Origin of the sequence: Henriciella sp. AS95, from assembly GCF_038900055.1 — a bacterium.
Lineage (GTDB): Bacteria > Pseudomonadota > Alphaproteobacteria > Caulobacterales > Hyphomonadaceae > Henriciella.
In genome coordinates this window covers 226,051-336,843 of sequence record NZ_JBBMQM010000001.1, presented here as the reverse complement: position 1 = coordinate 336,843, position 110,793 = coordinate 226,051, and the positions used below count along the sequence as shown (strand labels likewise).

At 60.0% G+C, this 110,793-nt stretch carries 117 protein-coding genes and 3 tRNA genes (2 of these 120 cut by a window edge); 48 read left to right on the top strand and 72 right to left on the bottom strand.

Annotated elements, in window-relative coordinates:
* The 8 genes from mtaB to WNY37_RS01715 all read right to left on the bottom strand — a co-directional run.
* Positions 1-1,039, bottom strand: the 5' portion of a protein-coding gene (mtaB, locus tag WNY37_RS01750) for a tRNA (N(6)-L-threonylcarbamoyladenosine(37)-C(2))-methylthiotransferase MtaB (RefSeq protein ID WP_342971730.1). Its footprint begins 242 nt before the window's first position; only the first 1,039 of its 1,281 coding nucleotides appear in the window; it begins with the start codon at positions 1,037-1,039; its stop codon lies beyond the left edge, outside the window.
* A gap of 56 nt (positions 1,040-1,095) precedes the next feature.
* Positions 1,096-1,905, bottom strand: a complete 810-nt coding sequence (gene dapF, locus WNY37_RS01745) for a diaminopimelate epimerase (RefSeq protein WP_342971729.1) — start codon at positions 1,903-1,905, stop codon at positions 1,096-1,098.
* A gap of 43 nt (positions 1,906-1,948) precedes the next feature.
* Positions 1,949-2,362, bottom strand: coding sequence for a hypothetical protein (locus tag WNY37_RS01740; RefSeq protein WP_342971728.1), 414 nt, complete (start codon positions 2,360-2,362; stop codon positions 1,949-1,951).
* Positions 2,363-2,367: 5 nt separating this feature from the next.
* The gene (locus WNY37_RS01735) at positions 2,368-3,402 is read right to left on the bottom strand and encodes a MaoC family dehydratase (RefSeq protein WP_342971727.1); all 1,035 of its coding nucleotides are present in this window, start codon (positions 3,400-3,402) and stop codon (positions 2,368-2,370) included.
* A 53-nt stretch (positions 3,403-3,455) separates the two neighbouring features.
* Positions 3,456-3,692 (bottom strand): hypothetical protein, encoded by a 237-nt coding sequence (locus WNY37_RS01730; RefSeq protein WP_342971726.1) that lies wholly within the window; start codon positions 3,690-3,692, stop codon positions 3,456-3,458.
* Positions 3,693-3,762: 70 nt separating this feature from the next.
* Positions 3,763-4,110, bottom strand: a complete 348-nt coding sequence (locus WNY37_RS01725; protein WP_342971725.1) for an ArsC/Spx/MgsR family protein — start codon at positions 4,108-4,110, stop codon at positions 3,763-3,765.
* Positions 4,110-5,000: a CoA ester lyase gene (locus WNY37_RS01720; protein ID WP_342971724.1), complete on the bottom strand. Its 891-nt coding sequence runs from the start codon at positions 4,998-5,000 to the stop codon at positions 4,110-4,112. Before WNY37_RS01720 ends, WNY37_RS01725 begins: the two co-directional genes overlap by 1 nt.
* Positions 5,001-5,082: 82 nt before the next feature.
* On the bottom strand, positions 5,083-5,580 hold the full coding sequence (locus tag WNY37_RS01715) for a DUF302 domain-containing protein (RefSeq protein WP_342971723.1): 498 nt from the start codon (positions 5,578-5,580) through the stop codon (positions 5,083-5,085).
* Positions 5,581-5,644: 64 nt separating this feature from the next.
* On the opposite strand from WNY37_RS01715, the gene WNY37_RS01710 reads away from it, so the two are divergent.
* Entirely contained in the window at positions 5,645-6,763 is a 1,119-nt protein-coding gene (locus WNY37_RS01710; protein WP_342971722.1) for a serine hydrolase domain-containing protein, read from the top strand.
* A 234-nt stretch (positions 6,764-6,997) separates the two neighbouring features.
* On the opposite strand, the gene rarD is transcribed toward WNY37_RS01710, so the two are convergent.
* Positions 6,998-7,909 (bottom strand): EamA family transporter RarD, encoded by a 912-nt coding sequence (gene rarD, locus WNY37_RS01705; protein ID WP_342971721.1) that lies wholly within the window; start codon positions 7,907-7,909, stop codon positions 6,998-7,000.
* A gap of 143 nt (positions 7,910-8,052) precedes the next feature.
* On the bottom strand, positions 8,053-9,087 hold the full coding sequence (locus WNY37_RS01700) for an aspartate-semialdehyde dehydrogenase (RefSeq protein WP_342971720.1): 1,035 nt from the start codon (positions 9,085-9,087) through the stop codon (positions 8,053-8,055).
* Positions 9,088-9,228: 141 nt separating this feature from the next.
* Between WNY37_RS01700 and WNY37_RS01695 the strand changes: the two genes are divergently transcribed.
* The gene (locus tag WNY37_RS01695; protein ID WP_342971719.1) at positions 9,229-9,645 is read left to right on the top strand and encodes a nuclear transport factor 2 family protein; all 417 of its coding nucleotides are present in this window, start codon (positions 9,229-9,231) and stop codon (positions 9,643-9,645) included.
* On the opposite strand, the gene leuB is transcribed toward WNY37_RS01695, so the two are convergent.
* The 9 genes from leuB to WNY37_RS01650 all read right to left on the bottom strand — a co-directional run bounded on the left by leuB (position 9,636) and on the right by WNY37_RS01650 (position 18,656).
* Positions 9,636-10,691, bottom strand: coding sequence for a 3-isopropylmalate dehydrogenase (gene leuB, locus WNY37_RS01690; RefSeq protein ID WP_342971718.1), 1,056 nt, complete (start codon positions 10,689-10,691; stop codon positions 9,636-9,638). The genes WNY37_RS01695 and leuB overlap by 10 nt on opposite strands.
* 143 nt (positions 10,692-10,834) lie before the next feature.
* A complete protein-coding gene (leuD, locus tag WNY37_RS01685; protein WP_342971717.1) occupies positions 10,835-11,464 on the bottom strand; it encodes a 3-isopropylmalate dehydratase small subunit in 630 nt (209 codons plus the stop codon).
* Positions 11,465-11,473: 9 nt separating this feature from the next.
* On the bottom strand, positions 11,474-12,319 hold the full coding sequence (locus WNY37_RS01680; RefSeq protein WP_342971716.1) for a VOC family protein: 846 nt from the start codon (positions 12,317-12,319) through the stop codon (positions 11,474-11,476).
* Between the two features lie 15 nt (positions 12,320-12,334).
* A complete protein-coding gene (gene cysK, locus WNY37_RS01675; RefSeq protein ID WP_342971715.1) occupies positions 12,335-13,321 on the bottom strand; it encodes a cysteine synthase A in 987 nt (328 codons plus the stop codon).
* 114 nt (positions 13,322-13,435) lie between these two features.
* The gene (gene leuC, locus WNY37_RS01670; RefSeq protein WP_342971714.1) at positions 13,436-14,833 is read right to left on the bottom strand and encodes a 3-isopropylmalate dehydratase large subunit; all 1,398 of its coding nucleotides are present in this window, start codon (positions 14,831-14,833) and stop codon (positions 13,436-13,438) included.
* A 138-nt stretch (positions 14,834-14,971) separates the two neighbouring features.
* Entirely contained in the window at positions 14,972-16,372 is a 1,401-nt protein-coding gene (locus WNY37_RS01665) for a hypothetical protein (RefSeq protein ID WP_342971713.1), read from the bottom strand.
* Between the two features lie 336 nt (positions 16,373-16,708).
* A complete protein-coding gene (gene rplS / locus WNY37_RS01660; protein ID WP_342971712.1) occupies positions 16,709-17,278 on the bottom strand; it encodes a 50S ribosomal protein L19 in 570 nt (189 codons plus the stop codon).
* A complete protein-coding gene (trmD, locus tag WNY37_RS01655) occupies positions 17,265-17,993 on the bottom strand; it encodes a tRNA (guanosine(37)-N1)-methyltransferase TrmD (protein WP_342971711.1) in 729 nt (242 codons plus the stop codon). Before trmD ends, rplS begins: the two co-directional genes overlap by 14 nt.
* 42 nt (positions 17,994-18,035) lie before the next feature.
* Positions 18,036-18,656: a J domain-containing protein gene (locus WNY37_RS01650; protein ID WP_342971710.1), complete on the bottom strand. Its 621-nt coding sequence runs from the start codon at positions 18,654-18,656 to the stop codon at positions 18,036-18,038.
* A gap of 41 nt (positions 18,657-18,697) precedes the next feature.
* Between WNY37_RS01650 and WNY37_RS01645 the strand changes: the two genes are divergently transcribed.
* Positions 18,698-18,967 carry a BolA family protein gene (locus tag WNY37_RS01645; RefSeq protein WP_342971709.1) on the top strand — a complete coding sequence of 90 codons (270 nt, stop codon included), beginning with the start codon at positions 18,698-18,700 and terminating at the stop codon, positions 18,965-18,967.
* A gap of 96 nt (positions 18,968-19,063) precedes the next feature.
* On the top strand, positions 19,064-19,447 hold the full coding sequence (locus tag WNY37_RS01640; RefSeq protein WP_342971708.1) for a hypothetical protein: 384 nt from the start codon (positions 19,064-19,066) through the stop codon (positions 19,445-19,447).
* Here the strand turns inward: WNY37_RS01640 and WNY37_RS01635 are convergent, their stop codons facing one another.
* The 8 genes from WNY37_RS01635 to WNY37_RS01600 form a co-directional block, all read right to left on the bottom strand.
* Positions 19,448-19,876, bottom strand: a complete 429-nt coding sequence (locus tag WNY37_RS01635) for a hypothetical protein (protein WP_342971707.1) — start codon at positions 19,874-19,876, stop codon at positions 19,448-19,450. It abuts the gene before it with no gap.
* Between the two features lie 11 nt (positions 19,877-19,887).
* On the bottom strand, positions 19,888-20,919 hold the full coding sequence (gene ruvB, locus WNY37_RS01630; protein ID WP_342971706.1) for a Holliday junction branch migration DNA helicase RuvB: 1,032 nt from the start codon (positions 20,917-20,919) through the stop codon (positions 19,888-19,890).
* Positions 20,916-21,539 (bottom strand): Holliday junction branch migration protein RuvA, encoded by a 624-nt coding sequence (gene ruvA / locus WNY37_RS01625; RefSeq protein WP_342974862.1) that lies wholly within the window; start codon positions 21,537-21,539, stop codon positions 20,916-20,918. Before ruvA ends, ruvB begins: the two co-directional genes overlap by 4 nt.
* A complete protein-coding gene (gene ruvC, locus WNY37_RS01620) occupies positions 21,539-22,027 on the bottom strand; it encodes a crossover junction endodeoxyribonuclease RuvC (RefSeq protein ID WP_342974861.1) in 489 nt (162 codons plus the stop codon). Before ruvC ends, ruvA begins: the two co-directional genes overlap by 1 nt.
* Positions 22,028-22,113: 86 nt before the next feature.
* Complete coding sequence (locus WNY37_RS01615) at positions 22,114-22,824, bottom strand: metallophosphoesterase family protein (RefSeq protein ID WP_342971705.1); 711 nt, start codon at positions 22,822-22,824, stop codon at positions 22,114-22,116.
* 109 nt (positions 22,825-22,933) lie between these two features.
* Positions 22,934-23,695 (bottom strand): DJ-1/PfpI family protein, encoded by a 762-nt coding sequence (locus WNY37_RS01610; RefSeq protein ID WP_342971704.1) that lies wholly within the window; start codon positions 23,693-23,695, stop codon positions 22,934-22,936.
* A gap of 107 nt (positions 23,696-23,802) precedes the next feature.
* A tRNA-Gly gene (locus tag WNY37_RS01605) sits at positions 23,803-23,877 on the bottom strand.
* Between the two features lie 109 nt (positions 23,878-23,986).
* Positions 23,987-24,721, bottom strand: coding sequence for a DUF6065 family protein (locus WNY37_RS01600; RefSeq protein ID WP_342971703.1), 735 nt, complete (start codon positions 24,719-24,721; stop codon positions 23,987-23,989).
* A 50-nt stretch (positions 24,722-24,771) separates the two neighbouring features.
* On the opposite strand from WNY37_RS01600, the gene WNY37_RS01595 reads away from it, so the two are divergent.
* Positions 24,772-25,284 carry a prolyl-tRNA synthetase associated domain-containing protein gene (locus WNY37_RS01595; protein ID WP_342971702.1) on the top strand — a complete coding sequence of 171 codons (513 nt, stop codon included), beginning with the start codon at positions 24,772-24,774 and terminating at the stop codon, positions 25,282-25,284.
* On the opposite strand, the gene WNY37_RS01590 is transcribed toward WNY37_RS01595, so the two are convergent.
* The gene (locus WNY37_RS01590) at positions 25,281-25,652 is read right to left on the bottom strand and encodes a hypothetical protein (protein WP_342971701.1); all 372 of its coding nucleotides are present in this window, start codon (positions 25,650-25,652) and stop codon (positions 25,281-25,283) included. The genes WNY37_RS01595 and WNY37_RS01590 overlap by 4 nt on opposite strands.
* Before the next feature lie 110 nt (positions 25,653-25,762).
* On the opposite strand from WNY37_RS01590, the gene trxA (WNY37_RS01585) reads away from it, so the two are divergent.
* The 5 genes from trxA (WNY37_RS01585) (at position 25,763) to WNY37_RS01565 (ending at position 28,333) form a co-directional block, all read left to right on the top strand.
* Positions 25,763-26,671 (top strand): thioredoxin, encoded by a 909-nt coding sequence (gene trxA / locus WNY37_RS01585; protein ID WP_342971700.1) that lies wholly within the window; start codon positions 25,763-25,765, stop codon positions 26,669-26,671.
* 64 nt (positions 26,672-26,735) lie between these two features.
* A complete protein-coding gene (locus WNY37_RS01580; protein WP_342971699.1) occupies positions 26,736-27,386 on the top strand; it encodes an LON peptidase substrate-binding domain-containing protein in 651 nt (216 codons plus the stop codon).
* The gene (locus tag WNY37_RS01575; RefSeq protein WP_342971698.1) at positions 27,383-27,595 is read left to right on the top strand and encodes a Trm112 family protein; all 213 of its coding nucleotides are present in this window, start codon (positions 27,383-27,385) and stop codon (positions 27,593-27,595) included. Before WNY37_RS01580 ends, WNY37_RS01575 begins: the two co-directional genes overlap by 4 nt.
* A gap of 6 nt (positions 27,596-27,601) precedes the next feature.
* Complete coding sequence (locus WNY37_RS01570; protein WP_342971697.1) at positions 27,602-27,907, top strand: gamma-butyrobetaine hydroxylase-like domain-containing protein; 306 nt, start codon at positions 27,602-27,604, stop codon at positions 27,905-27,907.
* A gap of 24 nt (positions 27,908-27,931) precedes the next feature.
* Entirely contained in the window at positions 27,932-28,333 is a 402-nt protein-coding gene (locus WNY37_RS01565) for a hypothetical protein (RefSeq protein ID WP_342971696.1), read from the top strand.
* Here WNY37_RS01565 and WNY37_RS01560 read toward each other — a convergent pair whose 3' ends face one another.
* Positions 28,334-29,560: an FAD-dependent oxidoreductase gene (locus tag WNY37_RS01560; RefSeq protein WP_342971695.1), complete on the bottom strand. Its 1,227-nt coding sequence runs from the start codon at positions 29,558-29,560 to the stop codon at positions 28,334-28,336. It abuts the gene before it with no gap.
* A gap of 188 nt (positions 29,561-29,748) precedes the next feature.
* On the opposite strand from WNY37_RS01560, the gene amt reads away from it, so the two are divergent.
* The 3 genes from amt (at position 29,749) to WNY37_RS01545 (ending at position 34,722) form a co-directional block, all read left to right on the top strand.
* Complete coding sequence (gene amt / locus WNY37_RS01555; RefSeq protein ID WP_342971694.1) at positions 29,749-31,089, top strand: ammonium transporter; 1,341 nt, start codon at positions 29,749-29,751, stop codon at positions 31,087-31,089.
* 176 nt (positions 31,090-31,265) lie between these two features.
* Complete coding sequence (locus WNY37_RS01550; RefSeq protein ID WP_342971693.1) at positions 31,266-33,668, top strand: DNA translocase FtsK 4TM domain-containing protein; 2,403 nt, start codon at positions 31,266-31,268, stop codon at positions 33,666-33,668.
* A 163-nt stretch (positions 33,669-33,831) separates the two neighbouring features.
* Positions 33,832-34,722 carry an outer membrane lipoprotein carrier protein LolA gene (locus WNY37_RS01545; protein WP_342971692.1) on the top strand — a complete coding sequence of 297 codons (891 nt, stop codon included), beginning with the start codon at positions 33,832-33,834 and terminating at the stop codon, positions 34,720-34,722.
* A gap of 79 nt (positions 34,723-34,801) precedes the next feature.
* On the opposite strand, the gene msrA (WNY37_RS01540) is transcribed toward WNY37_RS01545, so the two are convergent.
* Together msrA (WNY37_RS01540) and WNY37_RS01535 are read right to left on the bottom strand one after the other, a co-directional pair.
* Positions 34,802-35,458 (bottom strand): peptide-methionine (S)-S-oxide reductase MsrA, encoded by a 657-nt coding sequence (gene msrA, locus WNY37_RS01540; RefSeq protein WP_342971691.1) that lies wholly within the window; start codon positions 35,456-35,458, stop codon positions 34,802-34,804.
* A gap of 134 nt (positions 35,459-35,592) precedes the next feature.
* Complete coding sequence (locus WNY37_RS01535; RefSeq protein ID WP_342971690.1) at positions 35,593-36,345, bottom strand: YebC/PmpR family DNA-binding transcriptional regulator; 753 nt, start codon at positions 36,343-36,345, stop codon at positions 35,593-35,595.
* Positions 36,346-36,502: 157 nt separating this feature from the next.
* Between WNY37_RS01535 and WNY37_RS01530 the strand changes: the two genes are divergently transcribed.
* Complete coding sequence (locus WNY37_RS01530) at positions 36,503-37,333, top strand: EAL domain-containing protein (RefSeq protein WP_342971689.1); 831 nt, start codon at positions 36,503-36,505, stop codon at positions 37,331-37,333.
* Here WNY37_RS01530 and WNY37_RS01525 read toward each other — a convergent pair.
* Together WNY37_RS01525 and WNY37_RS01520 are read right to left on the bottom strand one after the other, a co-directional pair.
* Positions 37,330-38,157 (bottom strand): TIGR00282 family metallophosphoesterase, encoded by an 828-nt coding sequence (locus WNY37_RS01525; RefSeq protein WP_342971688.1) that lies wholly within the window; start codon positions 38,155-38,157, stop codon positions 37,330-37,332. The genes WNY37_RS01530 and WNY37_RS01525 overlap by 4 nt on opposite strands.
* 91 nt (positions 38,158-38,248) lie before the next feature.
* Positions 38,249-39,829, bottom strand: coding sequence for a hypothetical protein (locus tag WNY37_RS01520; RefSeq protein WP_342971687.1), 1,581 nt, complete (start codon positions 39,827-39,829; stop codon positions 38,249-38,251).
* Positions 39,830-39,893: 64 nt separating this feature from the next.
* Between WNY37_RS01520 and WNY37_RS01515 the strand changes: the two genes are divergently transcribed.
* Complete coding sequence (locus WNY37_RS01515) at positions 39,894-40,613, top strand: SprT family zinc-dependent metalloprotease (RefSeq protein ID WP_342971686.1); 720 nt, start codon at positions 39,894-39,896, stop codon at positions 40,611-40,613.
* 7 nt (positions 40,614-40,620) lie between these two features.
* Here the strand turns inward: WNY37_RS01515 and WNY37_RS01510 are convergent, their stop codons facing one another.
* The 3 genes from WNY37_RS01510 to WNY37_RS01500 form a co-directional block, all read right to left on the bottom strand.
* A complete protein-coding gene (locus tag WNY37_RS01510; protein WP_342971685.1) occupies positions 40,621-42,537 on the bottom strand; it encodes a sodium:proton antiporter in 1,917 nt (638 codons plus the stop codon).
* A 29-nt stretch (positions 42,538-42,566) separates the two neighbouring features.
* Complete coding sequence (locus WNY37_RS01505) at positions 42,567-43,097, bottom strand: hypothetical protein (protein ID WP_342971684.1); 531 nt, start codon at positions 43,095-43,097, stop codon at positions 42,567-42,569.
* 90 nt (positions 43,098-43,187) lie between these two features.
* The gene (locus WNY37_RS01500) at positions 43,188-44,078 is read right to left on the bottom strand and encodes a motility-associated protein (RefSeq protein ID WP_342971683.1); all 891 of its coding nucleotides are present in this window, start codon (positions 44,076-44,078) and stop codon (positions 43,188-43,190) included.
* Between the two features lie 136 nt (positions 44,079-44,214).
* Between WNY37_RS01500 and WNY37_RS01495 the strand changes: the two genes are divergently transcribed.
* Positions 44,215-45,513, top strand: a complete 1,299-nt coding sequence (locus tag WNY37_RS01495; protein ID WP_342971682.1) for an MFS transporter — start codon at positions 44,215-44,217, stop codon at positions 45,511-45,513.
* Here the strand turns inward: WNY37_RS01495 and WNY37_RS01490 are convergent.
* Positions 45,510-46,901: a lytic murein transglycosylase gene (locus WNY37_RS01490; RefSeq protein ID WP_342971681.1), complete on the bottom strand. Its 1,392-nt coding sequence runs from the start codon at positions 46,899-46,901 to the stop codon at positions 45,510-45,512. The two genes, WNY37_RS01495 and WNY37_RS01490, sit on opposite strands and share 4 nt — an antisense overlap.
* A gap of 109 nt (positions 46,902-47,010) precedes the next feature.
* Between WNY37_RS01490 and ykgO the strand changes: the two genes are divergently transcribed.
* The 4 genes from ykgO (at position 47,011) to WNY37_RS01470 (ending at position 49,333) form a co-directional block, all read left to right on the top strand.
* Positions 47,011-47,136, top strand: coding sequence for a type B 50S ribosomal protein L36 (gene ykgO / locus WNY37_RS01485; protein ID WP_084392334.1), 126 nt, complete (start codon positions 47,011-47,013; stop codon positions 47,134-47,136).
* Positions 47,137-47,143: 7 nt separating this feature from the next.
* The gene (locus tag WNY37_RS01480; RefSeq protein ID WP_342971680.1) at positions 47,144-47,785 is read left to right on the top strand and encodes an HAD family phosphatase; all 642 of its coding nucleotides are present in this window, start codon (positions 47,144-47,146) and stop codon (positions 47,783-47,785) included.
* Positions 47,786-47,849: 64 nt separating this feature from the next.
* Entirely contained in the window at positions 47,850-48,380 is a 531-nt protein-coding gene (locus WNY37_RS01475) for a tetratricopeptide repeat protein (protein WP_342971679.1), read from the top strand.
* Entirely contained in the window at positions 48,377-49,333 is a 957-nt protein-coding gene (locus WNY37_RS01470; protein WP_342971678.1) for an alpha/beta hydrolase, read from the top strand. The genes WNY37_RS01475 and WNY37_RS01470 overlap by 4 nt, the downstream gene beginning before the upstream one ends.
* Here WNY37_RS01470 and WNY37_RS01465 read toward each other — a convergent pair.
* From WNY37_RS01465 to msrA (WNY37_RS01450), 4 genes are read right to left on the bottom strand one after another with little or no spacing between them, the layout of a single operon-like run.
* Positions 49,321-50,898: an alkaline phosphatase gene (locus WNY37_RS01465; protein WP_342971677.1), complete on the bottom strand. Its 1,578-nt coding sequence runs from the start codon at positions 50,896-50,898 to the stop codon at positions 49,321-49,323. The genes WNY37_RS01470 and WNY37_RS01465 overlap by 13 nt on opposite strands.
* Positions 50,895-51,839: a DMT family transporter gene (locus tag WNY37_RS01460; RefSeq protein ID WP_342971676.1), complete on the bottom strand. Its 945-nt coding sequence runs from the start codon at positions 51,837-51,839 to the stop codon at positions 50,895-50,897. Before WNY37_RS01460 ends, WNY37_RS01465 begins: the two co-directional genes overlap by 4 nt.
* Complete coding sequence (gluQRS, locus tag WNY37_RS01455) at positions 51,840-52,685, bottom strand: tRNA glutamyl-Q(34) synthetase GluQRS (protein WP_342971675.1); 846 nt, start codon at positions 52,683-52,685, stop codon at positions 51,840-51,842. It abuts the gene before it with no gap.
* A gap of 22 nt (positions 52,686-52,707) precedes the next feature.
* The gene (msrA, locus tag WNY37_RS01450) at positions 52,708-53,361 is read right to left on the bottom strand and encodes a peptide-methionine (S)-S-oxide reductase MsrA (protein WP_342971674.1); all 654 of its coding nucleotides are present in this window, start codon (positions 53,359-53,361) and stop codon (positions 52,708-52,710) included.
* Positions 53,362-53,472: 111 nt separating this feature from the next.
* Here msrA (WNY37_RS01450) and WNY37_RS01445 point away from each other — a divergent pair.
* The 3 genes from WNY37_RS01445 (at position 53,473) to WNY37_RS01435 (ending at position 54,927) form a co-directional block, all read left to right on the top strand.
* Positions 53,473-53,562: transfer RNA gene (locus WNY37_RS01445), tRNA-Ser, on the top strand.
* A 235-nt stretch (positions 53,563-53,797) separates the two neighbouring features.
* On the top strand, positions 53,798-53,953 hold the full coding sequence (locus WNY37_RS01440; RefSeq protein WP_342971673.1) for a hypothetical protein: 156 nt from the start codon (positions 53,798-53,800) through the stop codon (positions 53,951-53,953).
* Positions 53,954-53,964: 11 nt separating this feature from the next.
* Complete coding sequence (locus tag WNY37_RS01435; protein ID WP_342971672.1) at positions 53,965-54,927, top strand: homocysteine S-methyltransferase family protein; 963 nt, start codon at positions 53,965-53,967, stop codon at positions 54,925-54,927.
* 54 nt (positions 54,928-54,981) lie between these two features.
* On the opposite strand, the gene WNY37_RS01430 is transcribed toward WNY37_RS01435, so the two are convergent.
* Positions 54,982-56,322 carry an FAD-dependent oxidoreductase gene (locus WNY37_RS01430; RefSeq protein ID WP_342971671.1) on the bottom strand — a complete coding sequence of 447 codons (1,341 nt, stop codon included), beginning with the start codon at positions 56,320-56,322 and terminating at the stop codon, positions 54,982-54,984.
* A gap of 205 nt (positions 56,323-56,527) precedes the next feature.
* Positions 56,528-57,055: a VOC family protein gene (locus tag WNY37_RS01425; protein WP_342971670.1), complete on the bottom strand. Its 528-nt coding sequence runs from the start codon at positions 57,053-57,055 to the stop codon at positions 56,528-56,530.
* Positions 57,056-57,305: 250 nt separating this feature from the next.
* On the opposite strand from WNY37_RS01425, the gene WNY37_RS01420 reads away from it, so the two are divergent.
* From WNY37_RS01420 to WNY37_RS01385, 8 genes are read left to right on the top strand one after another with little or no spacing between them, the layout of a single operon-like run.
* Positions 57,306-58,916, top strand: coding sequence for an EAL domain-containing protein (locus WNY37_RS01420; protein ID WP_342971669.1), 1,611 nt, complete (start codon positions 57,306-57,308; stop codon positions 58,914-58,916).
* Between the two features lie 43 nt (positions 58,917-58,959).
* Entirely contained in the window at positions 58,960-59,625 is a 666-nt protein-coding gene (locus WNY37_RS01415) for a phosphoribosylanthranilate isomerase (RefSeq protein WP_342971668.1), read from the top strand.
* Between the two features lie 9 nt (positions 59,626-59,634).
* Entirely contained in the window at positions 59,635-60,846 is a 1,212-nt protein-coding gene (gene trpB / locus WNY37_RS01410; RefSeq protein ID WP_342971667.1) for a tryptophan synthase subunit beta, read from the top strand.
* Between the two features lie 3 nt (positions 60,847-60,849).
* Positions 60,850-61,248, top strand: a complete 399-nt coding sequence (locus tag WNY37_RS01405) for a VOC family protein (protein ID WP_342971666.1) — start codon at positions 60,850-60,852, stop codon at positions 61,246-61,248.
* A 3-nt stretch (positions 61,249-61,251) separates the two neighbouring features.
* Complete coding sequence (cutA, locus tag WNY37_RS01400; protein WP_342971665.1) at positions 61,252-61,581, top strand: divalent-cation tolerance protein CutA; 330 nt, start codon at positions 61,252-61,254, stop codon at positions 61,579-61,581.
* Positions 61,581-62,399, top strand: coding sequence for a tryptophan synthase subunit alpha (trpA, locus tag WNY37_RS01395; protein ID WP_342971664.1), 819 nt, complete (start codon positions 61,581-61,583; stop codon positions 62,397-62,399). Before cutA ends, trpA begins: the two co-directional genes overlap by 1 nt.
* Positions 62,400-62,437: 38 nt before the next feature.
* Positions 62,438-63,415, top strand: coding sequence for an acetyl-CoA carboxylase carboxyltransferase subunit beta (locus WNY37_RS01390; RefSeq protein WP_342971663.1), 978 nt, complete (start codon positions 62,438-62,440; stop codon positions 63,413-63,415).
* Entirely contained in the window at positions 63,412-64,677 is a 1,266-nt protein-coding gene (locus WNY37_RS01385; protein WP_342971662.1) for a folylpolyglutamate synthase/dihydrofolate synthase family protein, read from the top strand. The genes WNY37_RS01390 and WNY37_RS01385 overlap by 4 nt, the downstream gene beginning before the upstream one ends.
* Before the next feature lie 164 nt (positions 64,678-64,841).
* Here WNY37_RS01385 and WNY37_RS01380 read toward each other — a convergent pair whose 3' ends face one another.
* Positions 64,842-65,432 (bottom strand): hypothetical protein, encoded by a 591-nt coding sequence (locus WNY37_RS01380; RefSeq protein WP_342971661.1) that lies wholly within the window; start codon positions 65,430-65,432, stop codon positions 64,842-64,844.
* Positions 65,433-65,563: 131 nt separating this feature from the next.
* Here WNY37_RS01380 and WNY37_RS01375 point away from each other — a divergent pair, with 131 nt between their 5' ends.
* Entirely contained in the window at positions 65,564-66,886 is a 1,323-nt protein-coding gene (locus WNY37_RS01375; protein WP_342971660.1) for a hypothetical protein, read from the top strand.
* A 29-nt stretch (positions 66,887-66,915) separates the two neighbouring features.
* Here WNY37_RS01375 and WNY37_RS01370 read toward each other — a convergent pair whose 3' ends face one another.
* From WNY37_RS01370 to WNY37_RS01335, 8 genes are all read right to left on the bottom strand, one after another.
* On the bottom strand, positions 66,916-67,710 hold the full coding sequence (locus tag WNY37_RS01370) for an SDR family NAD(P)-dependent oxidoreductase (RefSeq protein ID WP_342971659.1): 795 nt from the start codon (positions 67,708-67,710) through the stop codon (positions 66,916-66,918).
* A gap of 271 nt (positions 67,711-67,981) precedes the next feature.
* Entirely contained in the window at positions 67,982-68,299 is a 318-nt protein-coding gene (trxA, locus tag WNY37_RS01365) for a thioredoxin (protein WP_342971658.1), read from the bottom strand.
* Positions 68,300-68,356: 57 nt separating this feature from the next.
* On the bottom strand, positions 68,357-71,890 hold the full coding sequence (addA, locus tag WNY37_RS01360) for a double-strand break repair helicase AddA (protein ID WP_342971657.1): 3,534 nt from the start codon (positions 71,888-71,890) through the stop codon (positions 68,357-68,359).
* Positions 71,883-74,951 (bottom strand): double-strand break repair protein AddB, encoded by a 3,069-nt coding sequence (addB, locus tag WNY37_RS01355; protein ID WP_342974860.1) that lies wholly within the window; start codon positions 74,949-74,951, stop codon positions 71,883-71,885. Before addB ends, addA begins: the two co-directional genes overlap by 8 nt.
* The gene (locus WNY37_RS01350) at positions 74,936-75,658 is read right to left on the bottom strand and encodes a nucleotidyltransferase family protein (RefSeq protein ID WP_342971656.1); all 723 of its coding nucleotides are present in this window, start codon (positions 75,656-75,658) and stop codon (positions 74,936-74,938) included. The genes addB and WNY37_RS01350 overlap by 16 nt, the downstream gene beginning before the upstream one ends.
* Complete coding sequence (locus WNY37_RS01345) at positions 75,655-76,755, bottom strand: phosphotransferase (RefSeq protein ID WP_342971655.1); 1,101 nt, start codon at positions 76,753-76,755, stop codon at positions 75,655-75,657. The genes WNY37_RS01350 and WNY37_RS01345 overlap by 4 nt, the downstream gene beginning before the upstream one ends.
* The gene (tsaE, locus tag WNY37_RS01340; protein ID WP_342971654.1) at positions 76,745-77,197 is read right to left on the bottom strand and encodes a tRNA (adenosine(37)-N6)-threonylcarbamoyltransferase complex ATPase subunit type 1 TsaE; all 453 of its coding nucleotides are present in this window, start codon (positions 77,195-77,197) and stop codon (positions 76,745-76,747) included. The genes WNY37_RS01345 and tsaE overlap by 11 nt, the downstream gene beginning before the upstream one ends.
* 1 nt (position 77,198) lies before the next feature.
* Positions 77,199-78,359: a cystathionine gamma-lyase gene (locus WNY37_RS01335; RefSeq protein WP_342971653.1), complete on the bottom strand. Its 1,161-nt coding sequence runs from the start codon at positions 78,357-78,359 to the stop codon at positions 77,199-77,201.
* A gap of 117 nt (positions 78,360-78,476) precedes the next feature.
* On the opposite strand from WNY37_RS01335, the gene WNY37_RS01330 reads away from it, so the two are divergent.
* From WNY37_RS01330 to WNY37_RS01310, 5 genes are read left to right on the top strand one after another with little or no spacing between them, the layout of a single operon-like run.
* Positions 78,477-79,733 (top strand): cytochrome P450, encoded by a 1,257-nt coding sequence (locus tag WNY37_RS01330; protein ID WP_342971652.1) that lies wholly within the window; start codon positions 78,477-78,479, stop codon positions 79,731-79,733.
* Positions 79,733-80,407, top strand: a complete 675-nt coding sequence (locus tag WNY37_RS01325) for a TetR/AcrR family transcriptional regulator (protein WP_342971651.1) — start codon at positions 79,733-79,735, stop codon at positions 80,405-80,407. Before WNY37_RS01330 ends, WNY37_RS01325 begins: the two co-directional genes overlap by 1 nt.
* Positions 80,408-80,426: 19 nt before the next feature.
* Positions 80,427-81,668 carry an FAD-dependent oxidoreductase gene (locus WNY37_RS01320; protein ID WP_342971650.1) on the top strand — a complete coding sequence of 414 codons (1,242 nt, stop codon included), beginning with the start codon at positions 80,427-80,429 and terminating at the stop codon, positions 81,666-81,668.
* Positions 81,669-81,682: 14 nt separating this feature from the next.
* Entirely contained in the window at positions 81,683-82,003 is a 321-nt protein-coding gene (locus WNY37_RS01315; RefSeq protein WP_342971649.1) for a 2Fe-2S iron-sulfur cluster-binding protein, read from the top strand.
* Positions 82,004-82,786 (top strand): thioesterase family protein, encoded by a 783-nt coding sequence (locus WNY37_RS01310; protein ID WP_342971648.1) that lies wholly within the window; start codon positions 82,004-82,006, stop codon positions 82,784-82,786.
* 88 nt (positions 82,787-82,874) lie between these two features.
* On the opposite strand, the gene WNY37_RS01305 is transcribed toward WNY37_RS01310, so the two are convergent.
* The 8 genes from WNY37_RS01305 to WNY37_RS01270 form a co-directional block, all read right to left on the bottom strand.
* Complete coding sequence (locus WNY37_RS01305; RefSeq protein WP_342971647.1) at positions 82,875-83,282, bottom strand: F0F1 ATP synthase subunit epsilon; 408 nt, start codon at positions 83,280-83,282, stop codon at positions 82,875-82,877.
* Positions 83,283-83,373: 91 nt separating this feature from the next.
* Positions 83,374-84,234, bottom strand: a complete 861-nt coding sequence (locus tag WNY37_RS01300) for a hypothetical protein (protein WP_342971646.1) — start codon at positions 84,232-84,234, stop codon at positions 83,374-83,376.
* A gap of 78 nt (positions 84,235-84,312) precedes the next feature.
* The gene (gene atpD / locus WNY37_RS01295; RefSeq protein ID WP_342971645.1) at positions 84,313-86,118 is read right to left on the bottom strand and encodes a F0F1 ATP synthase subunit beta; all 1,806 of its coding nucleotides are present in this window, start codon (positions 86,116-86,118) and stop codon (positions 84,313-84,315) included.
* A gap of 10 nt (positions 86,119-86,128) precedes the next feature.
* The gene (locus tag WNY37_RS01290) at positions 86,129-87,013 is read right to left on the bottom strand and encodes a F0F1 ATP synthase subunit gamma (protein ID WP_342971644.1); all 885 of its coding nucleotides are present in this window, start codon (positions 87,011-87,013) and stop codon (positions 86,129-86,131) included.
* 28 nt (positions 87,014-87,041) lie between these two features.
* A complete protein-coding gene (gene atpA, locus WNY37_RS01285; protein WP_342971643.1) occupies positions 87,042-88,577 on the bottom strand; it encodes a F0F1 ATP synthase subunit alpha in 1,536 nt (511 codons plus the stop codon).
* 7 nt (positions 88,578-88,584) lie between these two features.
* Positions 88,585-89,145, bottom strand: a complete 561-nt coding sequence (gene atpH / locus WNY37_RS01280) for an ATP synthase F1 subunit delta (RefSeq protein WP_342971642.1) — start codon at positions 89,143-89,145, stop codon at positions 88,585-88,587.
* 195 nt (positions 89,146-89,340) lie between these two features.
* Positions 89,341-90,336, bottom strand: a complete 996-nt coding sequence (locus WNY37_RS01275) for a hypothetical protein (protein ID WP_342971641.1) — start codon at positions 90,334-90,336, stop codon at positions 89,341-89,343.
* A gap of 87 nt (positions 90,337-90,423) precedes the next feature.
* Positions 90,424-92,592: a primosomal protein N' gene (locus tag WNY37_RS01270; RefSeq protein WP_342971640.1), complete on the bottom strand. Its 2,169-nt coding sequence runs from the start codon at positions 92,590-92,592 to the stop codon at positions 90,424-90,426.
* Positions 92,593-92,684: 92 nt separating this feature from the next.
* Between WNY37_RS01270 and WNY37_RS01265 the strand changes: the two genes are divergently transcribed.
* Genes WNY37_RS01265 through WNY37_RS01255 form a run of 3 tightly spaced genes read left to right on the top strand, consistent with a single transcriptional unit; the run spans position 92,685 to position 94,937 of the window.
* Positions 92,685-93,581, top strand: a complete 897-nt coding sequence (locus WNY37_RS01265) for a tyrosine recombinase XerC (RefSeq protein ID WP_342971639.1) — start codon at positions 92,685-92,687, stop codon at positions 93,579-93,581.
* Between the two features lie 31 nt (positions 93,582-93,612).
* Complete coding sequence (locus WNY37_RS01260; protein WP_342971638.1) at positions 93,613-93,996, top strand: DUF202 domain-containing protein; 384 nt, start codon at positions 93,613-93,615, stop codon at positions 93,994-93,996.
* Positions 93,997-94,043: 47 nt separating this feature from the next.
* Complete coding sequence (locus WNY37_RS01255) at positions 94,044-94,937, top strand: DMT family transporter (protein ID WP_342971637.1); 894 nt, start codon at positions 94,044-94,046, stop codon at positions 94,935-94,937.
* Between the two features lie 3 nt (positions 94,938-94,940).
* Here the strand turns inward: WNY37_RS01255 and WNY37_RS01250 are convergent, their stop codons facing one another.
* The 4 genes from WNY37_RS01250 to WNY37_RS01235 are packed head-to-tail and all read right to left on the bottom strand — an operon-like array spanning position 94,941 to position 97,096.
* Positions 94,941-95,795 (bottom strand): SDR family oxidoreductase, encoded by an 855-nt coding sequence (locus WNY37_RS01250; RefSeq protein WP_342971636.1) that lies wholly within the window; start codon positions 95,793-95,795, stop codon positions 94,941-94,943.
* A gap of 36 nt (positions 95,796-95,831) precedes the next feature.
* A complete protein-coding gene (locus tag WNY37_RS01245; protein ID WP_342971635.1) occupies positions 95,832-96,296 on the bottom strand; it encodes an ASCH domain-containing protein in 465 nt (154 codons plus the stop codon).
* Positions 96,286-96,792, bottom strand: a complete 507-nt coding sequence (locus WNY37_RS01240; RefSeq protein WP_342971634.1) for a hypothetical protein — start codon at positions 96,790-96,792, stop codon at positions 96,286-96,288. Before WNY37_RS01240 ends, WNY37_RS01245 begins: the two co-directional genes overlap by 11 nt.
* 52 nt (positions 96,793-96,844) lie before the next feature.
* Positions 96,845-97,096 carry a GapR family DNA-binding domain-containing protein gene (locus tag WNY37_RS01235; RefSeq protein WP_342971633.1) on the bottom strand — a complete coding sequence of 84 codons (252 nt, stop codon included), beginning with the start codon at positions 97,094-97,096 and terminating at the stop codon, positions 96,845-96,847.
* Positions 97,097-97,252: 156 nt separating this feature from the next.
* Between WNY37_RS01235 and msrB the strand changes: the two genes are divergently transcribed.
* Positions 97,253-97,783, top strand: coding sequence for a peptide-methionine (R)-S-oxide reductase MsrB (gene msrB / locus WNY37_RS01230; RefSeq protein ID WP_342971632.1), 531 nt, complete (start codon positions 97,253-97,255; stop codon positions 97,781-97,783).
* Between the two features lie 250 nt (positions 97,784-98,033).
* A complete protein-coding gene (locus WNY37_RS01225) occupies positions 98,034-98,168 on the top strand; it encodes a hypothetical protein (RefSeq protein WP_342971631.1) in 135 nt (44 codons plus the stop codon).
* 5 nt (positions 98,169-98,173) lie between these two features.
* Here the strand turns inward: WNY37_RS01225 and WNY37_RS01220 are convergent, their stop codons facing one another.
* The 3 genes from WNY37_RS01220 to WNY37_RS01210 form a co-directional block, all read right to left on the bottom strand.
* Positions 98,174-98,713: a hypothetical protein gene (locus tag WNY37_RS01220; protein WP_342971630.1), complete on the bottom strand. Its 540-nt coding sequence runs from the start codon at positions 98,711-98,713 to the stop codon at positions 98,174-98,176.
* A 48-nt stretch (positions 98,714-98,761) separates the two neighbouring features.
* Positions 98,762-99,220, bottom strand: a complete 459-nt coding sequence (locus WNY37_RS01215; RefSeq protein ID WP_342971629.1) for an MmcB family DNA repair protein — start codon at positions 99,218-99,220, stop codon at positions 98,762-98,764.
* Positions 99,221-99,342: 122 nt separating this feature from the next.
* A complete protein-coding gene (locus WNY37_RS01210) occupies positions 99,343-100,125 on the bottom strand; it encodes a Bax inhibitor-1/YccA family protein (protein WP_342971628.1) in 783 nt (260 codons plus the stop codon).
* Between the two features lie 144 nt (positions 100,126-100,269).
* Between WNY37_RS01210 and WNY37_RS01205 the strand changes: the two genes are divergently transcribed.
* From WNY37_RS01205 to WNY37_RS01190, 4 genes are all read left to right on the top strand, one after another.
* Positions 100,270-101,322, top strand: a complete 1,053-nt coding sequence (locus tag WNY37_RS01205) for an aldo/keto reductase (RefSeq protein ID WP_342971627.1) — start codon at positions 100,270-100,272, stop codon at positions 101,320-101,322.
* A gap of 102 nt (positions 101,323-101,424) precedes the next feature.
* Entirely contained in the window at positions 101,425-101,757 is a 333-nt protein-coding gene (locus WNY37_RS01200; protein WP_342971626.1) for a DUF2853 family protein, read from the top strand.
* A gap of 78 nt (positions 101,758-101,835) precedes the next feature.
* Positions 101,836-102,372: an RNA 2',3'-cyclic phosphodiesterase gene (gene thpR, locus WNY37_RS01195; RefSeq protein ID WP_342971625.1), complete on the top strand. Its 537-nt coding sequence runs from the start codon at positions 101,836-101,838 to the stop codon at positions 102,370-102,372.
* A 158-nt stretch (positions 102,373-102,530) separates the two neighbouring features.
* Positions 102,531-103,808 (top strand): MFS transporter, encoded by a 1,278-nt coding sequence (locus WNY37_RS01190; RefSeq protein WP_342971624.1) that lies wholly within the window; start codon positions 102,531-102,533, stop codon positions 103,806-103,808.
* Between the two features lie 133 nt (positions 103,809-103,941).
* Here WNY37_RS01190 and WNY37_RS01185 read toward each other — a convergent pair.
* From WNY37_RS01185 to hemC, 5 genes are all read right to left on the bottom strand, one after another.
* Positions 103,942-104,017: transfer RNA gene (locus WNY37_RS01185), tRNA-Thr, on the bottom strand.
* A 73-nt stretch (positions 104,018-104,090) separates the two neighbouring features.
* A complete protein-coding gene (locus WNY37_RS01180) occupies positions 104,091-105,569 on the bottom strand; it encodes a heme biosynthesis HemY N-terminal domain-containing protein (RefSeq protein WP_342971623.1) in 1,479 nt (492 codons plus the stop codon).
* Between the two features lie 226 nt (positions 105,570-105,795).
* Positions 105,796-106,980, bottom strand: a complete 1,185-nt coding sequence (locus WNY37_RS01175) for a hypothetical protein (protein WP_342971622.1) — start codon at positions 106,978-106,980, stop codon at positions 105,796-105,798.
* A 50-nt stretch (positions 106,981-107,030) separates the two neighbouring features.
* Positions 107,031-107,759: a uroporphyrinogen-III synthase gene (locus WNY37_RS01170; protein WP_342971621.1), complete on the bottom strand. Its 729-nt coding sequence runs from the start codon at positions 107,757-107,759 to the stop codon at positions 107,031-107,033.
* A complete protein-coding gene (gene hemC / locus WNY37_RS01165; RefSeq protein WP_342971620.1) occupies positions 107,752-108,690 on the bottom strand; it encodes a hydroxymethylbilane synthase in 939 nt (312 codons plus the stop codon). Before hemC ends, WNY37_RS01170 begins: the two co-directional genes overlap by 8 nt.
* 156 nt (positions 108,691-108,846) lie before the next feature.
* On the opposite strand from hemC, the gene WNY37_RS01160 reads away from it, so the two are divergent.
* Both WNY37_RS01160 and tsaD read left to right on the top strand, forming a co-directional pair.
* On the top strand, positions 108,847-109,848 hold the full coding sequence (locus tag WNY37_RS01160; protein WP_342971619.1) for a glycoside hydrolase family 5 protein: 1,002 nt from the start codon (positions 108,847-108,849) through the stop codon (positions 109,846-109,848).
* Positions 109,849-109,903: 55 nt separating this feature from the next.
* On the top strand, positions 109,904-110,793 hold the 5' portion of the coding sequence (gene tsaD, locus WNY37_RS01155; protein WP_342974859.1) for a tRNA (adenosine(37)-N6)-threonylcarbamoyltransferase complex transferase subunit TsaD. The gene runs 178 nt beyond the window's last position; the window shows 890 of its 1,068 coding nt (coding positions 1-890); it begins with the start codon at positions 109,904-109,906; its stop codon lies beyond the right edge, outside the window.

Sequence of the window (110,793 nt, the reverse complement as noted above, 5' to 3'; positions counted from 1 at the left end):
TTTCGAGCTGCGGCATCCGCGCCGCAGGTGTGCCGGGCCGGGGACTGTAAGGAAAGACGTGCAGGAAAGACAGGCCGCAGTCTTCAACCAGGCGCAGCGAGTTTTCAAAATGCGCTTCAGTCTCGGTCGGGAAGCCGGCGATGATGTCGGCCCCGAGCGCCATGTCCGGACGGATCTTGCGCAGGGTCTGGGCGAGCTCGATCGCCTGCTCGCGTGAGTGGCGCCGCTTCATCCGCTTCAGGATGAGATTGTCCCCATGCTGCAGGGAGAGATGCATGAAAGGCGCAAGGCGAGGCTCGGCCATGGCGTCGAAGAGCGCATCATCGATTTCAATCGCATCGATGGAAGAGATGCGGAGCTGTTTGAGCTCCGGCACCAGTTTCAGAATCCGTTGAACCAGATTGCCCAGTTGCGGCTGGCCCGGCAGGTCCGCGCCCCAACTGGTGAGGTCGACGCCTGTGAGCACGATCTCATAATGCCCGGTCTCGACGAGCCGCCGGATCATCTGGACGATTTCGCCAGCGGGCACTGAGCGGGAATTGCCCCGGCCATAGGGGATGATGCAGAAGGTGCAGCGGTGGTCGCAGCCATTCTGGACCTGCACATAGGCCCGAGCGCGCCCCTCCATGCCGTCAATCAGGTGTGCTGCGGTTTCCTTCACCGACATGATGTCGTTGACGAGCACTTTTTCGGTGCCGTGGCTGAGCGCCCGTCCTGCCCAGGTTTCGGCTTGCATCTTTTCGTGATTTCCGATGACGCGATCGACTTCCGGCATTGCCGCGAACTCGCCAGGGTCGATCTGGGCCGCGCAACCTGTCACGATGATACGCGCGTCCGGATTGTCCTTCTTCGCGCGGCGGATGGTCTGCCGGGCGGTGCGGACGGCTTCAGCCGTGACGGCGCACGTATTCACGATGACCGCATCATCGAGGCCAGCTGCATCGGCATGGGCGCGCATCACCTCACTCTCATAGGAGTTGAGGCGGCAGCCTAGCGTGATGACCTGCGAGCGGGTCCGGGTGGGCGTTTCATCTGTCATGACGGTGTATCCGGGCGGATGTCGCGCCGAATGGCCGAAAGATCAAGGGATGCGCTTCAGACCTCGAAGCTCATCTCCAGCTCGACAGGGCCCGTCATCAGGACATGGTCGTCGGATTCCCGCCAGTCGATGATGAGTTCGCCGCCATCGAGAATCAGCTTGGCGCGGCGCTCTGTCTTGCCCGCACGGGCGGCACAAACGAGCGCTGCGCAAGCCCCGGTACCGCAGGCCTTGGTCAGGCCAGCGCCGCGTTCCCAGACCCTGAGCCGGATGGTTTCCGGGTCGATGACCTGCGCGAACCCGACATTGACGCCCTCCGGGAACAGAGGATGCCACTCCACCAGCGGACCGATCTGCGGAATATCGTACTTGTCGACATCGTCGACGAAAAAGACGGCGTGCGGATTGCCCATTGAGACGACGGCAGGTTTCGACAGATAGGGCTTGTCCATCGGCCCAATTCGGACATCGACGCCGCGGACATCCATCTTTTCGGACAGTGGAATGTCTTCCCATCCCATCAGGGGCGAGCCCATATCGATGGTGACGAGGCCGTTTCCTGCCTTCTGTCCCTTAAGAACGCCGGCATTCGTGCGGATCTTGACTTCATCTTTGTCGGCTTCGGCCAGCAGAAGGTGGGCAACGGCGCGTGTGCCATTGCCGCAGGCGTCTACTTCTTCGCCGGATGAGTTCCAGATGCGCAGGAAGGAGTCGACCATCGTGTCCCGCTCGATCGACATGACCTGATCGGCCTTCATCTGTTCGGCAATCGCACGGATGCGCTCTGCGTCCGGCGCGAACTGGCGGTCGCGCGCGTCGAAAATCGCGAAGGCATTGCCCGCGCCGTTCATCTTCCAAACCTTCATCTTGCGGAAGATAATGCAGGCGATGGGCGACCCAAAGGTAAATCTATCGAGGGAGGCGTGTTGCGAGCACCCAACCGGCCACCTGTGACATCGCCGCCACAATCAGCAAGAGGTCAGCGACCGGGTGACGCCAGAAAAAGGCGAGCACGGCGAGGCCGATGCAAATCCAGTCGATGCGATTGTCACTGATGAGATATCCGGCCGGTCTTTTCTGGGCCTCGATATAAGGCAGGGTGAGGCCGTGCCATGTCCTGTTCATGTGCGGTGGACCAAACACATCCTGCAGATCCTTCGGATCGGTGATGCCGGTGAGACCGCATAATGTCCGCGCATCGACCTGACCGAATTCGACGACCTGCTTCATCGTCATCGTGCCCAGCATGCTGGCGATCGCCATCAATATCGTGGCAATCGCAACCCCGAACAGGGTGATGCCTTCAAGAAGGTTGGTCATCATGCCGGCTAGATGGGGATGGCGGCCCAGTAATCGAAGTCCAGAAGGACATCCGGGTGGTATTTTCCGTCGTCGCCTCTTAGCGGGAAGTCCGCACCGGGGTGGTTTTTGGTGGCAACCAGGCGCAGACGAAGCGCCCCCGTCTTCGAAGAGAGCTCAGTCTTGTCGAGGATTTCGGACCACGCATAGATCGTATCTCCGGCGAAGAGCGGACCGGCATGCGTACCGGCATTGATGGCGAGCATTTGTGCGGCGCTTTCGAGACCATTGAAGGAGAGCGCCCGGGCAATCGAGATGACGACGCCGCCATAGATGAGGCGTTTGCCGAAGCGACTGTCTTTCTGTGCATGCGCATCAAAATGAACCTTGGCGGTGTTCTGGTAGAGGCGCGTGGCCGTCTGGTGTTCGGCTTCCTCAACCGTCATGCCGTCAACATGGTCGATTTTCTCGCCGACCTCATAATCGCCAAACCGCCATTTGGATCCGGCAAGCGCGTAGTTCCAATTGGTGTAGTCGGGGGCTGACAAATCCTTGGCGGCGACAGCATCAGGCAGCTCAGGCGCGCTCACTTCCGGCGCCGGGCTTGCGGGGTCTTTTTTGTGAACCATGACCCAGCGGACATAGGAGAGCACCGTTTCGCCCTTCTGGTTCTCACCGCGCGTGCGCACCCAGACGACGCCCGTCTTGCCATTTGAGTTCTCCTTGACGCCAATGACTTCGGAGATCGCAGTCAGCGTGTCGCCGGGATAAACGGCTTTCAGGAACTTGCCGTCGGCATAGCCGAGATTGGCAACAGCGTTCAGTGAGATGTCCGGCACCGTCTTGCCGAAGACGACGTGGAAGGCGAGAAGCGGATCAACAGGCAGTGACGAAAAGCCGTTCGATGCGGCAAAGGTTTCTGCAGAATAGAGCGCGTGCCGGCTGCCGGTGAGGGCCCGGTAGAGAGAATTATCGCCCGCGCTCACAGTGAGCGGCGTGGCATGGATGATTTCCATGCCGGGCTTGAAGTCTTCAAAATAGTTACCGGGATTGGATTTGGTCATAGGGCCCTCGGTCTGTGTTCGGGGCTCACATGACGCCGAGCGGCGCGTGCCCCTTAAGTTCTGAGCACCACCTGCACTGCCTCATCCTCTGAAATCAAGGCAGAAGCGCTCGGGTCATAGAAAACAATGACAAGGAGCGCCGTGATAATAGTCATCGCGGCAAAATGCGCCTGCGGATGGCGTACCAGTTCCCGCGCACCATGGCTGCCATATGCAACGAGCATGGGACCAAAAAAGAAGGCGGCAGACAGCAGCAGAAGTGCGGCAGCGATGAGCATGAGGATCGTCATGTCAGCCCTTGTTGCACAAAGGCTTTTCAGGACCGCTTATCCGATCGGTGAAATTTGAACGAACCGAAGGCTATTTGATCTCAAGCAGCTTCTCGATTGGCCGCCCGAGCACAGCCTTGTTCCCCTTGATGCCGATCGGCCGCTGGATCAGGCGCGGATTGTCGACCATGGCCTCGTAAAGCTTCTCGTCTGAAAGGTCTTCAGGGATCTCGAACTTCTTGGCGTCCTTGTCTCGCAGGAATTCACGCGGCGAAGCTGCGCCCATTTTCTTCGCGATGTCTTTCAACTCGCCGACGCTCAAAGCCTCGCCTGCATTCATGTATTTGCGGATTTCCGGCTCGATTCCATTCTCCTGCAGTAGGGCCAGGCCGTTGCGGGAGGTCGAGCAGCCCGTGTGGTGAAGAAGTGTGTAGGTCATCAACTTGCCTCCATTTCCTTGATTGCGGCATCGACATCGACGATGCGGCGGGCCTCTTCGAGGTGGAGAAGCTCCGTCATCTTGCCGTTCACCTTGAGTACGCCCTTGCCCTTATTCGCCGGATCGGCGAAGGCGGCGATCACATCGTGCGCCTGGGCAACGTCAGCCTCGTCTGGCGCGAAGACTTCATTTGTGATGTCGATCTGTGACGGGTGGATCAGCGTCTTGCCGTCGAAGCCGAGCAAGCGGCCCTGGCGGACTTCAGTCTCCAGCCCTTCTGCATTCTGAATGTCATTGTAGACGCCATCAATGGCGAGAATGTCGTAAGCGCGGGCGGCGGCCAGCGTCAGCCCAAAGAAGCTCTGGAAGGCGAGGCGCGATGGGTCATTCACCGCCCGCAATTCCTTGGCGATGTCGTTTGTGCCCATGACGAAAGCGTTCAAACGCGTGCGGCCAGCCGCTTCGGCGATGTCCTTGATGTTGAGGATGGCCTTTGGCATCTCGATCATCACCCAGAGGCCGAAATCCTTTGGCGCGCCTGCCCGGCTCAGCGCGTCATCGAGACGGTCGATATCGCCGCCATCAATGACCTTCGGCGCAAGGATCGCGTCGGGACCAGCGGCGACAGCAGCCTTCAGGTCATCCATGCCCCAGTCCGTGTCGAGGCCGTTAATGCGGATGACGACTTCGCGTTTGCCGTATCCGCCCGCCTCGACGGCCTTGCAGACCGTTTCGCGGGCTTCCTGCTTGGCGTCGGGTGCGACCGCATCTTCGAGATCAAGAATGAGCGTATCGGCGGCCAGAGTTTTGGCTTTTTCGAGCGCGCGTGGGTTGGCGCCGGGCATGTACAGACAAGAGCGGCGGGGGCGATTCTGGGCAGTGGTCGTCATGGTGGCGGTCTCTCACAATCAGTCGTGGCGCCTTCGATGGCGCGAGAGCGGCGATGAGTCCAGTACTACGGCCAATTTGCCGCTACCGGCTTGCCTCGGTCGTGATCGCTATCAGCGTTTCCTCGATCTTATCGACCGGCACATCCGTCGGTGAAACAGCATATTGGCGAAGCACCGATGGAATGTCTTGGCGGATCAGCTGCACGCCAGACCCAGTGTCCACGACGAGGATTTTCATCGGCAGCTCAATGCCGAGCGCGGGATTGGCCTGCATCAGCGGTGCGCCGACCGACGGATTGCCGAAGATGAAGAGGGTGGAGGGGCTCAGCGTCAGACCTGCATCGCGCGCGCCTTTTGCATGATCGATCTCGGCAAACAGGGTGAGCGGGCGGGCCTCGATTGCGCTGCGCAATTTGTCGACGGTTTCTTCAAAGCCGAGCGTGCTCTTGTGCGCGATAATGGCCTGCGGCGCCGCTTGACCGGCATTGCCGAATTCGGACGGTGAGCCGAATTCCGGCGTTGCTGAGCAGGCCGCTGCAATAGACAGAGCGACAAGGCTTGCCAGAGGGGCGAGTTTCATGGTGCGTCCTTCCTGAATTAGATAACTTGTTCCAAGGCTAACACGAAACAGGAAGCGGACCTCAATGAGCGATATCAGCGGCCATGTAAGCGCAGGCTTTGAGCCCGTGCGCGATGTCTTTGAAGCTACCTTCGAAGCCGGCGAGGAGCTCGGTGCCGGCTTTGCCGCGATCATCGATGGCGAAACGGTTGTGGATATTAAAGGCGGATATGCGGACCGCAAAAAGGAAACGCCATGGACCGCTGAAACCCTCGTCCCGATCTATTCGACCACGAAGGGCATTGCTTCCATCATCCTCGCCAAGGCGGTGAACGAGCTACAGCAGGGCTACGAAACCAGGGAGGCCGATGTCTGGCCGGAATTTTCCGCTGCGGGAAAGGGCGACATCACAATAGGCCAGATGGTGTCCCACCAGGCCGGGTTGGTCGGCTTTGTTGAGCCAATTGACCCGGGTCTCTGGCTCGATCCCCCCGCGCTTGCCGCAGCTCTTGCCGATATTGAGCCTCTGTGGGAGCCGGGCACCGCGCATGGCTATCACCCGCTGACATGGGGATATCTGGTCGGTGAAACGGTGAAGCGGATCACGGGGCGCTCGCTGGGAACGATCTTGCGGGAAGATGTTTGCGAACCGGCGGGCATCGATTTCCATATCGGACTCCCGGCCGCTCAGCATGACCGCGTTGCTGACATCATGCGTCCAAGAGAGATGCCGCAGCTTGGAGATATCAACGAATTTAACCGCACCGCCTTCCTCACTAAATGGGGCTCGCCTGACCGGGGCGGAGCGATCTGGCGCGAAATCGAAATTCCATCAGCAAATGGTCACGGCACAGCGCTGTCTGTCGCCCAGCTTTATGGCGTGTATGCCCACCGGGGGCAGCTTGATGGCCAGGTGTTGCTCGGCGCGCAGGCCTTTGAAGAGCTGACAAAGCGCCGGACCATCGGCCAGGACCTGGTCTTGCCCTTTATCACCGAATTTGCGGCGGGCGTGATGCGCAATAATCTCGGCATCTATGGCCCCAACCCTGACACTCTGGCTCACTCTGGGTGGGGCGGTTCGCTGGCGCTTGGAGACCCGGAGCGCCATCTGTCTGCGGCATATGTGATGAACAAGCAGTCCAACTATCTACAGGGTGACCCACGCGCGCGCAGGCTTGTCGATGCGCTCTATGGCTGCCTCTGATACGCGGACGATCATCCCGAAATGAAACGATTTCCGCCGGTCTTGGATAACAAGTGATGAATTTTGAGGGGCCTGGCCCAAGCCCGTGTGAAAAGAGCGTTAGATAGAAAGATTTCGCTTGATACGCGAACTGGCACGCGCTTTGCTCGGATCGATACGAAATTGGCACTCCATCCATTTTCTATGCAGTTGACTTCCATCCCCGGCCTCGTTTTTCCGAGCGCCGGGGATTTTTTATGGATTGAGCTCAGCGGCGCGCGCCAGACGGCGGGCCTTGCGGTCGCCGATCACGCTGTCGGTCGTGAAGATGGCGAGGGCGGCCCAGATCAGGCCGAAGGCGACGGCATCGACCGGGCCGAAAGGCTCGCGGAAGACAACCACCGCAATCAGGAACTGCATCGTTGGCGTGAGATATTGCATCATGCCGATGGTCGCGAGCTTCAGCCGCTTGGCGGCCAGTGCGAACAGGATCAGCGGCACGGCGGTAATCGGGCCGGCCAACGGCAGCAGCAACCAGTCGCTCCAGCCATCGCCGAGCCAGGTCCCGTCGGATGTCGTCTGAAACCAGGCGAGCCATATGAACGCGACGGGGAAGAGGATGGCCGTCTCGATGGCAAAGCCGATACGGCTGTCGATCTGCACCTTCTTGCGGACCGCACCATAGGAGGCAAAGCTGAAACAAAGCGCCAGCGAGACCCAGGGCAGCCGGCCAAGCTCCCATGTCAGGACACCGACGCCGAGTGCGGCAACTGCGATGGCGGCCCACTGCGCCTTTCGCAGCGTTTCGGAAAAGAAGAACATGCCCAGCAGGACGCTGACCAGCGGGTTGATGAAATAGCCAAGACTCGCCTCGGTGACGCGCTCCTGTGAGACGGCCCAGATATAGATCAGCCAGTTAACGGCGATCAGGAGCGCCGAGACCAGAAGATAAAAGAGCCGACGACCGGTCAGCGCGGCGCGCAGATCTTTCCAGCGTGCGGCGACGGTGATGAACAGCAGCGCTGTCGGCAAGCCCCAGAGGATGCGGTGCACAAGCATTTCCTCCGGCTCGATATGGTCGAGCAGACGGAAATACAGCGGCAGCAGGCCCCACAGCATGTAGGCACTGAAACCGCAGATAAGGCCGAGGCGAAGTTCAGATCTCATGGCGCGCCACGTAATGCTGCGGCGCCCTTCCCGCCACCCATTTCTTGCGGCGCGCAGCGGGGTTTAGAAAAGCTGACTTCAAATGAAGAACCGCCGCCCTCAGGCTGAGAGCGGCGGTTCGGGTTTTTTGTGGGCCAAATTGATCAGGCGTCGACAGCTTCAGCCTTGAGAACGCCGCGCTTGATCAGCTCTTCGGCGATCTGGACAGTGTTGAGGGCCGCGCCCTTGCGTAGGTTGTCGGCGACAACCCAGAGCGACAGGCCATGCTCGACCGTCGGGTCCTTGCGGATGCGGGAAACGAACGTGTCCCACTCACCGGCGCAATCGATGGCCGTGATATACTGGTCATCCTCCGGATTATCGATGACCTGGACGCCATCAAAATTGCGAAGCACCTCGCGGGCCTGTTCAGGCGTGATGGCGTCTTCGAATTCGATATTCACCGATTCAGAGTGACCCACGAAAACCGGTACGCGCACGCAAGTGACAGTGAGCTTGATGTTCGGATCGATCATCTTGTGGGTCTCGTTCCACATCTTGGCTTCCTCGTCGGTGAAGCCGTCATCCATGAAGGAGCCGATCATCGGGATCGCATTAAAGGCGATCTGACGGGAAAACTCTTCCGGCTCTGGAGAGTCGTTCACGAAGATGCCCTTGGTCTGGTTCCAAAGCTCGTCCATGCCAGCCTTGCCTGCGCCGGACACCGACTGATAGGTCGACACGACGACACGCTTGATGCCTGCGGCATCGTGCAGCGGCTTCAGCGCCATGACGAGCTGCGCGGTCGAGCAGTTCGGGTTCGCGATGATGTTTTTCTTGCCGTAGTCCATGACATCGGCGCCATTCACTTCCGGTACGACCAGAGGCACGTCCGGGTCCATACGCCAGGCGGAAGAGTTGTCGATGACAATCGCGCCAGCCTTACCGATCTTCTCGGCCCACTGCTTTGAGAGCGTGCCGCCAGCAGACATCAGGACGACGTCGACCTTGGAGAAATCGAAATCATCAAGTGCCTGGCACTTCAGCTTGCGGTCACCCCAGCTCACTTCGCGGCCGACCGAGCGGCGCGAGGCGACGGCGTGAACTTCATCTGCCGGGAAGTTCCGTTCGTCCATGATGTTGAGGAGTTCGCGGCCTACGTTTCCTGTCGCGCCGACGACTGCAACTCTGAGTGCCATATTCTTTTCCTTTCGCGAGCCGCCTCCCATACGTCAGGACGGCCCTTATCTCAATCTTCTGATTTGTTAGCCCGGGCCGCAGATTGGCTGCGCCGCAGTTAGGAGGCTTGATTTAAGCTGCATGTAATGCACTTTCGGCAAATGTTGAGTACCCAGCCTGAAAACTCTTACCCGATGGAGACGATCCTGATCGAAGACATGATCTCGAAGTACATAAAGAGCTACAATTCCCGCGATATCGAGGGGATGCTCGACTGCGTGACGGAAGATGTGGTTTTCGAGAATATCTCCAATACGGGCCAGACGATGACCTTTGAGGGCCGCGACAAGATGGGCGAAGTTGCCCAGCTCTCTGGCAACGCGTTTTCCTATCGGCGTCAGAAGCTCGTTCACCTGGTCATCGGGCAAGGCAAGGCTGCCGCTGAAATCGAGTTCGAAGGCAAAGCTGCCGTCGACCTGCCGAACGGCGTAAAGGCCGGCGAGACCATCAAGATCCGCGGCGCGAGCTTTTTCGAGTTTCGCGGCCAGCTGATGAGTCGGATCGCCGACTATAGCTGATCAATAATCGCGTCAGTCATGGCGTCGGTGGAGAGGTCGCCGCCAAGGTCACGTGTGCGTGCACCCGCTTTCAGGGCGTGGGCGACAGCCTTCATGACACGGTCTGCCGCATCCGGTCGGGCAAGCGACCAGCGGAGCGCCATTTCCAGCGACAGGATTGCTGCACATGGATTGGCGAGGCCCTGGCCGGCAATGTCGGGCGCTGAGCCATGAACGGGCTCAAAGAGACCCGGCGTGCCCTCTATGCCGAGGCTGGCCGATGGCAGCATGCCGATGGAGCCTGTAAGCATGGCGGCCGCATCTGAAAGCAGATCGCCAAAGAGGTTGTCAGCTAGTATGACATCGAACTGCTTCGGGTTGCGCACCAGTTCCATCGCGCAGGCGTCGGCGAGCATGTGGCTAAGCTCAACGCCGTCGCCATGCGCCTTGTGAAGCGCCGTGACTTCCTGGCGCCAGAACAGGCCGCTTTCCATGACATTGGATTTTTCGACCGAGCAGACCCGCCCATCACGACCGCGTGCAATTTCGAACGCGACGCGCGTGACACGTTCGATTTCCGGGGCGGTGTAGATCGACATGTCGTAGCCGCGGCGGACGCCATTGTCGTCCGTATCGATACCGCGTGGTTCGCCGAAATAGACGCCGGAAGTCAGCTCGCGGACAATCATCAGGTCCAGGCCTTCAACGATTGAGCGCTTCAGCGAGGATGCATCGACAAGGGCTTCGAAACAGTAGGCAGGGCGGAGGTTCGCGAAGACATCAAGGCCTTTGCGAAGGCCCAGCAGCCCCATTTCCGGGCGCTTGTCGCGCGCCGCATCGGCCCATTTCGGTCCGCCAACGGCTCCAAGCAGCACTGCGTCGCTCGCTTTGGCCGAGTTGAGAACGTCTTCAGTCAGCGGAACGCCATGCTCATCGATGGATGCGCCGCCGATCAGGGCATTGGTCAACTCAACATCAGGGGCGACCAGTTCAGCGATCTTCGCCGCTGCAGCTGTGACTTCAGGACCGATGCCGTCACCTGGCAGAAGGAGGAGTGTCTGTTTCATAAGGACGAGCCTAATGGCGCGAGATGTGGCACGAGTCTATAGCGGGGAGCTCAGCAAGGCTCTGCCTTTCGGCTTCAAATAGCCGCAGGGAGGGGAATTCGTGCCCTGGCCGGCGCGATAGAACAAGAGCGTCAGTGACAACCTTATGCCTGGCGCTCCAGCCATGGCATGGAGAGTTTCCGTCCCGATTCATAAGTCTCGATTGCGGATGCAGAGTGCATGGTCTCACCAATCTCATCGAGGCCCTCGAGCAGACTCGCTTTGCGCCCATTGTCGACGTCGAAGGCGATCTGTTGCCCATCGGGCGTGGTGATTGTCTGCGAGGCAAGATCGACCGTGAATCGATGATTCGCGCCGCCTGTCTGCGCTGCCAGGCCTTCGCAAACATCCACTGGAAGGACGATTGGCAGGATGCCATTCTTGTAGCAATTATTGTGGAAAATGTCGGCGAAGCTGGGCGCGATGACGCATGTGATGCCCTGGTCCAACAGGGCCCAGGGCGCATGTTCGCGCGACGAGCCGCAGCCGAAATTCTCACCTGCAATCAGGATGCCCGCACCTGCCGCAGCCGGCTTGTTCAGGACGAAATCAGGATTTGGACTGCCGTCGGCCTTGGTCTTGAGTTCGTAAAACAGACCCTCAGACAGTCCTTCGCGTTCTGTCGTTTTCAGAAACTGCTTTGGGATAATCATGTCGGTGTCGACATTGGCCATCAGCCGACCGTTATCGGTCAGCGAGGCAGCGGTGGAGGTTAGGGTCGTGAAAGCTTTCATGGCGGGCTTTTATCTCGGCGAATGGGAAATGAACAGGGTCGGCACGTTCAAAGTGCCGCTCTTGACCGTGAAGACGTGAGAGCCGGGCTTCCGGCCGGTTCTGATCTCGGAAACATCGACGCCAGATGCGGAAAGGCGCACATGCGCGGCATGCAGATCATCAACCGCCCATGTGAGACCCCAAATGCTATCGGCCTCGTCGGCATCATGCGCCTCGTCCAGCCGGTGAATCACTTCAAACGTGAGGCCGCCTGTGCGGAAGAAGAGGAAACGTGTCTTCCACTGCTCAGCCGTTCGGGCGAGCGCCAGACCCAGCCCTAGACGCCCTCCGTAATTGGCGAGGGCGCGAAGCGGGTTCGGCGTGCTGATAACGATGTGATCCAGCCGCGAGACGCCGGCTTGGGGCGAAGGCAAATGTTCCGGTAGCGTGTGTGGTTGCAGGATAAATGTCTTGATGCCCGCCATTTCGGTGTCGTCACAGCGAAAGCGATCCCAGGACCTGGTTGCGCCATCCAGCGCATTCCTGCTCTCGCCTCTGACGATATCGCCGGGCTTCAGGCCTCGGCGCTGAAGCTTATGGTGCGCAGCGCCGATGTCCTCTGTCCGAAAAGCAAGACTTGTCAGTCGCGGGCCTGACACAGCGAGCAGCTCACGCAGGCGCTTTGCAACCGGGCCCTCGCCGTCCGGAGCCATAAGCTCAAGGCTCGTATTTTCGACATTGAAAAGAGCGGTTGCGGCACCACCGGCAGATGCCCGCCAGTCCGCTGCTCGCCCCAACAGGTCCGTGTAGGTCTCGACCCCTTCCTCAATATCCGGGCAAATCAGAACGATATGGTCGAGACCTGTAATCAACACGGGGTGCAGAGCTTTCTATACGCCGTCAAAAAGCGCGGTGGACAGGTAACGTTCGGCGAAGCTTGGCAAGATCGCCACGATCGTCTTGCCGGCCATGTCGTCGCGAGCGCCCACGCGGGCGGCCACAGCCGCCGCTGCTCCGGATGAGATACCGCCGGGAATGCCTTCCAACTGTGCCAGGAGTCGTGATGTCGAAAGCGCTTCTTCGTTGGACACTTTTACCACTTCGTCGATGATGCTGGTGTCTGCATTGCCCGGTATAAAGCCCGCGCCGATCCCCTGGATCATGTGAGGGCCAGGCTCGCCTCCAGACAGAACAGGGCTGTCCTCTGGTTCAATGGCGATCATCTTAACTGACGGCTTCACCGACTTCAGATAGTGGCCGCAGCCGGTGATCGTGCCGCCTGTTCCGATGCCTGCGATGACGGCATCAACCGCGCCATTCGTGTCCGTCCAGATTTCGCGGGCGGTGGTTTGCTCATGAATGGCAGGGTTGGCCGGATTATCAAACTGGCTTGGCATGACAGCGCCGGGCGTTGCGGCGATCATCTCTTCAGCCTTTGCAATCGCGCCATTCATGCCTTTCTCTTTCGGGGTGAGTTCAAGTTGCGCACCGAGATAGGCGAGCATCTTGCGGCGCTCAATCGACATGGACTCCGGCATGGTGAGGATCAGCTTGTAGCCGCGATTTGCCGCCGCGAAAGCAAGGCCGATACCGGTATTGCCGGAGGTGGGCTCAATGAGTGTCGATTCGCCGGGTGTGATCTTGCCCGCCGCTTCAAGCTCCAGGATCATGTTGAGCCCGATCCGGTCCTTGACGCTGGCAAGCGGATTGAAGAACTCGCATTTGAACAGGAGATTGGCCCGGATGCCCTTCTCCTTTGCAAACTTTTCAGCCGCGACGAGCGGCGTTGACCCGACCGTTTCCAGGATGGAGGCATACGTCCGGCCACGCGGCCCATCGACTTCGACGCCGGATTTCAGTTTCACCGTATCGCTCATGTGCGTTCCCTCTCTTTTGGAAGACAATACTCGGGAGGGGTCCATCTAGGCCAGCGGAATCACCGACAATGTGATCGAGGTCACTCCGTCGAAATTTTTTGTCGCGCCAAATGCCTAGCCGATAACGCCCGTAATGGCGGCGCGAGCGGCCAGTGTCGGACTCATCAGGTGGGTGCGACCCCCGCGGCCCTGACGGCCTTCGAAGTTACGATTCGAGGTCGAGGCGCAGCGCTCGCCGGGGGCAAGAATGTCGGGGTTCATGCCGAGGCACATGGAGCATCCAGGCTCGCGCCACTCGAAGCCAGCATCTGTAAAGACCTTGTCGAGACCTTCCTCTTCGGCTTGCGCCCGTACCAGTCCCGACCCCGGCACAACCATGGCCCGAACACCGTCAGCGACGCTATTATTCTGGGCAATCTTTGCAGCGGCACGCAGGTCTTCGATGCGCGAATTGGTGCAGGACCCGATAAACACGCGCTGGACCGGCGTACCGGCAATTGGAGCACCTGGCTCAAGCCCCATATATTCGAGCGCGCGTTCCGCAGCCGCTTTTTTCACAGGGTCGCGCATCGCGGCCGGGTCCGGGACGGCGGCGGAGACGGGGATTGCCTGTTCCGGGCTGGTGCCCCAGGTCACGGTCGGTTCAACGTCTTCGCCGCGAATTTCCACCACGCGGTCCCAATCGGCATCCGGGTCGGAATAGAGCGTGCGCCAATAGCGTTCGGCTATTTCCCAGGCGCCGCCCTTCGGCGCGGCGGGTCGCCCCTTCATATAGGCAAAGGTCGTGTCGTCAGGCGCAATCAGGCCAGCGCGCGCGCCGCCTTCGATCGACAGATTGCAGAGCGTCATCCGGCCTTCCATGGACAGCTTCTCAACCGCTTCACCGCGATACTCCATGACATAGCCCGTGCCGCCGGCGGTGCCGATAATGGCGATCAGGTGCAGGGCAAGGTCCTTGGCCGTGACGCCTTCGCGAAGCTCTCCGCTGACTTCAATCGCCATGTTCTTGCTTTTGCGGGTGCGCAGCGTCTGTGTGGCAAGCACATGTTCAACCTCTGACGTGCCGATGCCGTGTGCCAGAGACCCGAACGCGCCATGGGTTGATGTGTGGCTGTCGCCGCAGACAATGGTCATGCCCGGTTGCGTGCGTCCCTGCTCTGGCCCAACAACATGGACGATGCCGTTTCGAAGGTCTCCCATCGGGAAGAATTCGATGCCGTGTTCGGCAACATTGCGGCTGAGTGCTGCGAGCTGGTTGCGCGCCGCTTCGTCTTCAACACCGTCGAGACCCAGCGACTGATTTTCGGTTGGCGTATTATGGTCCGCCACGGCGAGGGTCAGTTCAGGGCGGCGGACCTTACGGCCCGCTGATTTGAGCCCGGCAAAAGCCTGCGGCGTGGTCACTTCGTGAATGAGGTGAAGGTCAATATAGATCAGGGATTCGCCCGTCGCTGCATCAGTTTGCACCGCATGGGCGTCCCAGATTTTGTCGTAAAGTGTTTTGCCTGACATTGCGCTATCCTTGTTGCGGCGCAAAACACCACGCAGCTTGCGTCAAAGCAAGGCTTGCGATGCGCGAACTGTAGCACTGACAAGAAAAAGGCCGGCCCAAACCGGGCCGGCCCTTCTGTTCTGAGTTCGGTAAGACGACTAGTTACAGTCGCAGCCGCTGCCGACATTGAGCACCACGAGCGAAGCGCGCTGCGTCTCATAGCGGGTAGGCGCCGTGATACGCTCGGTCTGCGGGCGGGCGCGGCGATATTCGACCGGCTGGATGATCTTGCGGACCACCGGCTGAATGACATTGCGCTGGGTTACCGCTTCAAAATAGCTCTCGGAAACTTCCTCGCGAGTCTGCGTGGAGACTTGCGGGATGTAGTTTACCTGAGTTTCCGGGATCGGGTCAGCTTCGACGCGGACCGGCAGGCGCTCTTCCTCATAGCGGGTCTGGGCCGTGATGCGTTCGGTTTGCGGACGCAGGACGCGGCGTTCAACCGGCTGGACGGTGGTGATGACGACCGGCTGGATCACATTGCGGGTGACCTGATCGATATAGACATCTTCGACTTCGAGAACCGTGCGCTCGGTGACCTGCGGAATGATTTCCTCGACCACTTGCGGGGCGGGAGTCGCTTCGACGCGAACCGGCAGGCGTTCTTCTTCATACCGGGTAGGGTTGGTGACGGTTTCTGTCGTGCCGCGCAGAATGCGGCGTTCGATCGGCTGAACCATCGTCTTGACGACGGGCTGATAGACATCGCGGCGCGTGACAGCGTCGACATAGGTCTCGGTGACGTCGTCGCGGGTCACTTCATTGACCTGCTCGGTGATGTTCTCAACAACGGCCGGAACGGCGTCTTCTTCTACGCGAACAGGGGCCCGTACCGTCTCATAGCGGGTTTCTGCGGTGATCGTTTCGGTACGTGGACGCGTGATCCGGCGCTGGACGGGAACGATCGTCGTGCGCTCAACCGGCTGCGTGATTTCACGGCGGGTGATGACGTCGTAATAGGTTTCAGACGCTTCCTCGATGTTCTCGACAGTCACATCTTCGGTGACGGTTTCCATGACGGCAGGCACATCATCCTGTTCAATAATGACAGGCAGGCGCTCTTCTTCGTAACGGGTGGCTTCGGTCACTTCTTCTGTGCGACCACGAACGATGCGCCGCTCGATCGGCTGGATGATCGTGCGCTCGACGGGCTGGGTAATTTCGCGGCGGGTGACGGCATCAAAATAGGTTGTTGTCTCTTCGACTTCAGTTTGCTCGGTGACGCGCTCTTCGACGTTTTCGCAGCAGAGATTCGTATCGACGGCTGTTTCGGAGCCGCCCATATAGCGCACATCGGCCGAACCTGTGGCGCCGCTGCGCGCAATGATGTCGCGGATTTCGGCATCCGTCAGGACCCGGTCGCCCGTGGCGGAACCGGAAGATGTGTAGCGGTCGCCGACGCCCTGACCATTCCAGGTGCTGTCGCCATCTGCGTGCGCGACGATAGGCAGGGCCGACATTGCGACGACGCTAACCAGAAGTTTCTTTGTGAGTTTCATTCCACCTTCCCCTTATGCGCCCCAAAAAGGTCGTCACAGGTCTTGTTTGCGCGGCCCGAACGCCCTCGGGCCTTTTAGAATCGGTAGCGACGAAGGCCGCCAGCTTTTGTTACGTATACGAAACGAAACCCACTGCACAAAGGAGATTCGCTTCTAAAGCGAGCCACAAGACGGTCCACTTGTGCCGTTTTGGGGACACAGGACACCGCCTTCCAACTTCGTTTCGGACAAGTGCAATCGCTGTGCCGATCACGCTTCGGGCCAGACCACGCGATAAAAAGAAAGCCCCGCCGGTGAGGCAGGGCTGTTCCGAGAATTAATTTTGGAGAGAGAAGCCTAGTTCTCTTCGCTGCCTTCGGCGTTTTGCTCGGCGGCTTCCGCTTCGGCTGCAGCAGCTGCTGCTTCAGCTTCTGCGGCGGCTGCTTTTGCCTTGTCAGCTTCGGCGCGATCCTTGGCGGCCTGCTCTTTACGGGCGACCTTGTCTGCGGCGCGCTGGCGTTTCCGCTCGGTTTTGGAGACGGTGATTTCGGTCGTCTCAACGCCGTGGCCGGACGTACGCTCGGCGATGCGGGCGGACTTACCACGAAGGTCACGCAGATAGTAAAGCTTGGCGCGGCGAACGCGGCCTTTGCGCTTCACTTCAATGCTCTCGATCATCGGAGAGACAACCGGAAAGACGCGTTCGACGCCTTCACCGAAAGAAATCTTGCGAACCGTGAAGCTCTCATTGAGGCCAGCACCGGCGCGTGCAATGCAGACACCTTCAAAACGCTGAACGCGTTCGCGATCGCCTTCGCGGATGCGCACGTTCACAGACAGGGTGTCGCCTGGGGAAAATTCTGGGATCTCTTTGCCGGAAGTAACGCGTGCTACTTCTTCAGCTTCGAGCTGTTCAATCATGTTCATCGTCCGTCTCCGACGCTCGTATTCTTTGCCCGTTGAGGTAAGCGGCCCATAAATCGACACGTCGGGCTTCTGTCAACAGTTTACTGCGGTTGAGCCGCCATTCGTCTATCTTTTTATGGTCCCCCGATAGCAGCACGTCTGGAGTCGGCTCTCCCTCCCATTCTCGGGGGAGGGTATATTGGGGATATTCCAGAAGGCCGTTGGAGAAACTTTCATCTTCCAGCGACGCCTGATTGCCGGCAACGCCGGGCAACAGGCGCACCGTGGCCTCAATAACAGCCTGAGCCGCTGCTTCCCCGCCCGCAAGCACAAAGTCGCCAACAGAAATCTCGATCATATTGCGCTTCTCGATGACTCGTTCATCGAGGCCTTCAAACCGCCCGCAAAAACAGACGATACCGGGACCATCAGCCAGTTCGCGTGCAATCGCTTGCGTGAACGGCTTGCCGCGCGGGCTGAGATAGACGATCGGGCGCTCGGCGGTTTCAAGACTATCCAGCGCGGCAGCCGCCACATCGGGACGAAGCACAAGGCCAGCGCCACCGCCGGCGGGGCTTTCGTCGACCTGGCGATGCTTTCCCAGGCCGAATTCCCGCAAATTGGTGATGTCGAGTGACCAGATGCCTTCCCGCCGCGCCCGGCCGAGGATCGAAACGTCGAGCAGCCCGGGAAACGCCTCCGGATAGAGCGTGATGATGGAGACGTCGAAAGCCATATTTTTTCTATCCGCGCTGAGCGGGCTGGCCAGGATGGCTGGTCAGCCCTTCATCATGCCGGCGGCCTTGAGCGTTTTGCCAGCGCGAAGAACGCGGGCGAGCATGTGCTCGGACGAGCGGTCGCCACCATTGGAGTCCGGGTGGAACCGGCGAACATATTCGCTGTAGCGGACACGGATTTCAGTCGCGGTCGCGCCCGGCTCAAGATCAAGCTCCTGCAGGGCGCGATTTGTCACGCCAGCAGACTGCTGCTCTTTCCTGCGGGCCTTGCGCGCTTTGGCATTCTCTTCGAAGAATTCGCGTCCACGCCATTTGCGTGGATCGTGCGCCGCTGCGGCCTTGTCCTTGCCCATTGGCCCGGTTCCGAACTTCCAGGTCTTGTTGAACCCGTATTTTGCCATCTCGTTGAAGGCTTGAAGCTCAGCTTCGGACATGCCGGCGAAGTAATCGTAATTGCGATTATATTCGCCAGCATGCTTTTGACAGAACCAGAATACCCCATCCATGCCACGGGGTTTCGGTGCGGGGTGGGAGCCAGCAAGGTCGCAGTCATCGCGATGACACTCGCGAGTTTCTGCGGCTTTCTGGCGTTCCTCCTCCTCTTTGGGAGGCTTCACTCTTATGTCGGTGAACTTGACGCGGTATGAGAAGTCTTTTGCCATCGGGGTCGCAACATAGGGCGTTCGAGTTAACGAGGCTAGAATTGACAAACAGAACAACACGCATTCGGGAAAGTTTGACGCAGGTATTTGCACCTGAGCGGCTGGAAATCACTGACCAGAGCGCTCTGCATGCAGGGCATGCCGGGGCATCTCCAGAAGGTGAAACCCACTTCAAGGTCGAAATAATCTCGGAAAAATTTCGCGGCCTGAGCCGCGTTGCGATGCAGCGCGAAGTCAATAACGCCCTAAAAAGTGAATTTGATTCAGGGCTTCATGCCCTTTCCATCAAGGCTGGCCCACCCGCTGGTTAACAAGACTTTCCACTTTGGCGTGAAATTTCCAGGGCCATGAAGGCAAGCATATTAAGAAGCGCATGAGACCGTTTTCCCAAGAAGAGGTGCTGTGCGATGTTTTTGAGAACAGTCCCCAATCCTTATGATGAAGGCCGCCCAACGCGCGTGGTTCGTTTTGAGCAGCCTGATGATCAGGTCTACGCGATCGACGCCGAGCAGCTGCACAAGAACCCGAAGCTGCTGAACCAATTCAGCCGTCTGAACGAGTTCAAGCTTCGCTCGCTGGATTTTCTGGCCTATGCGATCCTGGTTCTTTTCATCATTGCATCTTTGGCCGTTGCCTGGTGGCTCTTCATTCCGGGTCTGACCGCCTGCGCGCTGATGGTTGCGATCAATCGTAAATTTGCGGGCGAGACGGCCGCGCGAGCGGCCCGGCGCTCGACCCAGGATTTCCTGTATCTGCACACGATCGGCGTGCTCTGGATTGTCCAGAACTAGCTAGACGCGGGCGATCGCAAGGCCGGTCGCGATAAGCGTTACCAGCGTAAAAATCAGTGTCAGGCTGACGGCAACGACGCGTTTCGTCTTGTCGCGCGTGCGCCGTCCGGGCGGCGCCTTCTCATCTTTCGTGCGTGGGGCGAGGGTCCAGCGGTTGGTAAAGAAACCCGCAGTGGCCAGCGCGCCAACGATCCCTGCGCTCAGCGCGCCGGCGAGAAAAGCCAAGGCCGCGGCAGCGAGACAGGCGGTTGCGATATGATTGGACGAGTTGATAAGCAGCAGCCGCACATGTCCGTCGGCGCGGCTATAGTCGAGCCGGTCATAGCTGGTGTTCGGCGCCACGATGGCCGCAACCCAGGCGCACCCGGTTGAAAATCCGAACAGCGCAATCGAAAGCGCTTGTGCCAATTCCCGCAATCCATCGAGCATCGTTTTTCGTCCTATTTGTCCGAGAAGAGACCAGCTTGTTTGTTGGCGTCCGGAACGGCAAGGCCCATTCTTTCATAGGCGAGCGGCGCTGCAACCCGGCCACGCGGGGTTCGCGCAATATAGCCCTTTTGCATCAGGAACGGTTCAATAACATCTTCCACGGCGTCGCGGGCTTCAGAAAGAGCCGCAGCCAGCGTGTCAGCGCCGACCGGCCCGCCTGCATAGGTCTTGACCAGCGCCGAAAGATAGCGCCGGTCGAGTGCATCAAGCCCGTCTTCATCGATTTCCAGACGGAGTAGCGCCCGAGAGGCGGCGGCCTTGTCGATCTTCGCGCCTTCCGCTTCAGCAAAATCGCGGACGCGGCGCAGCAGTCGCAGGGCGATACGCGGTGTACCGCGAGCCCGGGTCGCGATCTCGACGGCGCCGTCCTCGCTCAAATCTGCGCCAAGTTTGCGCCCCGCTGCCATGACAATGCGGGCCAGTTCCTTCGGCTCATAGAAATTGAGCCGCATCGGAATGCCGAACCGGTCACGAAGTGGGTTGGCCAGGAGCCCTGCGCGTGTCGTTGCGCCCACAAGCGTGAACGGCGCGAGATCAAGGCGGACCGACCGCGCAGATGGGCCTTCGCCGATAACGATGTCGAGCGCATAGTCCTCCATCGCCGGATAGAGGATCTCCTCGACGGCCGGGGGCAGGCGGTGGATCTCATCAATGAAGAGGACATCGTTTTCTTCGAGATTTGTAAGAATAGCGGCGAGATCACCGGCCTTTGCGATGACGGGGCCCGACGTGGAACGAAACCCGACGCCCAGCTCTTTCGAGACAATCTGCGCGAGCGTCGTCTTGCCGAGGCCGGGCGGGCCAAACAAGAGCACGTGATCGAGCGCCTCGCCGCGCGCCTTTGCGGCCTCGACATAGACTTTCAGGTTCGACTTGATCGCTTCCTGACCGACATAATCCTCGAAACTCTGCGGGCGCAGAGCCCTGTCGAGCGCATCGCCTGTCTGGCGTTCAGGGTCGCTGAGGTCTCCTTCGCGGCTCATGATGGTGAAAGCTCTTTAAGCCCGGCGCGAATGAGGGCCGACGTGTCGGCGTCCGGAGCCTCTCGGGCCGCAGCAGCCACGGCTCTGGCGGCGTCGCTCTGGCCATATCCAAGATTAACGAGCGCAGAAACTGCTTCGCTGCGTGCGCCGCTTGCGGGCAGGGCGTCCGCACTGGCGGAGGGCTGCAGATCCGAGGTTCGGAACGCGCCGAACCGGCCCATGGGCGGAGGCTTGCCTGACAGTTCGCCAATGATGCGTTCCGCGAGCTTCTTGCCAACGCCTTTGGCGCGGGTGACGATGGCGGCATCGCCAAGCGCAAGGGCGTCCATAAGTTCAGACGGGGCCAGCGCGTCCATGATCGCCATGGCGGACTTGCCGGCGACACCTGGAACATCCTGCAGGCGGACAAACCAGGCGCGCGCTTCGTCGCTTTCAAAAGCAAAGAGCGTGATTGAGCTTTCTGTGACGCGCGTCTCAATGTGCAGCGTCGCTTCCTTGCCCGGTGTCAGCTTCGCGAGAAGGCGACTGCCCGCCAGCGCCACATAGCCGACGCCATTGACGTCGATCATCACGCTGTCTGTCCCGACGGTCGCGATTTCGCCCCGAAGGCGGCCAATGATCATGCTGCCCCTCTCTTCAGTGTGCTGGCATGATTGGCCGTGCAGATGGCGCAGGCCAGGGCGTCGGATGCGTCACTGGTCATCTTGCCAGCTTTTGGCAGCAGGCGCGCGACCATGAAGGCGACCTGCGTCTTGTCCGCGCCTCCTGTGCCGACGACGGCAAGCTTGATCGTGCGGGGCGAGAATTCGAGGACATTGAGGCCTGAGCCATGCAGCGCTGCCATTGCCGCGCCGCGCGCCTGGCCCAGTTTGAGCGCCGAGCGCGGGTTTGCATTGACCAGCGTCTCTTCAATGCCGGCAAAATCCGGCCAGTACGATTTGGAGAGGTCAGATATTTCGCGGTGGATCCCGCCGAGCCTCGCAGCCAGCGACAGCTCGGGATTAATCTTGATCACGCCGTGCGCCACGTGGCTCAGCCGGGAGCCGGACTGCTCAATCACGCCCCAGCCCGTCTGGCGGAGACCGGGATCGATCCCGAGAATTCGAATCGCGTCTGTCATGGACGAACCCAAGCGAGTTTCGGTTAAGACTTTACCAATTTTCCTGATTTGTTCCTACCCGCAAGGCTCGGTTTTCAGACCGACAGGAATTCGACCTCTTTGCCCGGCGCAAAAATGCCGGCTGAAAGCTGGCCACCATACACAGCGCCCGTGTCGAGATTGAAGCGGCGCGCCGGAGCGCCGGCGGCCTGGGGTTCGAAATCCTTGGTTGGGGTGTGGCCGTGCACGACCTGCCAGCCCTTCAGCTCACCATTGTCCCACCGGGTCGGGTCATAAAAGCGCGGCGAACGTGACCAGAGGTGGATTCTGCGGTCGCAATTTGGAAATGACTTCGGGTCGACGCCGGCGTGGACAAAGGCAATCTTGCGCTCGTTTTCGAGATACAGGCTCGGCAATTGGTGAAGCCATTGCATGTGAGATTGCGGCGGGTCCTCGAACCCGCGATGAGCATAGCTCTCAAGGGTCGCGTCACCGCCATTCATAAGCCAGTGCATGCGGGCTCCATTATGGCTGGCACCATCCTCATAGGCGTCCAGCATCATTTGCTCGTGATTGCCTCGAAGGTTGACGACCTCGACATCATCACGGCCTTCAAGCTTCATGAGGGTCTCGATCACGCCGCAACTATCAGGCCCGCGATCGATATAGTCGCCGAGATGGATCAGCTTTAGTCGCGCACGTGGATGTTCCCGCTCATGGCGCGCAAAAATGGCCGCATGCAGCTTGTCGAGCATCTCTGCCTCGCCGTGCACGTCGCCAATTGCGTAAATGATGTCGTCTGCCATGCCGGTACCTCAAGGCACAGATGTGCCTTCGTAGGGAATAGCGCAATATGGCGCTCTTCTGGTTCATGCAGGACTGACAAAACTTGCGTAAGTGACAGTGCCGCCGCGCCTAGTTTGGGCTTTGTGGGGGCGTTGCGATACCGCCGAGTGCATCGATGACTGTCTGAGGCGCCGCTTGCAGTGATCCAGAATTGAAGGGCGGATCGGGATCGTACTCTATGGCGAGTTGCGCCTTCATGGCGGTTTCGGCGCCATAGAGGTCGGCGATGAGAGCCAGCGTCAGATCAATGCCGGCCGATACACCGGCCGATGTCCAGTACTTGCCATCCTGTACCCAGCGCGCCTCTTCATAGATTGCGCCGCCACCAGCCAGCATCGGCGTGAATTTCCAGTAGGTCGTGGCGCGGCGGTCTTCGAGAAGGCCAATATGGGCGAGCATGAGAGACCCGGTGCATATGCCGACCGTATGGGTGGAGGTTTCATCCATACGGCGAATCCAGTCTGCGATCTCCGGATCGTTGGCGGCCTCCATCATCTGCTTCGCGCCGCCGGGGACAATCAGCACATCGGTCCGGTCCACCTCGTCCAGCGTGACATTGGCTTTATATTCGACGATGCCGCTGTCACTTTTCATGATGTCGGTCGTTTTGGCGGCCAGTATGATTTCGACACCGTCCACCCAGTGAAGCGCCTCGTAAGGGCCGATCCAGTCGAGAACCGTCGTGCCTGGATAGAGGAGAAAGGTAATGCGGGTCGCTTTGGTATCCGCATTGTCGGCAGTGGTATCAGTCTCTGCAAAGGCAGGCTGGAAGCCGGCGGCGAGGATCACAACAAGGGTCGCCGCGATCAGCCTGCTGACAGCATTGTGCATCTGAAAAATCTCCTTCAGGCCCACTCTAGTCAGCCGAGGCTCATTAGAAAGGCGCAAAACTACCAGACCGCCGGGCGGCCAGATTCGCAGTAGAGGGAGGAGATATTTGGAGCGGGCGATGAGATTCGAACTCACGACCCCAACCTTGGCAAGGTTGTGCTCTACCCCTGAGCTACGCCCGCATCCGATAGGGGGTAACTGACCGGCACCGCCAATCAGCAAGAGACGGGCTTTAAGCGCAAATCAGCGGCCCTTGCAAGAGGGATTCACACCATCGATGTGTAACCGCTCTCAGATGTCCTTTGGTGGCTTGAGGCGGCGCTTGGTCTGGTGAGCGTCCGCCTTGTCGCCCGTGACCTTCTGGCCGCGCATATAATGACGTTGCCAGCCGGCTTTTACCGCGTCTGAATCGAGCGCCTTCAGCTTTTCATTGAAGCTTCCGCGGCTATTGGCCCAAGCATGGTAATCCTTCTCCAGTTCCGGATTGCTCTTGAGCAGCTTGCGCTCTGGCTGGATCTCTTCGGTCTTGCCGTGCTCGAACGGTGTGATGAAGCAGAAGGGCTCGCCCTTGCGAAAGATGACTTCGCCGGGCCGCGTCATCTGCCAGTTCATCGTGAACGGGAAGGGCAGCCAGTCTGTCTCAACAAGGCCGGTTAGCGGGGCTATACCATCCTTGAAGAAATTCGGCGCGCCGGTGGCCCAAAGGCCCCATCCGGGCGGGGTGCGGAAGAGATGTCCTGTATGCATCGTGACAATGCCCCGCCGGAAATGGCTGTCGGCAAAGGAGTCGATGCTACGGGGGTCGCCGGTCGTGAAGAACTGGATGTTGCGTTCGAGTGGACCGCCATCCCAGACGATCTTGAGGTCGATCGGGCAAAGGATTTCCCAACCGGTCGAGTTCGCCATGGTGAGCGGCAGACAGCGATAGGGGTGGCGATCCTCGAAATCATCCATCCATTTGCGCTGCGAACGGCCCGGTACGATTTCCGGGGCGACATCGTAAATCTTGTAGCATTCAAGCTGCATGTGCGGTGTCCCTGCTTGACGGTCCCTGCCTGATTGCCTGAAAGGGAGCCATGACTGCAAGCCCTGACGATCTGTTCGCGTTTCTCGACAAGCATGGCATCGCGCACTCGACGCGCTGGCATGAGGCGACATTCACGGTCGAAGAAGGCCGGGATCTGAAGGCCACCATGCCTGGCGGGCATACAAAGAACCTCTTCATGAAGGACAAGGACGGCGCGATTGTTCTCATCTCCGCCCATGCCGACAGCGAGCTGAAACTGAACCAGCTGCACAAGCTCATCGGAACGCGGCGGCTCTCGTTCGCCAGCGGTGAGCTCATGGAGGAGCTGCTGGGTGTGACTCCAGGCTCGGTTACGGCCTTTGCGTTGATGAATGACAAGGATGGCAAGGTTCGTTTCATTGTGGACGCCGCGCTCATGGCCTTCGAGACTGTGAACTTCCATCCACTGGTCAACACGGGCACGACAGCGATCTCCCGCCAGGACTTCCGCAAATTCGTCGAAGCGACGGGGCATGACCTGACCGAGGTGGACTTTGCAGCCTTGCTCCAGCCCGAGAGCTAGGCAGGGTCCTCGCCGCGAAAGAAACTGATCAGGCTGAACACGGCAAAAAGCGCACTTCCAGCGCCGAGAATACCAACCACCACGCGTTGCCAGAGCGGCCAGTCATCCGCAAAAGCGACAACGAAGAGAACACCTGCAGCGACCAGGCTGGAGATGAGCGTGATGAGCAATGCCTTGGCGCGTACACTGAATAGAGCGGCGACCATGAGCGCGGCAAATGCCAGCACGCCGAGGCCGAGCTCCACATGGAAAGGTATCTCTTCGCGCATATCCGCCGGACCGAAAATCAACAGCAGGCCGCCAGCCGCTCCGCCCCCGACGGCGAACAGGAACTTGATCAAGTCAAAACCTGAGAGTTTTTGCGCCATCTGCCCCTCCCGCATCTATTTGGCTTGGGCTGCATAGCACGTTCGTCTACGTATTGCCTTTCCGCGACAGATTTCCCACATCTCGTGCGATAAAGAGAAAGGCGCGAAACATGGTAGATATTTCGCTCGGACCTGCCGGCGGCCCCGGCGGCAATATCAAGGACGCAACGGACCAGACGTTCATGGCCGATGTTGTCGAGGCGTCGAAGGACGCCCCGGTCCTGGTTGACTTCTGGGCGCCCTGGTGCGGCCCCTGCAAATCGCTGACGCCGGTTCTGGAGAAAGTCGTCAACGACCAGCAAGGCAAGGTGAAGCTGGTCAAGGTCAACATTGATGAGAACCCCGGCATTGCAGGCCAGCTTGGCGTGCGCTCAATCCCTGCCGTCTTCGCTTTCGACAAGGGCCGTCCCGTTGATGCGTTTCAGGGCGCGCTGCCAGAAAGCCAGCTTCGCGAATTCATCTCGAAAATACTCGGCGGGACGGATCAGGGCCAGCAGATCAAGGAAGCCATCGAGAAAGCCGATGAACTTCTGCAGGCCGGTGATGCAGCCCAGGCCGCTCAGATCTATGGTGCGGTCGCCCAGGCAGAGCCGGAAAACATCGCCGCCATAGCAGGTCTTGCGCGTTGTTATCTCGCCAATGGCGATACCGAACAGGCTGCCCAAATTCTGGATATGGCTGGGCCCGACAAGCAGAGCGATCCTGCGATCAAGGGTGTGCGGACGGCAATTGATCTGATGGCAGACGCCCCGCCGGCCGACGAACTGGACGAGTTGATCGACAAGGTAACCGCAGATCGCGGGAACCACGAACTCCGTTTTGAACTTGCTGAAGCCTTGATGGCGCGCGGCAGGAACAAGGAAGCCGTCGACCACCTTCTCAAAATTCTGGCAACTGACCTTGATTGGGAAGATGGCAAGGCAAAAGCCAAGCTGCTTGAACTGTTTGAAGCAGCGGGCCCGAAAGACCCGGCCACGATCGAAGGGCGCCGACGCCTGTCCTCACTAATGTTTGCTTAGCGGCTCGCAATTGTGAAACAACAAGCCATGTAAGGGGTTAGGCTCTATTGGAGGCCAGACCAGCATGACGCGTCTAGGATACAGGAAAATATCCGACCTCTCGGAGACGCTCGCTGTGTTCCCGTTAACCGGGGCATTGCTATTCCCGCGATGGTCGCTGCCGCTCAACATCTTCGAACCGCGCTATCTCAACATGATCGATGATGTGATGTCGGGGAACCGACTGATCGGCATGATCCAGCCGGTCGGCGGTGACAAGCAGGCACCCATACTCGCGGATGTCGGCTGTGCGGGCCGTGTGACGTCCTATTCGGAAACAGAGGATGGTCGCTACCTGATCAATCTGACGGGAGTCTGCCGCTTTGGTCTGGCCGAAGAGCTGAACGTCACGACACCCTATCGCCAGGTGAAGCCGGATTGGACGACATTTGAGGCAGACCTGACGCCGCCGGATTTGAGCTGCCTGCCGGAGCGAGATCGCCTTGCGGGCGCGCTGCGCAAATATGTCTCCACGAATGAAATGGAAGTCGACTGGGAAGCCGTCGACACAGCGCCGCTGGAGACTCTGGTCAATGCTCTCTCGGCCGGTTGTCCCTTCGCCCCAATGGAAAAGCAGGCCTTGTTGGAGGCGCCAACGGTTGCTGCCCGGTGCGAGGCGCTTATTGCCCTGCTTGACATGGATGTGCCGGGCGACGATTCATCGACATTGCAATGACCGAAGACCATGCCCCCTCTGAGGACAGCCCTCACAAAACAGACCCCCGTCTGCTGGAGCTGTTAATCTGCCCCGTGACGCGGCAACCCCTGACCTATGACAAGGATGCGCAGGAACTCATTTCCCAGAAAGCGCGGCTCGCCTATCCGATCCGGGATGGCTTGCCGATCATGCTGGAGAGCGAGGCACGTTCGCTCGACGAGGATTAGGCGCTGATGACTGTTATGCCCTGGCCAACCGAGCTGCGTTTCCAGAAAACTGCGCAACAGTTGAGCGTTACCTTTGAGGACGAAGCCACCTTCGTCATTCCCTATAAGCGCCTGCGTGAAGAAAGCCCTTCGGCGGAAGTGCAGGGTCATGGCTCTGGTCCCAAACCTCCGCAGCCGCCGGTGCCATCTGACATTTCTGTGTCAAAGGCCGATCCGGTAGGCCGGTACGCCGTGCGGATTCACTTCACAGATGGCCATTCCAGCGGTCTCTATACATGGAAGTATTTGAGGGAGCTCGGCGAAACAGGCTAGGCGCACGCAGGGAGGGGATGAGACATGGCAGGGCGCGAACACGGCATCGATTTTCGAAAGCTGCGCCGCACAATGTGGCTCGCCGTCATTGTGGGACTTGTTGTTCTGCTCGTGTCGCTTTGGAAATTGGGACTATTCAGCAAATTTGAGCTGGGGTGGGCCGTTATGGCTTTGGCTTTCGGTGCCATCGCTTGGAGCGCTGTCTTCTATTTCGGGTGTCTGATAACCGCCGGAGCGATTACCAGCTATATCGAGAGCGATGACACCGTCATCAAAGGCGAGAATGTCGAAATGGTGACCAAAACCCGCTCCAGCGGAGACGCCAGGTTAGATGCCTGGATCGAAAAATTTGTCTTTGCTCGCAATACGTTCGGGCTATCGATTCTGCCCTTGCTCTTGTTGGCCGCCGTCTTTATTTTCGCCTGATCAGCGCCGTCTCATCAAGCTTGGAAGATTGTCGGTAGCAGAACTGGCAAGCCCCGCCAACCGTTCGCGGATGGGCGCGATCTTGTCAGCAAGCATCAGCCCCACACTGCGGACAGGTTTGGTCACGACATGATCATTCGAAAATAGCCGGTCGACGGCGTCCATGGCGAGCGCGGCCGAGTTGGCTTCAAATCTGCGAGAGACCTGATAGCCGGCCAGAACCTGTTGGGAGCCGACATCGAGGCCGGCGCGATCAGCTTCCACGATGGCATCATAGAGGGCGGCAACATCGCGAAAACCCTGGTTTAGTCCCTGGCCGGCCAATGGGTTGATGCGGCGCACGGCATCGCCAACAAGGGCGACGCGTTCTTCGTACATCCTGTCGGCGAGCTGAAGGACAAGCGGGTAGGAGCCCATCGGCCCGTCAATTGTCATCTCGCCAGAAAAGGCCGCAAATTTATGGTTAAGCTCGGCCTCTACCTCTTCAGGTGTGCACGCCGCCAGCGCCTCTGCGGCGCCCCGTTTCATATACCAGGCCAGATTGGCGCGATCGCCGAGCATGGGCAGCGTTGCAAATGGGCCTTCAGGCGTGAACAGCTGTCGTGCGATCCCGTCATGTGGACGCGACAGATTTACATTCGCGGCGAACACCGATTTTCCGTAGTCGCGGCCTTCGGTTTCTATTCCGGCGGCCGTGCGAACGGGTGATTTAATCCCGTCCGCACCGATCAACAGCTTGGCCTTGATGTGGCGGCCATCGGCGAGGCGCACGGTCACGCCCCCCGGGGCAGTCTCGTAATCTTCGAACAGGGCGGGCGCGATGACGGTCAGGTTTTCGGCATCATCGATCATCGCATCGAGCGCAGCCTGCAGCTTTGTCGCCTCGACCATCTGGCCGAGGGCCTCGCCGTCTGCGCGATCAGCCAGATCGTCGTCTTCAAACAGAACGCCCGGAACGCCGAACCAGTGCGTGCCGCCATCGACGGCCTCCAGGCCGTTTAGCGGTTGCGTCTCACCATTCAGCTTATCTGCAACGCCTATTGCTGTTAGCAGCCGCCAGCTGCCGGTAACGATAGCGTAATTTCGCGTATCGAGGCGGGCTTTTGCGGCGTCGTCTCTCGCATCTATCAGAAGCGTGTCAAAACCGGCCTCAGCCAGCGCGATGGCCAGTGAGGCACCTGTCGGGCCGGCGCCGACGATCACGATCTCAGTCTGCTGTGGCGTCATCTTGGACATGCTTAATCGAGAGGCAAAAAAGGTCCATAGCTGACGCCGAAACGGGCGTTTGGGTCGCAGCGTGCTCGAATTTTGATCACAATTAACAGCTCGCAAGGTGGGTGGATGGTTGCCTCTGGTCGATGTGCAGGCAGCTATTCCAATCTGACCCGGTCATACCAACCAACTGGGAGAAGGGCATGAAGTATCTCGTAAAAACGGCGACGAGGGGGGCAGCATTGCTGTCAGTCGCCATTGCGGCCGCAGGTAGTGCGGTTGCGCAGGAGGCGTCTGAAGTTAGCGCCTATGTCGATAATAGTTATCTGTTCCTCATTGGCGGCCTGATCGTCATGTTCATGGCCGCGGGCTTTTGTATGCTCGAGGCTGGCCTCGTGCGGAAGAAAAACGCAGCCATGCAGTCCATGAAGAACGTGGCGCTCTTTTCCATTGCGGGCATCATGGTCTGGCTCGTGGGCTACAATATGGCCTATCCAGCGGAATCCATCGGTGGCTGGGTCGGCATTCCAAGCTTCTTCTGGTCGCCTGAAGAAGATCTTGCGACAGGTTATGCTGCATCGTCCGACTGGTTCTTCCAGATGGTCTTCGTTGCAACGGCTGCATCCATCGTTTCCGGCACGGTCGCAGAACGCGTCAAGCTCTGGCCGTTCCTGATCTTCACCGCGTTCCTGACGGCGTTCATCTATCCGATCGTCGCATCCTGGGAATGGGGCGGTGGTGCGCTCGACAGCCAGTTTGGCTTCTCTGACTTTGCTGGTTCCACGCTGGTTCACTCGACCGGTGGCTGGGCAGCGCTCGTTGGTGCCATCATCATCGGACCGCGTATCGGCAAGTTCGTAAACGGCGAAGTTCACCCGATGCCGGGCTCGAACATTCCGCTCGCCGCGCTTGGTACGTTCATTCTCTGGTTCGGCTGGTTCGGCTTTAACGGTGCATCGCAGCTTGCTGCCGGTTCTTTCGACAATATCAACGCCGTCGCGACGATCTTCGCCAACACCAACATGGCCGCTTGCGGTGGTGTGGTAGCCGCGATGATTCTCACCGCTCTTCTTTACAAGGGCAAAGTCGACGCAACCATGGCCTTCAACGGCGCGATCGGTGGTCTGGTCTCCATCACGGCTGAGCCGCTCGCACCAAGCATGGGCGCATCAACGCTCATCGGTGCTGTCGGTGGTATTCTGGTCGTCCTGACGGTTCCACTGCTCGACAAGCTGAAAATCGACGACGTTGTCGGTGCCATCCCGGCTCACCTCGTCTGCGGTATCTGGGGCACCATGGTTGTTGCTGCTTCGTACGGCAACGTCCTTATGGTTCCGGCTGCAGATGCCGAAGGCGCTATCGGTGTCAGCTATATGGGACAGCTGATCGGCGTCATCGCTTGTGGTGTCTTTGTATCAATCGCTTCTGCCATCGTCTGGTTTGCACTCAAGTTCACCGTCGGCCTACGTCCGAGCGAAGAGGACGAGATCGCAGGCATGGACAAGGCAGAAGTTGGCCTCGAGGCCTATCCGGAATTCGGATAACGCCTCCACCGGTTCGCTTCTCTCGGGAAGCGTTTCCTCCCAGACTTCCCCGGCCGGGCAACTGGCCGGGGATTTTTTTATGTCATTTCGGCAGAGAACTGTTCTGTCGTTTGCGCGGTGTTAAGGCCCATACGGCAATTTACCTGAAAATCCTCAATTCAGATGGTGGACAGGACATGGCGAACACAATTGCCCAGACACAGAATGTGCGAGAAACCTCAGACCCTGTATGGCGCATCCTGACGGGCACGGCTGCCTTCGCGATTGGAGTCTTCCTTTGCGGGAGTGTCGGCTCCTATCAATCCACCGATCCGAGCCTCAATGCGGCGACAGCGCTGGAGGTCCAGAATCTGTTCGGTGGGACTGGCGCTATCGTGGCCGATCTGGCGCTGCAGACGTTCGGCTTTGCATCCTGGATGGCAGGTCTCGCCCTCATGGTGGGCGGGGCCATGCGTACCGTGCTTATCGGGGCGCCCCGCATTCGCCGGTGGCTCTATGGCACGGCCTTTGTGGTTATCCTTTCCGGCGCGCTTGCGTCTTTCCCGGTTCCGGCGTCCTGGCCGCTCTGGACAGGGCTGGGTGGCATGTTTGGAGACGGCCTTTACGATCTCGCCATTGTTCCGTTCAAGGCGCTGTTGCTCCCGGTACCGAATATTCTCGCTGGTCTTTTCCTTGGAGCGGTATCGCTCTTCTTTGCCTTTACCGCGCTCGGTTTCCGTCGCGGTGATGCGCGTCTTCTTCAGACGGCAGCGGCCAGTTCCAGCCGCCGCGCCGCCAGAAGTGCTGGCAGCTTGGGCGGACGCCTGTTTGGCGGCCTGTTCCGCAAGAAGCATGTCGATGATGAAGGCTTTCCCGAAGATGCGGAAGACGGGTACGAGGCCCCAGCGGTTTCGCGCCGGTCGGCCGCTGCTGAGGATAATGATCTGGTGGACGATGATGAGGCTGTCGACGCAAGCGACGATGACCTGCCGATTGCGCTCACGCGTCCGAAACTGAGCAAACAGGCCGAGCGTGAGCCTGAAAAGCCGCGCCCGACCGTGCGCAGCAAACGCACCCGCCGTGGCGCCAAGATCCTTCCGTCCATCGATTTGCTGCAGGAGCCGCCATCGCGCCGTGCCGCTGTGGACGAGGACGGGCTGCTGGCTCAGGCCAACCGCTTGTCAGAAGTCCTGCGCGAATTCGGTGTGCGAGGCCGGATCAAGGAAGTACGGCCGGGCCCTGTTGTCACGCTATTCGAACTTGAACCGGCTGCGGGTGTAAAATCGGCTCGTGTCATCTCGCTTGCAGACGATATCGCCCGGTCCATGAGCGCGGTCTCGGCCCGGGTGGCCGTTATCCCGGGCAAAAATGCGATCGGCATCGAATTGCCAAACGAAGAGCGCGACACAGTGTATTTCCGCTCGCTGCTCTCATCGACGGCCTATACCGGCTCAAAGGCGCCGCTTCCCATGGCGCTGGGAGAAGACATCGGCGGCACGCCGACCGTGGTCGATCTCTCCAAGATGCCTCACCTGCTGATTGCGGGCACGACCGGCTCGGGTAAATCGGTCGGCGTGAACGCAATGATCCTGTCGCTGATCTATCGCCTGCCGCCTGAGCAGTGCCGGTTCATCATGATCGACCCGAAAATGCTAGAACTCTCGATTTATGAAGGCATTCCGCATCTCCTTGCCCCGGTTGTGACGGATCCGAAGAAGGCCGTGAACGCGCTGCAATGGGCGGTGCGGGAGATGGAAAGCCGCTATGAGCTGATGTCCAAGGCGGGCGTGCGTAATCTGGCGGGTTTCAATGAGAAGGCGGCCAAGTATCGCGAACGCGGCGATCAGCTCTCCCGCAAGGTACAGACCGGCTATGACGAGCGCGGCAAGCCCGTCCATGAAACTGAAGTCCTTCCGCTGGATCACATTCCGAACATTGTCGTCGTGATCGACGAGATGGCTGATCTGATGATGGTGGCCGGCAAGGAAATCGAAGGCTGCATCCAGCGTCTCGCGCAGATGGCGCGCGCGGCTGGCATTCACCTCATCACCGCCACACAGCGCCCGTCGGTCGACGTGATTACCGGTACAATCAAGGCGAACTTCCCGACCCGTATTTCCTACATGGTCACGACGAAGATCGACTCGCGAACCATTCTCGGCGAGCAGGGCGCTGAACAACTTCTCGGCATGGGTGACCTTCTCTATCAGGCGGCGGGCGTGAAGACGAAGCGCCTGCACGGCCCATTCGTCTCGGATGAAGAGGTCGAGACCGTCGTCAGCTGGCTGAAAGAACAGGGCGAGCCGGACTATAATGAAGACATCCTCGAAGAGCCTGATGAGGGCGGCACGGGCAGTGCGATCATGGATGCGATGCTCGGTGTTTCCACCGGCGATGGTGAAGATGATCTCTACGCCCAGGCGATGGCCATCGTCATTCGCGACAAGCGCGCATCCACCTCCTACCTTCAGCGCCGGCTCAAGATTGGTTACAATAAAGCTGCGACTCTGATTGAAAGACTTGAGGAGGAAGGCGTGATCTCAGCGCCAAACCATGCTGGTAAGCGTGAAATCCTCGCGCGGGGCGACCCTTCCGACTGATCTGAATGGCCTTTGCAGGCTCCATATAACAGACGTTCATTCAGGGCGTTAGCTGCAGGTCAGCCTGAACGACGGACAACGAAACTGGGCGGAAATACCTTTTTTCGGCCCTGTTTTCTCGCTCGTGCGTTGCTATCTCTCTTGTCCAACACGGGAGAAAGATATGACCTTTCTTATGAACCCCATCGCAGCCCTGTTCATCATGGGCTCAAGTCCGCTGGCTTTCCAGGCGGACCACTTCGACATGTTTCCGTCGGTCGCTCCGGCAACGCAGCTGATTGCAGCAGCGACGGCCGAAGCATCGGCCCCGAAAGCCACACGTCCGGTGCAGATCAAAAAGGCTGAAGCAGAGCCAGTTCCCGCGCCTGTGCGTTCAGAGCCAGAGATCATCCTCGCTCAGGCGGATGTGGAAGACACTGACCTCGCCGAGCCACAATTTGATGACGAAGCCGAAGCTGTTGTTGAGACTGAAGCGCCGGCACGCGCAGAAACCTCGGCTGTGTCTGCAACGGAGCGCCGCGCCATCCTGAAGGCGGCAGCGATGTCGCTGGCGGATGCAAAGACAGCCAAGGGCCGCTTTGTGCAAGTCTCTCCGGATGGCAGCGTGACGCAAGGCGACTTTGCGCTCCGTCGGCCGGGCCGCATGCGCTTTGATTATGATGAGCCGACGCCGATCCTGATTGTGGCCGATGGCACGACCGTCGCGATGGAAGACAGTGATCTGGAGACCGTGGACCGTGTGCCGATTGCTTCGACACCACTTGGCATCATCCTCGATGATGAGCTCGATTTCGACAATGAGACCCGCGTCACGGATGTTCGCCGCACCGAAGGCAATATTGCGATTACGGTCGAGGACAAGGCCGGTGAGTCCGACGGTTCGGTGACGCTTTACTTCGACGCGTCCAACTATCAGCTGCTGAGCTGGCGTGCTCTGGATGCCAATCGCCAGACGACGCTGGTGGCTCTGGAAGACATTCAGACGAACGTCAACGTCGACCCGCGCCTCTTCCGCATGGACCAGATGGTCGATGACGATGAGGATGAGCGGTAAGTCCGCCTGATCCGTTCACCAAAAATAACCCCGCAGCCATTCCGGTTGCGGGGCTTCTTCATTGCGTTGAAGGGTCTGCCTAATCGGCCGTGATCGCCGCGTCGCCCCAGATTTTCTTCAACTTGGCGTCGCGGCCACAGCCTTGTCGATAGAAGCGGTATCTGACCGGCGTCGTGCGGTAATAATCCTGGTGATAGTCTTCAGCGGGCCAGAACTCGCTCGCATCAATGACTTTTGTGACGACAGGCCCAGGCAAGACACCTGATTCCTCAATGGTTTCGATTTCAGCTTCTGCGGTCTCGCGCTCTTCGGCGTCCTGGACGAACACAGCCGTGCGATAGCTCGGCCCCTTGTCGCAGAACTGTCCTCTCGGATCGGTCGGGTCAATCGTATGGAAAAAGTGATCGACAAGTTCCTCATAGGAGACGCGCTGCGGATCGTAGCTGACTTTTACCGCCTCATAGTGGCCGGTGTCGCCATAGGTGACCTGCTTGTAGCTCGGATTATCAACCGTGCCGCCAGTATAGCCCGAGATCGTCGAGACCACGCCGTCGACCTTGTCAAAATCAGACTCCACGCACCAGAAGCAGCCGCCTGCGAAGATCGCGGTCGAAAGCCGCGTCGATTCCGTCGGCACGTCGGTTCCCTGCTCTGCCATGGCATTCCAGACGAAGCCGATTGCTATCGCGGCGCCTCCAGCGATCGCGGCAATGAGAGTGGACTGTGAGCGTTTCATGGTGTCAGCCGAGTATTTGTTATTGTCTAACGGCGATATGGCCGTGAAGGCCACGGATTGAAGGTGTGAGATACATATCTCACAAAAAGGTGTTCGATGCACCGTGGCGGGTTAACCACGCTGACGTTGCTAGACTAGCTCGAAAGGCGCTCGACTTCGGCCTCGGACAGTTCTGAATTGTCATAGACGCTCTGGACGTCGTCCAGATCATCAAGAACATCCAGAAGTTTCATGAGCGTATCGGCCTGGTCGCCTTCAACCGGGACATTGTTTTGCGGCTTCCAGATGAGTTTGGTCGATTTGGCCTCGACCTCGCCGAACTTTCCTTCAAGCGACGAGGCGACATCCATCAGATCTTCGCGCTCTGTATAGATCCAGTGACCGTCTTCATCGGACTGGACATCGGTGGCGCCGGCCTCGATGGCCGCTTCCATGACTTCCATTTCGTCGCCCGCTTCGCTTGGGTACTCGATCTCGCCGACCTGATCGAAACCAAACGAAACCGAACCGGTTTCACCAAGGTTTCCGCCATTCTTCGAGAAAGCCGACCGGATTTCGCTGGCCGCGCGGTTCTTATTGTCCGTCGAAGCTTCAACAATGATCCCGACCCCGCCCGGGCCGAAGCCCTCATAGCGGATTTCGGTATATTCTTCGCTGCCGCCGCCCTGGCCCTTGTCCACGGCGCGCTTGATATTGTCCTTCGGCATGGATTGGCCGCGGGCATTGTTGATCGCAAGGCGTAGCCGTGGATTCGCATCCGGATCCGGACCGCCCAATTTCGAAGCGATCGTGATTTCCTTGGACAGGCGCGCAAACAGGGCAGCGCGTTTCTTGTCCTGTGCACCTTTGCGGTGCTGGATGTTGGCCCATTTGGAATGTCCAGCCATGTCGTCCTCATTCATGTTTCGCCAAAACGGCGTTGCCCCGCCGATCTAGACGAGTGATTGCAGATTTAAAAGATATCGATGCAGACTTACAGGTTTCGCAAGGAAGATGTTAAGACAGGAGGCTTAGCGGTTAAGGTCAAGAACTGCGGAGTTGGTGATGGACCTTACACGACTGAGTAGCCGGATTTTTGAACTCGATGGCGGACACCAGGCCTTCGATTTTGGCTCGTTTGAAATTCGTTCAGCCTTCCAGCCCATTTACGCGATCAATAACAATGCCGGCATGTTGTATGGCGTCGAGGCGCTTGCCCGTCCGCTTTATAAGGGCCGGTCGATTGAGCCGCTGGATTTCTTTTCGAGGCTTTCTCAGCGCGACCGCTTTGTCGCCGACTGGGCCTGTCTGTTGCTGCACATGGCAAACACAGCGGCGTGGCGCCTCGGCAATACCAGCCTGTTCGTGAACCTTAATCCGGGCTCATGCCGCTTTACGGACCAGATGGTGAAGGGCCTTGAATTCTATCGTGACCTTGTCTGCGAAAAAGGGCTGACCCCGTCCAACGTCGTTTTCGAAATCACCGAGGAAGATGGCGGCGACAAGCAGGCGCTCTCGACAATTGTCGACAAGCTGAAATCTCTTGGCTTCCGCACGGCGATCGATGATTTCGGCGTGGGTAGCTCTGACCTGATGCGCGTCATCGAACTGCAGCCAGATATTATCAAGGTCGATGCTGGCTGGTTCCGCAAGATGATGGAGCATGAAGATACGCGCCAGTTTGCGCATTCCATCATTCTGAAGCTGCACGAGATGCGTGCACACCTTCTTTTTGAGGGGGTTGAAACCCCACGGGAGCTTCACTGGGCGCGGGAATGCGCAGGCTCGCTTATTCAGGGCTGGCTGTTCGGTAAGGCGACCCATATTGGTGAAGCAACCGATGCGAAAAAAGTGGCGGTGCCGTCAACGCAGGTTCCGACGAAGGCCAGCGCCTAGTCGACGACCGGCACATACTCTGACAATCGTCCGCCGATGCGGAGCGGCTCTATCCGTTTGGCGAGACCTGTCTTGTCATCGGTTTCGATATAGACGCCGCACAAGGTGCCTTCGCCGAGCGCAGGCGCATAACGTTCACCGGGCATCTGTGTGACAAAGCGGTGGATCGAGTTGTCCTTCTTCATGCCGATCACGCTGTCATAGTCGCCGCACATTCCGGCGTCGGTCTGATAGCCCGTCCCGTTTTCAAGGATCATGAGGTCGGCGGTGGGGACATGAGTGTGGCTGCCGACCACCAGGCTCGCGCGGCCATCGCAATAATGCCCCATCGCCATTTTTTCGCTCGTGGCTTCGCAATGCATATCGACGATCAGTGCATCCACGGCCATGCCGAGCGGCATGGAATCCAGCGCGACATCGGCATGCTGGAACGCATTTTCCAATTGCTGCTTCATGAAAACCGTTCCCTGCAGCTGCACGACGCCAACCCGTCGTCCATCCGGCAGGACAAAGACATGCGAACCCTTACCCGGTGCCTTGGCGGCCTCTGGGTAATTGAGCGGTCTCAGCAGACGCGGTTCACGCTCGATAAAGGTCATGGCTTCGCGCTGGTCCCAGGCGTGATCGCCGAGCGTCAGGCAGTCGGCGCCAGCCTGGAAGAAATCATTCGCGATGGATTCGGTCAGGCCAAAGCCACCGGCTGCGTTCTCGGCATTCACAATCGTGAAATCCAGCGCAAGGCGCCGGCGAAGTTCGGGCAAATGATCCAGCACCGCCGCGCGGCCTGGTTTGCCAACAACATCTCCAAAATAGGCAAGTCTCATCGTGTCAGCATATGCGCTGGAGGCGGGCAAAAGAAAAGGCGCGCCGGTCAGTTAACCGGCGCGCCTCATGGTCTGGTTCTGGTTTCAGCGACTATTTATGCGTCGCGGAGAAGCCAAGATACTTTTTGGTGAGCAGGCTCGGATCTTCCATCGTCGAGAGCGTCTCAACAGAGAGCGGGCTCTCCGGGTTCAGCTTGATGGTCAGCGTGCCAGGATCGGTAATGAAGGCAGACACGGCTGTTGCAAGTTCCGTCACCATTTCCATGTCGACGCCGCTACCCTGAGCCATCATCGGGGCCATACCCATCATCATGGAGGCTTGCTGGCGCATCTGGGCCGGGTCTTCACCGGACTGGGCGGCCACGGCATTGAAGATGCGGTCGACAAGGCTGTCATCGTCGATGGAGAGCTCGAAATTGTAGAGCTCAAGCTCGCCGAGCGCGCCCTGAAGCGCCATCGGATCCGGCTCTTCGCCTTCTGCCATGGCTTCGAAGTCAAACGCCGTTGCGGCTTCCTTGCTGTAGGCCGCATAGCCTGCCAGCTTGCCGCCGAACGAGAATTTCGCGCCGTCGACCAGCTCGAAATAATTGTCCTTCGCGGCGAAGGTGATGATGTCTTTGTCAGGATCGTATGTCGAAACGCCTGCACCTTTGAGCTCAACCGACTCATAGCCGACCATGCTGAGGGCTTGAGCGAGACCTGCGCCAGCTTCGCCGCCATCAGGATCGGCATCAAGCGTCATCGAGAACGGCTTGGTGACGTATTTTACCGGTTGACCGTCCGAGTTGCGCTCTACGGATGCGTCAAGCGACGGCATCTTGAAGCTTGCGCCTGCGGCATCGACTGAGAAGTTGCTCAGTGAGATCTTGTCATAGCCCGGATCCATCGGCTGGTCGTAGACCTTGGACATGATGGCTTCCATCATGGCTTCCTCATCGTCCAGGTTCTCCTGAATGGCTTCGAGGAAGGCGAGGTCGAGACCCGACATGCTGAGCGAGTCGAGGTTCATCTTGACCGGTATGCCGCTGTCTTCATCGAGGACATCAAATTTCAGGCCGCTAAGGACGGCACGGGCTGCTTTCTGGTCTTTCAGATCGCGAACTTCGAAGTTGCTGATACCGAACGTGCCTTTTGCGTCGGCATCGTCAAAGCCAACAGCCACGTCCTTGATCGACCAGGAGTCGAAACCGACTTGCTCTGCCGACGGGAAAGGTGCGGGCTCTGCGTCGCCAAACGACGAGGCAAGCCATGCGGCCAGTTCCGGCGTTGGGTTCAGAACTTCAATTGTGCCGACGCTCACAGTGGTGTCGTCCATCTCTTCGTCTTCGATCGAGATGTCGCTGAGCGTCATTTTCGAGAAAGACGCTTTGCCGTCGACCATGTCGAGACCGTCGAATTCGAGAGAAGCAGCTTTCACGCCGCCGGCATCGTCGCCTGCGATCGTGATGTCTGAAAAGCTTGCCTTCGCACCATCAACAGACTTTGTTGCATAGGCGACTGCGCCGTCACCGGAATTGGTGAGGGACATGGCAGAAATGACGGCTTCGGCTTCAGCAGGATCGCCTGCGCGAATGCTCACATCTCCGAGTGGCGCATCGCCTGTCTTGTCGCCTGAAGGCCCGCAGCCGCTCAGGACTGCTAGCGCCGCGACGCCGCTAAGTAGATATTTCATTATTTCAGTTCCCCTTCACTGTATCCAATGGCTAGGTTTAATGCGCCGTGATTCGAGCAATATCATGACTGTCGATAAAAACCAGACGCTGACCCTGACTTCTCGATCCGGACAAGAAATCGCTGTTCGGATCAAGATCAATCCGCGCGCTAAGCGACTTATCCTAAGGCTTGATGAACAAAAGCGCGAAGCTGTTGCGATTGCACCACATAAACGGATGGTGAAAGATGCGGCACGGTTCGCCGAAGAACGCCTCGAATGGATTGAAAGCCGGCTCGACATGTTGCCCCGGCAAATCAGCCTTCAGGCCGGTGACGCCTTTTCTCTATTGGGGCAAGAATGTGTCATTTCGCTCGAAGGGGAAGGTCGCCGCGCCCGCCTTATTGCTGGCGAGCCGCTGATTTTATCCCTGCCGGGCGACCCTGCAACGATTGGCAGGCGCGCAGAGCGCTTCCTGCGCAAGCACGCCAAGGAGCAGCTGAGCCGGGCCGTCGACCAGTATTGCGAGACGCTCGGCGTCGATGCCCGGCGCGTGACCGTGAAAGATACCCGTTCGCGCTGGGGGTCATGCACGTCGGATGGACGCCTCGCCTTTTCCTGGCGGCTCGTCATGGCGCCGCCAGACGTGCTGGAATACGTCGCAGCGCATGAATGCGCTCACCTTCTGGAGATGAACCATAGCAACCGCTTCTGGGCGCATGTCGCTCGTTGCCGGCCCGGCTGGAAGCGGGAGCGGGCCTGGCTGCGCCGACATGGGGCAAGTCTCCATGCGGTCACCGTCTAATCGGGTGTCAGCCCTTTGCAGGTTCTGTTTCTGCGCTGCTTGAATCAGCCTGAGCCTGACGAACGGGTTGCTGCTCGGGCGCAAAGCTGATGATCGTGGCGCCGTCGCCCCCGCGCGCCTCGCGGCTTGGTCCCAGCAGCACGAGAGATCCATCCGGCCGGATTTCCGCGACGATGTCGCCTTTGGGCCGATCGGCGAGATACTGCTCGAGTGTGTATTTTTCAGTGAGGCGCGTGCGCGAGAAGGTCCAGCCGCGATACTGGTCGCGAACCAGACCGTCATAAGTGCGCCCGCGTCTGATCAATGTGCGGCCGCGCGCAGAAGACCCGACGGACTTGTCATCCACTTCATCGCCTTCCGACAATGAAAGCTGGAAAACCCTGTGGCGGCCAACTTCGGGCGCAAACTGGTTGCAGACGAGCGCATTGTGCGAGTCGTTGGTCGACAGGGCGATCACAGTGGCGAAGCGGGAGTGGTCGAGCTTGATCTCGGCATCTTCAGACAGGACTTCGCCCAGGAAAGTGTCGAGACCGGCTTCTCTCGCCGGACGCAGACGACGATAATTGGAGTCCGCCATGATTACGTCGATCTTGGACGCCTTCAGTGCCTTCGCAAATTCAACGCTCCAGGAGTTCGCACCGACGAGCAGGACGCCGGGCTTCTCTGCGCGGGCCAGGCCGAGGCGGCGGGCAAGCGGGCCGATGGTGAAACCGTGCAGCACCACTGTTGTGAAGACCATGGCAAAGGCCAGCGGCACAATCTGGTCAGCCCCGGAGAAGTAGAAGCGGCCTTCCCGCGACAGGTCGACCAAGAGCGTGCCGAAAAGGCCCGAGACTGCCACCGCAACAATGCCTCGAGGCGCAATCCAGCCAAGCAGCAGCGCTTCCTTGCGGCTAAGCGTACCGGCGGTCGCGATCCAGACCGATAGCGGACGAACAACAAACAGCATCACCAACAGGAATATCAGCGTGTTGAGGTTCAGCGCCGATTTTATGATGGACGGCGTTAGGTCAGCCGTCAGGATCACGAAGACGCCTGAGACAAGCAGAACGGCAATATCCTCCTTGAACTTCCGCAGTTCAGAGAGGTCGGCAAGCCGTGAATTGGCAAGGGTCATGCCGTAAGCGGTCACCGCAACGAGGCCAGTTTCGTGTTCGACTTCTTCGGCAAGCGCGTAACAGAGAATAATCGACGCAAAGATCAGCGGCGCTTTGAGGTATTCAGGCGTCCAGCCTTCGCGGAACGCCCGCGACATCGCGAACCCGAACGCGACGCCGAGAAAGATACCGATGCCAGCGGCCATCAGGATCCACATACCGGCCCAGAGTGTCGAGTCGCCCTGCGAGGCCACCCGGATGATCTCATAAGCGGCGACGGCAAACAGGGCGCCTACCGGGTCGTTGACGATGCCTTCCCATTTGAGGAACTGCGCCGGTCGGCCGGAAAGCTTTGATTGCCGCATGAGTGGCATGATCACGGTCGGACCGGTCACCACCATGACACCTGCAAGCACAATGGCACTCGCCCAATCGAGCCCAGCGGCATAATGCGCGGCCAAAGACCCCAGGAACCATGCGAGCGGTCCGCCAAAGAACACCATTCGTCGAACGGCAGCGCCAGCGTCGCGCAAATTCTCAAACTTCAGAATGAGGCCACCTTCGAACAGGATGACCGCAACCGACAAGGACACAATCGGGCGCAACAGATCGCCAAACGTCGCTGACGGATCCAGAAGAGGATCGCCCCAGATCACTTGCCAGAGCGGTCCGGCCGCAAGGCCGGCAAGCGCCATCAGAACGATCGCCGGGGCCTGCAGACGCCAGGCCAGCCACTGCGCGCCAAGGCCCAGTGCCCCGATCATTGCGCAGGCGAAGATCAGGCTGTCGGAGCCCACGGCAGCAAGAAGGATATTCGAGTCAAACATGTTTATGATCGGTCCAGCCTGAAGGAAAATCAGGAGGTTGGTGTTTCAGCGTCGGTCTCGCGTGAGAAGTCGAAGCCTATTTCACGCGTGCCGTATTCCCCCGTTTCGTATTGGTCCATCTTAGACTGGAACCAGTTCAATACGTGATTATAGACATAATCGAACAGCTGATTGGAGTCATTTTCCTTTAGCGGCAGGGTCAAGCTGAAGGATTGACCACCCTGAATGTCCAAAATGAGGTTTTCGCCGATTTTCTGGCACTGCATGGTCAGTCGGATCCAATCCGTGCCACGCGTCACGCGGACGGCAAGGCCGAAGGCGACCGGACCCAATGGACGAAACCCTTTTGGCGCGACCGAAAATGCCTTGTCGCCATGATCCTTGGGCTCGAAGTCGCCGACTGGCGGCACCAGTCTGACGCAGACGCCGTCCTTGGCATCGATATAGTCGCAAAGTCCAGCACGCACGGCCTCGGCGAGCTGGCGAACGCGGGCATAGTTTTCGGCCGCAAGATTCTGATACGTTTCAACGAGGTCAACGAGCTGGTCAAATCGCGTCATCGGGCGCTCCTTCGGCCGCTTGTGTGATATCAGCACGTAGTGCGCTTGATCTGGCTAGGCCAGAGCCGCACCGCAATTTTCTTAAAAGTTTCAGGCAGTCCGGCCGCGAAGGCGGCGCTGTGGCAAGGATTCGACCGTCCCCATTGACGCATCCAGGGTCTCAATTGATGGACGCAAATGAGCCGGAAGTCCCGACCTGGCGAGTTCTATCGCAGTTGCTGGGGCGAGACCGTCATCATAGGCAGTGAGAAGGGTGCGTATCGTCTCCAAATATCGCATCTCCTCGTCGATCACCTGGCCGAAGCGGGCCGCGAGCGGTCCGACCAGCCCGTAAGCGAGAAAGACACCAAGAAATGTACCTAGCAGCGCGGTCGCGATCATTGGGCCGAGCACTTCGGGCGACTGATCGATCACACCCATCGTTTTGATGATACCAAGAACAGCCGCGACGATGCCGAGCGCGGGCAAGGCGTCTGCCAGAGAGTTCAGCGCATTCACCGCCCTGTGACGTGTATCGGCAATCGAGCCCATGGCGTCATCAAGATGGGTCTGCAGTGGCGACTTGCCGCCTGGATTGAGGGCAAGCAGGCGGAAGCTGTCGGTAATCAGCGAGCGAGCGTCCAGGTCGGCCAATAGGCGCGGGCGGTTGATGAATACCGGCGAAGACTCCGGCGCTTCAATGTCTGCTTCAATTGCCACGATGCCGCCCCGCCGCGCCCGGCGGATGAGGTCGTTCATCCCTGTCAGCAAGTCGGCATAGTCGCTCTGTTTCCACTTTGCGCCGGTGACCGCTTTGCCAAGCCCGGCGGCGGCATCGCGCGCCACACGCGGCGAATTTCCGACAAGCAGGGTTCCGATGGCGGCTCCGCCGATCAGGGCAAGCTCGAAAGGCAGGGCCTGCATGATTGCCGGACTGCCGCTGAAGATCAGGGCGCCGACAATTACGGTGATAACTGTGAGGAGGCCGAGAAGCTGGAACATGAGCGCGCCTTTGGTCGATCAGGCCCTGTTATGACGGCGAGGGCTTTAAATATGGTTTCCACAATATTGCTGGAGGCAGGCCGCATTCGCCGGCGAGATTGCTTGATCTTTTCAGAGGCAAGGTGAATGAGAGGCCATGGCTTCTCCCGAGCAAACACCGACCGGCGTTCAAAGAGAGGATCGGCGCGGTGCATTCCGGCTGCTCTTCTTTGCCCTTCTTGCCGTAGGCGCCGGCAATACGATGCTGATCAGCGCGATCCTGCCGCCGCTGGTGCGCGATCTCGGCCTGCCGGACTGGATGGCTGGCGCGATTTTCTCGCTCTCGGCGGCCATGTGGGCGATCTGCTCGTCCTTCTGGGGACGCAAGAGCAATGAATGGGGCAGGCGGCGGGTCGCCGCGCTCGGCATGCTCGGTTTCTCGATTTCGATGCTGCTCTTCGCGACCTTCGCTGCGCTGGCGCTCGCCGGACACATCAAGAGCGCGATCGTGGTTTTCGTCTGTCTGCTCGCGTCGCGCACGCTTTTCGGGGTGCTTGGGTCCGGCACGAACCCAGCCGCCCAGGCCTATATCGCCGACCGGACGCGCCGTGAGGACCGCACGGCTGAGATCGCATCGCTGACATCCGGCTTCAGTTTCGGCGCCGTGGCCGGACCGGCTTTCGCCGCCGCGATCGGCGCGGTCTTCGGCCTGCTGACGCCGGTCTTCATGATCAGCGCAGCCGCCGCGATCATCTCCTTCCTCATCTATACGCGCCTGCCCGAAAATACCCCGCCAAAGCGCGAGGTGGGTATCCGCAAGAAGGGGGAGAAACGGGAAGGCGACGGACTTTGGCGCGATCCGCGGGTGTTACCCTTCCTGCTCTTCGCGATATCGCTGTCGCTGGTGACCGGTGTGCTGATGCAGACCTTTGCCTTCGCAATCATGGACAAGATCGAGGTCGGTGGCGCTGAAGCCATGCAGTTTACCGGCCCGGCTTACACAGTCGGCGCAGCCGGCACGCTGATCGCGCAACTCGTCATCATCCCGCGTCTGAAAATGTCGAACCGCGAACTGATGGTATCCGGGGCGCTTTTGTTGGCGGTGGGCGCCTTCCTGATCGTGCCGACGCGGGAGTTCGCCGTGCTCGTCCTGGCGCAGTTCTTTGTCGGGATTGGTCAGGGGCTCGCCCGCCCCGGCTTTTCCAGCGGCGCCTCCCTGGCCGTCGGCTCGTCTTTGCAGGGCAATGTTGCCGGGTTGGTCATTTCAGCCAACGGCATGGGTTTCATTGTCAGCCCGTTTTTCGGCCCATGGATGTACGAGAACGTCCACCCTTATGCGCCCTTCATCGGCGCTGGCGTGATGCTGCTCTTCATGGCGGTTTTCGCCCGCAAGGTGTTCCCGGCAAACCAGGTCATGATGGATGACCCGGACGAGCCATCCGATCTTTACGACTAGCTGCCGAGCGCGGCCAGAACGGACTCCAGGGCCGGACCGGACGGATAACCGTCCGCGAGAAGACCATTGGCTTTCTGGAAGCGTTGCAGCGCCTGACGTGTGCCCGTACCGGCGATACCGTCAACCACGCCTGCGTCAAAACCAAGCTGGTTCAGTGCCGACTGCAGGCGTTTCACATCCTGATTGCTGAGGCGCGGGATCTCTGTTGGCCACGCTGCGACCGGCCCATACTTGCCCTGCAGGCCGTCCGTCAGCAGGCCCACGGCGAGGGCGTAGGAATTGGACCGGTTATAGGTCTTGAAGACATCAAAGTTCTTGAACAGCAGATATTTCGGACCTGTGGCACCGGTTGGCAGCCACAGCTCGGCATAGTCGGCGTCTGTCACGCCCCATTCTCCGCCGCGTATGGGTGACAAGCCGAGCGATTTCCATGTGGCCATGCGACGGTCATTGCCGTCGGCATAGGACCAGTCGAAGCCTGAGGGTGCGAGAACTTCGATGCCCCATGGCTGATCGAACACATATCCCGACCTGGAGAGGTAATTGGCTGCCGATGCGAGCGCGTCAGGGGCACTCGACCAGATGTCGGCTTTGCCATCGCGCTCATAATCCTGCGCATAGGCAAGGTAGGTTGTTGGCATGAACTGGGTCTGTCCCATGGCTCCGGCCCAGCCCGATCCCAGCTGGCTGCGGTCGGCAAAACCGCTTTCGACAATTTTCATCAGGGCAATGAGCTGGCCTTCTGCGAAGCTGCGCCGGCGGCCTTCGACCGCCATGTTTGAGAGCGTGTTGGCCGCGTCGTAATTACCGATATAGGAGCCGAAATTGGTCTCCATCGCCCAGATCGCACTGACCGCTTCCCGGTTGACGCCATAGGTCTGTTCAATGACGTCGAAGACGCCTGCAAGCTCAGCGAGTTTCTCACGGCCGGTTTCGAAACGGCTATCGGTGACCGCGGTGCGTAGATAGTCCCAGACAGGCTTGGCAAATTCGGCTTGATCGGCGATGCCTGTGCCGGCGACACTGACGTCTTCGCTGAGATAAAGCTCCAGTGGCGAAATGCCTTCCAGCATGGCGAAAATGACAGCCGGATTGCGGCCCTGCGCCTCAGCGCGGGCAGCGAAATCTTCGCGCCAGATATCCATGTCGCGATTGCCGGACGGCGTATAAGGACCGGTCGGCCCCGCAATTGGCGCTGCGTCCGGTGTGCCGACAGGATCGCCCGGCGGCTCGAAAGCCGGTGTCTCTTCGCCGGGCGCGTTTCCATTCCCGCCAACTGTGCCAGAGCCCGGATTCGCATTCTGCGGTGTGGCGGCACAAGCCCCGATAAGAGCGCTCAATGCGGCCGCGTAAATCCAGCGACGCCCGATATTCATTTCAGTTTTCATCTCAGCAAATTCCTTTTGCCGTGGTGGTGTGTCTCAATCGTTGACTCTCAACGGACCTTTGGGTATCGACGCGCCCTTGTGAGTTTCCAGCTATGGCAGGGCCCATCCCATGAAAGTCAAATCATCTCTTAAAGCCCTGAAGACGCGCCACCGCGACTGTAAGGTTGTGCGCCGCAAGGGCCGTACATACGTCATCAACAAGACCGATCCTCGCTTTAAAGCAAAACAGGGTTAACCAGACAATGAACGCGCCGCTGCGGGATGAAGTTTCTCCCGGGCGCGCGCGGATCATCCTGTTTGATTTAGGCAATGTTGTGGTGGACTGGAAACCGGTCCGCCTCTACCGGAAGATCTTCGACACTGAGGCCGAAGCAGAGGCCTTCTGCAACGATGTGTGCACCATGGCGTGGCATGTCGAGCATGACCGTGGCCGCAGTTTCGCTGATGGCGCGCGCGAGCTGAAATCCCGTTACCCTCAATATTCTGATGAAATCGACGCCTGGCACGGTCGTTGGTTCGAGATGTTCGACGGCTATGAATCCGGCGTCCCAGCCCTGATGGCGCGTCTCGAAGAGGCGGGACATCCACTCTACGGCCTGTCGAATATGTCTGCAGAAGTCTACGAGGAAACGCGTGAGCGCTTCCCGATGATCAAACTGCTGCGCGATGTTGTCGTGTCCGGAGAGGAGGGGCTCATCAAACCCGATCCAGCGATCTATGATATCAGCTTCAAACGGACGGGCGCGCGCCATCCTTCTGAAGTCTTCTTCATCGACGACAGTCTCAAGAACATTCAAGCCGCGCGGAATTTCGGCTTTCGCACGCACCACTTCCAGGGTGCTGAGGGTCTGGAAAAGGCCCTGATCGACGAAGGCTTTCTTTAGCGTTGCCGTTAGATGGCCGCATTGAGGCCTTGCCGGAACCCACAAGAAACCCATACTTGATTGCATGTTTAAAGCACTCGCCTTTGCAGGATTGATCCTCGCCAGCGGCCCAAGCTTCGGCCCATCGGACGAAATGTTCGAAGAGCTGAAGAATGCACCAACGGAAGAAGAAGCGGCATCTGCCGCATTGGATATCTGGGCGGCCTGGATGGAAAGCGGTTCGGCCGCCGCTGATCTTGTCATGGAGCGGGCCGTCACGGCGCAATCGGTGGGCGAGCTTGAGCTTGCGCATGAGCTTTATGACCGTGTCATCGCGATTCAGCCGGACTATGCCGAGGCTTATAACCGGCGAGCGTCCGCCTTCCTCATGGAAGAGAAGTATGACGAAGCCCTGCGCGACGTGAACGAAGCCCTGCGCCTTGAGCCGCGTCACTTTGGGGCCTGGGTTGGCCTTGCCCGCGTGCTGGAGCAGCTGGGCGCGAAGGAGGAGGCGCTCGTCGCCTATCGCGAAGCACTGAAAATCCATCCGACTCTTGGCATGGCAAAATCTGCTGAGGCCCGTCTTGTCGAGGAGCAGAACGGGCAGGGGCTTTGAAACTGGCTGCCACACTTTTTCTCATCCTGATCACGGCAGGACTGGCCGGTGCCTGTGTCCACAGTGCCGTTTACACCCGCAACGCTGAAGAGCGCTGGCCGGCCAGTGGTACGATGGTCGAGGTCCACGGTGAGGATGTTCATGTCATTCGTGCAGGGGAGACTGGACCGGCTGTTCTGATGATCCATGGCGCTTCGGCGAATGCGCGCGAGTTCACGGAAACACTGGCGCCGAGGCTGTCTTCTGACCACCGCATCTTAATGGCGGACCGCCCGGGTCACGGATATTCTGAACGTCCTGAAGGCAGCGAGAGCCTACTTGTCCAGGCCCGTCAGATGGCTGGCGTCATTGAAGCGATGGCGCCTGGCGAGAAAGTCGTCGTGGTCGGCCATTCTTATGGCGGGGCCGTCGCGCTTCGTGTGGCTTTGGACTATCCGGACCTTGTTGACGGGCTGGTCCTGCTCGCGCCTGTCACCCATGATTGGGGTGGCGGCGGCGAGACCTGGTACAACAAGGTGGCTGGCCCGCCGATCATCGGGCCAATATTCTCCCAGCTCGCCCCCATCGTTGGCCCGGCGCAGGTAAAGCAGGGCATTAACGGTGTGTTCGACCCCGCAGACCCGCCCGAAAACTATTACGGTGATGCGGGACTTGGGCTGCTGTTTCGGCCACCTGAGTTTCGGGCCAACGCCGACGACATGAACGCGCTGCGAGACGAACTGGCTGCCCAGCAGGACCGATACCCGTCAATCGATGTTCAAGTGATCCTGTTCTCTGGCGCCAAGGATACGGTGATCAAGCCGACACTGCATGCCGGCAAGATCAAACATCAGATCGAAGACTTCACGCTCGTCCCGCTCGCCAATGGTGGGCACATGCCGCACCATGCCCACGGTGAGGCTGTGGCTGAGGCGATACGGAAACTGTCAGCCGAAACCGATCAGTCTTCGTAGTCTACGAGACCGCTGGCGCGCCCCATCACATGGAAGATTTCGTTCTGCTCAATTGTGCCCCGGACCAGTTCTGCGCCCGGGCCGCTCGCGAAGACGGGTACATCTTCACCAGCATGCGTTTCTGAACCCGAAAAGATCAGCGCCTGCTGGTGGAAGTCCTTATCGGTCGTGTCGACCGTGGTCAGGTCTTCGCGCGCGCAATCTTCCTGGCCTGGCTTGCAGCCGGTCGAGCCGTTGGCATAGCCGAGGGTCGTATAAGGCTTGCCATCGTCAGCGCGGGCAAGACCGCCCGGCCCGTATGCGACCTTGCCGAGAATGTCGTTTCCTCGAACCGGATAACCAGCAATCGTCAGCGTGTGCGAGTGGTCTGCGGTGACGATGATCAGCGTTTCCGAAGCATCCGTCATTGCCAATGCTGCCGAAACCGCCTCATCAAGCGCTGCAGTATCGCCCAGGGCTCGCGCCGCATTGGTGGCGTGGTGGCCATGGTCGATCCGGCCGCCCTCGACCAGCAGGACATAGCCATCGTCATTCTGCGACAGCCGCGTAATGGCGGCCTTGGTCAACTCGGCCAGTGACGGCTCGCCGCCCTTGTCTTCGGCGCGGTCCAGCTCCCATTGCATGTGCGATGGATTAAAGAGGCCCAGGACCTTGCCGGCGGACGCGAAGTCAACGCCGTCAAATCCGGCTTTATCATAGACATAGGTGCGATCGCCGTCGCCCGTCAGCCAGGTCTCGACAAGGTTCTCCCCGTCGGCCCGGCGGCCTGACGCTTCGCCTGTTTCAGGATCGACAGAACCGGCGGGATAAAACGGGTTGCGGCCGCCGCCGAGAATGACTTCAAATCCATCGCCAGCTGGCCATTCGATGAGTTGCCGCGCAATGTCCTTGCAGCCTGTATCGCCAACTTCGGTGTCGTCTTCCCAATCGCGGCTGGCGCTTTCTGAATAGGTGGCGGCCGGCGTTGCGTGCGTGATCCGCGCTGTTGAGACGATGCCCGTGTCGAGGCCTGCCTGTTCGGCGATTTCGAAGATCGAATCGGTTTCCTGTCCCTCTATGGACGCGCAGTTGCCAAAGGCCACGCCAGAGCGCAGACCGAGTGTACGAGAACCGGTCTTCACGCCGCTCATCATCGCTGTCGCCGTCGACGCGCTGTCAGCGACCTGACTGTCGTGGCTATAGGTCTTGGAGAAGGCCGAGTAGGGCAGGCTTTCCATAGCGAGGCGATAGCTCTCGCCGTCGAGCCCCTTGTGCTGGCCAGCGTAAATCCGGCCGGCCGTCACGGTCGAAACACCCATGCCGTCACCAACGAAGAGGATGACATTCTTTGCTTTGGGCACAAAAGCTTCGCCGGCTCGTGCATCGACGCTCGCGGCGGCTGACTTGTAGTAATCGTCGGCGGCTTGCTGCGGAACGGCGGACGGTCGAGCGTCGAGCGGCAAATCGCTGATCTCGGTTGGCGGCGCGGCGCTTGTGGCACAAGCGGCGATCGTCAGCGCAGCGGCCAGAGAGAAGAAGAAAATCCGCATGCGCGGGCTGGGCGGTTTGGGGGCGTTGTGTGTCATGCAGGCTCTTTAGCTGGTTTTTGTGACGGTTTCGATGACGCTTTACGACGCGTTTCGCGGGCGGCCCCCTGAGACAGCCAGATCCCCAACAGGATAAGGCCTGCGCCGCCGCCCTGTATGGCGGTCAGCGGTTCTTCGAAGAGTTGCCAGGAAATGGCGGCGGCGATGACTGGCTGAATGAGAAGGATAATACCGGCAACCGCCGCTGGCGTGCGGCCCAGGCCGGCAATGATAAGGCCCTGCCCGCCAATTTGAGCCGCAACCGCCAGAAAGGCCGGCGCGGCAAAGCCTGCAAGCGTGGCAGGAAGGAAGCGCTCTCCGGATACGGCCACAATGATCCCCGCCGTGATGGCCTCTGTAATGGTCAGCCACAGAATGACATCCATGGCACCAAGCCGGTTTCGGGCGAGCTTGGAAAGCAGCATGTATCCGGACACCATGAAGGCGGCGCCAAGCGCCAGCATGTCGCCCCTTATGTCCGTCTTGCCGCCAGACTCTCCGCCCAGCGAAAGGGCCGCTGCCCCGGCCACGGCGACGAGAACGGCGAGAAACCAGATTGGCTTCGGGCGCTCTTTGAGGAACAGCCAGGCGGCAAAGCCGACACAGATATTGCCAAGATTCACAATGAAAGTTGCGTTGGCGACCGTCGTCAGTGTCAGGCCCCAGTGCCAAAGCGCGATATCGAGTGCGAATAGAATTCCGGCTCCAACGACATATCGATTCACCCGCGTCGGCAGGCGTCGTTCAATCGCGACGAACAGGATAAGCAGCATCGGGATCGCAAAGACGTAGCGCCAGAAAGCGATGGCCTGCGGACCGAGGGAATCGAGCCCCATGCGCAGCCCAATTGGCGCAAGCCCGATGCAGACACCGCCGAGCAGAAGCAAAAGCGGGCCAAGCCAGACGCGCGCTTGCGCCAATGGAGGTTCGGTGTGCGACATTCAAACTCCGGCCAGACGGCGAACTTGATCCGGCGTAAAGCCTTCTTCTCGCAGACTGGCAAGGCTTCTGGATGCAAATCGCTTGGCGAGCTTCTTCCCATCGGGGCCCAGGACAAGCGGGTGGTGGGTGTAGGCAGGCCGAGGCCAGTCCATCAGCGTCTGGAGAAGAACGTGAATATGCGCTGCGTCCGCGAGGTCTTCTCCGCGGATGACATGCGTGATCCCCTGCAGTGCGTCATCATGCGTCGACGCCACGTGATAAGCCGTCGGCGAATCCTTGCGGGTGAGATTGATATCGCCGTGCAGCTCAGGCTGTGCCTTGATCGTTTCGTGTTGTCCGTCCGGCGAGACCAGCGTGAAGGACAGTCCGTCATAGATATCGCCGAGATACTCCCGGCAAGCTGCCAGTGAGAGGCGCCAGGTAAAACCGTCTCCCCGGGCCATCCGCGCAGCTTCGTCTTCTGCTGACAGGGCTTCGCCGACAAGAGGCGTTCCGGGCGGCAGGCCTGCCTTGGCTTGTTCCTCTGCGATGTCAGAGCGCGTTCTGAAGCAGCGATAGGTCAATCCGAGGTCTGTCAGGCGAGAGACAACAGGTTCATAGTCTGCAAAGTGCGCCGACTGGACCCGCACTGGCTCTTCCCAGTCGAAGCCCAGCCATGAAAGATCTTCATAGATCGCATCGGTGAATTCCGGCTTGCAGCGCCCAGGATCGATATCTTCGATCCGCAGCAGCACCCGACCACCAGCCCGTTCGGCAGCAGCCCAGACATGCCAGGCCGAGGCCGCATGCCCAAGATGCAGACGCCCCGTGGGCGATGGCGCAAAGCGGGTTACAAAATCAGTCACCCGCGCGCTTTAGCAGAGCTCGTCAGGCGCTGACACCTGTCGGCATCGGACAGGACACGCCCGTGCCACCAATGCCGCAATAGCCGTTTGGATTCTTGGCGAGGTATTGCTGGTGATAATCTTCGGCGTGGTAGAACTCATCCAACAGGCCGATCTCGGTGGTGATCTGACCGCGCCCCGCGTCATCGAGCGCCTTCTGATAGGTGTCGCGGGTCGCCGCCGCCACTTTCAACTGGTCTTCATTGGTCACGAAGACCGCCGAGCGATATTGGCTGCCGACATCATTGCCCTGCCGCATGCCCTGGGTCGGGTCGTGACCTTCCCAGAACGCTTTGAGAATTTCGCCTGTCGTGATTTTCGAGGGATCATAGATCACGCGGACCACTTCGGTATGACCGGTATGACCAGTGCAGGTCTCATCATAGGTCGGGTTTGGCGTTTCGCCGCCAGCATAGCCGGCCTGCGTCAGCCACACGCCGTCGAGCTGCCAGAAGATTCGCTCCACGCCCCAAAAGCAGCCCATGCCGACAACGATCTCCTCGAAGCCTTCCGGCGGTCTGGAGTTCAGCGGTATGCCGTTTACGAAATGCGTGTCCGCGGTCGGTATGGCACCGTCGCGGCCGGGCAGGGCGGCGCCCTTTTCGGGCATGGGGGCAGGCTTGCGGGTAAAGAACATGACAGGCGTCCTTTCTTGGATGGCTTGTGGCTCGATATGGTGTTTGTACAGCGGAAGGACAATCACGGGCTTGCGATCCCCTGCATCCTTCCATTATAGACGCGCCCTTATGGTGAGGTGGCCGAGTGGTCGAAGGCGCACGCCTGGAAAGTGTGTAGGCTAGCAATAGTCTCCAGGGTTCGAATCCCTGTCTCACCGCCAGACCCCCCCAAATGACATGAACCGTTACTGTTGCAGTGCGCCGCGCCAAGCGCCGGCGAATCTGCATGTCGTCGGGGCGTGCGCGCGGACTTTTTTGCCGAAAATCGCCGGTCCAAACTCAATTTCCACGGTCATTCACACGGTCGCTCACACAATCGTCGGTCACAACGCGTCTCACAGGGTTGGGGTTGCGCGCTCGAAAACGAGCGCCGTCTCAACAAAAAAGGAAAATGAAATGAGACACACGACGATAAACAGGCCCGGGAAGTTGCCCCCAGGGTTCACCGGTTTGCGCCAGCGCCTGTCCCAGGCAACAGCCACGACGGCCTACTTCATGATGTTCGCTGTCCCGCTAGCGGGCCTCTTCATCGCGGTCGAGCCAGCATTGTAGGAGACGCAAAAGTGACCATCGAAAAACAAAAATTGCCGCACGAATCCTCCCGTATCTTCCTGACCGATGGCGGTCTGGAAACGGACATGATTTTCAATCGCGAACAGACCTTGCCTGAGTTTGCCTCCCACACGCTGTTCAATACAGCGGTGGGGTGCCGGGAACTGGAGAGTTACTTTCGTGACTATCTGGACCTCGCCCGTCTCTGCAAGACAGGGTTCATTCTGGACACGGCGACCTGGCGCGCCCAGCCTGGATTTGCCGATGCGTTGGGTGCGTCGGTGGAAGACCTCAAACAGGTCAACCACCTTGCCGTCAATTTTGCGCGCCGGCTGCAGTCGCTGTATTCTACACAGGAGTCGCCTGTGCTGGTGAACGGCGTGGTCGGCCCTTGGGGCGACGGGTATGAGGCCTCGGGCGACATGACCTGGCAGCAGGCCGAAGCCTACCATGCCCAGCAGATTGGCTGGCTGGCTGAAGCCGGTGTTGATATCATTTCGGCAATCACCTTCACCAATGCGCCTGAAGCCATTGGCTTTGTGAAAGCCGCTCAGCGAACCGAGGCAGGCATCGTGGTTTCCTTTACGGTGGAAACAGATGGCAGGTTGCCAACGGGACAGAAGCTGGAGGCCGCCATCGACCTGGTGGACGCCGAAACCGGAGCAGCCCCCGCCTACTTCATGGTGAACTGTGCCCATCCAAGCCACTTTGTCGATGCTCTGACGGATGGCGATTGGCTGCAGCGTTTGCGTGGCTTTCGCTGCAATGCGTCGCGCAAATCACATGCCGAGCTTGACGCTTGTGAGGTCCTCGATTGTGGAAACCCGGTCGAACTTTCGCAGGACTACATCAATCTGCTGGAGCGTGTGCCACATGCCAATGTTTTTGGCGGCTGCTGCGGTTCTGATATCCGCCACCTCGATGCCATCGCGCGTCGTCTGACGGCGGAGACCGCCGCGGCCCACGCCGGTTAAGCTGCAAGGATCAGGCTGCGGGCGGTGCATTTTTGCTCAGCGCTCGCAGCCTGTCTATGCTTCGGCTTGAGTGCCAACCTCAATCGTTGCACGGGTGTCCTTGATTGTGTGGTCGGAGGTCGGCAGGTATTGGAACCGGCCCTGACGACCCGCGAGTTCGAGGCCCGCTGCTTCGATGTTCTTGATAAGCGCATCGCGCCTCTTTGCAGAACTGTGATCGTAGAGGGGGTAGGCGAAGTCAGTGTACTGTGAGCCTGCCAGTTCCAGCGTGCCCTGAAACAGGCCAAACGCCTGCGTGGTGGTTCGAAGATCGTCGAACAAGTTTTCGGCTGTTTCCGTGTCATCATCTGCGGTGACCTCCACGGAAAAGTACTCCCAGTCGCCGTCTTTGCCATAATAGTCAGAATGCATGGTAAGGCGCTTCCAACGACCCCTCTCATGAAAGTTGTAGAGGATCAGCGACTGGAAGCCGCGCTCTCCGCGGAACCGGCAATAAAGAGAGTGCAAGCCTTTGGACGCTGGTGCATCCTCTCCAGCGCACCCGGCGATCTCAGCGGTCATCTGCATGGGCAGTGTGCTGATCGTTCGGCGTGACTTTACTGTCCGGTCGCCCAATCGGATACGCGTTCCATCCGGCACAGCCACGATCTGTTCGATCGATGTCCCCAATCTCACCGTGACCCCTTTGGCCCGAAGGGTATCGATGGCGAGCGCGTAATAATCTGGAAAGCCGGTCTTTGGGCGCGCCACGCAAAACGTTTCATTGTTCAAGACCTTGGCGCCAAATTTCTTTCGCGCCATGCCGAGAACGCCAGTCACTGTCGCATTTCGCGCGATCGGCTCCATCCGGGCTTCGGCGAAGTCATAGGAAATTTCCTTTGCGGGAAGGCCATAGAAGCGGTGCACATAGTTCAGGATCCCGCTGGTGCGCATCAGCGTCTCACCGAGATAATATCTCAGAAATTCATAGGCGCTCGTCTTTGCGTTTCCGGCGAGTCTGGCCCTCAGGCCGCTGAAGAGCACGCGCACCAGTTTTGCCTTGGGCAGCGCGGCAAGGTCCAATTTCAGATCGAGAGGGTATTTCGCCAGCTTGCCAGCAGGCGTGACGCGCTGGAACGACCAGGTCAGCGGTATCGTCTGCTCGAACAATTCTGGAAACATCTGGAATTGGGGATAGTCCGACCAGAAAAAAATGGCGCCGACATCGAACGACATGCCGCCGACATTGAAAGATTGATGGTTGCCGCCCGCATGCTGATAGGCGTCAACGAGCAGGACCGAATGCCCGGTCGCCGCAAAATCATGGGCCAATGTCAGCCCGGAAATTCCCGCGCCAAGCACTGTCACATCATAGTAATCGACGTCCGCCACAGTGTGACGCGTAGCGTCGGTCATGGCTGATTCTTCAGCTAGACTCCGCACTATTTTTTTCATCCTGGCTGTCCGCGATCAGTGTCGCGAAATTTCCTCCGCACCCGGCTTTTATTGGTGCACTTTCTTTTGCATTCTAGCAATCGGATTTAGCGCGAAATCAGCGCCATTTCTAGTTCGTGCACGAACTTGTTTTGAGATTCGCTCTTGGGGCGTACCGGCACGCCTGTCAGCGTATTTTGCGGACTGGGTCTGATCCATCCCAGTCCCGGGCGACTTTCGCAATATGGGCGAACGTCCTGCCTTTTGCGCCGCTAATGTCTGAAATCTCAATCACGGTTCCGGGGTGGGCCTCGGTATCGAAATAGGCGAACCGGCCTTTCTCGCCGCCGATCTGGCCTTCATGACCGACCGTGTAGCCCCGCTTGAGCGCGCTATCGTAGAGTGACTGATAGTCCTCAGTCCAATAGGACATGTGCTGCAGGCCTTCGCGGCCCGCATCGAGAAATTCCCTGTACATGCTCGGCGCGTCATTGCGCTGCTGGATGAGTTCGATTTGCAGGTCTCCGGAATTGGCGAGCGCGATCGACATCTTCACGTCAGAGGGTTTGCCACGATGGGTGAACCAGTCAGTCTTCACGTCTTCGATATAGAACCACGGGCCGACGCCCATCACGGTGATCCAGTGCTGCATCGCCGCCTCTATGTCTCGTACGACATAGCCGTTCTGGCAGACCTTACCGAAGATGCGACTCATAACTTTTCCTCGCGCGCCGGATGAACGTCATTCGGAGCGGCGCCCAGTTTAATCGTAAAGGGCAGTCGCCGTCACGTTATCTCAATTGTTGCTTGGCTTCGGCTTGGTGCGTCTCTGTAATGCAAATGCGGTAAACACGCGATTCTACAACGCATTTTCATCATTCGTTTAGGACGCGGCACGCATAGATAGAGGGATGAAAAACGGGCAGCTCCGGGACAGTGAGACGCGTCAGGCGCGTGCGAAGCGCATGATGCGTGGAGCAGGATGGGAACTGTCCATTGTTATTCTGGCGTGCGTGACCGCAGTGGTCGTCAATGACCATTTCGACCTGTTTTCGTCATTTCACAAATATAGCCATGCGCACGATAACTGGAACCTGGATCGATTGGCGGCTGTGCTCATTACGCTCTCCGTGGCTGGCTTCGTCCTCGCGACAAAGCGGCTCTTCGAAGTGCGTAGAGAATTCCGCATGCGGATGGAAGCCGAGCGCCATATGGCATATCTCGCGCTCAACGACCCGCTGACGGGGCTCTCCAATCGCCGCGCTTTCATCAACAGGTTGAAGTCTGTGCTCGAGAGCGATCGTGACGGTGACTATGCCGTGATTATGCTCGACCTCGACAGGTTCAAGCCGGTGAATGATTTGCACGGACATGCTGTAGGCGATCGTCTCCTTCAGACGATTTCGCAGCGTCTTCAGGAGGAGATCAAGCCAGGGGACATGCTCGCCAGGCTAGGCGGTGACGAATTTGCTGCGCTGCTTTACCAGAATTCCGGCGATGAGCACCTCGACCGGATTGTCGCGAACATCCTGCGCGCAGTCGAAGGGCCGGTCGAAATGGAGAAGATTGTCTGTCAGGTCGGCGCAAGTGCCGGGGTTTCGATCTTGCGTCCAAATGAAACAATTGCGGTGGAGAGCCTCCTGAAGCAGGCCGACATGGCGCTTTACGATGCCAAGGAGAATGGCCGCGGACATTATCTCTACTTCGACGAAAGCATGAATGAAAAGGCGCTCGAGCGCTCGCAGCTCGAGATGGACCTTCGCGCCGCTGTTACTTCGGACCAAATTCGCCCATGTTATCAGCCGCTGATCCGGCTGAGCGATAACAAGCTGGAAGGCTACGAAATTCTGGCGCGCTGGTATCACCCGCAAAAGGGCATCCTGTCGCCAGACACGTTTATCCCCATCGCGGAAGATACCGGCCTCATCAAGCAGATGACATTGAACCTGCTGCGGGCCGCCTGCGAGAACGCTCAGAGCTGGCCGGATGGGCTGTTCATTTCGCTCAACATTTCACCTGTTCAGCTGAGGCATGAGGAGATCGTCGACGACCTGCTCGGTATGCTTGAGGCTTATGGGCATCCGCCGAGCTTTCTCGAAGTCGAGGTGACCGAGAACGCGTTGATTGACGACATGGAAATGGCGACGGTCATTCTTGAGCGGTTGGCTGATAGTGGTATCCGCCTTGCCCTTGACGATTTCGGCACGGGTTATGCGAGCCTCAATCAATTGCGATCCCTCCCCTTCGACAAGCTCAAGATCGACAAGTCCTTTATCATGAGCATGTCCGAGAGCGAGGATAGCCGCACAATTGTGAATGCGGTTCTCGCGCTCAGCCAGAGCCTTGGCCTTGAGAGCACTGCTGAGGGTATCGAGTCCGAAGACGTTGCCGATTGGCTCAAAGCGGCGGGCTGCGGACACGGACAGGGCTATTATTTCGGACGGCCCGACCTTGATGTCGTCACGTCTCTCGTCGAGTTCGGCTCCCGGTCGAATGTCAACCAGCTGAAGTCGATCAAGGGCGATTTGCCTTCAGAATCTCTGCCTGCCGCAGAGAAACAGTCCGGAAACGCCTGATCCGGCTTGACGAATGGCAGGCTGCGCGCCACGTGCTCTCGCCATGGCAAAAGTGAAGATCTGCGGCATAAGGGATGACTATACGGTCCGGTCGGCGGCGAGAGCCGGTGCCGAATGGGTCGGATTCGTGCTTGTGCCAGAAAGCCCGCGTTTCATAGCGCGCGATTCATATGAGCGTGTGTCCGACAAACTCTACGATTTGCTAGGGACAGCGGCGGAGCACCATGTCCGCTCTGTCGTTCTGCTGACCGATCCGGACCTCGATTTCCTGAAAGGCATGACGGACGCCGTGCTGCCTGATGCAATCCAGCTTCACGGCAGTGAATCGCCAGACTTTGTTGCGCAGGTCCGCGAGGCCTTGCCGAACTATACCGAGATCTGGAAAGCGGCCGGTGTTGAGTGCCTGTCCGATCTTGAGCGCCTGTCTAACTATGAGGCGGCGGACAGGCTTCTCATCGATGCCAAGGCGCCTGAAGGCGCTGACCGCTCCGGCGGCCATGGGCAGACATTCGATTGGTCGATCATGGAGCGCTGGGACGCGCCGAAGCCCTGGCTTCTCGCGGGCGGCCTGACGCCGGAAAACGTTGCCGGTGCCATTGCTGCCACGGGTGCAGATGCGGTCGATGTGTCCTCTGGAGTCGAAAGAGAGCGCGGCGTAAAGGATAGTGATCTGATCAAAAAATTTATCGACGCCGCAAAAGCAGCGTGAGGACGCGTTATGAATAGACCGAATACCTGGGACCAGTGGCCTGACGAGAAAGGCCGCTTCGGCGAGTTCGGCGGGCGCTATGTCGCCGAAACGCTGATGCCGCTCATCCTGGATCTTGAGGCCGAGTATCGCGCCGCCAAGAAGGACCCCGCCTTTACAGCGAAGATGGATGACTTCTGGGAACATTATGTCGGCCGTCCCTCGCCGCTTTATTTTGCCGAGCGCATAACCGAGCACTTCGGCGGGCCGAAGATCTACTTCAAGCGCGATGAGCTCAATCATACCGGCTCGCACAAGATCAATAACTGCCTCGGGCAGGTGCTGCTGGCCCTGCGCATGGGCAAGACGCGGATCATCGCAGAAACCGGCGCAGGCCAGCACGGCGTGGCGACGGCGACGGCCTGCGCGCGCTTTGGCCTGCCCTGTACGGTCTTCATGGGCGCGACCGATGTTGAGCGGCAGAAGCCGAACGTGTTCCGCATGAAGCTGCTCGGCGCTGAAATTGTCCCGGTGTCGTCCGGCACGGGCACGCTGAAGGATGCGATGAACGAGGCGCTGCGCGACTGGGTGACGAATGTGCACGACACTTTCTACGTCATCGGCACGGCGGCAGGCCCTCACCCCTATCCGGAGATGGTCCGCGATTTCCAGTCCGTCATTGGCAAGGAAGCCAAGCGCCAGATGATGGAGCGCGAAGGTCGCCTGCCGGACGCGGTCATGGCGTGCATTGGTGGCGGCTCGAATGCGATCGGCCTGTTCCATCCCTTCATCGAGGACGAAAGCGTGCGGCTGATCGGCGTCGAGGCCTCAGGCCACGGCATCGAGACCGGCCAGCACGCCGCGGCCCTCAATGGGGGCAAACCCGGCATCCTGCACGGCAACAAGACTTACCTCCTGCAGACCGAAGACGGCCAGATCATCGACGCGCACTCGATCTCGGCGGGCCTCGATTATCCCGGTATCGGCCCCGAGCATGCCTTCCTGCGCGATACGGGCCGGGCGGAATACCTCACCTGTACCGACAAGGAAGCCCTCGAAGCCTTCCAGCTCTGCACGCGGCTTGAGGGCATCATTCCGGCGCTGGAGCCGGCCCACGCGATCGCGCGCCTCGGCGATGTCTGCGAGAGTATGGACAAGGATCAGATCCTGATCATGAATCTCTGTGGGCGCGGCGATAAGGACATCTTCTCCGTCGCCGAGCATCTCGGGATGGAGATCTAGCGGGTGATCTCGCACATCACCATCGGCACCAATGATCTCGACAGGGCAACCGCCTTCTATGCGCCGATCATGAAAGAGCTCGGCCTCAGCCGCGTCTCCATGGAGCGGTCAGACCCCTTCGTGATGTGGAATCAAGCATACAGCTTTCGGCCGGTGATTGCGCTCACCAAGCCCGAAAATGGGCAGCCACACCATCCTGGAAACGGCCAGATGCTGGCATTGCTTGCGCCCGATCGTGACGCGGTGAACCAGGTGTTCAGCCTCGCCATCGGCGCGGGCGGCAAAGATGAGGGCAAGCCAGGACTGCGTCCGCACTATCATGAAAACTATTACGGTGCTTATTTTAGGGATCTGGATGGCAACAAACTCTGTATTGTTTGCCATGATGCGGTAGAAAGCTGAAATATGACCGACGCGCTACTCATCCGCATTACCTGCCCATCCACTCAGGTGGCCCACAAGATCGGCGACACCGCTGTGGAGCGGCGGCTCGCTGCTTGCGCGAATATCGATGGGCCTGTGGCCTCGACCTATCTCTGGAAAGGTGTGGTCGAGCAGGCTTTTGAACATGTGCTCTGGCTGAAATCGGTTGCTGCCTGCTGGCCAGCGCTCGAAAAACTGGTCATTGAGCTACACCCCTATGATGTCCCGGCCATGGTGGCGATGCCATGCACCGAAGTCCTCGGTACCTATGCCGACTGGCTTCAGGAGAATACGAAAGCACCTGCTGAATAATGCCAACCCAACGGATAACTGACCGGTTCGAGAAAGTGCGCGCCGAGGGCCGCTCTGCACTCGTCACTTATATGATGGCCGGCGACCCTGACCTCGAAGCAAGCTATGAAGCGCTTTGCGCGCTTCGCGACAATGGCGCTGACATTATTGAACTCGGCGCGCCTTTTACCGATCCGATGGCAGACGGCCCTGCCATCCAGGTGGCCGGTCAACGCAGCCTGAAAGCGGGCACCAAGCTCAGCGATGTTCTGGCGCTCGCTGCACGCTTTCGCGAGGACGATAAAGAGACCCCGCTCATCCTGATGGGCTACGCCAATCCGGTCTTCCACATGGGCTATAGCGAGTTCGCAGAAGCGGCGGCCAAAGCGGGCATTGACGGCACAATCATCGTGGATTTGCCGCCTGAGGAGGATCATGAGCTTCGCCAGGCCTATGAAAAGTATGGAATTTCTGTCATCCGCCTGGCGACCCCGACCACGACCGAGAAGCGCATTGCAAAAGTCGCTGAAGGCGCCTCCGGCTTCCTCTATTATGTCGCTGTCGCTGGTGTAACGGGTACAGGTTCAGCCGATCCGGAAGACATCAGGGAAGGCGTTGACCGGGCCCGCCGGGTCTCTGGTCTTCCCGTCTGCGTCGGCTTCGGGGTTCGCACCGGGGAACAGGCGGCCGCCATGGCGCGTATTGCTGATGGGGTTGTCGTCGGCTCTGCTTTCGTAGATCATGTGCGCTTAGCTCTTGAGTCGGGCGCAAGCGGCAGTATAGCCGCACGTGTGGGGGGGCTGGCGAAGGAACTCTCAACTGCGCTAAAAAGCGCCTAGGGTAATGGACTGACCAAAGTCAGGAGTCCTGTAGACATATGAACTGGCTCACAAACTTCCGCACGCCGGGTCTGAAGACCTTTCTGTCCTCCAAGAAAGAAACACCGGATAATCTCTGGGTTAAATGCCCCAAATCCGGCGAACTGGTCTATCGATCCGATCTCGAGGAAAGCTGGTACGTCACGCCGGCTGGCGCGCATCTCAGGATTTCGCCGCGCCGCCGTTTCCGCCTGTTTTTCGATGATGAGCGCTGGGAGCCATTGCCGCTTCCGCCCGTCGCGCAGGACCCGCTGAAGTTCAAGGACGACAAGGCTTATCCGTCTCGACTCAAGGCCGCCAAGAACAAGATCGCCGCCCGCGAAAAGGAAGAAAGCCCCGAAGGCAGCCCACCTGTTGCGCAAGATGATTGCATGGCCGCCGCGTTTGGCCGCATCAATGGCAAGCCCGCCGTTATCCTGGTCCAGGATTTTGCTTTCATGGGCGGCTCGCTTGGCATGGCTGCTGGTGAAGCCTTTATCGCTGCCGCTCAGCTGGCTGTGGCCCGCAAGGCGGCTTTCGTCGTCTGCACCGCATCCGGCGGCGCGCGTATGCAGGAGGGCACGCTGTCCCTGATGCAGATGCCGCGCACGACGCTGGCCATTTCTGAAGTTCGCGATGCAGGCCTGCCATACGTCGTGGTCCTCACCGACCCGACCTCTGGCGGCGTTTCGGCGTCCTACGCCATGCTCGGCGACGTCCACATTGCAGAGCCGGGCGCCATGATCGCCTTTTCCGGCCCGCGTGTGATCGAGCAGACCATTCGCGAGAAATTGCCGGATGGCTTCCAGCGCTCTGAATTCCTGCGCGAAAAAGGCCAGGTGGACATTGTCTGTGACCGCCGCGAGCTGAAAGAGACCCTTGGCCGGGTGCTCACCCATCTCCTGCCGAAGCGGTCAAAGGAAACCAGCGCGATCGGCCCGGTCAAAGCGCCGATGGCCGATGTGCCTGCCCCGACGAAACGGAGCAAGAAGGCTTGATCGACGCCAAGTTCGCGGTCGATGCCGCGCTGAAGCGGTTCGAGCGTTTTAATCCGACTGACCGCGTTCTGACGCTGGACCGGCTTCTCGTTGTCCTTGATACCCTCGGCAATCCGCATCTGGATCTGCCGCCGACCATTCATGTGGCTGGCACGAACGGAAAAGGGTCGACGACGGCCTTTATCCGGGCGATGGCGGAGGCAGCTGGCCTCAAGGTCCACGTCTCGACCTCGCCGCATCTTGTTCGCTTCAATGAGCGCATCCGGCTTGCCGGTGAGATTATCTCTGACGAGCAGCTGATCGGCTATCTCTCCCGCGTCGAAGAGGCCGTGAAGGGCCGCGACATCACCCATTTCGAGGCCACCCAGGCAGCCGCTTTTCTCGCCTTCCATGAGGTCCCGGCAGACTTGCTGATCCTCGAAGTCGGTCTCGGCGGTCGCTATGATGCGTCAAACGTCATTCCCGCGTGCGCTGTTGCCGTTATTACGCCTGTGGACTTCGACCATATGCAGTTTCTCGGCAAGACCATCACCAAGATTGCGAGCGACAAGGCCGGCATTCTGAAGGCCGGCTGCCCGGCTGTCTCAGCCATTCAGCGTCCCGAAGCGGAAGCCGCGATCCGGCTTGAGGCGGCGAAAGCCGGGGCTGATATCGACTTCCTGACGCCAGAAGACATTTCCTCCATCTTTCCGCCTCTGGGGCTGGCGGGCAAACACCAGTTCGCCAATGCGTCGCTGGCGGCGAAAGCGCTGAAAGCCTGGGGCCATCCGGCGATCACTGACAAGGCGATCCTGACCGGGTGTGCGACCGCTCATTGGCCGGCCCGGATGCAGCGGCTTTCTGAGGGGCCAGTGACCCGGATGGCGGGCGGCGTTCCGGTCTGGCTCGATGGTGGGCATAACCCGCATGCTGCAAGAGCCATTGCAGAAACCCTCGATGACCTCGACCGCGAGGAGAGCCCGAAGCGGACCATGCTCGTCTCGGCCATGCTCGCGACCAAGGATGCAGCCGGCTTCTTTGCCGAGCTGGCGCGCCCCGGCCTTGAGATCTTCACCACTGAAGTGGTGGATAATGAGTTCACGGCCACCCCGGACGACCTGGCCGAAGCTGCAATGTCTGCGGGGCTAAAGGCGACGGCATGTCCGAGTTTTGAGGCAGCCATGAAGGCCGCTGTGGAAGCTGGGGCCGAGCGGATCCTGATTTGCGGATCGCTCTATCTGGCGGGCGATGTGCTCGGCCAGAATAATGAGTTGCCGCGCTGACCTTGCGTGCCACGGCCTCGTGGTTCGACTTCGCTCACCATGTCGGCCTGATGATACGTCGCAATAGCCGACATGGTGAGCGAAGTCGAACCATAGAGGGCGCTGCACCGGCGCCCGCAAACCCGGCTGGATTTGCGGCATACGCACTGAAATATCCTCAAAAATCAGCTCGAATTCAGCCAGAGGCGCAGGGCGTCATTGGTGTCGTGCAGGGCGAAACTGGCCATCAGGCTGAGCTCTGTGGGCAGGCGATGCTCCCCCCGGAACGGCAGGGCGAGCGGCATGATCTGGCGCTTGGCGCGGATGCGAGCGAGGCGGCGGGCCATGCGACGGGCGGTTGGCATCGGGTCTTTGGCGATGGCCGAAAGCGTTTTCCAGCGGGCCAGAAGCGGGCCGATTTCAGGCCGATTTGGTTTGGCCGGTCTTTCTCGCTCTCTCAGCATTTCGAGCGCCCGCGCATAGTAATTGGCAGGATGAAGCAGCGCGAAGCTATAGAGGCGGCGGCGGGGCGCGCGGTCTTGATCAGAGCGCGGGCCACCGGGCCGGGTCGGGGCAAGGGTCAGCCCCGCGCCGATCTGCCAGATGAGCCGCCGGATCAGCTCTTCAGCCAGTTTCAGCCGCGCCTTCAGCTTGCGCGCCAGGCTGAGCGACATCTCGCCCGGCCCCAGATGCAGCTTGCCGCGAGCGCCCGTCTCCATCAGCCAGTCGGCGATGAGATTGAAGCATTCACGCAGATAAGCAGACAGCTCGGGCATGCGAGCGAGAGTAGGGCGGGGCGGTTTAGGGTTGGATAATCTATGAAATGACGTTGAGTTTAGTTCTAGATGCGCGTTGAAGCATTGTCTTAATTCAACGCGACTAGACCAAACCTATGATTGTTGGATGCATGGACCTCCGTCGATTCGATGCGCTGGCTAGTTACGCCAGAAACCCATATGTCCGCCTCATCAGTGATGAACTCGCTTGGTATTCAACACCTGACGAAAAGCTACTGGGTGTGTTGCTTCACGACAAAGTTGACTTTGACTTCACTTGGGTGGTGTTCGCGCGAGACGAGGTATTCAGGTATCGGGCCGTCGATGTGAATGCGAGCCTTCCAACATTTGAAGCGGCGTACAATGAGCTGATTGACCGTTTAGGTGCGCTTCACGCTTTGCCCAATTATCAATTCTTTCAAGGTGATGCCGAACAGGAGCCCATCGACTTTTTTGACTCGCGCATTCCTTTAGAGCGGCAACACTCATCTTATCGCGTGTTGGTCGAAGACGAGTGCTATTCTCCGGCAAAAGAGATTATCGAGGCGATGATGAGGTCCTACGACGACGTCGACGGAAATTTTATTGCTACGTTTCAAGCAAACAGTTTTGATGCTCGAATTTGGGAATTGTATTTGAGTGCGACGTTCAATGAGTTGAACTTTATTCGCGAGAGTCCAGCACAGGTTCCGGATTTCATTCTAAAAAGCCCTTTTGGGCGCTTAGCAGTGGAAGCGACTACCGTAAATCCTCCCGACGGTGAGGCAATCCAACTTCCTGAGGACCGTGCTGGATTGCTTGATTACCAGGAAAACTACATTCCGATACGTCTTGGGCAAGCGCTCAGAACTAAGCTCAATCACGATCCCCCATATTGGGAAGGGCCGCATATGGAAGGCGTGCCGTTTTGCATTGCAATTCAGGACTTTCACGCGCCTGGCTCAATGAAATTCATTGTCCCAGCTATTACGGAGTACGTATTCGGATTTCGTCATTCCATTGAAGAGGGCAAATTGACGATTCGTCCGATTAATACGCACAGGTATGGGAGAAGGCGCATTCGTTCCGGCTTTTTCCAACAAGACGATACGAGAAATGTCAGCGCGGTCATTGTAAACCCTCAGGGCACTCTCACAAAATTTAATCGAATGGGTTTCATGACAGGCTTCGGAAACAGCAACGTTTCGCTTTCCAGATTTGGCGTCGTTCGCTTGCAGGATGGAAGTGGACTGGCCCATTTTAACCAGAGTCTGGATGCTTCATATGACGAGACTTGGACTGAAGGCATGGTCGTGCTTCACAATCCGAACGCTCTTAATCCTTTAGATCCGAGATTGTTGCCGGGTGCGAACCATGAGTTCGTCGAAGAGGATGGGCGAATAAAGAGCTTACTGCCAGCATTTCACCCGATGATGTCACAAACCATAGTTACACTGAGTGAAGCCGACGAATAGCCTCGTGGTTCTGCAACACGATCTTCCCTTCAAGCATTCTTGATCGTCAGGCCGCCATCCACCGGGATGTGCACGCCGTGCAGGAAGCTCGACGCGGGCAGTACCACTGACAGCGTCACATTCGCGACCTCTTCCGGGATGCCGTAGCGTCTCAGGGGCACGCGGCGTTTGGCGTAGATGGTCTTGTGCTCGTCGGAGATGCCTTCTGTGATGCCGGTGTGGATCGGGCCGGGGCAGACGGCGTTGACGGTGAGGTCAAACTCTTCGCGGCCAAGGTCGACCGCCATGCCGCGCGTCAGGCCGATGACGCCATGCTTGGCGGCGACGTAGGGCGAGTTGCCCGGGGTCGCGCCGAGGCCTTCTGTGGAGGCGATGTTCACGATGCGGCCAAAGCCGGCTTTTCTCATATGCGGCAGAGCGGCGCGGGCGGCGCGCTGGTGGCTGGTCAGCATCACATTGATCGTCTTGTGCCAGGCGTCCTCATAGGCCTCGGCCTCGCCATTGATCATGGCGAGCGCGGCGAAGCCTGCATTGTTGACGAGGATTTCAAGGCTGCCGAAATGGTCGGCGGCTTCGTTGATGACGCGGTCGATCGTGGCGGCGTCGGACACGTCGAGCGCCCAGCCGCGGACATTCTCGAAGCCTGCGTCTTTTATCTCCTGCACGACCTTGTCGACGGCCTCCTGTTTGAGGTCCGTCACGGCGACATTCGCGCCTTCATGGGCGAAGAGGTGGGCGGTCGCGCGGCCCATGCCGGAGGCGGCGCCGGTGACGAGGGCGGTCTTGCCAGCGATAGAGCGGGACAGGAGTTGATAGGGCTGCATGGGGGCCTCCGGGCGTATTTACTTCATGTGTGAAGGAAGTGAGTACTCTCATGGCAGTGCGGCGTAAATGGGTGACGTTTGGAGAAGGATGTTCCGGGTGGCGCATCACCGCGACTTGATCGCGGTGCCCATCTCCTGGTGTTGAAACAGACGGGAGGGCGGGAGATGGGCCCCGTGGTCGAGCCACGGGGAGGCGCTCAGGTTCAAGGCAATTAAAAAGCCCGCCACCATGGGGTGACGGGCTTTTGTCTTTCGTCAGGCAAAGCGGCGGTTAGGCGCTTTCCTTGATCCATTCAGCCAGGCGCTGCTTGGACATGGCACCGAGATGGGTCGCGGCGACCTTGCCGTCCTTGAACAGCATCAGCGTTGGCATGCCGCGCACGCCGAATTTGGATGGCGCGACGGGGTTCTCGTCGACATTGATCTTGGTGATCTTGACCTTGCCGGATAGTTCCTCGGCAACGGACTCCAGATGCGGGGCCATCTGCTTGCACGGGCCACACCATTCGGCCCAGAAGTCGACCACGACCGGAAGATCGCCAGCGATTGCTTCTTCGAAATTGTCGTCAGTAATATTTTCGGTGGCCATGATGCCTCCTTCTCAAAGTCTTGTTCTGGCTCATAAGTAGGTACGTGCCGGGATTCTTCAAAGGCCACCAGCTAAACGATTGCGTGAGCTTTGCAAAAGGGTCTCGCTCAGCTCGAACAGTTTGGGGCCGTCCGTGTAGAGCAGGGCGGGGCGGATTCTTCTGCCAGGCCATGCGGCTTCGAGGACCATTTTGTAGGCCGCCATCTGGGCGAGGTATGACGCGTCAATGTCCTCGGCGGAGGCGGGGGCCGGGCGGTCTGTCTTGTAGTCGATGAGGAGGGTGTCGGTTTCCGTGATGACGAGGCGGTCGGCGCGGCCATTGATGATGATCTTGCCTGAAGCCGTTTCGATTTCACCGACAATGGCGGCCTCTGAGCGCCCACCGGGGGCGAAGACGTCGGCAAAGTCCGGATGGGCGAGTGTGGCGAGGGTGACCGACAGGATTTCGTCCTGCTCGCCGGGGGTAAGATCAGTGTGGCGGGCGAGCCAGGCGCGGGCATGGGCCGCGCGATCGTCCTGCGGCTGCTCGGGCAGGTATTGCAGCAGGGTGTGGATGAGCTGGCCGCGCTTGAGGGCGGCAGACCGGGCCTTGCCGAAGGGTTTGGAGACGGGGGCGGTGTCGGTCAGCAGGCGGCTTGGCGCGCGAACGACGGGGCCGGTGGCTGTGGTAGAGGGCGTACGGAAAGCCCAATCTGGGGCGTGGGTTTTTGGCGTCGCGTCGGCCGTATCCGCGCCCGTGAGCGGCGGCAGGATGGGGCCGAAGGTGAGGGTCTCATCTGTGTCCGCGGGCGCATCGGTCAGATCCAGCATGGCCGAGCGGCAGAGACCATACCAGCTGTCAGGCTCATAGCCGGCGCCCGTTTTGCGGCCAGCGAAGGCCCCGCCAATGATCAGCCGGTCCTGCGCCCGTGTCAGCGCCACATAAAGCAAGCGGCGGGATTCTCGGGCTTGCGCGGTCTTTCGCTCAAGACGCAGGCGCTCGAGGATGGGCGGATCTTCCTTCTTGTTTGGGCTGTAGACCGGCGTCTTTCCGTCGACCATGAAGAGGCCGTTCGTGTCGGCTTTTTCCGGGCTCGTCGTATCCGGCAGGATAACAATGGGCGCTTGCAGGCCCTTCGCGCCGTGCACCGTCATCACACGGATTTCGCCATCGGCTTCGGCAAGGTCGCGTTTCAGCTGGCTGTCATCGCCCTCAATCTCGGCGAGGAAGGATTGCAGGCTGGCCGCCTCGCCCATGTCATAGCCAAGCGACCGGCTGATGAGCGCGCTGACCGGGTCGCGGGCCGGCTCGCCAAGGCGCTGGATGAGGCGGTCCCAGCCGGAGAGGTTGTTCTCGCGGCGGGTAGTGAGCGCGTGCGTCAGGAAGTCGAAGGCGGGCAGGTGGCGGTGGGCGATGAGGTCCGCGCAGAAATCGCGGGCAGCGGCGAAGCGGGGTTCTGGAGTGGTCTGCAGGCGGTCCCAGAGCGTTTCTTCGCGCTTCCGGTCATGGGCCAGAACGAAGAGGTCATTGTCATCATCGACAAGGCCGCAGAACGGGCCGCGCAGGATTTCAGCGAGGGTGAGGTCATCGGACGGAAAGAGCGCGAACCGGATGAGGTTCAGACAATCCTGGACGCCGATATGGTCGAGCAGGACAAGCCGGTCAGCGCCGGCGACCGGAAGCTTCCGCTTTTTGAGCGCCTTGATGATGCTCTCGAACAGCGCGCCGCGCTTGCGCACGAGGATCAGGATGTCGTCGGCGCGCACAGGCCGCTGCTGCCATGTCCGCTTGCCGTCCTCGTTCTTGCGTTCGTACCAGACAGGCTCTTTCGCCGTGATCATCTCATCGATCGCGCGGGCCACATGCTCGGCCAGGCGGTTCTTTGGTGATTTTTCGGCGATATGGTCGAGCGGGGCGTCCCATGGGTCGCCATCATCATCGTCCGTGGGCGGCTCGATGGGCCAGAGGTCAACGCGGCCTTCCTGACCGGACCGGCTGGCGGCATGTTTCAAGACGTCAGCCTCGTCCGGTGGTGATTCGGTAAACGGATCACCGGCAAAACTGTCCTGATTGAACGCCGCATCGACGAAATCGAGGACATGCTGTGTTGAGCGGAACGAGACCGTCATGTCCGGCATGTTTGCCCGGCCGTGCAGGGCTTCCTCGGCGGCTGCGAAATCGCGTTTCTCCTTGAGGAACTGCTCTGGGTCTGCGCCCTGGAAGGAGTAGATGGACTGTTTCTTGTCGCCAACGGTGAATTGTGTGCGCGGGTCCGTGGACCGATCGGCGCCCTTGCCGGCCCGGAATTCCTCAACCAGCGCATTGATGAGCACCCACTGATCGGGGCTCGTATCCTGAGCTTCATCGAGCAGGATGTGCGTCAGGCCGCCATCGAGCTTGAAGAGCACCCACTCAGCGACCCCGGTGGAGGTGAGCAGCAGTTTGGTGTGCTGGATGAGATCATCGAAATCGAGCGCGGCGCGGCGGGTCTTGCCCTGCTCATACGCCTGAAGCACAGGCAAGCCGACCGTGATGAGGGCAAGCGTGCGCTCATAGGCGCGCCGGGCGATGAGCTTCGTCTGGATGGTCCGGAAGCGGGCGACTTCGCTGCCCTCGCCATCTTTCATCTGGAAGAGATCTTCCAGTTCGGGCACGAGTTTGGCCGCGCCAGCCGTATACGGATTGGATTTTCGAAAGTCGCCAGACGAGGTCAGGAACAGGCCGGACCAGGCCTCCCAGCGATCACCGTCAGCATAGGGTTGCAGCACGAGGTCGAGGGTGTCGAACAGCTTTTCGTCGGACGCGCCGCGTTTCGGCAGATCATTGAGGCCAGACAGGGCCGACTGCAGGCTGGCGCGGGGCAGGGCGCTGCCCATGGCCTCAGCGAGAATTTCTTCGACGGTCTGGTCCGGGGCGTCGAGCGCCTGCTTGATGTCGCCTGCCAGTTCACCCGGCTCACGCCCTGTCAGCTTCGTGCGCACCCAGCGCAGGCTGGAAAGCACCGCGCCCGCGCCAAGACCGCCGCCAGCTTCAGACAGGGTGACCAGTGCGTCCGGGTCGACCTCGCTGGCGCGTAGCACCTTGTCCTTGAGGCTGTCGCTCCAGATGCGGTCAGCGTCGCGGTCCTCGATTTCGCCAAAGCCGGGAGAGACGTCCGCTTCCAGTGGAAAGCGGCGAAGGATACGCGAGCAGAAGGCGTGGATCGTCTCAATGCGCAAGCCACCCGGCGTTTCAAGGGCGCGGGCAAAGAGCGCGCGCGCCGCCTGTAGGTCATCGCCTGAATAATCGTCTTCGGGGCGGCGCTCCAGTTTCGCCAGTTCGCGGCGCAGGTCATTGTCCTTCATGACCGACCAGTTGCCGAGCCGCTCGAACAGGCGGGTGAGCATCTCATTGGCGGCGGCCTTGGTGTAGGTAATGCAGAGGATCGTGTCGGGTGCTGCGCCCGGCCTGCCATCTTCGCGGCGAAGCAGAAGGCGCGCGACGCGGTCGATCAGGACCTTCGTCTTCCCCGAGCCGGCATGCGCTTCGACCCAGGCGGACCGATCCGGCAGAGCGGCCTCTGCCTGGGCGCGCGTCGCGAGCTCTATGGCGTTGGCGGGTTGGTCAGTCATCGCCATCCTCCGCTGCCCACTCATCGCGCCTGGCAAGACGGGCATAGTCGGAGCCATATTTTGCCCATTTCGGGCGCGGCATGGAGATATAGGGGTGATCTGGCTCGGCGAATTTGGCGATCAGTTTCAGGAAACCCTCGCGTGTTTCCGCGATAATCTCTGCAAGCGGTTTTTCAGGGTGCTGACTACCTGACTTGTCGCCGATATTCCGAACGTCGAACCTCGAGCCGAACCGGACATAGGTCAGGGCGCTAACCGGTTTCGCGGCGACGCCTTCGTCTGCGAACCCGCCTTCTTCAGCGATAATGGCCTGAAGCGGCATTTGCGGATTGAGGCCGGTGCGGACCTCGCCCTCTCCCGGCGGCGCGCCGGATTTGAAGTCGAGGATGGCGAGCGTTCCGTCCTGATGCTTTTCCACGCGGTCGGCTGTTGCCGTCAGCGTGAACCGATCCTGCTTGAGGCCGGGCATGTCGAACGTATGCTGGCCCTTGATTTCGGTATGCGGAGCACCCGCAATGAGGTGTAGCCGCGCGGCGCGCCAGGCGATGTATGCGTCGGCGACTTTCCGTCTCGCCGCAATCGCGCCGAGGATGATGTCTTCGGCCTCGCCAGCGTCACGGAGTTCCTGTTCGAGCATGCTGACAAGCTGCTCGGCAGACTTTTCGACGCCCTCATCCTCGAATTTTTCAAGCGCCGCGTGAATGGCCGTGCCGCGCGGGCGGGCATCGATGGGAAGGTCCAGCGCGTCGAGCTTGTTCAGTCCAAGGATGTATTGCGCATAGATCGCATAAGGGTCGCGCTGCAGCGCCTCGATGCGGGTCACCGATAGCCGGTTGGGGCGGACATCCGGCGCGGGTCTCGGCTCGGGTTTGGTGACGAGGGACTGGTCCGGGGGCACGGCAAGGGCGTCCAGCCACAGGCGCGGATCATCCTCGGGCGCAGGGGCCATCGCATCCCTGGCCGCCTGCTCGCCGAGCGCGCCGCGCGCCAGCGTGTTGAGACGCCAGAGCCAACGGGACGCCACGGCCGGTGCGTCGTCGCGGCGTTTGGCGGACAGCAGAATCACGTTCGGGGCGGCGGCCATCTGGGCGAAGTCATGCGCCGAGAGGCCAATCCGCTCATCCGGGTCCGACAGGCCGATTTCTTTCCTGAAGCTGCGCGGCAGGAAGGCATCTGCAGGCGGTTGATGCGGCCAGACGCCTTCATTGAGACCGGCGAGGATGAGCCGGTCAGCGCTTTGCAGACGCGCTTCGAGGGGCCCCCATATGGCTAGGCGAGGATGTTCGGCGCGGCTGCGGACGGTCAGGGTCGAACAGTAAGCCTTGAACAGTGCGCACCAGACCTCTGGCACGGCAGGGTCCATGCTGGCGGTCATCAGAGCGAAATCGCGCAGGGCATTCGAGAGTGCCGCACCATCTTCGCCCGCCCATGGCAGCGGCGTGGCGCCGAGATCGCCCATCATGTCAGCCACAGCTTCCAGATAGGCCTGTCCGGCGATGGGTTTGTCCGGGTCCGCAAGGCCTGCTGTATCGAAGCGGGCCTGGAGGTCGGCAGAGACGGTGCGGGCGAGCTTTATTGTTTCGTCTGAAAGGCCGGTGCGTTTGCGATGGTCGTCGTCGGACGCAGTCCGGTCGATATGCGCGCTGAGGCTGTCCCAGTCGTCCCAGCGGCGTGGGCCGCGAAGGAAGAAGCGCTCGAAGCCTGTCAGATCGTGCGGGTACTGGACCTGTACGTGTTTCAGGGCGGCCAGAAGCGTGACTGGGTGGGTCGGGTCGACCGTCCAGTCCATGATGAGCGCGGCGAGGCTCCCAGCCTGGGTCTGCAGGAGCGGTGTCCCGCCGGACGGCGCGAGCTCCATGTCCCACTGTTTCATCAGCGCCGAAACGCGCCGGGCAAGGCCCGCATCGGGCGTCACGAGGGCGGCGGTCCGGTCTTCCGTTTCGAGCGCCTGTCGCAGCAGCAGAGCAGCGCACCAGGCTTCCTCGCTTTCATCGGCCGCTTCGATCATCGTGAGACCGGAGAGGCCTTTGCGGGCGAAATCTGCGGGCTCCTGGGCGCCTGACATCTCTTCGAGGCGTTCGAGCCAGCCGGATGTGTCGTCAGCCGGCGCGAGGGCTTCGTGAATGAGGTCGCGGCGGGCGGCGGCTTTGTCGTCAGGCTCGATGCCCGGCCAGACGGCGACTTCGTCCGGCTGGTAGCCGAGAGCGGCGAGGGTTTCGGCGAGGGCGAATTGCGGGTGGTTTGAGGTTTGAGCGATCCGCGCCCAGGCGGCCGGGTGCGTGCTGGTGTCGAGGCCCGGCAGGACGATGAGGGTTTGAGGCAGGCTCAGCGCCGCTTTCATCAGCAGGCGGCCGGAAGGGTCGGCGCCGGTCGAACCTGCAATGATCACGCGGCCTTTGGGCGGTGTGGTGGTCCAGCTGTCCGCCATGGCCTCAGCAGCGGCAAGGCGGCGGGCATAGGGGTCCATCTGGACATTTTTCTTGAGCTCTTCCGGCCATTGCGTGACGATAATGTCGAGGAAATCGACCGAGCGGCGCCAGTGTTCGGCGAGTTGGCGATTCTGAACCAGGGTTTCGAGCTTGTCCCAGTCGACCGCGCCAGAGAGGGCGGCCTGATCCAGCAGGCGAGCGAGTTCGCGCGCAGCGGCGAGGGCGGAGGCGGGCGGGATGGCTTTGCCCTGTGCCTCATAATAGGCGCTGACAAGGACGGCGAGGCGTCCGAGGCGGGCAGCAGGCGAGATGGCCGGTGGCAGGTCTGCGAGGGCTGATTCTGCGCCGGGGGGCGGTTCGTCGTTTTCGAGGTCGCCCAAGGGCCGGATCTCCGGCATCAGCAGGGTCTTGCTGCCAGCCGCTTCGAAGAGAGCGAGGGCGAGCGCGCGGGCCGAGCGGCGGTTGGGGACATAGATGAGATCGTCCGCCATGGCGTCGGGCCGCTCAGCGAGGCCGGTCTCCTCTGCCAGCGCGCGGGCAAGTTCTTTCAGGAAATTCGCGCCGGGCGGAATTGTGCGCAGCTTTGGAGCGCCGGGAGCGAAAAGGCCGGGTGAACTCATGCCCCGAAGCATTTCAGCCACATCTCGGCATCCTTCAGGGCGGCCGGGTCACCCACGTGCAGCCAGAATTTGTCGAGCGGGACGCCGTGCATGCGCTTGTTCGGCAGGAGGTCCGACCAGATACGGAAGGCCGAAAAGGGTTCGGCTTTGTGAGCGGCGTAGAGCTTTGGGTTCACGATGCGCAGGCCGGCATAGGCCCAGGGCGCGGAAGGCTCGTCGCCGCGATGGGTGAGCGCGCCCTTGTCGCTCAAGAAGAAATCGCCTGCGCCGCCAAAACCGAGACAGCGTTGTGTGTCGGCAAGAAGCAGCACCTCGTCCATCACGGACGGGAAATAGGCATTGGCGAGCGCATGGAGCGGTTCGGCATCGTTCGGGGCCCAGAAGGCATCAGTATTGACGACGAAGATGGGATCTTCGCCGAGCAGGGGCGCGGCCTTGGCGAGCGCGCCGCCCGTCTCGAGAACCTGATCACGCTCGTCGGAAAAGACGACCTCCACGCCGGAGATGCCGCGCATATGGGCTTCGACCTGATCGGCGCACCAGTGGGTGTTGACGACCAGCTTCTTAACGCCGGCCTCGATCAAGGCTTCCAGCTGCCAGTCTATCAGCGACTTTCCGGCGACCTTGAGGAGCGGCTTGGCCGTGTCATTGGTCAGCGGACGCATGCGCGTGCCAAGGCCTGCGGCGAGGATCATGGCGGTCTGAGGGGTGTTGCTCATTTCGCTTCCTCGAAGATGAAGGGGGCGGTGTCACGCACAAAAGCGGCCATGCCGGCGGCGGAAGGGTGCTCGAGATTGCGGGCGAGCAGTGTTTTCTGACGCGGGAGAAAGTCGAGATAGCGTGGCTTGCTGTCGCGAACGATGAGGCGGGAGAAAATGCCGACAATGCGCAGGGCGTTCAGCGTGCCGATGATGGCAAGTCGCTCGAGAAAGTCGGCTTCGGATTTTCCGGTCTTGTCCAGATAGGTTTTTATGGCTGCTGAATAGGCTGCCGGTGAGACGTCGCGGCGGGCGTCCTGGACGAGCATCGCCATGTCCCATGCGTCCCAGCCGATCACGGCGTCCTGGAAGTCGAGCAGGCCGATGCGGGCACGGCCTTCGCGTTCAGGCAGCCAGATCAGATTCTCGGCGTGATAGTCGCGCAAGGTCAGGTCGCGTGGGAAGTCGCGCGCGCGGTCCAGCAATTCGGCCAGTTCGCGCTCCCAGCGCACACGGTCCTGATCCGTCATCCGCATGCGGGTGTCCTGCTGGTGAAACCAGTTGGCAAAGAGGCTGGCATTCACATTCAGGGCGAGGTCATCGAAATCGAGGATCGGCCAGTCGCGGCCGAGGGCGTGGAGATGGCGCGGGGTGTCCTGGGCGTGGAGGTCAGCCAGCGCCGAAGCGGCCGCTGTGTAGAGCGTCACCTCGTCTTCGCCCTGTTCGATGAGGCGGGCGAATTCCTTCAGTGTGCCGAAATCCTCAATGATGGCGAGGCCGAGCGAAGAGTCGCCTGCATAGATCGCGGGGGCGCTGAAGCCGTGATCGCGCAGCCAGCCGCCAATTGCCGCAAAGGCCTCCACGCGAGACGCGGCCAGACGCGACTGCTTGTTCCAGCCCCCTGCCAGGCGCTCATCATCCGACATATCCGGCGTGCACGGATCATCCTCGACAAGTGGCGCGTCCATGAGCAGGGCCGTGGTGCCATCGGTTTTGGTCAGGCGTCCATAGCGGCGCGTCGAGGCATCCTGTCCAAGCCATTGCAGCTCAGCATCGCCCCATCCGGCGCGGTTGAGGAAGTCCGTGATTTGCGAGGTGCGGTTCGCGTCAAATCCCATGCAAACGAGTCTGCCAGTCTTCGCCGTGCGGGACCAGCCTTGCGGTGCGCCCGTCGACGGTTTGTTCAAGCGTCAGATCGAGCCGCCAGGCCGGCAGGTAATCGCCTGCCTTGCCGGGCCATTCGATCAGGGAAAGGCCATCCATTGTGTCCTCCCATCCAAGCTCCATGACGTCGCCCGGCTCGTCCAGACGATAAAGATCGAAGTGGAAAATGGGGAAATCGGGGCCGTCATATGTCTGGACGAGGGTATAGGTCGGGCTGGGCACTTCGGTCTTTGCGCCGAGCAGGGCCGATATGAGCGAGCGGGAGAAGGTGGTCTTGCCGGCGCCGAGGCCGCCGTGAAGGGCGATGACATCACCGGCCTGCAGATGCGGCGCAAGGCGGCGGGCGAGCCGGTCGGTTGCGGCCTCGTCGGCCAGGTGGAATTCGAGCGTGTCCATATCAGAGGCTGTCCAGCGTGTCAGACACCGCTTGGACGAGTGCGGCGGTCGGCTCGCAGCCAACAGAAAGGCGCACATAGCCTTCGGCAACATCATCGCCCCAGCGGGCCCGGCGTTCCGCGCTGGTCTGGATGCCGCCAAAGCTGGTCGCCGCGAAAATGGCCGGGCAGTCGGTGATAAAGCGTTCAGCCGTTTCTTCGTCCTTGAAGGTCAGGCCGATGACGAAGCCCGGTTCGGACATCTGCGTCGAAGCGATCTTGAAGGATGGGTCATCGGCGAGGCCGGGAAAACGAACGCTCTCCACGGCTTTGTGGCTGTAGAAGAGGTTGGCAAGCTCATGGGCGCTCTCGCACATGCGGGCGAGGCGGAGCTCGAGTGTCATCAGGCCGCGATAGGCAAGATAGGCTTCGGCCGGGCCGGGTGTTGAGCCGGAAAGCTTCCGCCAATTGCGAATGCGCGCCATCAGCGTCTCGTCGCGACCGGAGACGTGGCCGAACAGAACGTCGGAGTGTCCCGCAAGCGCCTTTGTGTCGGAGCTGACGGTAAGGTCTGCGCCAAGGTCCAGCGGGCGCTGCAGGAGGGGTGTGGCGGTGGTGTTGTCGACGATGACAAGCGCGCCAGCTGCGTGGGCGCGCTCTGCGATCGCTGCAATATCGCAGACGTCGAGGCCGGGATTGGACGGCGTTTCGATCCAGACAAGATCATAGCCCTCCACGGCGTGGCCGGTCATTTCGGCGGTGGGGATTTCGGTTGTTTCAATGTCGTGCTGCTTGATGAATTCGTCCATCAGAACGCGCACGGTGTAATAGCCATCCGACGGCAGGAGAAGTCTGGACTTTGGCTTGAGCGTCGCCATCAGCGCAGCGGTGACGGCGGCCATGCCCGACGGGAAGCAGACGGTTTCGGCTTCTTCCAGGGCGCCAATGGCGTCTTCGACCGCGCCCCAGCCAGGATTGTCGAAACGGCCATAGGGGTAGGGGTGGTCCGGGGCGCCGGGCAGGGCGTATTTCGCCGCATTCACGATGGGCGGGGTCAGGCTTTCGCCTTTTTCGATCGAGGCGGCGCGCTTGTGCAGCATCGCCATGATCCGGCTGTCGCTCTGCTTGCGGTCGTGCGCCATTGGCGGGCTTTCCATTGAGGGTTTGAGTGCTGCTTTCCGCATAACGCGCGGGCGTTCCGGGCACAAATCGAATTGCGAGGATTGGGACAGAATTGCCTACCGCCATAGTTTAGGGTATATACCCTAGAAATATAAAAATAGACATTGGGAGGAAGTAAGATGCCGGATTCGATTCAGCTTCAGGACGATATTGTAGAGCGCAACCTTCATGGGCCGCTGAACCAGGTCGATCCAAGTGCCGCGGCCTTGTTCGAGCGCAATATGCACCATGCCGTGTTTGAGCGTTTGCGCCGTGAGGATCCGGTCCATTACACACCGGACAGCCCATTTGGGCCGTTCTGGTCTGTGACCAAATTCAATGACATCGTGACCGTGGATTCGAACCACAAAGTCTTTTCTTCCCGGCGCGATATCGTGATCGGGGATGCATCCGATGACTTCGACACGCCGATGTTCATCGCCATGGATCAGCCCAAGCATGATGTGCAGCGCCGGGCCGCTCAGCCGGCGGTTGCGCCGACGCAGCTGTCCGAACTCGAAGCGCTGATCCGCACGCGGGTCTGCACCATTCTCGATAGCCTGCCGATTGGCGAGGAGTTCAACTGGGTCGACAAGGTCTCTATCGAGCTGACGACGCAAATGCTGGCGACGCTGTTCGACTTCCCCTTCGAGGACCGGCATTTGCTGCCCTACTGGTCGGATGTGACGACGACGAGCGAAACGGTCGGCGCCGAAGCCGACATGGAAGAGCGCAAGCGCATTCTTGGCGAATGCCTCGCCTATTTCGCCGAGCTGTGGAAGGAGCGGGCCGCCCAGCCGCGCAAGTTCGACTTTATTTCGTTGCTCGCGCATGACCCGGAAACAAAGGACATGATCAACCGGCCGATGGAGCTGCTGGGCAATCTCATGCTGCTCATTGTTGGCGGGAATGACACCACCCGCAATTCGATTTCCGGCGGGGTCTATTTCCTCAACAAGTTTCCGGGTGAGTATGACAAGCTGAAAGCCGACCCGTCGCTCATTCCGAACATGGTGTCGGAAATAATCCGTTATCAGACGCCGCTGGCGCATATGCGCCGCACCGCGCTGGAGGATTTCGAGCTCGGCGGCAAGCAGATCAGGAAGGGCGACAAGGTCGTCATGTGGTACACGTCCGGCAATCGCGACGATGAAGTGATCGACGACCCCGATACGTTCCGCATCGACCGTGAGCGCGCCCGCCACCATGTCTCTTTCGGCTTCGGCATCCATCGCTGCATGGGCAACAGGGTGGCCGAGATGCAGCTGCGCATCCTCTGGGAGGAGATCCTCAACCGCTTTGACCGGATCGAACTTGTCGCAGAGCCAGAGCGCGTCCAGTCGAACTTTGTGCTTGGCTACACCAAACTACCCGTCGTGTTGCACCCCAAGCTGTAATGGCCACAGGGACCCGCGAAAAAATTGTCGAAACGGCCCGCCAGCTGTTCAACCGCCTGCATTACGGCAATGTGACCACGGCGATGCTTGCGGAGGCGGCGGGTATTTCCGAAGGCAATCTGTGGTACCACTTCAAGACCAAACGTGACCTGCTCGAAGCGATCACGGATGATTTCCTTGAGCAGAATGCCGCGCGGCTCTCCATATGGCCGGACCATCAGGACGTGCTTGGCTCTTATGTGACCTATCTTGCTAGCCTCGCCCATGAACTGCGCCAATTCCGCTTCCTGTACCGCGACCAGGCCGACTATGGCGAGCATACCGACGCCCTGAACAAGGCGCTGCCGGACATCTATGCCGGGTCGCGAGAGGGGTTTTGCGCCTTCTTTCGGGCGATGCAGGACAAAGGTATGCTCGACATTGACGATGCCGAGATTGGCGACCTCGCCGTGAACGCGATCCTGGTGCTTCGTTATACGCTCGAATATTTGCGTGAATGCGGGCAGGCCGATACAGAGGGCTCAGGTGCCGTTGCGGGCGGGATTCGGCAACATCTTACCTTGTTTTCACATCGACTTTCCCCTGCGGCGAGGCTTGAACTTGAGCGGCAGATTGCTGCACTAGAGAACGGTCGCTTGAAAAATCGTGACGCCTCCGTCATGAATGCGCAATAAGACTTGGGGAGAATGAAGTTTGGACCTGTCTCAATCAGATCGGATTGTCATTATTGGCGGCGGCCAGGCCGGCGCGCAGGCGGTGCAGTCGCTGCGTCTGTTCGGCTATGAAGGCGCGATCACGCTGGTCGGCGACGAACCGGCGCTTCCCTATCAGCGTCCACCCCTCTCCAAGGCCTATATGAAGGGCGAAATGGCCGAAGATCGGCTCTATTTCAAACCGGCGGCCTGGTATGAAGACAATAAGGTCGAGACGCTGCTGTCCCAGAAGGTTGAGGGCATTGACCGTTCGGCCCGTGAAGTGCGCCTCGAACATGGCGGGCATCTGCCCTATGACGCGCTGATCATCGCGACGGGATCACGACCGCGCGCCCTGCCTGTCGAGGGCGCAGACCTTGAAAACGTGTTTGACCTGCGCGACCTCGCCGATGTCGAACACATTCGCCCGAAGATGATTGAGGGCCGCAAGCTGGTCATTGTCGGGGCCGGCTATATTGGCCTCGAAGCCGCTGCGGTGGCGCGTCAGCTTGGCCTGGAAGTGACTGTGCTGGAAATGGCCGAGCGCGCTCTGGCCCGCGTCACCAGCCCGGTCATCAGCTCCTTCTACGAGGCGCTCCACATGGAGCATGGCGTCGATGTGCGCTGCGGCGCGCGTCTGGCGAGCCTGAAGGGCAAGGATGGCACGCTCACCCATGCCGTTCTGGACAGTGGTGAAGAGCTCGAGGCTGATATCGTCCTGGCTGGCATCGGGATCATCCCGAATGTGGAGCTGGCGCAGGAGGCCGGTCTTGCCTGCAAGGACGGCATCCTTGTCGACGAAGATGCGCGCACCAATGATCCGCGCATTTTTGCCGCTGGCGACTGCACGGTGCGCCCGCTCAGCCATTATGCCCGCACAGGGCGGCTCGAAAGCGTCCATAATGCGATTGAGCAAGGCAAGCTCGCCGCCGCTGCGATCATGGGCAAACCGCGCCCGAACATTGATTGCCCCTGGTTCTGGTCTGACCAGTATGATGTGAAACTGCAGATTGCAGGCCTGTCGCAGGGCTATGATGAGATTGTGGTTCGCGGTTCACCGGAAGACAAGAAATTTGCGGCATTTTACCTGAAAGGTGGCCGCTTGATTGCCGTGGACGCGATCAACAGCCCGCCAGAGTTTCTGGCATCGAAAAAACTGATCATGACCGGTGCCACCATTGCGCAAGAGCGTTTGAGTGATACATCCGTCAGCATGAAAGAAATTGCGGCTCAGGCCGCCTGAGGAGACGATAAGAAATGCCGAAGATCATCTATGTCGACCATGAAGGGACCGAGCGCCCGATCGAAGCCAAGAATGGTGAAACGGTCATGGAAACCGCGATCAAGAATTCCGTTCCTGGCATCGATGCCGATTGCGGCGGTGCCTGCGCCTGCGCGACATGCCACGTCTATGTAGATGAGGCCTTCATGCCAAAGGTCGGTGAACCGGAAGAAATGGAGCAATCAATGCTCGATTTCGCCGAGAACGTTCAGTCGAACTCACGTCTTTCCTGCCAGATCACCATTTCCGACGATCTCGAAGGCCTCAAGGTGACAACGCCGGAGAGCCAGCACTAAGTGCGCTACAGCGAACTTATCGGTGAGCTGAAGCGCGGCACCGCGGGGCGCATCGAGACGACCATTCCTGAAAGCTGGATGCAGGGCCGCACGACCTATGGCGGTCTGACGGCTGCGCTTTGCCTGGAGGCGGCGCAGGAGCTTGTCTCCGACATGCCGGTGCGGGCCGTGCAGGTTGCGTTTATCGGGCCGGTTGGCGGCGACGTCGTCATATCGCCGACTGTGCTTCGGCGCGGCAAATCTTCAGCTTTCGTCAATGTCGACCTCGTCAGCGAAGGCGGGATCATGGCCCGCTCTATCTTCACTTTCGGGGCGAAACGGGAATCCGAAGTCGACCAGAAATCGCGCGAATGTCCGAAAGCGGACTCACCCGACTCCTGCGAAAGTTTCTTCGGCGACCAGCGCCCGAACTTCGCGCATAATTTCAATATCCGGCTTGTCGCTGGTGAGCGCCCGGTCACTGGCGCCGAACGCGGCGACCTCCTGCTCTGGCTGCGTCACAAGGATGAAGCGGCGATCTGGAATCCGACGACCCTGCTCTCGCTCGCGGATGCGCCGCCGCCGGCAGCGCTCTCGATGCTGACCAAGCCGGCCCCGATCAGTTCAATGACCTGGATGGCCGAATTCCTGACCGACGATATCACAACCGTCGAAGGCTGGTTCCTGGTTCATCATGAGGCGCAAGCCACCAAGGATGGTTATTCCAGCCAGTCGATGCGCATGTGGAACCGCAATGGCGATCCGGTAATGATCGGACGCCAGACGATTGCGATGTTCGGCTAGCGGCAGCCGGAATACCATTCCCGTCTAAACTAGATGAGCCCGGCCTTTGGCGGGCCGGGCTCCAGAATTTGTATGAATTGGGTCCGATCTAGTGGACGACGGCTGCCTTGAGATCGGTCAGGTAGTCGACCTGCGCTTCGAGCGCGCCATGATGCGGGCCGTCCTTGCCTTCGGAAAGGAGCTTCGTCTTGGCTTCTTCGAGATCTTCATTGATCTTTGCCGCGTCGACCTTTGCCAGATCGACCGCTTCCTCGGCCAGGATGGTAAGACCGGCAGGCGTGACATCAGCAAAACCGCCGCGCACGAAGAGGCGCATGGTGACATTGTCGCCTTCAAGGATGCGGACGACGCCATTCTTCAGCGTCGTCATGAAAGGCGCGTGGTTCACCAGCACGCCGAATTCGCCTTCGCTTCCAGGCGCGATCACGTGATCGACCTCGCCGGAGAAAAGCTCCTTGGCGGGGGAAACGAGAGAGAAGTGAAGTTTTTCAGCCATGAGAAATGTCCGATGTGAAATTCGCTGAGGTTTCAATACTTGTCTGAGCGCCAATGTCTACCGGGACGTGCTGTCGCGGATGAGGTTTGGCTTATTGTGCGGGCGGCGGGAGAGGCTCGCAGGCGTCGGTGAGCGCATCCAGAATATCAATCAGCGTCGCCGGTGCCCCGGCCGTACCGGAGAATTCAATGCTGGCCTTGGCACCGGCATTGATTGAATAGGCCGTGACGGTGAGCCAGGGCGAGTCCGGTTTGCTCGGCGCTGTTTCACCACCGGTGCCATAATCCCTGATGTTGATATTGCCGAGCGAGATGCTCTCGATCTGGTCGAGTGCGGCGGGGAAGGAGCCGCATGTGCGGCTGGTCCAGACATTGGACCGGAGGGCGGGCGCTTTGGCTAGCGCGGCCGGGTCTTGGTAGCCGGACCAGTCAATCGTGCGGGACATGAGATCTTTGCCAGGTTTGATGCCCTGCGATTTCAGGTAGTTGGCGGCGCGTTGCGGATCGAAGGCGTCGATCCATGCTTGCGCGATCGGTCGTGCGCCCGTGGCATCGTTCAGTCGCAGTCGCCAGTAGCACTTCTCGGCGATCTCCTCTTCGGTGAGAGACGCCGTGCCGACGATGAATTGCATCATGTTGTCCGGGTCATAGTCGCATTGTTGCTCGAGACCGCCAGCCGCGTCGGTATAAGGCTCATGGCCAAGAATGCTGAAGCTGAGAACGCGGACATCATTGCCGAGGGAAAGCATGAGCTCGGTCTTTTTCACGCTCTCGCGTACAGCCTTGGACGACTCGCGCTCCGTCCAGCGGATGAAGTGGCGATAGAGCAGCGAAGTCTCGTATCCCTCGATGGTGGCAGGCGTGCCGTCTGGCAGCGCTGGCGGTGGGGCAGCAAAGGCCGCCGGAACGAAAGTAAGAGCTGCCATCAGGCCGGCGAAAGCTGCGCGCATCATTTTTATGTCCCCACATGAAAGCAGCCGCATCGTTTCCGATGCGGCTGCTGAAATCAATACAGATTCTGAAAGCGCGGGCTACGCGTCTTCCATCATCTTTTCGGCTTTCTTCATCACCTGGTCCATATTGCCGACCATGTAGAAGGCCTGCTCTGGAAGGTGGTCATACTCACCGGCGATGAGGCCTTTGAAGCCCTTGATCGTGTCTTCGAGCTTGACCTGCTCGCCTGGCGAACCGGTGAAGACTTCGGCCACGTCGAACGGCTGGGACAGGAAGCGCTCGACCTTACGGGCCCGGGCAACGACCATTTTGTCGTCTTCGGACAGTTCGTCCATGCCGAGGATGGCGATGATGTCCTGAAGCTCCTTGTAGCGCTGCAGGATTTCCTGAACCCCGCGGGCGACTTCATAGTGCTCTTCACCGACAACCATCGGGTCAAGGATACGCGAGGAGCTGTCGAGCGGATCCACAGCCGGATAGATGCCTTTTTCCGAGATGGCGCGGTTCAGAACCGTCGTTGCGTCAAGGTGAGCAAACGAGGTGGCTGGCGCCGGGTCGGTGAGGTCGTCAGCTGGAACGTAGACGGCCTGGATCGAGGTAATCGAGCCCTTGTTCGTGGAGGTAATCCGCTCCTGCAGCTGACCCATATCGGTGGCCAGCGTTGGCTGGTAGCCCACAGCGGACGGGATACGGCCGAGAAGGGCGGACACTTCGGCGCCGGCCTGGGTGAAGCGGAAGATGTTGTCGACGAAGAACAGCACGTCCTTGCCTTCTTCATCGCGGAAATATTCTGCCTGTGCGAGACCGGTCAAAGCAACGCGGGCACGCGCGCCCGGAGGCTCGTTCATCTGGCCATAGACCAGCGCCACGCGGCTGTCGCCTTCGAGATCGATCACGTTCGACTCGATCATTTCGTAATAGAGGTCGTTACCTTCGCGGGTCCGCTCGCCGACACCGGCGAAGACCGAGTAACCACCGAACAGTTTCGCGATGTTGTTGATCAGTTCCTGAATGAGAACCGTCTTGCCAACACCGGCGCCGCCGAACAGGCCGATCTTGCCGCCTTTTGCGTAAGGGCAGAGCAGGTCGATAACCTTGATACCGGTGACGAGGATCTCGGCTTCGGTAGACTGGTCAACAAATGCAGGCGCCGGAGCGTGGATCGGGGCGCGCTTGGCGGTGTTCACCGGGCCGCGCTCATCAATCGGCTCACCGATGACGTTCATGATACGACCGAGCGTTTCCGGGCCGACTGGCACCTGGATCGGCTCACCAAGGTCGGTCACCGGGTGGCCGCGAACGAGGCCTTCAGTGGAGTCCATGGCGATCGTGCGAACGGTGTTCTCGCCGAGGTGCTGGGCAACCTCAAGAACCAGGCGGTTCCCGTTATTGTCGGTTTCCAGGGCGTTCAGGATGTCGGGCAGGTTGCTTTCGAACTGGACGTCGACGACGGCACCGATCACCTGTGCGATCTTGCCGGTTGCGGTCTTGCTGCTCATGCGAGGCGTCTCCTTGGGAGCGGATGTAGGTTTTGGCTTGGAAGCCTTTTTTGGTGTCGGAGCCGGCTTTGAGGTGGCCGCCGGCTTAGGCGCAGATTCGGTTGCAGACGCGGCTGCGATGGCGGGCGCCACGTCGGAAATCTTCACGCCGCCCTTGGCGTCGGCTTCTGCAGGCTTGCACACGCCGCAGGCGCGGGTGTCTTTCTGCTTCAGCGACTTTGCTTTCTTTTCGGCAGCGGCGAACGTGTCGAACGGGCCGTGCCACTTGTCGTCATCATTGGTCTGGTCGCCGCCGACGCCCTGACCATTATTGCAATAGCGGCAGTTGGCGGTGTGGATGCGAGCGCGCTTGTTGCCAAAATTTTCGTAAATCCAGAAATTCATCGCGCGTCTCCTACAAGGCCTCTGCACCGGAGATGATCTCGATCAGCTCCTTGGTGATCTGGGCCTGACGGGCCCGGTTATATTGCAGGGACAGACTGTCGATCATGTCACCGGCATTGCGCGTGGCATTGTCCATGGCGGTCATCTGGCTGGCATAGAAGCCGGCCGAGCTTTCCAGCATGGCGGAAATGATCTGCGTATTAATGTAACGCGGCAGGAGCACTTCGAGAATCTCTTCCTGAGAAGGCTCATACTCATAGATCGCGCCCTGCAGGTCGACCGTCTCAGCGTCTTCAGGCGCTTTTGCCGGGATCAGCTGCTGGGAGACCGGGATCTGGCTCAGCACGTTCTTGAACTGGCTGTAGACCAGGGTCGCAACATCAAACTCGCCCTCATCAAAGCGCGATGTGATGTCGAGGCCGAGACCAATGCCGGCATCAGTATAATCATTGCCGCGAATGTCGGAGAGATCCACATGGCCAACGAACAGTTCGGCGTATTCGCGCTTCAGCTGTTCACGGCCCTTCTTGCCGACGGTCAGAATCTTGACGGTCTTGCCTTCGCCGATGAGCTCACGAATGAGACGGCGCGCTTCTTTCACCACATAGGTGTTGAAGCCACCGCACAGGCCGCGCTCTGCCGTCAGAACGATCACGAGATGGTTCTGCGTCGATCCTGTTCCAGACAGGAGTTTCGGTCCGCCTGCGCCATCGGCCATCGAGCCGGCGAGGTTGGCAACCACCGACGACATACGCTCGGCGTATGGCCGGGAGGCCGAAGCGGCGTCCTGGGCGCGCTTCAGCTTGGCCGCGGCCACCATCTGCATGGCCTTGGTGATCTTCCGCGTGGATTTCACGCTGGCGATCCGGTTTTTCAGATCCTTAAGGCTGGGCATTGCTCAGCTCCTGCTCGCGTCGCGTGTCTTAGGCGAAAGCCTTGGTGAAGTCGTCGAGGGTCGATTTGATTTCGGCCTCGATGTCGTCGGTCAGGGCTTTTTCCTTGCGGATTTTCGCCAGCAGCTCCTTCTTCGCGCCGCGAAGGTGAGCCAGCAGCTCTTTTTCGTAGCGCGTGACATCGCGGACAGCGACGCCATCAAGGTAACCGCGCGTACCGGCATAGATCACGACAACCTGCTCTTCCATCTGCAGCGGCGAGAATTGCGGCTGCTTGAGGAGCTCGGTCAGGCGCTCACCACGGCCGAGAAGGCGCTGGGTGGCGGCGTCGAGGTCAGAGCCGAACTTCGCAAAGGCCGCCATCTCGCGGTACTGGGCGAGTTCACCCTTCATCGAACCGGCGACTTTCTTCATGGCTTTGGTCTGCGCAGCAGAACCAACGCGCGACACCGAAAGGCCGACGTTCACGGCCGGGCGGATACCCTGATAGAAGAGGTCGGTTTCAAGGAAGATCTGACCATCGGTAATCGAAATAACGTTCGTCGGAATATAGGCCGACACGTCGTTTGCCTGGGTCTCGATGATCGGAAGCGCGGTCAGGGAGCCTGAACCGTGATCCTCGTTCAGCTTGGCCGCACGCTCGAGCAGGCGGGAGTGAAGATAGAAAACGTCACCCGGATAGGCTTCGCGGCCCGGTGGGCGGCGCAGAAGCAGGGACATCTGACGATAGGCAACAGCCTGCTTGGAAAGGTCATCATAAATGATCAGGGCGTGCATGCCATTGTCGCGGAACCACTCGCCGATCGTGCAGCCGGTGAACGGTGCAAGATACTGAAGCGGGGCCGGCTCGGACGCCGTTGCGGACACGATCACGGTGTAATCAAGCGCGCCGCGCTCTTCGAGGGTTTTGACAACCTGAGCAACCGTGGAGCGCTTCTGACCGATGGCGACATAGACGCAGAACAGTTTCTCGCTGTCGTCTTTTGCGGCGTCATTGGTCTGCTTCTGGTTCAGGATGGTGTCGACGCAGATCGCGGTCTTGCCGGTCTGACGGTCACCAATGATCAGCTCGCGCTGGCCGCGGCCAACAGGGATCATCGCGTCGATCGCCTTGAGGCCGGTCATCATCGGCTCGTGAACCGATTTACGCGGCAGAATGCCAGGCGCCTTGACGTCGACCCGGTTACGGTCTGCGACGTCTTTCAGGGCGCCCTTGCCGTCGATTGGCTCACCGAGCGGGTCCACGACGCGGCCGAGAAGGCCCTTGCCAACCGGCGCAGCAACGATCTCGTTCGTGCGCTTGACGGTGTCGCCTTCTTTAATGCCGCGGTCGTCACCAAAGATAACGACACCGACATTGTCGGCTTCGAGGTTCAGGGCCATGCCCTTGATGCCACCGTCGAATTCGACGGTTTCACCGGCCTGGACATTGTCGAGGCCATAGACGCGGGCGATACCGTCACCGACGGACAGAACCTGTCCAACGTCGGAGACCTCGGCCTCTACGCCAAAGTTTTCGATCTGGGATTTCAGAATGCCTGAAATTTCTGCAGCGCTGATGTCCATCGAGCCTCTAAGCTCCCTTCATGGCGGTGTTCATACGTTCAAGTTTGGAGGCGACACTGGCGTCGATCAGGGTAGATCCGACACGCAGCTGGATGCCGCCGATGAGGTCTGGAACGACCTCGGTTTCGAGTTCGATGTCGCTGCCTACAGCTTTTGCGAGGACAGCTTCAAGCTTCTGACGCTGTTCAGCGGTCATCGCCTCTGCGGTCCGCGCAATGGCGCGTTTGACGCCGCGGTGCTTTGCGTAGAGCTCGTCGAAATGATGAGCGGCGCTGACAATCTCGTTCGAACGGCCATTGGTGGCCATGGTGGCGAGGAAGTTCGCAACCATTTTCGCAAGACCGGCTTTCTCGGCAATTGCCTGAAGCGCCTTGGTTTTTTCATCGCGGCCGAAAGCAGGCGAATCGAGAAGGCGCGTCAGATCCTCGCTGTCCTTTGCCATAGCGGCAAAGCTTGCGAGATCTGTGTCAACGCGTTCCAGTTCGCCTTTTTCATTGGCGAGATTGAAAAGCGCGCTGGCATAGCGCCGCGCGGTTTCATTTGCATGGGAGGCGGAAGATGCGGCCAAGACCTTTTTCCGTCTGTTGAGGGCAAAAGCCCAGGGTGTGAAACATGGGGTGTGGGTCGGTGGCAGAGCCCCAACCCAACGCTTGTGAGGGCGCTTAGCACTTCGTTTGGAGGCTGACAACATGGCCGCAGCGGTACAGGCGCGACCGATTGGCACAATTGCTGGCCAAAGGCCGTCTAAAGGAACGAATACGGATCAGTTGGAGACCGATTGGGCCTCGGCCCGCCCTTCGATTATCGCGAGAACATTGGATTGAATATCGCCAAGGATAAGCTCGCCCCATAGAGAGGCGTAAGCATTGACCGGGGTCGTCGCCACATAGGTCGTGCTGAGGGTCAGCCGGGTGCGCCCGTCGGGCAAGGCTTCCAGCTGGTATCCGCCGCTTTCGACCTTGAGATGGACGCCGTCGGGAGAAATGTGTCGGTCCGAATGGCGTGCGACGGAATCGTTCGGGAAGACAAAGCGCCAGCGCATTTCGTTGTCCGACATGAACTCAATGTGTTCTTCGAAGGAAACGTCGTTCTGCCACAAGGCCATGCGCCGATCGGCATCGACGACCGCGGAGACCGGTCGCGGAACGCCGAAGACGTCCTGTGTGATGTTCCAGCGTCCCTCCTCTTCTGAAATGTCGCGCATGTCGAACAAAAGAGGACGGACACGCTCGACAGGCGCATCGATCAGAACGTCCCGGCTAACGGTGAAGTCCTGCGTTGTGGGCTTCAGATGCAGGTCGGTGCCCAGCAAGGCGAATGGGATAAACAGGAGCGCGGCGCCGTTGGCCCGCGGACTATCCGGTCTACGTTGCAGGGCAAGCCCCATAAAGAAAACGCCAAGCCATCCGCCGATCAGCAAGAAAGGCGCTGCCATGAGAATACAGATCATGGCTTCGCGCAGAACGATCGCGCTAACGCAAAGCGCAACAAATACGGCAATGAAGGCGATGCCCGTCACGGTGTCGTCTGCCGCGCGGTAGAACAATCTGAACAATAGCCGGCTGACGGCCCCGATGCAGAATGGAATGCCGACAAGAATGGTGAGGCTGACCGACAGCGTTTCGAACCGTCCAGAGGCCGCGTAAAGGCAGGCCAGAAGTGTGAGGGCCAGCACCGATAATACCACGATAATTCCGGCGAACCGGAACAGGCTGTTCTGGCCTCTGGGTGTGGTTTCGGGAGAGCGCTCGTCTGGCAAATCCAATCCTCTCACAACGTCTGATAGAGGGTGAGGGACGACTGCACCAGTGACATCGCCCTGGTGCGACAAAGTTCGCCAAGCCTCTCAGAGGAAGGAATACGGATCGATATCTGCGGAAACGCGGACCTGTGAGGGAAGCTTCATCGCGGCGAGCCAGGTGGTCATGTAGGCCGACATGTCGACATCGCGGGGGCTGGTGACAAGGAAGCGGATGCGGTGACGCCCGCGCAGGATGGAGATCGGCGCGGGGGCAGGGCCGTAGACGGTGACGCCTTCGCCGTTCGGCGCGGCCTGTCCGGCGATCTTGCCTGCTTCCTGGATAAGCTCTGGCGTGGGCGCAGACATGATAAGAGCGGCCATCCGCCCGAATGGCGGCAGCATCAGTTCAGCGCGGACATCCCGCTCGATCTGCAGGAAGCCGTCGCGGTCACCGGCCGCGAGCGCGATCATGGCAGGGTTTTCAGGCGCGTAGGTCTGGATGAAGGCGCGTCCGGGGTGTTCGGCGCGGCCTGCCCGTCCTGCGACCTGGGAAAGCAGCTGATAGGTGCGCTCGCCTGCGCGAAGGTCGCCGCCTTTCATGCCGCTATCTGCGTCGACGACACCAACCAGCGTGAGCTTCGGGAAATTATGGCCCTTGGCGACAATCTGCGTGCCGATCAGGACGTCGATCTCGCCCTCGGCCATGCGGGTGACGATGCCGCGTGTCTCCTCGCCGGAGCGGGCCGTGTCTGAGGAGAAGATCTCGATCCGGGCCTGCGGGAGGAGCGTGCGAACTTCTTCTGCAACGCGTTCAACGCCCGGGCCGACACCCATGAGCGAGTCTTTCGCGCCGCACATCGGGCATTTTTCCGGCTTCGGCATCGACCAGCCGGTGAGGTGGCAGACGAGGCGATTGGTGTAGCGATGCTCGGTCAGCCAGCTTTCGGTCGCCGGGCTTTTCAGGCGCTCACCGCACGCCTTGCAGATGACGAGCGGGGCATAGCCGCGCCGGTTGAGGAACAGGAGAGACTGCTCGCCTGCCTCCAGCGTTTCGACAAGCGCGCGAGAGAGAACCGGGGACAGCCAGTTGCCTTTTTCGGGCGGATTGCTTCGCAGGTCGACCAGTTCGATGTCCGGCAGCTTTGCCGCGCCGGGGCGGGCCGACAGTTTCAGGCGCTGGTAACGGCCCTGTTCTGCGTTCACCATCGTCTCAAGCGCGGGGGTCGCCGAGGCGAGAATGATCGAGGCGTCTTCCAGCTTGGCGCGCATCACGCCCATGTCGCGAGCATGATAGGTGACGCCGTCTTCCTGTTTGAAAGAGGTGTCGTGCTCTTCGTCGATGATGATGAGTTTCAGGTTTCGGAAAGGCAGGAACAGGGCCGAGCGCGCGCCGATGACAATGCGGGCGCGGCCATGCGCGGTCTCACGCCAGGTGCGGCGGCGCTCTGCGTCCGAGAGGCCCGAATGCCAGGGCGCAGGCGGCGCGCCGAAGCGGGCTTCGAAGCGGGACAGCACAGCCTGGGTCAGCGCAATTTCAGGCAGGAGGACAAGGACTTGCGCGTCATCGGCCTTGGAAAGCGCTTCGGCGATCGCTTCGAAATAGACCTCCGTTTTGCCGGAGCCTGTAATGCCATCGAGCAGGAAAGGCTGGAAGCCGCCCCTGGCGACAGCCCCGCGCAATTCCTTCCCCGCTTCCGCCTGCTCGCCTGTGAGGTGATCGCCAACGCCAAAATTGGTCGGCTGGGGGTAGGGTAGGTCGGTGTCGACCTCGCGCGCTTCGAGGGCGCCGATATCGACCAGTCCTTTGACAACGCCAGGCGAGACGCCGGCCTGACGGGCAAGTTCTGCGGCGTTTGTCGGGCCGGCCTCGCTGGCGGCATCCAGAACCTTCACACGCGCATCTGTCATCCTGTTGGAGCGGTGGCCGGTCGGGACATAGATTGTTGAGGTTGGTGAGGGCTTCAGACCGCCGCGCGCCCGTAGCGCCATGGCGAGGACATGACCGGGGTGCGCGACATTGTAGCGGGCCGCAAAGCTGACAAATCGGCGCATCGCCGCCGTCATGGGCGGGACCGGAAAGATATCGAGGACGGGTTTCAGCTCCCGCTCATCGTCGGCTTTCTTCTCGACCACCTCCCAGACGACGCCGGTGCGCTCGATCTTGCCGAGCGGGGCGCGGACATAGCTGCCCGGCTCGACACTCATGCCATCGGGAATGGCGTAGTCGAATGGCTCTGGCAGGGGGAGCGGGAAGAGGATGCGGGCGAGTTTCATTTGGGGAGGGTTTAGAGCGCCCTGCTGATTCCGTCACCCGCCGCGTTCACCATAAATCCCCCCTTAAGACCTGTCGCTGACACTCCGCAGACATGGAAATTCTCTCCGCCTTTCTCGACTATGTCGCACGCGAGCGCCGGCTCGCGGATAATACGGTTGAAGCTTACGGTCATGACCTTGCGAGCTTCTTCGGTTTTCTGAATGAGCATCTGGGCGAGGAGATCGCCATCAAGGCGTTTCGCCATCTGCATGCGTCTGACATTCGCGCCTATCTCGCCAAACGCAGGCGGGACGGTCTGTCAGATGCCTCGATTGCGCGGGTGCTGTCGGCCATCAAGACCTTCTATCACTGGCTCGACCATCATCACGGTATCGAGAACCCAGAGATCGCCTTCCTGCAGGGCCCGAAGCGTGGGGCGCGTCTGCCGCGCCCGGTGTCGGTGTCTGCGGCAAAGGACATGATCGAGACGGCAGAAGCCTTCGCTGAAGAGCCATGGATCGCGGCGCGTGACGTCGCTGTGCTGACGCTTCTCTATGGGGCAGGGCTTCGGATTTCGGAGGCGCTGGGTCTCAATGGCGATGTGCGCCCGGCGCCGGACCGTCTGAGGATTACCGGCAAGGGCGGCAAGGTGCGGATCGTTCCGCTCATCCCGACTGTGCGCAAGGCAATGGACGAGTATGCGCGCTATTGCCCTTATGCGCTCGGCAAGGAAACACCGTTCTTTTATGGCGCGCGCGGCAAGCGGCTGCAGCCTGCGATCATCCAGAAAGGTGTGCAGGTTCTGCGCGGGGCACTTGGCCTGCCGGAAACAGCGACACCGCATGCGCTGCGCCATGCCTTTGCAACGCACCTCCTGGCGCATGGGGCGGATTTGCGCGCGATTCAGACGCTGCTCGGCCATGCCAGCCTGTCGACGACGCAGGTCTATACCGGTGTCGATTCGGAGCGTTTGCGCGCCGTGGTCGCGAGCGCCCATCCGCGCGGGTGAACCGAAACGGGTTTCAATCCGTTAATCTGGCATGCCAACCTCGAATGATCTTGCCGAAGAGCGGACAGACCTCGCCCATGATCGCACGGACTGGGCCGAAGACCGGACAATCCTTGCCAATGAGCGCACCTTTGCGGGCTGGATGCGGACGGGGCTGGCCTCGGCCGGTCTAGGCCTTGGTTTCCAGGCGATCTTCAGGGTGGTCGAGCCGACCTGGCTCGCCAAGTCCGGCGCGACGATTTTCCTGGTGATCGCGCTCGTCGTGTTCTGGCTCGCCCAGAAGAAGGCCTGTTCACTGGCTGACCGGATGGACTCTCACGCGGCCAAACCCATGGGGCACCAGAACTTCCGGACGATTTCGCTTCTCTTCGGGAGTGGCACACTCGCGCTCGGCACCATCCTCTGGTTTCTGTAGGAACTGATTGATTGACAGCCCGCCGCTTGCGCTGAACAAGCGCGGCGATGGCTCTCTGGATCCCGATCACCTTTGCCGCTGCCTTCCTGCAGAATGTGCGCTCGCTGCTTCAGAAGAAGCTTCGCGACCGACTGAGCGTCTGGGGATCGACCGCGGCGCGGTTCATCTTTGCGGCGCCGCTGGCGGTGCTCGTCGCGCTGGTCCTCTGGTCAGCGACGGGAACGCAGCTCGCCGCGCCCGGCCCTGGTTTCGCGGGACTGCTGGTCGTTGGCGGCCTCGCGCAGATCCTTGCGACCGGCTTCATGATCCACCTTTTCTCCTTCCGGAATTTCGCGGTTGGCACGGCGTTCACGAAAACCGAAGCGCTTCAGACGGCGCTCATCGGGCTGGTTGTGCTGCATGAGACGCTGAGCCTCTATGCGCTTGGCGCGATTGCCTTTGGTTTGGTGGGCATCCTGCTCATCTCGCTGCCGGCGGCGGCGGACGGATCGCGATTCCGGTTCGATCAGCGCGTGATCTATGGCCTCCTGTCTGGTGGCCTGTTTGGCCTGTCAGCGGTCTGCTTCCGCGGGGCGTCCCTGTCGCTCGGGGACGGGCCTGCTATCGTGCGGGCGAGCGTGACGCTCGCCTGCGTCCTGGTGTTTCAGTCAGCCGCGATTGGCGCGTTCCTGAAGCTTCGCGAAGCCGGAGAGCTGTCGCGCATCTTCAGCGCCTGGAAGCTGACCGGGCTGGTTGGCCTTGCCGGCATGCTGGCCTCGCTCTGCTGGTTCACGGCGATGACGCTGGTCAACGCGGCGCTGGTGCGGGCTGTCGGGCAGGTTGAGATCATTTTCACGATCGCGACGTCCTATTTCTTCTTTAAGGAAAAGATCAGCGCGCGCGAGTTTGCCGGGCTTGCCATCCTGACGGCGAGTATTGTCGCGCTGATCCTGCTGGCGTGACGCTCAGTCTTTTTTCTCGAGCCCGTAGCGTTTGGCCATAGCCTTATCGACCATGCGCTTGGGCAGGAGCTTCGGGATCGTCCAGTTGGTGAGCTTGTTTGGCACGGGCGCATAGCGCGCCTTCGGGCTGTCGTCCGAAAGAGCGGTTTCAATCGTCTCACCGATGACTTTCGGCTCAAGCCCTTCTTTGCCGCCTTTCAGCATGACATCCGCAAACTGTTCGATCGGCTTCGCCCAGACCGAGTTCGCATAAGGCTGGTTCTTGTTCATGTCCTCGGCCTTGTCCCAGATCGGGGTCTTCACCGAGCCCGGGCCAATGGCGATGGCATCGATGCCGTAGATGAGGAGTTCGCGGCGGAGCGCGTCGGTGATCGCCTCAACGGCGTGCTTGGTCGCGGCATATGCGCCAAGGAAAGGCGCTGAGAGGCGCCCGCCGACGGATGTGATGTTGACGATCCGGCCTTTCTTGCCGGAGCGCGCTTCATCCATGCCGAGCAGCGGGAGAAAAGCCTGCGTGGTGCGCATCAGGCCGAAGACGTTGACCTCGAAATGCTGCTCGAACTCGTCCATGGGCTGGAGCGCGAGCGGGCCCATATTGGCGATGCCGGCATTGTTGACGAGGCCGTCCAGCGTCTTGCCATCCAGCGCTTTCGAGACGGTCTGTACGGCGGCTTTCACCTGGTCCGGTTTTGCAACATCAAGGATGATGGGTGTGATATTGGAATTGGCCTGCTTCAGTGGCTCGCCATCGGAATGCTTGCGCACGCCAGCGAAAACGCTCCAGCCCTGGCCTGCGAGATGTTCGGCGGCGGCGCGGCCGATGCCTGTCGATGCGCCTGTAATGACGACTGTTTTCATGGGTTTGGGCTCCATAAGCTTGGACGGAAGCGTCCGTCATTCCTGATCGAGAGTCCAGATAAGCCGGAAGCGCTCGAAGACGATGGGCTCGTCTTCGGAAAAGATGGTGCCCGCGCGCCCGCATTCGCGATGGAAGTAGGAAAGGTGGGCCGCGCGCCAGAAATCAAGCGAGCGGTCGCCTTCGCCTTCCACCCCGGCAAATTCTTCTGTCGCGGTGTTGAAGGGCGAGATGTCGACCCGTGTGGTTTCGATGACGCAGGCGGGCCGCCCTTCCGCGTCGAGGACCAGCGACAAGTCTCCAGTCGCCGGCGGACGCTTGGATTCGGCCTGGTATAGACCAAGCCTGGACGCTGTGGCCCGCTTCGTGCCGGCAAGGACAAGATCGAGCAGCTCGCGTGCGAGGGCCGGCCCGTCGCCAAAGGCGAAGATGTCATAGGGTTTCCTGATATCGCCGGTCTCTGTCTGGAAACGGTCCCAGGCGGCCTGCTGATCAGGTGTCATCCTTGCCGCCTTCAATGACGCGAAAGGCCGGGCGTTTGCGCGCCTCTGCTGGATTTGCCTTCGCGGGCTCAGCCTTCTTCAGTTCGCTAGCCTTCACGATGCCAAGTTCCGGCTTCTGCTTTTTCGGCGGAGGCGGAGGCGGAGGCGCTTCTTCCTCAACATCATCATCAAGCTGGCGCACGCGGGGCGTGTAGGCCGGCTTCTTCTTGGACCCGAGCGGTTTGCGCGTCTTGAAGCCGCCACCCTTGCCGCGGGCTTTCTTGTCGATCTCTTTCAGCTTGCGCGTCTGGAGCGCCGACATCGGCTCTTCGAGATTACCTTTTTCAGGGTCTGCGAAGGCCGAGCCATAGGTCTCGATGCGCTCCTCAACCTCTTCGAGGAATTCCTTTTCCCAGTCAGAGAGTTCCGGGCCTTCGCCGCGCGCAGCTAGATCGGCAGCCTTGCGGAGTTTCCGCAGGGCTTTTCGCTTTTTTCTTTCGTCGATATCGCGCGGCATGATGCCGGTAATTTAGGCCGGTTTGGCCCAAACGCAAAAGGGGTGAGCGGGCCTAGATCTCGCCGAGGGCAATCAGATAGGTCTCAAGGACGGCTTCTGCCTCCTCGCGCTCCTGCTTGTCCTGTTTGCGGATGCGGATGACCTGGCGCAGCGCCTTGGTGTCATAGCCCATGGCCTTGGCTTCGGCGAAGACGTCTTTGATCTGGTCGGCGACTTCTTTCTTTTCTTCCTCGAGGCGCTCAATGCGCTCGATGGTCAGGCGCAGCTTTTCCTTGGCGGCTTCTGTCAGCTTTCCATCATCCATGGGACGGTCCTTCGGTTAACCTTGTCGACGCCCGGCGTTCTAGTGAACCCGTGACGAATTGGCGACCCCCGTCTGCATGTGGGGCCGAGCGAAGCTGACCTTATCCACACGCATTTGTGTATCGACGGTAAAGCTAGGCAAACTATATCCGTAAGCATGACCCGTACGACCACTTTCCTGACCCGTCGCACCCTGCTTCTGAGTGGGGCTGCCGGTGCCGCGCTGACCGCATGCACTAATTCCAAAAGCACCGCAGAGACATCCTCTGCCGCCGAGAGCGAATATGCCGAAACAAAATGGCGGGAGCTTTCAGAAGACGAATGGCGCCAGCGCCTGTCGCCCATGGCTTTTGCCGTCCTGCGCGAAGAGGACACCGAACGCGCCTTCACCTCGCCGTTGAATGACGAGAAGCGAGACGGGACGTTCCACTGCGCAGGCTGTGACCTGCCGCTTTTCAAGTCTGAGTGGAAGTATGACAGCGGCACGGGCTGGCCGAGTTTCTGGCAGTTCATTGAAGGCAATCTCGGCACCAAGCCTGACAACAAGCTCTGGATGCAACGGACCGAATATCACTGTGCCCGCTGTCTCGGGCACCAGGGGCATGTCTTCAGTGACGGCCCCGCGCCGACGGGGCTCCGATACTGTAACAATGGCGCAGCTTTAACCTTCAAGCCGACGAGCGCCTAGGATTCTCCTTCAGGTTGTGTTAACGTTCAGGATGCCCGCACGTTTACCCAGATGGTGGAATGAAGACGCCGGTCGCCGCGAAAAAACAGGTTTGCGGATCGCGGCCTATAGCCTGATGACCATTCTGGTCGCGGCGGTCGGGCTACGCATCGGCGCGCATTTTTTCTGATCGTCCCTGGTGGGCTTGGACTCTCCCTGCGAGCGCCTCGAAATCTCACATGAATTCTGCTAAAGTTTTCGCATGAGACACATGTCACTGACTAGATGGTGGAATGAGGATGTCGGCCCGAATGAGAAGCCGGGACTTCGCATGCTCGCCTATATTTTGATGGCAGTGCTTGCCCTGGGCATTGCCGCACGGATGTTTTCTCACTTCGCAGCCTGATAAGGCTATCCGCCAAACGTCGTGCCGTCGCCTTCTTCATCCGTCAGCATCGTATTGGGATTGTTCGGATCCTTGTGCTCATAGCCGCGCTGGTCGGGGCTGATGAACAAATCCATCTGACGCGGATCGACATGTTTCTTGCGCCGTGACGGCCGTGTGCGGCCATGCCGGAAATAGAGATCGTCCGTATGGTCGCTCTCTTCAACCTTCTTTTTCGCAGGCTTTGGGGTGGGCTTGGGTGCTTCGGCTTTCTGTTTCGTCCTGGTCTTCGACGGTGTTTCACCGAGCTTCCAGTAAGTGACGGCGAGAACAGGTTTGCCGTCTGCGTCCTCATAGACCTGAATGAAGCCTTTTGCCTCGCCGGACTCGGCCTGTTTCATCAGGGCGGGGACATCGCTGCTCGCCGGGTTCAGCCATTCGGTTTCAAGCGAAAGGATCGGCGTGTCGCCAGCTAGATCCTCGGCCTCGTAGCGCGTGCGCGCCGCGTGGTCGCCGCCCTTGAGGGCGTCATCGGCAGTGCGGGCAAGAGGATAGGCGAGGCTCATAATGTGTCAGCTAGGGGCTCTTTGGCGTACCGTCCAGAAGGCGGTGCATCACGATTGGGATATCAGGTCTGCCGGTGCAGGTTCCGCGCCAAAATTAAGCCGGTTCGCGGCCAGACGTGCGAAGCGCAGGGTCACGGCCTTGCGGCGCGCGGCGGCGATGGGCGTTTTGGCGGGCGCACGAAGAACCGCGCCGCCGAAGCCATCAGCAACGATCAGGCCTGTCTCATCAGGGATAATGTCTTTCGGGAAGCCATGCCCCACCGCGAAATAGAAGTAATCGCAGAACGGGCGGTAGTCCGGCCACTTGGCATCGGACCGGAAGTCGGCAATCGAGCTTTTCACCTCGACAATCGTGATCTCACCTCTTGGGTCAATCGCAGCGATGTCTGCGCGCCGTCCGTTTGTGAGCGTCATTTCGGTGACGCCCGCCAGGCTCATATCGCCGAAGAGACGCAGGACGCCCCGGCAGATATCGCTGGCACAGGGGTTGAGGTGATCATCAGCCATCACCGCCTCCACATATATCAGTTCTTGATTTGTTCGAGGGTGTCTCTGTGGGCTCTTGGAGTCAAGAAAAAAGCCCCGGACGCGAGGCCCGGGGCTTTCTGATGTGTGTTGGCTTGTCTGATCTAGTCGCGTGAGGCGAGCATCATCAGAACGAAGCGGAACATGTTCACGAACATGATGAAGAAGTTCAGCGCGCCCCAATTGGTCATCACAGCGAGGCTGCGACCATCACCGGCGAGGCTGTAATAGCCTTCCTTCAGTTCCTGGGTCTGCCAGGCGACGAGGACAGCCGAGAGCAGCGCAAAGCCACCCGAGATCAGCCATTCCATGCCGGAAGACGGTTCCATGATGCCGAGCATTGGCAGGAACATGTAGATGACAGAGACCGCAAACAGGGCCCAGATCGCCATGATGGCGAAGCTGCCAATGGCCGACAGGTCACGTTTCGTGGTGTAGCCCCACAGGGACAGGGCACCGAAGGCCGACGCTGTGATGAAGAACGCTTTCGCGATCGTCATATAGTTCAGCGACTGCTTGATACCGCCAGCCGTGGAGTAGCTCATGCCGCTGGACGCCATGTAGAAATAGACGCCGAGGCCGAGGCCGACAAAGGTTACAATCGCCCAGTAAAGGATGGCCGATCCGGTGGGCGACGGGTTCTTCATGAAGAACATCGAGCCGAAGATCAGGGCCACAGGAGCGAAGGCCACCACATAATAAAGCGGTGTGCCGAAGATCAGCTGTGTCAGCGGTTCCCAGGTGCCAGCTGCAAAAGCAAGCAGGCCGGACAGGGCAATGCCGTAGGTCAGTTTCGTATAGACGCCGAGCATGAAGGTCCGCAGACCTGCATCAACGCTCGCATCCATCGACCCACCGCGGGCAACAGTTGAGTTATAGTCGTTCATTAATCCCTCTTTCGAAAGGCCGGCATGAAGACCATGCCGATTAGCGATAATATGGGTGAAAATCCCCGTCAGTTCAAGGAAAACCGGTTGAACAGCTGGTGTGGGTCTTCGTATCCTAAAGGTCGATTAAAAAAGGAATTTTGAATGCCCGATAAAATGCGCAAGCTCGGCTCAACGGATATTAATGTTACCGCTTGTTGCCTCGGCACGATGACCTGGGGGGAACAGAACACCGAAGAGGAGGGCCACGCGCAGATGGATTACGCCGTCGAGCGCGGCATCAACTTCTTCGACACGGCCGAAATGTACGCTGTGCCGCCAAAGCCGGAGACACAGGGGCGGACCGAAGAAATCATCGGCACCTGGTTCAAGAAGACCGGGAAGCGAAAGGATATCATCCTCGCTTCTAAGATATCCGGCCGCTCGCAGATGACCTGGACCCGGGATGGCGAGGTCGAGCTGACGCGCCAGACCAAGGAGCAAGTCGACGAGGCCGTGGAAAAGAGCCTCAAACGCCTGCAGACCGACTATATCGATCTTTACCAGCTGCACTGGCCGGACCGGCCGGCCGCGACGTTCGGGACGCAGCTGGCACCGCGTCAATATGAAGTTGAATATGAGGCCTTCGAGGCTATTCTCTCGCACCTCGACGCGCATGTGAAAGCCGGGCGCATCCGGCATATCGGCCTGTCGAACGAGAACGCATACGGGGTCATGCGGTTTATCGCCGAGAGCGAAAAAAATAGCCTGCCCCGGATCCAGTCGATCCAGAACGCCTACAACCTTGTAAACCGGACATTTGAGGGCGGGCTGGAAGAGTGTTGTGTGCGCGAGAAAGTGAGTCTGCTGGCCTACTCACCGCTCGCCCAGGGCTACCTAAGCGGGAAATATCGAAATGGAGCGCTTCCGAAAGGGTCGCGCAAACAATTGTTCGAACGATTGCAAAGATATGAAAAACCCGGCGCCGAAGCGGCGATCAATTCCTATCTCGATCTTGCCGCCAAATACGGCATCGACCCGGCCCAGTTCGCCCTTCGTTTCTGCGATACACGCCATTTCATGGGATCCACAATCATCGGTGCGACGACGATGGATCAACTGAAGACCTGCATTGATGCGTTCCAGCTGGAATGGACTGAAGACATGGAAAATGACGTAAACACGCTGCATTTGAAACAGCCTTCACCTTGCCCATAAGTTAAAAACCAGTGTTTGACTTTCTTAACTGTCGGTAGCAGCATGCTGCTGCTGTCGTTACGGCAACAGCGGGATGAATCGCAAAATAAGGGGATAAACCAAATGGCAGACGCATCAGCGTACGCTGACAATATTAAAAAGTACGCAAAGGGGTATAATCAGAAGGCCGCTGAGAAGATTGTCGGTCATCTGGGCATCGCACTTCGTAATCGCGACTCGTCGCTCGTTTCATGCTCCGATGAGGGTGAACTGCAGCGGGTGCGCGAAAAGTTCTGCCGCGGGAAGCTGGGACTCGCGGAAAAGAACGATGAAATCGACGCAGCGATCGGGAAGATCTGCGAGAAGCTGAAGCCGGAAGGCTCCAACAAGTCTCGCGTGACGTTCTATTACCTGCTCGCTGAGCACTTCAAGAAACTGGACGATCTGGCAAGCTAGAAGCTTCATAGATCGGCAGATATTGAATTTATTGAGACGCCCGGTCAGGCTGGCCGGGCGTCTTCATTTGAGGCTGACATGATCCGACTTTTCGCCGCCCTGCCTGTTCCCGAAGATGTGATCGATCGGCTGGAGCCGCTGCAGACCGGCCTGAATGGCGCGAACTGGCGGGAACGCGAGCATTTTCACATCACGCTTGCCTTCTTTGGCGATGTCACTGTGCCTGACGCTGAAGAGCTTGATCAGGCCATCGGTGACATCGAGGCGCCGCAGCTTGATCTGGAGATCGAGGGCGTTGGCTGGTTTGGCCGCAAGGAGCCGGGGCTCGTCTACGCGACGGTGAAGCGGACCGAACCCCTCGAGGCGCTGGCAAAAGCGTGCCGGAAGGCGGCGGCGAAAATTGGTCTGTCTCCCGACGCAAAGCCGTTCCGCCCGCACATTACGCTCGCCTATCTGAATAATGCGCGGCTGGAGGATGTCAGGGCCTGGTCAGAGCGCTGGCAGGTCTTGCGGGCAGGGCCATGGACAGCTGACCGGTTCCACCTCTTCGAGAGCGCCCTGCGCAGCGGCAAGAAGAGTGTGTATGTGCCCGTGGCGGACTATCCGCTGGCCTAGCCATGCCTGCGAGAACGCTGCTCAGTTGACGCAGCGTCTGCACAATCATTTCGCACTTGCAGCAATCGGACGCGCTCATCCGCAAAATTGGATGACCGGCCATTTGAGATATGCGCACCTGCAGAGGTCGACCTCTCTTCAAAGCGCTGGCCAGTCATATGATCAGGACCATTTCCGCTATCGGTTCGCTCCTGCTCGCGACCGCGATCCTGTATGCAGGAAACGGGCTCCAGGGGACGCTCCTGGCTGTCCGGGGCGATCTCGAAGGATTTCCGACGGCCGTCATCGGCGCGCTGACATCAGCCTATTTTGCAGGTTTCATCCTGGGCTGCCGGTTCGTGCCGAAGACCATCAAGACGGTCGGCCATATCCGGACCTTCGTCGCGCTTGCCTCTGTCGCCTCGTCGAGCGCGCTGGCTCATCTCATATTTGTCGATGCCACGGCCTGGGCCGTCCTGCGCTTCGTCACAGGGTTCAGCTTTGCCGGCCTCACCATGGTGCTCGAAAGCTGGATCAATGAGCGTGCGACGAATGAAAATCGCGGCAAGATCCTGTCAGTCTACCGCATCGTCGATCTCGGCGCGGTGACGATCGGCAATGCGCTGCTGGCGACGGCCTCTCCCTCAGGCTTTTACCTGTTTGTGCTCGTCTCGATCCTGATCTCGATTGCGCTCGTCCCGATTGCCCTGACGCAGGTCCACTCGCCGGCGCCGCTCGAAACCGCCAAGCTCGATATCGGCGAGCTTTACAGGACATCGCCGGTGGGGGCTGTCGGGGCGGCGGCGACTGGCCTGGCCAATGCGGCCTTCTGGGGCGTCGCGCCGGTCTTTGTCCAGAAAGCTGGCTATGCGCCAGCGATGGTGGCGGCGTTCATGAGTACGGCGATTATCGGGGCGGGGGTGTTTCAGTTTCCGATGGGCGCCCTGTCAGACCGGATCGACCGGCGCGTGGTGATTATTGGAAGTTCGTCTCTCGGCGCTGGCGCAGCCGTTCTGGTGGCGATGCTGGCTGGAACATCTCAGACAATGTTGCTCGGCCTCGCCTTCCTGTTCGGCGGGCTGATCATTCCGACATTCGGGATTTGTGCGGCCCACGCCAATGACCATGCTGCGCCGGGAAAAGCCGTGGCGACCAGTGGCGGCCTGCTTTTGCTGCACGGGCTAGGCTCGACGGTGGGCGCGATGGCGGGCGCGATCGCCATGTCGATTTTCGCCCCGGCGGCGCTCTTCGTTTACATCGCTGTGGTTTATCTGGGGCTTGCGGGCTTCGCGTTCATCCGGATCAATGCGCGCGCGGCTGCCGTCATCAAGCGGCCCTACATCCCCATGGTCAAAAGCCCGCTGACACGGGTTTACAACAAACTTGTCCATTCGGAGCGCAAAACTGGTGCTGGCGAGGAAGATGGCCAAGGTGCAGCGGAAACAGCGCAGCCCTGAGACAGCCTTGAACGCGATTCATGTGGGGCGGAAGTGCCGATACGGAATCAAGAACTATGGCCCCTGCCGGGGCATTCAAATCCTAAAATCGATCCACTGGATCGATTTTTTTGCGAAGCAAACCGGATTTGAATGGTGCCGCTAAGGTGACTTGAACACCTGACCCCCGCATTACGAATGCGATGCTCTACCAGCTGAGCTATAGCGGCGAACCGTTCAGAAGGCGCCTCAATACATTTTGATGCCCCTGCTCGCAAGCCCGGTTTTCACAAAGCGCAGCGCTTAGTCGTCATCATCGGCGCGCGCATAGTCGAGCGGCGGGGATGAAATGGCCCGTGCAGCCTCGGTCGCGCGCGGTTTGATCGGCGCTGGCGGCTCAGACGGCGGGGTGGGCGTCGGCGTGGTCCGGCGCTGCGGCGGCGGCAGGGCGATGTGGCGTCCGGCCTCAAGCTCGCGGCCATAGGCCTCATAGCGTGGGTGGACCAGATTTCCGGCGTCACCGAACGCATAGACAAGACGCGCCCAGTCCCGGCGGGAATAATCGAACGCGGTGCCTTTCGGGTCGATGTCGGACCATTCCGGCTCACGCGAGGCGGTGACTGCCATACGGCCCCAGCGATTGGCTTCGGCTTCGTCTCCATAGCCGCGCAGGGCCTGTTCCAGCAGCAGGCAGAGGCGAGCGGTCGGGTTTTCCTCGACGAGTTGGGCAAGAATACGGATCGCGTTCATCCAGCTGCGATCGGCCATCGAAATCTCGGCCTTGAGGATGCGGCTCTCGCGGGCGTCGGGATTGGTCGCCGCGAGTGCTTCCAGCCGGGCGATCTGCGTCTTGGGTGTGTCGTTCGGGTCGAGCCGGCGGCAGAGATGAGCCAGTGCCGGGTGAGGATTGGCCTTCCAGCCCAGTTCGATCACGCCCTGGGCTGCTTTCAGCTTGCCGTCCAGCATCAGGTGGCGAGCGCCATGATAGGCGGCTGGCGGGAAGGTCGGGGCCGCCTTGATCGCGTCGGCGAGCAGCTTCTGCGCGTCGCGGCGTTCGGCATTGGGCAGGCTGCAGGCGAGGGCCGTATAAAGAACGGCGCGGCGGCGGCGAAGGCTGTCGCCCTTGATCGTGCCGCGTTTCTCGCCGATGGCGAGCGTTTCGAGGGCTTCGCGCCAATGCTCACGCGCGACCTGGCTGTCGAACAGGGCGTTGAAGGGCCATTCGGCGTCGGCGCGCATGTCGAGCGCCTCGCGGGCGCGGGTCTCTGCAGCGACGATGTCACCGCGCTCCGTGGCCGCTGTGGCGGCACCCTTGAGGCCGGCAAGCTGACCGCCCGGCAGACGGGCAAGCTGTCCCCAGGCGCGCTCGGCCCCGGACCAGTCATCGGAAATTTCGGCGGTGCGCGCTTCGAGGAGGAGTTTGAGGCGCTCATCCTCGGCATGTTTCGACGCCTTGTTCGCATAGCGGCGCGCGGCGTTCACATCACCAGCCTCGGCGGCCAGCAAGCCGTCCGCAAGCGCCTTGTTGGCGTGGCGGGTCTTGGAGGCCTCACGCGACTTCGTGAACTTGGATGGCATTTTGAGGAGGCCTGTCAGCGCGCCCCATATGACTGCCATGGCAGCGCCGAGCAGCAGGACGGCCAGAATGGCCACGACCAGCTTCAACTCGACCGTGGTCTCCGGCCCAAGATTGATCAGCACGCTTCCAGGCAGCCTGGAGGCCCAGAGGACGGCGACCCCGGCCAGGACAATCAACAGGATGACGAGAAAGAGTATGATCATTGCAGCTGAAGTCCGTCCTCACTTGTGGCTGCAGCAGATTCACGCAGCTCTTTGGTGTATTTAAGGCGCGAAGTCACTGAAACCAATCGCGATTCGAGCCAGTTCAACGCACCAGCCGCGCGGGCGATGCATTCTTGTCACAGGCGAGTGGGGCGCAATTTGCGCGTCGCGTCGATTGTATTTGCCCCAAACAGCCCTGTTTACCGCCAGAAGCGGTGCGCGGCCGTCAGCCTTCCTGTCCGGCCGAGATCAGCTTTAACCGTAAAGTCTCAAGAGAATCTTCAAGCCGGGCGCGGCGGCGTGCATCGGCGAGCCAGGTCTGGAAAACGGCCTTTGTATTAGCGGGCAGCGCCTCAATTGAATCGATGGCGACCATAAGATCGTCGCGAGCCAGGGCGGCCTGCGCGTCGGTGATCAGATTTGCCGATTCGCTGCCCGAGGCAGACCGCCGAACGCTGACCGATTCGCCGAAGACCGTGTTGACCCAGCCGAGGCCAGAGCCCTCTTCGGTGTCGCGGGCGAGCGCGTCATTGCGCAGACGGCTGAAGCTGGATTTGAGTTCGCCCATGGTCGGGATGGCGATTTTCGAAAGACCGGCAAGGGCGGTGACGTCCGGATCGTCAGGACGGGTGTCCTGCAGCTGTTTATATTCTTCCGGGAAGGCTTCGCCGCGGGCCGCTGAGGCCTCGATCGCATCAAGGGCAAGGGAGGCCCCCAGAATCTGTGCGGAAGCGCGGGACATGTTCTGGGCGTCGGACCGCGCTTCACTCACTTCGCTGGTCAGTGTTTCCTGCGTGCTTTGCAGAGCGGTGAGGTCGGCGCGGAGTGTTTCCAGCTCCGCCTTGAGGCTGACCAGCTGAGCGTCGCTGGCGCCGCCGGTTTGCGTCGTCGCCGATTGAAGCGCGGTTTCGATCGCTTCGATGCGGGCCGGGCTGACAGCGCCTTCCTGGGCTTCGGTGAGCTGAGTGAGCTGGTCTTCGAGGCTGGCGAGGCGCGCGTCAAAGGCGGCTGCATCTTCGGGAAGCTCCGGCATGGCGGCAGGGGCCGTTTCGACAGCGGCGAGATCCGTTTCCAGGCGCTCGATCTCGCTATCGACGCGGTCGATTGTGCCTTCCAGCTGGGCGGCGAAATCGGCGATGCGTTGATCAATCTCCTGCTGGTCCTGGCGAAGATCTGCGAGACTGGTTTCGGTCGGGCTCGGCAGGCTTGTCTGCGTCAGCAAGCCTGATGACCAGACAGAGACGCCCAGGGCCCCGAGGGCAATGAACAGGACAAGAGTCAGGGAGATCCAGCCGGGGCCACGCGAGGATTTTGCCGGCTTCTCATAGTCGAGGCTGGCCGTCTCCGGATTTTCGGCCGGCTCGAACTCGGCATCAATCGGGTCGGATGCGTGGTTGGGTTGGTCGCTCATCGGTCTACCTCTTGCGCGCTCCCCAGCCGCCTGCAGTGACTATGGCACGATCAGCGATTTGCGAGCACTTTTTCAAGCGTCTCAAGCAGATGATCTTCATCCGGATGGCTCGCGGCAGTCACACCGCCCGTTTGCACGGCCTGAAGCGGTCTGGCTGCCTGTTCCGAAATCGTGACAAATCTGGTTTTGGATAGATCGGCCTGTTTTGCAAGCCCCAGAAAGGCTTCTGCGCCTTTTGCCGAGTGAATAAGGACGATGGTGTTCTGGCCTGACCTTAGCGCGTCATCTGCATCGGCGGCGAGGCATGCGGCGGGGCGGGCCTCGTAAAGCGGGACGAAGTCGACCTCAAACCCTTCGTTTTCCAGCGCCTGCTTGACCATGCCCTTTGCGGCGGCATTTGCGATGTGGAGCAATTTCTTCGGCGTGTGAGCATGCCAGTGATGGGCGATGAAATGGGCGAGGTCATGGGCGTCGCCGGAGGATTGATGGACAGGGCTGAACGCTTCGCGGACGGCTTCTGATGCTGTCGCCGGGCCGACGCACCATGCAGGCAGGTCACGCACCTCGCTGACATCAGAAAAGAAGCGGACCCCGTTGGCGCTGGTGAAGATGAGACCGGCATATTGCGATGGATCCGGCAGCGCTTCATCGCGCGCGGCGAGTTCGATGGCGGGAGACAGAATATGAGGCAGGCCCATTTCGCCGAGACGCGCGGCGGTCTGCGAGGCTCCGGGTTCTGCGCGTGTAATGATGATTATGGGCTTTGCCGGTTCAATCATCTTCGAAAGCGGGAAGATCGCCGCCGGCTGCGGCCCGGATGCGCTGACCCGCCGCGCGGCCGAGTTCGGCCAGTTCGTCTTCGCTGGCATCAGCTTGGGCGATGCCATGTTCGACCCAGCGCTGTGAACCATCCGGGCGCAGGACCTCGCCTGAGAATTTCCAGAGATCATCATGGAAATAGGCGTGGCCACCCATCGCCGTGCGGCAGGAGCCATCAAGCTCAATGAGGAAAGCGCGCTCGGCTGTTGCGGCAAGGCGCGTCATCGGGTCGTCGAGCTTGCGCAGCAAGGCGACGATGTCGGCGTCCAGATCATCGGGTCGTGCGGCAATCGTGATGATGCCTTGCCCGGCGGCGGGGATCATCGTCTCAACCGGGACGGGGCTCGCCAGATGCGCCATGTCGAGACGGGTGAGACCGGCCATGGCGAGGTAGGTCGCGTCTGCCAGGCCGTCTTCGAGCTTCTTGAGCCGCGTCTGCACATTGCCGCGGAACGTCACGATGTTGAGGTCAGGGCGCAGCGCCAGCGTCTGGGACTCTCGGCGCAGGCTCGCCGTGCCGACGGTGGCGCCTCGCGGGAGGTCAGCAAGTTTCTTGATGCCATTGACGGTGATGAAGCCGTCACGCGGGTCTTCGCGCTTGGGATAGGCGAGCAGTTCCTGGCCATCGGGAATCGCGCCGGGCACATCCTTGAGACTGTGCACGGCAAGATCACAGCGCCCATCATCGACAGCGGCGTCGATCTCGCGGGTGAAAAGGCCCTTGCCGCCGGCATTGATCAGACGTTCTGTGGTCAGCTTGTCGCCGCCGGTCGTGAAGGCGACAATCTCGCCGACGACATCGCCGCCTGACAGGCGTTCAATGTCCGCTGCGACCTGACGCGCCTGAACCAGCGCCAGCGGAGAGCCGCGCGTGCCGATCTTCAATTTCATCTGTGGCGCCTTGCCTGCCGTCATGCTGCCTTCGCCTTGTCCAGTTTCCGCCCTGCTAATGTGTCAGAGATTGTGACGCAAGACAGCGGCGCTGCGTCATCTGGCACAGCGCGTGCGTGTCTTTTCTTAACCCGGACCGGTCAGGATGGAACGATCATGAGATACCTTGCCATTGCTGCTGCCTTGATGATCGCCGCCTGCTCACCCGGTGTGCAGGTCGCCAATGCCGAGTCTGCGTCCGTCAAAGCTAGCCCGGTCCAGCGCTGTGTGAACCTGGGCGGATCGCTGGAAGGGCCGAGCGAAGGCGAATGGGGTTACACCGTTCGCAGGGCGGACTTTAAGCGCATCAAGGAGGCCGGGTTCGACACGATCCGTCTTCCCGTAAAGTGGAGCGGGCACACGGCGAAAGACAAGCCGTACACGATCGATCCGGATTTTATGGCGCGGGTAAAGGAGATCGCAGACTGGGCCATTGAAGCCGATCTGCAGATTATCATCGATGTTCACCACTTCGATGCCCTGATGGAGCGCCCAGAGGCCCAGCGCCCGCGTCTCGGTGCGATCTGGCGTCAGATTTCGGAGGCGTTTGAAGGCGCGCCGGACAATGTGATCTTTGAGCTGATCAATGAACCGCGAGACAAGATGACGGTCCGCAAGACCGACAGCGTCAATCGCGAACTTCTGGCGATCATTCGGGAGAAGCATCCAGACCGCTGGGTCATTGTCGGCAGTGCCGGCTGGGGGAGCCTTGAAGCGCTGCTGAAGAGCCGTCCGCCAAAGGATGACAGGATTATCCTGACCTTCCACAATTACGACCCTTATGACTTTACCCATCAGGGAGCCTTCTTCGCGAACCCACCGCCGCCAACCGGCACGCGCTGGGGCACGCGTGACGACATCTCAAGAATGAAGCTGGGGGCAAAACAGGCGCGGGTGTTCGCGCTCGAGCAAGGTCACCCGATGTTTGTCGGTGAGTTTGGTGTCTATGAGGATGTCCCCCTTGAGCAGCGCGCAAAATGGACCCGCGCTTTCCGGGAAACAGCCGAAGAGAACGGCTTCGGCTGGTGTCACTGGGACTTTGCGACGACCTTCAAGATCTACAATCAGGATCGCGAAACCTGGATACACTCCATGCTCGGCGCCCTGATCGACGAGTGACAGCGAAGGCTTTTCGTTGCCCGTCGCAGTCTTTATGTGAGCGCGTATGAGCGCTGTGACCATTCTTGGCATTGAAACGAGCTGCGATGAGACCGCGGCCGCTGTGCTGCGCCTGGACAATGGCCGCGCGACGATCCTGTCGGAAATCGTGCGAAGCCAGGTCGAGGAGCATGCGCCCTATGGCGGTGTTGTGCCTGAGATCGCCGCGCGGGCTCATGCAGATATTGCGGACCGCGTCGTTGAAGCGGCGCTGGGCGGGAGCGGTCTCGCTCTTGGCGACCTGGACGGGATCGCGGCGACGTCGGGCCCAGGCCTGATTGGCGGGGTCATGGTCGGCATGATGACCGGCAAGGCGATGGCGCTGGCATCCGGCAAGCCATTCATTCCGGTCAATCATCTGGAAGGCCATGCGCTTAGCCCGCGCCTCGCTGAGGATTGCGCCTTTCCCTATATGCTGTTGCTGGTGTCTGGCGGGCATTGCCAGTTCATTCGTGTGGACGGGCTCGGCCAGTATCATCGTCTTGGAACGACGATCGATGATGCCGCTGGTGAGGCGTTCGACAAGCTTGCCAAACTTCTCGGCCTTGGGTTTCCGGGTGGACCGGCCGTCGAGCGCACGGCAAAAGGCGGAGACGAGCACCGCTACAAGCTGCCGCGTCCACTGCTGGACCGCGATGGGCTCGATATGAGCTTTGCGGGCCTGAAGACAGCAGCGGCGCGGGTCATCGAGGACAAGGCGCTGTCAGAGAAAGATGTGGCTGATCTCTGCGCGAGCTATCAGCGCGCCATTGCTGACTGCCTGTCGGCGCGCGCCGACCGGGCATTGGATGGCTTCGATGGAGACCGCCTCGTGGTCGCTGGCGGCGTGGCGGCGAACCAGACAATCAGAACGGCGCTTGATGAGGTTGCCGCGCGCCACGGGGCGCGTCTGATTGCGCCGCCCTT

Coding starts and splice junctions, on each gene's coding strand:
- WNY37_RS01480 (WP_342971680.1), top strand. CDS start 47,144: ATGAACGCGCCGCTGCGGGATGAAGTTTCTCCCGGGCGCGCGCGGATC.
- addA (WP_342971657.1), bottom strand. CDS start 71,890: ATGACTGACCAACCCGCCAACGCCATAGAGCTCGCGACGCGCGCCCAG.
- WNY37_RS01595 (WP_342971702.1), top strand. CDS start 24,772: ATGACTGCAAGCCCTGACGATCTGTTCGCGTTTCTCGACAAGCATGGC.
- WNY37_RS01235 (WP_342971633.1), bottom strand. CDS start 97,096: ATGGATGATGGAAAGCTGACAGAAGCCGCCAAGGAAAAGCTGCGCCTG.
- addB (WP_342974860.1), bottom strand. CDS start 74,951: ATGCTTCGGGGCATGAGTTCACCCGGCCTTTTCGCTCCCGGCGCTCCA.
- WNY37_RS01330 (WP_342971652.1), top strand. CDS start 78,477: ATGCCGGATTCGATTCAGCTTCAGGACGATATTGTAGAGCGCAACCTT.
- WNY37_RS01580 (WP_342971699.1), top strand. CDS start 26,736: ATGACGCGTCTAGGATACAGGAAAATATCCGACCTCTCGGAGACGCTC.
- WNY37_RS01510 (WP_342971685.1), bottom strand. CDS start 42,537: ATGTTTGACTCGAATATCCTTCTTGCTGCCGTGGGCTCCGACAGCCTG.
- trpB (WP_342971667.1), top strand. CDS start 59,635: ATGAATAGACCGAATACCTGGGACCAGTGGCCTGACGAGAAAGGCCGC.
- WNY37_RS01635 (WP_342971707.1), bottom strand. CDS start 19,876: ATGCTCGATGGATTGCGGGAATTGGCACAAGCGCTTTCGATTGCGCTG.
- WNY37_RS01380 (WP_342971661.1), bottom strand. CDS start 65,432: ATGCCCGAGCTGTCTGCTTATCTGCGTGAATGCTTCAATCTCATCGCC.
- atpD (WP_342971645.1), bottom strand. CDS start 86,118: ATGAATTTCTGGATTTACGAAAATTTTGGCAACAAGCGCGCTCGCATC.
- trxA (WP_342971700.1), top strand. CDS start 25,763: ATGGTAGATATTTCGCTCGGACCTGCCGGCGGCCCCGGCGGCAATATC.
- WNY37_RS01615 (WP_342971705.1), bottom strand. CDS start 22,824: ATGGCAGACGACATCATTTACGCAATTGGCGACGTGCACGGCGAGGCA.
- WNY37_RS01250 (WP_342971636.1), bottom strand. CDS start 95,795: ATGAAAACAGTCGTCATTACAGGCGCATCGACAGGCATCGGCCGCGCC.
- WNY37_RS01245 (WP_342971635.1), bottom strand. CDS start 96,296: ATGACACCTGATCAGCAGGCCGCCTGGGACCGTTTCCAGACAGAGACC.
- WNY37_RS01695 (WP_342971719.1), top strand. CDS start 9,229: ATGTTGAGTACCCAGCCTGAAAACTCTTACCCGATGGAGACGATCCTG.
- WNY37_RS01700 (WP_342971720.1), bottom strand. CDS start 9,087: ATGGCACTCAGAGTTGCAGTCGTCGGCGCGACAGGAAACGTAGGCCGC.
- amt (WP_342971694.1), top strand. CDS start 29,749: ATGAAGTATCTCGTAAAAACGGCGACGAGGGGGGCAGCATTGCTGTCA.
- WNY37_RS01440 (WP_342971673.1), top strand. CDS start 53,798: ATGAGACACACGACGATAAACAGGCCCGGGAAGTTGCCCCCAGGGTTC.
- WNY37_RS01650 (WP_342971710.1), bottom strand. CDS start 18,656: ATGGCAAAAGACTTCTCATACCGCGTCAAGTTCACCGACATAAGAGTG.
- WNY37_RS01525 (WP_342971688.1), bottom strand. CDS start 38,157: ATGAGACTTGCCTATTTTGGAGATGTTGTTGGCAAACCAGGCCGCGCG.
- WNY37_RS01570 (WP_342971697.1), top strand. CDS start 27,602: ATGACTGTTATGCCCTGGCCAACCGAGCTGCGTTTCCAGAAAACTGCG.
- WNY37_RS01180 (WP_342971623.1), bottom strand. CDS start 105,569: ATGATCATACTCTTTCTCGTCATCCTGTTGATTGTCCTGGCCGGGGTC.
- WNY37_RS01730 (WP_342971726.1), bottom strand. CDS start 3,692: ATGACGATCCTCATGCTCATCGCTGCCGCACTTCTGCTGCTGTCTGCC.
- WNY37_RS01170 (WP_342971621.1), bottom strand. CDS start 107,759: ATGATTGAACCGGCAAAGCCCATAATCATCATTACACGCGCAGAACCC.
- thpR (WP_342971625.1), top strand. CDS start 101,836: ATGATCCGACTTTTCGCCGCCCTGCCTGTTCCCGAAGATGTGATCGAT.
- hemC (WP_342971620.1), bottom strand. CDS start 108,690: ATGAAATTGAAGATCGGCACGCGCGGCTCTCCGCTGGCGCTGGTTCAG.
- WNY37_RS01210 (WP_342971628.1), bottom strand. CDS start 100,125: ATGAACGACTATAACTCAACTGTTGCCCGCGGTGGGTCGATGGATGCG.
- WNY37_RS01215 (WP_342971629.1), bottom strand. CDS start 99,220: ATGGCTGATGATCACCTCAACCCCTGTGCCAGCGATATCTGCCGGGGC.
- WNY37_RS01710 (WP_342971722.1), top strand. CDS start 5,645: ATGAGCGATATCAGCGGCCATGTAAGCGCAGGCTTTGAGCCCGTGCGC.
- WNY37_RS01725 (WP_342971725.1), bottom strand. CDS start 4,110: ATGACCTACACACTTCTTCACCACACGGGCTGCTCGACCTCCCGCAAC.
- WNY37_RS01255 (WP_342971637.1), top strand. CDS start 94,044: ATGGCTCTCTGGATCCCGATCACCTTTGCCGCTGCCTTCCTGCAGAAT.
- WNY37_RS01345 (WP_342971655.1), bottom strand. CDS start 76,755: ATGGGATTTGACGCGAACCGCACCTCGCAAATCACGGACTTCCTCAAC.
- WNY37_RS01490 (WP_342971681.1), bottom strand. CDS start 46,901: ATGAAAACTGAAATGAATATCGGGCGTCGCTGGATTTACGCGGCCGCA.
- WNY37_RS01560 (WP_342971695.1), bottom strand. CDS start 29,560: ATGACGCCACAGCAGACTGAGATCGTGATCGTCGGCGCCGGCCCGACA.
- WNY37_RS01160 (WP_342971619.1), top strand. CDS start 108,847: ATGAGATACCTTGCCATTGCTGCTGCCTTGATGATCGCCGCCTGCTCA.
- WNY37_RS01740 (WP_342971728.1), bottom strand. CDS start 2,362: ATGATGACCAACCTTCTTGAAGGCATCACCCTGTTCGGGGTTGCGATT.
- leuD (WP_342971717.1), bottom strand. CDS start 11,464: ATGAAAGCTTTCACGACCCTAACCTCCACCGCTGCCTCGCTGACCGAT.
- msrB (WP_342971632.1), top strand. CDS start 97,253: ATGACCCGTACGACCACTTTCCTGACCCGTCGCACCCTGCTTCTGAGT.
- leuB (WP_342971718.1), bottom strand. CDS start 10,691: ATGAAACAGACACTCCTCCTTCTGCCAGGTGACGGCATCGGTCCTGAA.
- WNY37_RS01205 (WP_342971627.1), top strand. CDS start 100,270: ATGCCCGATAAAATGCGCAAGCTCGGCTCAACGGATATTAATGTTACC.
- WNY37_RS01610 (WP_342971704.1), bottom strand. CDS start 23,695: ATGCACAATGCTGTCAGCAGGCTGATCGCGGCGACCCTTGTTGTGATC.
- WNY37_RS01425 (WP_342971670.1), bottom strand. CDS start 57,055: ATGAGTCGCATCTTCGGTAAGGTCTGCCAGAACGGCTATGTCGTACGA.
- WNY37_RS01225 (WP_342971631.1), top strand. CDS start 98,034: ATGTCACTGACTAGATGGTGGAATGAGGATGTCGGCCCGAATGAGAAG.
- WNY37_RS01290 (WP_342971644.1), bottom strand. CDS start 87,013: ATGCCCAGCCTTAAGGATCTGAAAAACCGGATCGCCAGCGTGAAATCC.
- WNY37_RS01535 (WP_342971690.1), bottom strand. CDS start 36,345: ATGGCTGGACATTCCAAATGGGCCAACATCCAGCACCGCAAAGGTGCA.
- WNY37_RS01260 (WP_342971638.1), top strand. CDS start 93,613: ATGCCAACCTCGAATGATCTTGCCGAAGAGCGGACAGACCTCGCCCAT.
- WNY37_RS01175 (WP_342971622.1), bottom strand. CDS start 106,980: ATGAGCGACCAACCCAACCACGCATCCGACCCGATTGATGCCGAGTTC.
- WNY37_RS01530 (WP_342971689.1), top strand. CDS start 36,503: ATGGACCTTACACGACTGAGTAGCCGGATTTTTGAACTCGATGGCGGA.
- msrA (WP_342971674.1), bottom strand. CDS start 53,361: ATGTTCTTTACCCGCAAGCCTGCCCCCATGCCCGAAAAGGGCGCCGCC.
- WNY37_RS01475 (WP_342971679.1), top strand. CDS start 47,850: ATGTTTAAAGCACTCGCCTTTGCAGGATTGATCCTCGCCAGCGGCCCA.
- cysK (WP_342971715.1), bottom strand. CDS start 13,321: ATGAGCGATACGGTGAAACTGAAATCCGGCGTCGAAGTCGATGGGCCG.
- WNY37_RS01430 (WP_342971671.1), bottom strand. CDS start 56,322: ATGACCGACGCTACGCGTCACACTGTGGCGGACGTCGATTACTATGAT.
- msrA (WP_342971691.1), bottom strand. CDS start 35,458: ATGAAACGCTCACAGTCCACTCTCATTGCCGCGATCGCTGGAGGCGCC.
- WNY37_RS01265 (WP_342971639.1), top strand. CDS start 92,685: ATGGAAATTCTCTCCGCCTTTCTCGACTATGTCGCACGCGAGCGCCGG.
- WNY37_RS01200 (WP_342971626.1), top strand. CDS start 101,425: ATGGCAGACGCATCAGCGTACGCTGACAATATTAAAAAGTACGCAAAG.
- WNY37_RS01590 (WP_342971701.1), bottom strand. CDS start 25,652: ATGGCGCAAAAACTCTCAGGTTTTGACTTGATCAAGTTCCTGTTCGCC.
- dapF (WP_342971729.1), bottom strand. CDS start 1,905: ATGAAGGTTTGGAAGATGAACGGCGCGGGCAATGCCTTCGCGATTTTC.
- WNY37_RS01390 (WP_342971663.1), top strand. CDS start 62,438: ATGAACTGGCTCACAAACTTCCGCACGCCGGGTCTGAAGACCTTTCTG.
- WNY37_RS01550 (WP_342971693.1), top strand. CDS start 31,266: ATGGCGAACACAATTGCCCAGACACAGAATGTGCGAGAAACCTCAGAC.
- rarD (WP_342971721.1), bottom strand. CDS start 7,909: ATGAGATCTGAACTTCGCCTCGGCCTTATCTGCGGTTTCAGTGCCTAC.
- leuC (WP_342971714.1), bottom strand. CDS start 14,833: ATGTCAGGCAAAACACTTTACGACAAAATCTGGGACGCCCATGCGGTG.
- WNY37_RS01640 (WP_342971708.1), top strand. CDS start 19,064: ATGTTTTTGAGAACAGTCCCCAATCCTTATGATGAAGGCCGCCCAACG.
- WNY37_RS01465 (WP_342971677.1), bottom strand. CDS start 50,898: ATGACACACAACGCCCCCAAACCGCCCAGCCCGCGCATGCGGATTTTC.
- WNY37_RS01420 (WP_342971669.1), top strand. CDS start 57,306: ATGATGCGTGGAGCAGGATGGGAACTGTCCATTGTTATTCTGGCGTGC.
- WNY37_RS01575 (WP_342971698.1), top strand. CDS start 27,383: ATGACCGAAGACCATGCCCCCTCTGAGGACAGCCCTCACAAAACAGAC.
- WNY37_RS01315 (WP_342971649.1), top strand. CDS start 81,683: ATGCCGAAGATCATCTATGTCGACCATGAAGGGACCGAGCGCCCGATC.
- WNY37_RS01600 (WP_342971703.1), bottom strand. CDS start 24,721: ATGCAGCTTGAATGCTACAAGATTTACGATGTCGCCCCGGAAATCGTA.
- WNY37_RS01735 (WP_342971727.1), bottom strand. CDS start 3,402: ATGACCAAATCCAATCCCGGTAACTATTTTGAAGACTTCAAGCCCGGC.
- tsaE (WP_342971654.1), bottom strand. CDS start 77,197: ATGGACACGCTCGAATTCCACCTGGCCGACGAGGCCGCAACCGACCGG.
- WNY37_RS01460 (WP_342971676.1), bottom strand. CDS start 51,839: ATGTCGCACACCGAACCTCCATTGGCGCAAGCGCGCGTCTGGCTTGGC.
- WNY37_RS01220 (WP_342971630.1), bottom strand. CDS start 98,713: ATGAGCCTCGCCTATCCTCTTGCCCGCACTGCCGATGACGCCCTCAAG.
- WNY37_RS01520 (WP_342971687.1), bottom strand. CDS start 39,829: ATGAAATATCTACTTAGCGGCGTCGCGGCGCTAGCAGTCCTGAGCGGC.
- ykgO (WP_084392334.1), top strand. CDS start 47,011: ATGAAAGTCAAATCATCTCTTAAAGCCCTGAAGACGCGCCACCGCGAC.
- WNY37_RS01300 (WP_342971646.1), bottom strand. CDS start 84,234: ATGATGCGCGCAGCTTTCGCCGGCCTGATGGCAGCTCTTACTTTCGTT.
- WNY37_RS01325 (WP_342971651.1), top strand. CDS start 79,733: ATGGCCACAGGGACCCGCGAAAAAATTGTCGAAACGGCCCGCCAGCTG.
- WNY37_RS01240 (WP_342971634.1), bottom strand. CDS start 96,792: ATGCCGCGCGATATCGACGAAAGAAAAAAGCGAAAAGCCCTGCGGAAA.
- WNY37_RS01665 (WP_342971713.1), bottom strand. CDS start 16,372: ATGAAACTCACAAAGAAACTTCTGGTTAGCGTCGTCGCAATGTCGGCC.
- trmD (WP_342971711.1), bottom strand. CDS start 17,993: ATGGCTTTCGACGTCTCCATCATCACGCTCTATCCGGAGGCGTTTCCC.
- WNY37_RS01370 (WP_342971659.1), bottom strand. CDS start 67,710: ATGCAGCCCTATCAACTCCTGTCCCGCTCTATCGCTGGCAAGACCGCC.
- WNY37_RS01720 (WP_342971724.1), bottom strand. CDS start 5,000: ATGACGACCACTGCCCAGAATCGCCCCCGCCGCTCTTGTCTGTACATG.
- WNY37_RS01375 (WP_342971660.1), top strand. CDS start 65,564: ATGGACCTCCGTCGATTCGATGCGCTGGCTAGTTACGCCAGAAACCCA.
- WNY37_RS01515 (WP_342971686.1), top strand. CDS start 39,894: ATGACTGTCGATAAAAACCAGACGCTGACCCTGACTTCTCGATCCGGA.
- WNY37_RS01565 (WP_342971696.1), top strand. CDS start 27,932: ATGGCAGGGCGCGAACACGGCATCGATTTTCGAAAGCTGCGCCGCACA.
- cutA (WP_342971665.1), top strand. CDS start 61,252: ATGACCGACGCGCTACTCATCCGCATTACCTGCCCATCCACTCAGGTG.
- WNY37_RS01305 (WP_342971647.1), bottom strand. CDS start 83,282: ATGGCTGAAAAACTTCACTTCTCTCTCGTTTCCCCCGCCAAGGAGCTT.
- WNY37_RS01500 (WP_342971683.1), bottom strand. CDS start 44,078: ATGTTCCAGCTTCTCGGCCTCCTCACAGTTATCACCGTAATTGTCGGC.
- WNY37_RS01335 (WP_342971653.1), bottom strand. CDS start 78,359: ATGCGGAAAGCAGCACTCAAACCCTCAATGGAAAGCCCGCCAATGGCG.
- WNY37_RS01190 (WP_342971624.1), top strand. CDS start 102,531: ATGATCAGGACCATTTCCGCTATCGGTTCGCTCCTGCTCGCGACCGCG.
- WNY37_RS01415 (WP_342971668.1), top strand. CDS start 58,960: ATGGCAAAAGTGAAGATCTGCGGCATAAGGGATGACTATACGGTCCGG.
- trpA (WP_342971664.1), top strand. CDS start 61,581: ATGCCAACCCAACGGATAACTGACCGGTTCGAGAAAGTGCGCGCCGAG.
- WNY37_RS01495 (WP_342971682.1), top strand. CDS start 44,215: ATGGCTTCTCCCGAGCAAACACCGACCGGCGTTCAAAGAGAGGATCGG.
- WNY37_RS01270 (WP_342971640.1), bottom strand. CDS start 92,592: ATGAAACTCGCCCGCATCCTCTTCCCGCTCCCCCTGCCAGAGCCATTC.
- ruvB (WP_342971706.1), bottom strand. CDS start 20,919: ATGAGCCGCGAAGGAGACCTCAGCGACCCTGAACGCCAGACAGGCGAT.
- atpA (WP_342971643.1), bottom strand. CDS start 88,577: ATGGACATCAGCGCTGCAGAAATTTCAGGCATTCTGAAATCCCAGATC.
- WNY37_RS01545 (WP_342971692.1), top strand. CDS start 33,832: ATGACCTTTCTTATGAACCCCATCGCAGCCCTGTTCATCATGGGCTCA.
- WNY37_RS01350 (WP_342971656.1), bottom strand. CDS start 75,658: ATGAGCAACACCCCTCAGACCGCCATGATCCTCGCCGCAGGCCTTGGC.
- WNY37_RS01505 (WP_342971684.1), bottom strand. CDS start 43,097: ATGACGCGATTTGACCAGCTCGTTGACCTCGTTGAAACGTATCAGAAT.
- trxA (WP_342971658.1), bottom strand. CDS start 68,299: ATGGCCACCGAAAATATTACTGACGACAATTTCGAAGAAGCAATCGCT.
- WNY37_RS01715 (WP_342971723.1), bottom strand. CDS start 5,580: ATGAAACTCGCCCCTCTGGCAAGCCTTGTCGCTCTGTCTATTGCAGCG.
- rplS (WP_342971712.1), bottom strand. CDS start 17,278: ATGAACATGATTGAACAGCTCGAAGCTGAAGAAGTAGCACGCGTTACT.